This window comes from Sphingobacterium sp. 18053 (genome assembly GCF_902706145.1).
Lineage (GTDB): Bacteria > Bacteroidota > Bacteroidia > Sphingobacteriales > Sphingobacteriaceae > Sphingobacterium > Sphingobacterium paramultivorum.
Genome location: NZ_CACSJW010000008.1, coordinates 288358 through 378773, shown reverse-complemented (window position 1 = coordinate 378773; position 90416 = coordinate 288358). Strand labels below are relative to the sequence as shown.

86 protein-coding genes, 1 tRNA gene, 1 pseudogene and 1 riboswitch (1 of these 89 running past the window's edge) are annotated in these 90416 nt (G+C 38.4%); of the genes and pseudogenes, 48 read left to right on the top strand and 40 right to left on the bottom strand.

The window, feature by feature from the left end; all coding sequences use genetic code 11:
- A pseudogene (locus GVK91_RS20260) lies at positions 1 to 425 on the bottom strand (hypothetical protein); the annotation flags it as partial.
- 178 nt (positions 426 to 603) lie between these two features.
- Between GVK91_RS20260 and proS the strand changes: the two are divergent.
- The 3 genes from proS to agaR all read left to right on the top strand — a co-directional run bounded on the left by proS (position 604) and on the right by agaR (position 3864).
- Positions 604 to 2076 carry a proline--tRNA ligase gene (gene proS, locus GVK91_RS20255; protein ID WP_153848704.1) on the top strand — a complete coding sequence of 491 codons (1473 nt, stop codon included), beginning with the start codon at positions 604 to 606 and terminating at the stop codon, positions 2074 to 2076.
- A 15-nt stretch (positions 2077 to 2091) separates the two neighbouring features.
- Entirely contained in the window at positions 2092 to 2880 is a 789-nt protein-coding gene (locus tag GVK91_RS20250) for a GDP-L-fucose synthase (RefSeq protein WP_159731069.1), read from the top strand.
- Between the two features lie 222 nt (positions 2881 to 3102).
- Entirely contained in the window at positions 3103 to 3864 is a 762-nt protein-coding gene (gene agaR, locus GVK91_RS20245) for a transcriptional repressor AgaR (protein ID WP_153848702.1), read from the top strand.
- A 106-nt stretch (positions 3865 to 3970) separates the two neighbouring features.
- Here agaR and GVK91_RS20240 read toward each other — a convergent pair whose 3' ends face one another.
- The 3 genes from GVK91_RS20240 to rpoN form a co-directional block, all read right to left on the bottom strand.
- Positions 3971 to 5047: an agmatine/peptidylarginine deiminase gene (locus GVK91_RS20240; RefSeq protein ID WP_159731067.1), complete on the bottom strand. Its 1077-nt coding sequence runs from the start codon at positions 5045 to 5047 to the stop codon at positions 3971 to 3973.
- Positions 5048 to 5137: 90 nt separating this feature from the next.
- On the bottom strand, positions 5138 to 6013 hold the full coding sequence (locus GVK91_RS20235) for a carbon-nitrogen hydrolase (RefSeq protein ID WP_159731065.1): 876 nt from the start codon (positions 6011 to 6013) through the stop codon (positions 5138 to 5140).
- An 80-nt stretch (positions 6014 to 6093) separates the two neighbouring features.
- Positions 6094 to 7560, bottom strand: coding sequence for an RNA polymerase factor sigma-54 (rpoN, locus tag GVK91_RS20230; RefSeq protein ID WP_153848700.1), 1467 nt, complete (start codon positions 7558 to 7560; stop codon positions 6094 to 6096).
- 521 nt (positions 7561 to 8081) lie between these two features.
- Here rpoN and GVK91_RS20225 point away from each other — a divergent pair.
- Positions 8082 to 10343, top strand: coding sequence for a transglycosylase domain-containing protein (locus tag GVK91_RS20225; protein WP_310440835.1), 2262 nt, complete (start codon positions 8082 to 8084; stop codon positions 10341 to 10343).
- 71 nt (positions 10344 to 10414) lie between these two features.
- Here GVK91_RS20225 and GVK91_RS20220 read toward each other — a convergent pair whose 3' ends face one another.
- Entirely contained in the window at positions 10415 to 10738 is a 324-nt protein-coding gene (locus tag GVK91_RS20220; RefSeq protein WP_159731063.1) for a GIY-YIG nuclease family protein, read from the bottom strand.
- A gap of 103 nt (positions 10739 to 10841) precedes the next feature.
- On the opposite strand from GVK91_RS20220, the gene GVK91_RS20215 reads away from it, so the two are divergent.
- From GVK91_RS20215 to infB, 4 genes are all read left to right on the top strand, one after another.
- Positions 10842 to 11618, top strand: a complete 777-nt coding sequence (locus GVK91_RS20215; RefSeq protein ID WP_153848246.1) for a LexA family transcriptional regulator — start codon at positions 10842 to 10844, stop codon at positions 11616 to 11618.
- Between the two features lie 236 nt (positions 11619 to 11854).
- Positions 11855 to 12319, top strand: coding sequence for a ribosome assembly cofactor RimP (rimP, locus tag GVK91_RS20210; protein ID WP_159731061.1), 465 nt, complete (start codon positions 11855 to 11857; stop codon positions 12317 to 12319).
- Positions 12320 to 12324: 5 nt separating this feature from the next.
- Complete coding sequence (nusA, locus tag GVK91_RS20205; RefSeq protein ID WP_070567754.1) at positions 12325 to 13566, top strand: transcription termination factor NusA; 1242 nt, start codon at positions 12325 to 12327, stop codon at positions 13564 to 13566.
- A 103-nt stretch (positions 13567 to 13669) separates the two neighbouring features.
- Entirely contained in the window at positions 13670 to 16819 is a 3150-nt protein-coding gene (infB, locus tag GVK91_RS20200; RefSeq protein WP_153848248.1) for a translation initiation factor IF-2, read from the top strand.
- Positions 16820 to 16883: 64 nt separating this feature from the next.
- Here infB and GVK91_RS20195 read toward each other — a convergent pair whose 3' ends face one another.
- From GVK91_RS20195 to GVK91_RS20180, 4 genes are all read right to left on the bottom strand, one after another.
- Positions 16884 to 17276, bottom strand: a complete 393-nt coding sequence (locus tag GVK91_RS20195) for a VOC family protein (RefSeq protein WP_120332627.1) — start codon at positions 17274 to 17276, stop codon at positions 16884 to 16886.
- An 85-nt stretch (positions 17277 to 17361) separates the two neighbouring features.
- The gene (locus GVK91_RS20190; protein WP_159731059.1) at positions 17362 to 18423 is read right to left on the bottom strand and encodes an NADH:flavin oxidoreductase/NADH oxidase; all 1062 of its coding nucleotides are present in this window, start codon (positions 18421 to 18423) and stop codon (positions 17362 to 17364) included.
- Positions 18424 to 18542: 119 nt separating this feature from the next.
- Positions 18543 to 19259, bottom strand: a complete 717-nt coding sequence (locus tag GVK91_RS20185; protein WP_159731057.1) for a 3-ketoacyl-ACP reductase — start codon at positions 19257 to 19259, stop codon at positions 18543 to 18545.
- A gap of 58 nt (positions 19260 to 19317) precedes the next feature.
- Positions 19318 to 19905, bottom strand: coding sequence for an NUDIX domain-containing protein (locus GVK91_RS20180; protein ID WP_227550340.1), 588 nt, complete (start codon positions 19903 to 19905; stop codon positions 19318 to 19320).
- A 22-nt stretch (positions 19906 to 19927) separates the two neighbouring features.
- Here GVK91_RS20180 and pyrE point away from each other — a divergent pair, with 22 nt between their 5' ends.
- Positions 19928 to 20578 (top strand): orotate phosphoribosyltransferase, encoded by a 651-nt coding sequence (gene pyrE, locus GVK91_RS20175; protein ID WP_159731055.1) that lies wholly within the window; start codon positions 19928 to 19930, stop codon positions 20576 to 20578.
- 20 nt (positions 20579 to 20598) lie between these two features.
- On the top strand, positions 20599 to 20997 hold the full coding sequence (locus GVK91_RS20170; RefSeq protein ID WP_159731053.1) for an SRPBCC family protein: 399 nt from the start codon (positions 20599 to 20601) through the stop codon (positions 20995 to 20997).
- A 54-nt stretch (positions 20998 to 21051) separates the two neighbouring features.
- Here GVK91_RS20170 and GVK91_RS20165 read toward each other — a convergent pair whose 3' ends face one another.
- A complete protein-coding gene (locus GVK91_RS20165) occupies positions 21052 to 21768 on the bottom strand; it encodes a superoxide dismutase (protein ID WP_159731051.1) in 717 nt (238 codons plus the stop codon).
- A 253-nt stretch (positions 21769 to 22021) separates the two neighbouring features.
- On the opposite strand from GVK91_RS20165, the gene GVK91_RS20160 reads away from it, so the two are divergent.
- On the top strand, positions 22022 to 23068 hold the full coding sequence (locus GVK91_RS20160) for a ferredoxin--NADP reductase (protein WP_159731049.1): 1047 nt from the start codon (positions 22022 to 22024) through the stop codon (positions 23066 to 23068).
- Between the two features lie 122 nt (positions 23069 to 23190).
- Positions 23191 to 25119 carry an acetoacetate--CoA ligase gene (locus GVK91_RS20155; RefSeq protein ID WP_159731047.1) on the top strand — a complete coding sequence of 643 codons (1929 nt, stop codon included), beginning with the start codon at positions 23191 to 23193 and terminating at the stop codon, positions 25117 to 25119.
- Between the two features lie 91 nt (positions 25120 to 25210).
- Here the strand turns inward: GVK91_RS20155 and GVK91_RS20150 are convergent, their stop codons facing one another.
- Positions 25211 to 26818: an acyl-CoA carboxylase subunit beta gene (locus tag GVK91_RS20150; protein ID WP_153848257.1), complete on the bottom strand. Its 1608-nt coding sequence runs from the start codon at positions 26816 to 26818 to the stop codon at positions 25211 to 25213.
- A gap of 154 nt (positions 26819 to 26972) precedes the next feature.
- Here GVK91_RS20150 and GVK91_RS20145 point away from each other — a divergent pair, with 154 nt between their 5' ends.
- Genes GVK91_RS20145 through GVK91_RS20135 form a run of 3 tightly spaced genes read left to right on the top strand, consistent with a single transcriptional unit; the run spans position 26973 to position 29744 of the window.
- Entirely contained in the window at positions 26973 to 28121 is a 1149-nt protein-coding gene (locus GVK91_RS20145) for an acyl-CoA dehydrogenase family protein (RefSeq protein WP_070567729.1), read from the top strand.
- A gap of 6 nt (positions 28122 to 28127) precedes the next feature.
- Positions 28128 to 28967 (top strand): hydroxymethylglutaryl-CoA lyase, encoded by an 840-nt coding sequence (locus GVK91_RS20140; protein WP_159731045.1) that lies wholly within the window; start codon positions 28128 to 28130, stop codon positions 28965 to 28967.
- A complete protein-coding gene (locus GVK91_RS20135) occupies positions 28968 to 29744 on the top strand; it encodes an enoyl-CoA hydratase/isomerase family protein (protein ID WP_159731043.1) in 777 nt (258 codons plus the stop codon). It begins immediately after the preceding gene.
- On the opposite strand, the gene GVK91_RS20130 is transcribed toward GVK91_RS20135, so the two are convergent.
- Positions 29745 to 30221 carry a hypothetical protein gene (locus GVK91_RS20130; RefSeq protein WP_159731041.1) on the bottom strand — a complete coding sequence of 159 codons (477 nt, stop codon included), beginning with the start codon at positions 30219 to 30221 and terminating at the stop codon, positions 29745 to 29747.
- A gap of 723 nt (positions 30222 to 30944) precedes the next feature.
- Between GVK91_RS20130 and GVK91_RS20125 the strand changes: the two genes are divergently transcribed.
- From GVK91_RS20125 to GVK91_RS20110, 4 genes are read left to right on the top strand one after another with little or no spacing between them, the layout of a single operon-like run.
- Complete coding sequence (locus GVK91_RS20125) at positions 30945 to 31796, top strand: ATP-binding cassette domain-containing protein (RefSeq protein WP_153848261.1); 852 nt, start codon at positions 30945 to 30947, stop codon at positions 31794 to 31796.
- The gene (locus GVK91_RS20120; protein ID WP_153848262.1) at positions 31780 to 32589 is read left to right on the top strand and encodes a hypothetical protein; all 810 of its coding nucleotides are present in this window, start codon (positions 31780 to 31782) and stop codon (positions 32587 to 32589) included. The genes GVK91_RS20125 and GVK91_RS20120 overlap by 17 nt, the downstream gene beginning before the upstream one ends.
- A gap of 1 nt (position 32590) precedes the next feature.
- Positions 32591 to 32974 (top strand): GntR family transcriptional regulator, encoded by a 384-nt coding sequence (locus GVK91_RS20115; RefSeq protein WP_070567719.1) that lies wholly within the window; start codon positions 32591 to 32593, stop codon positions 32972 to 32974.
- Positions 32971 to 33816, top strand: coding sequence for a hypothetical protein (locus GVK91_RS20110; protein WP_159731039.1), 846 nt, complete (start codon positions 32971 to 32973; stop codon positions 33814 to 33816). Before GVK91_RS20115 ends, GVK91_RS20110 begins: the two co-directional genes overlap by 4 nt.
- Before the next feature lie 95 nt (positions 33817 to 33911).
- On the opposite strand, the gene GVK91_RS20105 is transcribed toward GVK91_RS20110, so the two are convergent.
- From GVK91_RS20105 to prmC, 3 genes are all read right to left on the bottom strand, one after another.
- Positions 33912 to 34949: a LacI family DNA-binding transcriptional regulator gene (locus tag GVK91_RS20105; protein ID WP_153848264.1), complete on the bottom strand. Its 1038-nt coding sequence runs from the start codon at positions 34947 to 34949 to the stop codon at positions 33912 to 33914.
- A gap of 643 nt (positions 34950 to 35592) precedes the next feature.
- Positions 35593 to 35665, bottom strand: a tRNA-Lys gene (locus tag GVK91_RS20100).
- Between the two features lie 115 nt (positions 35666 to 35780).
- Positions 35781 to 36641: a peptide chain release factor N(5)-glutamine methyltransferase gene (gene prmC, locus GVK91_RS20095; protein ID WP_159731037.1), complete on the bottom strand. Its 861-nt coding sequence runs from the start codon at positions 36639 to 36641 to the stop codon at positions 35781 to 35783.
- A 34-nt stretch (positions 36642 to 36675) separates the two neighbouring features.
- Here prmC and ribD point away from each other — a divergent pair, with 34 nt between their 5' ends.
- Entirely contained in the window at positions 36676 to 37722 is a 1047-nt protein-coding gene (gene ribD / locus GVK91_RS20090) for a bifunctional diaminohydroxyphosphoribosylaminopyrimidine deaminase/5-amino-6-(5-phosphoribosylamino)uracil reductase RibD (protein WP_153848266.1), read from the top strand.
- 66 nt (positions 37723 to 37788) lie between these two features.
- On the top strand, positions 37789 to 39072 hold the full coding sequence (locus tag GVK91_RS20085) for a DUF2851 family protein (protein WP_153848267.1): 1284 nt from the start codon (positions 37789 to 37791) through the stop codon (positions 39070 to 39072).
- Here the strand turns inward: GVK91_RS20085 and GVK91_RS20080 are convergent.
- A complete protein-coding gene (locus tag GVK91_RS20080; RefSeq protein WP_075993358.1) occupies positions 39069 to 39719 on the bottom strand; it encodes an ankyrin repeat domain-containing protein in 651 nt (216 codons plus the stop codon). The genes GVK91_RS20085 and GVK91_RS20080 overlap by 4 nt on opposite strands.
- 349 nt (positions 39720 to 40068) lie before the next feature.
- Between GVK91_RS20080 and GVK91_RS20075 the strand changes: the two genes are divergently transcribed.
- The 8 genes from GVK91_RS20075 (at position 40069) to GVK91_RS20040 (ending at position 46950) form a co-directional block, all read left to right on the top strand.
- Positions 40069 to 40638 carry a UbiX family flavin prenyltransferase gene (locus GVK91_RS20075; RefSeq protein ID WP_159731035.1) on the top strand — a complete coding sequence of 190 codons (570 nt, stop codon included), beginning with the start codon at positions 40069 to 40071 and terminating at the stop codon, positions 40636 to 40638.
- A 215-nt stretch (positions 40639 to 40853) separates the two neighbouring features.
- A complete protein-coding gene (locus GVK91_RS20070; RefSeq protein WP_159731033.1) occupies positions 40854 to 42122 on the top strand; it encodes a dihydroorotase family protein in 1269 nt (422 codons plus the stop codon).
- Between the two features lie 4 nt (positions 42123 to 42126).
- Positions 42127 to 42801: a hypothetical protein gene (locus tag GVK91_RS20065; RefSeq protein WP_159731031.1), complete on the top strand. Its 675-nt coding sequence runs from the start codon at positions 42127 to 42129 to the stop codon at positions 42799 to 42801.
- A 4-nt stretch (positions 42802 to 42805) separates the two neighbouring features.
- A complete protein-coding gene (locus GVK91_RS20060) occupies positions 42806 to 43408 on the top strand; it encodes a DUF4199 domain-containing protein (protein WP_075993354.1) in 603 nt (200 codons plus the stop codon).
- A gap of 98 nt (positions 43409 to 43506) precedes the next feature.
- Positions 43507 to 44457: a glycosyltransferase family 2 protein gene (locus GVK91_RS20055; RefSeq protein WP_075993353.1), complete on the top strand. Its 951-nt coding sequence runs from the start codon at positions 43507 to 43509 to the stop codon at positions 44455 to 44457.
- Positions 44458 to 44463: 6 nt separating this feature from the next.
- Positions 44464 to 45591 (top strand): glycosyltransferase, encoded by a 1128-nt coding sequence (locus GVK91_RS20050; protein WP_153848272.1) that lies wholly within the window; start codon positions 44464 to 44466, stop codon positions 45589 to 45591.
- 356 nt (positions 45592 to 45947) lie between these two features.
- Positions 45948 to 46715 (top strand): MBL fold metallo-hydrolase, encoded by a 768-nt coding sequence (locus GVK91_RS20045; protein ID WP_153848273.1) that lies wholly within the window; start codon positions 45948 to 45950, stop codon positions 46713 to 46715.
- Between the two features lie 79 nt (positions 46716 to 46794).
- Positions 46795 to 46950 carry a lmo0937 family membrane protein gene (locus GVK91_RS20040; RefSeq protein ID WP_104382583.1) on the top strand — a complete coding sequence of 52 codons (156 nt, stop codon included), beginning with the start codon at positions 46795 to 46797 and terminating at the stop codon, positions 46948 to 46950.
- Positions 46951 to 46954: 4 nt separating this feature from the next.
- On the opposite strand, the gene GVK91_RS20035 is transcribed toward GVK91_RS20040, so the two are convergent.
- Together GVK91_RS20035 and queA are read right to left on the bottom strand one after the other, a co-directional pair.
- Positions 46955 to 47638, bottom strand: coding sequence for a 2-C-methyl-D-erythritol 4-phosphate cytidylyltransferase (locus GVK91_RS20035; RefSeq protein ID WP_153848274.1), 684 nt, complete (start codon positions 47636 to 47638; stop codon positions 46955 to 46957).
- A gap of 87 nt (positions 47639 to 47725) precedes the next feature.
- On the bottom strand, positions 47726 to 48775 hold the full coding sequence (gene queA / locus GVK91_RS20030) for a tRNA preQ1(34) S-adenosylmethionine ribosyltransferase-isomerase QueA (protein ID WP_075993349.1): 1050 nt from the start codon (positions 48773 to 48775) through the stop codon (positions 47726 to 47728).
- Positions 48776 to 48959: 184 nt separating this feature from the next.
- Here queA and GVK91_RS20025 point away from each other — a divergent pair, with 184 nt between their 5' ends.
- The 3 genes from GVK91_RS20025 (at position 48960) to GVK91_RS20015 (ending at position 51765) form a co-directional block, all read left to right on the top strand.
- A complete protein-coding gene (locus GVK91_RS20025) occupies positions 48960 to 50204 on the top strand; it encodes an ABC transporter permease (protein WP_182331239.1) in 1245 nt (414 codons plus the stop codon).
- Positions 50205 to 50284: 80 nt separating this feature from the next.
- A complete protein-coding gene (locus GVK91_RS20020; protein ID WP_235032967.1) occupies positions 50285 to 50854 on the top strand; it encodes a DUF2306 domain-containing protein in 570 nt (189 codons plus the stop codon).
- Positions 50851 to 51765, top strand: coding sequence for a YARHG domain-containing protein (locus GVK91_RS20015; RefSeq protein WP_159731027.1), 915 nt, complete (start codon positions 50851 to 50853; stop codon positions 51763 to 51765). The genes GVK91_RS20020 and GVK91_RS20015 overlap by 4 nt, the downstream gene beginning before the upstream one ends.
- A gap of 98 nt (positions 51766 to 51863) precedes the next feature.
- On the opposite strand, the gene hisD is transcribed toward GVK91_RS20015, so the two are convergent.
- Both hisD and hisG read right to left on the bottom strand, forming a co-directional pair.
- Positions 51864 to 53150 (bottom strand): histidinol dehydrogenase, encoded by a 1287-nt coding sequence (hisD, locus tag GVK91_RS20010; protein WP_159731025.1) that lies wholly within the window; start codon positions 53148 to 53150, stop codon positions 51864 to 51866.
- A 21-nt stretch (positions 53151 to 53171) separates the two neighbouring features.
- Entirely contained in the window at positions 53172 to 54023 is an 852-nt protein-coding gene (hisG, locus tag GVK91_RS20005) for an ATP phosphoribosyltransferase (protein WP_120332653.1), read from the bottom strand.
- A gap of 578 nt (positions 54024 to 54601) precedes the next feature.
- Between hisG and GVK91_RS20000 the strand changes: the two genes are divergently transcribed.
- The 3 genes from GVK91_RS20000 to GVK91_RS19990 all read left to right on the top strand — a co-directional run bounded on the left by GVK91_RS20000 (position 54602) and on the right by GVK91_RS19990 (position 57668).
- Positions 54602 to 55192, top strand: coding sequence for a phosphatase PAP2 family protein (locus GVK91_RS20000; RefSeq protein ID WP_075993343.1), 591 nt, complete (start codon positions 54602 to 54604; stop codon positions 55190 to 55192).
- A 16-nt stretch (positions 55193 to 55208) separates the two neighbouring features.
- Positions 55209 to 56285 (top strand): Gfo/Idh/MocA family protein, encoded by a 1077-nt coding sequence (locus GVK91_RS19995; protein WP_227550343.1) that lies wholly within the window; start codon positions 55209 to 55211, stop codon positions 56283 to 56285.
- 135 nt (positions 56286 to 56420) lie between these two features.
- Positions 56421 to 57668: a hypothetical protein gene (locus tag GVK91_RS19990; RefSeq protein WP_159731023.1), complete on the top strand. Its 1248-nt coding sequence runs from the start codon at positions 56421 to 56423 to the stop codon at positions 57666 to 57668.
- A gap of 99 nt (positions 57669 to 57767) precedes the next feature.
- On the opposite strand, the gene GVK91_RS19985 is transcribed toward GVK91_RS19990, so the two are convergent.
- On the bottom strand, positions 57768 to 58391 hold the full coding sequence (locus GVK91_RS19985) for a 7-carboxy-7-deazaguanine synthase QueE (protein ID WP_075993340.1): 624 nt from the start codon (positions 58389 to 58391) through the stop codon (positions 57768 to 57770).
- 690 nt (positions 58392 to 59081) lie between these two features.
- Here GVK91_RS19985 and thrS point away from each other — a divergent pair.
- From thrS to GVK91_RS19960, 5 genes are all read left to right on the top strand, one after another.
- The gene (gene thrS / locus GVK91_RS19980) at positions 59082 to 61007 is read left to right on the top strand and encodes a threonine--tRNA ligase (protein ID WP_159731021.1); all 1926 of its coding nucleotides are present in this window, start codon (positions 59082 to 59084) and stop codon (positions 61005 to 61007) included.
- Positions 61008 to 61018: 11 nt separating this feature from the next.
- A complete protein-coding gene (gene infC / locus GVK91_RS19975; protein ID WP_075993338.1) occupies positions 61019 to 61579 on the top strand; it encodes a translation initiation factor IF-3 in 561 nt (186 codons plus the stop codon).
- A 39-nt stretch (positions 61580 to 61618) separates the two neighbouring features.
- Positions 61619 to 61819, top strand: a complete 201-nt coding sequence (rpmI, locus tag GVK91_RS19970; protein WP_002993964.1) for a 50S ribosomal protein L35 — start codon at positions 61619 to 61621, stop codon at positions 61817 to 61819.
- A gap of 98 nt (positions 61820 to 61917) precedes the next feature.
- Entirely contained in the window at positions 61918 to 62262 is a 345-nt protein-coding gene (gene rplT, locus GVK91_RS19965; protein ID WP_046674462.1) for a 50S ribosomal protein L20, read from the top strand.
- 252 nt (positions 62263 to 62514) lie between these two features.
- Positions 62515 to 62964: a DUF3060 domain-containing protein gene (locus GVK91_RS19960; protein WP_159731020.1), complete on the top strand. Its 450-nt coding sequence runs from the start codon at positions 62515 to 62517 to the stop codon at positions 62962 to 62964.
- A gap of 41 nt (positions 62965 to 63005) precedes the next feature.
- Here the strand turns inward: GVK91_RS19960 and GVK91_RS19955 are convergent, their stop codons facing one another.
- The 5 genes from GVK91_RS19955 to GVK91_RS19935 form a co-directional block, all read right to left on the bottom strand.
- Positions 63006 to 65747, bottom strand: coding sequence for a DUF3857 domain-containing protein (locus tag GVK91_RS19955; protein ID WP_159731018.1), 2742 nt, complete (start codon positions 65745 to 65747; stop codon positions 63006 to 63008).
- Positions 65748 to 65904: 157 nt separating this feature from the next.
- Entirely contained in the window at positions 65905 to 66840 is a 936-nt protein-coding gene (gene rimK / locus GVK91_RS19950) for a 30S ribosomal protein S6--L-glutamate ligase (protein ID WP_070565651.1), read from the bottom strand.
- Positions 66841 to 66897: 57 nt separating this feature from the next.
- Positions 66898 to 67335, bottom strand: coding sequence for a RimK/LysX family protein (locus GVK91_RS19945; RefSeq protein ID WP_159731016.1), 438 nt, complete (start codon positions 67333 to 67335; stop codon positions 66898 to 66900).
- 62 nt (positions 67336 to 67397) lie between these two features.
- On the bottom strand, positions 67398 to 68576 hold the full coding sequence (locus GVK91_RS19940) for an AIR synthase related protein (RefSeq protein ID WP_153848286.1): 1179 nt from the start codon (positions 68574 to 68576) through the stop codon (positions 67398 to 67400).
- A 53-nt stretch (positions 68577 to 68629) separates the two neighbouring features.
- The gene (locus GVK91_RS19935; protein ID WP_153848287.1) at positions 68630 to 69112 is read right to left on the bottom strand and encodes a DNA-deoxyinosine glycosylase; all 483 of its coding nucleotides are present in this window, start codon (positions 69110 to 69112) and stop codon (positions 68630 to 68632) included.
- 97 nt (positions 69113 to 69209) lie between these two features.
- On the opposite strand from GVK91_RS19935, the gene GVK91_RS19930 reads away from it, so the two are divergent.
- The 4 genes from GVK91_RS19930 (at position 69210) to mgtE (ending at position 72561) form a co-directional block, all read left to right on the top strand.
- Complete coding sequence (locus tag GVK91_RS19930) at positions 69210 to 70073, top strand: SPFH domain-containing protein (RefSeq protein ID WP_159731014.1); 864 nt, start codon at positions 69210 to 69212, stop codon at positions 70071 to 70073.
- A gap of 10 nt (positions 70074 to 70083) precedes the next feature.
- Complete coding sequence (locus tag GVK91_RS19925) at positions 70084 to 70260, top strand: Arc family DNA binding domain-containing protein (protein WP_153848792.1); 177 nt, start codon at positions 70084 to 70086, stop codon at positions 70258 to 70260.
- A 103-nt stretch (positions 70261 to 70363) separates the two neighbouring features.
- Positions 70364 to 71074, top strand: a complete 711-nt coding sequence (gene pepE / locus GVK91_RS19920; RefSeq protein ID WP_153848791.1) for a dipeptidase PepE — start codon at positions 70364 to 70366, stop codon at positions 71072 to 71074.
- 170 nt (positions 71075 to 71244) lie between these two features.
- On the top strand, positions 71245 to 72561 hold the full coding sequence (gene mgtE, locus GVK91_RS19915) for a magnesium transporter (protein ID WP_153848790.1): 1317 nt from the start codon (positions 71245 to 71247) through the stop codon (positions 72559 to 72561).
- 226 nt (positions 72562 to 72787) lie between these two features.
- Here the strand turns inward: mgtE and GVK91_RS19910 are convergent, their stop codons facing one another.
- The 6 genes from GVK91_RS19910 to ubiE all read right to left on the bottom strand — a co-directional run bounded on the left by GVK91_RS19910 (position 72788) and on the right by ubiE (position 77085).
- On the bottom strand, positions 72788 to 74026 hold the full coding sequence (locus GVK91_RS19910) for a voltage-gated chloride channel family protein (protein WP_159731012.1): 1239 nt from the start codon (positions 74024 to 74026) through the stop codon (positions 72788 to 72790).
- A 36-nt stretch (positions 74027 to 74062) separates the two neighbouring features.
- Positions 74063 to 74125: riboswitch (Fluoride riboswitch) on the bottom strand.
- Between the two features lie 6 nt (positions 74126 to 74131).
- Positions 74132 to 74506 carry a DUF423 domain-containing protein gene (locus GVK91_RS19905; RefSeq protein ID WP_153848788.1) on the bottom strand — a complete coding sequence of 125 codons (375 nt, stop codon included), beginning with the start codon at positions 74504 to 74506 and terminating at the stop codon, positions 74132 to 74134.
- Positions 74507 to 74526: 20 nt separating this feature from the next.
- Positions 74527 to 74970, bottom strand: a complete 444-nt coding sequence (locus GVK91_RS19900; RefSeq protein ID WP_159731010.1) for a GNAT family N-acetyltransferase — start codon at positions 74968 to 74970, stop codon at positions 74527 to 74529.
- Between the two features lie 88 nt (positions 74971 to 75058).
- Positions 75059 to 75508 (bottom strand): GatB/YqeY domain-containing protein, encoded by a 450-nt coding sequence (locus GVK91_RS19895; RefSeq protein ID WP_120332659.1) that lies wholly within the window; start codon positions 75506 to 75508, stop codon positions 75059 to 75061.
- Between the two features lie 10 nt (positions 75509 to 75518).
- Complete coding sequence (locus tag GVK91_RS19890; RefSeq protein WP_153848786.1) at positions 75519 to 76280, bottom strand: SDR family NAD(P)-dependent oxidoreductase; 762 nt, start codon at positions 76278 to 76280, stop codon at positions 75519 to 75521.
- Between the two features lie 64 nt (positions 76281 to 76344).
- Positions 76345 to 77085 carry a bifunctional demethylmenaquinone methyltransferase/2-methoxy-6-polyprenyl-1,4-benzoquinol methylase UbiE gene (ubiE, locus tag GVK91_RS19885; RefSeq protein ID WP_159731008.1) on the bottom strand — a complete coding sequence of 247 codons (741 nt, stop codon included), beginning with the start codon at positions 77083 to 77085 and terminating at the stop codon, positions 76345 to 76347.
- A 382-nt stretch (positions 77086 to 77467) separates the two neighbouring features.
- Here ubiE and dnaB point away from each other — a divergent pair, with 382 nt between their 5' ends.
- Positions 77468 to 79081: a replicative DNA helicase gene (gene dnaB / locus GVK91_RS19880; protein ID WP_070565623.1), complete on the top strand. Its 1614-nt coding sequence runs from the start codon at positions 77468 to 77470 to the stop codon at positions 79079 to 79081.
- Positions 79082 to 79209: 128 nt separating this feature from the next.
- Here dnaB and GVK91_RS19875 read toward each other — a convergent pair whose 3' ends face one another.
- Complete coding sequence (locus tag GVK91_RS19875; protein WP_153848784.1) at positions 79210 to 80103, bottom strand: DUF3078 domain-containing protein; 894 nt, start codon at positions 80101 to 80103, stop codon at positions 79210 to 79212.
- 477 nt (positions 80104 to 80580) lie between these two features.
- On the opposite strand from GVK91_RS19875, the gene rlmH reads away from it, so the two are divergent.
- Positions 80581 to 81054: a 23S rRNA (pseudouridine(1915)-N(3))-methyltransferase RlmH gene (gene rlmH / locus GVK91_RS19870; RefSeq protein WP_159731006.1), complete on the top strand. Its 474-nt coding sequence runs from the start codon at positions 80581 to 80583 to the stop codon at positions 81052 to 81054.
- A gap of 606 nt (positions 81055 to 81660) precedes the next feature.
- Here rlmH and GVK91_RS19865 read toward each other — a convergent pair.
- From GVK91_RS19865 to GVK91_RS19850, 4 genes are all read right to left on the bottom strand, one after another.
- On the bottom strand, positions 81661 to 82914 hold the full coding sequence (locus tag GVK91_RS19865; RefSeq protein WP_159731004.1) for a PQQ-dependent sugar dehydrogenase: 1254 nt from the start codon (positions 82912 to 82914) through the stop codon (positions 81661 to 81663).
- 154 nt (positions 82915 to 83068) lie between these two features.
- Entirely contained in the window at positions 83069 to 83314 is a 246-nt protein-coding gene (locus tag GVK91_RS19860; protein ID WP_075993320.1) for a hypothetical protein, read from the bottom strand.
- A gap of 70 nt (positions 83315 to 83384) precedes the next feature.
- Positions 83385 to 84209 carry a glutamate racemase gene (murI, locus tag GVK91_RS19855; protein ID WP_153846395.1) on the bottom strand — a complete coding sequence of 275 codons (825 nt, stop codon included), beginning with the start codon at positions 84207 to 84209 and terminating at the stop codon, positions 83385 to 83387.
- Between the two features lie 53 nt (positions 84210 to 84262).
- Positions 84263 to 85678, bottom strand: coding sequence for a glycoside hydrolase family 125 protein (locus tag GVK91_RS19850; protein ID WP_153846394.1), 1416 nt, complete (start codon positions 85676 to 85678; stop codon positions 84263 to 84265).
- Between the two features lie 195 nt (positions 85679 to 85873).
- Between GVK91_RS19850 and GVK91_RS19845 the strand changes: the two genes are divergently transcribed.
- Entirely contained in the window at positions 85874 to 87547 is a 1674-nt protein-coding gene (locus GVK91_RS19845; RefSeq protein ID WP_235032966.1) for a gliding motility protein RemB, read from the top strand.
- Positions 87548 to 87825: 278 nt separating this feature from the next.
- Entirely contained in the window at positions 87826 to 88245 is a 420-nt protein-coding gene (aroQ, locus tag GVK91_RS19840) for a type II 3-dehydroquinate dehydratase (RefSeq protein ID WP_159731002.1), read from the top strand.
- An 89-nt stretch (positions 88246 to 88334) separates the two neighbouring features.
- Here the strand turns inward: aroQ and GVK91_RS19835 are convergent, their stop codons facing one another.
- The 3 genes in view from GVK91_RS19835 to GVK91_RS19825 are tightly spaced (at most 55 nt apart) and all read right to left on the bottom strand, a layout consistent with a single transcriptional unit that may run on beyond the window.
- Entirely contained in the window at positions 88335 to 89309 is a 975-nt protein-coding gene (locus GVK91_RS19835) for a bifunctional riboflavin kinase/FAD synthetase (protein WP_075993316.1), read from the bottom strand.
- A gap of 55 nt (positions 89310 to 89364) precedes the next feature.
- Positions 89365 to 90087 carry a tRNA pseudouridine(55) synthase TruB gene (gene truB / locus GVK91_RS19830; protein WP_153846392.1) on the bottom strand — a complete coding sequence of 241 codons (723 nt, stop codon included), beginning with the start codon at positions 90085 to 90087 and terminating at the stop codon, positions 89365 to 89367.
- A 9-nt stretch (positions 90088 to 90096) separates the two neighbouring features.
- Positions 90097 to 90416: the end of an undecaprenyl-diphosphate phosphatase gene (locus GVK91_RS19825; protein ID WP_153846391.1), read on the bottom strand. The gene runs 475 nt beyond the window's last position; only the last 320 of its 795 coding nucleotides appear in the window; its start codon lies off the right edge, out of view — the gene reads right to left on this strand; its stop codon occupies positions 90097 to 90099.

The window sequence follows — 90416 nt, the reverse complement described above, 5'->3', positions numbered from 1 at the left end:
GACCAAGACGAACCCCATCCAGAGTTCCATCCCCATCCCATCCCGAATGATGGGCCGTATCCGTACCAACCTCCAAAACCGTAACCATACCATGGATCGAAAAATGGGTCGAAATACGTCATGCCCGGACTAGCGTAATAGAAACGGTTGATACGATTGGCATATTCAAGATCTTCATAGGAATCACTGTTGTAATCCTGATCAGAATATTCGTCATCATAGTAACCGCCTTGCGCTTGCCCATTTGGTTGGGCCTGATCTGCATCTGTGTAATAGTAATCTGGGCTTTGATAAACCTTTTGTCTAGCTTGCCCATTGTTGCCATAGACATCGTCGCCATAGATTTGCCTACTTGTGCCGCAGGAACCAAGCATGAACGCTCCTGTTATGGCAAGTGCTCCGATAAATAATCTATTTTTTTTCATAATATCCTAAATCCTTATTTTCGATTATACAGCCTTATTTACTATCTTAGACGCAAATTTCTCAAGGGGGTTTAATCGAAGTAATCAAAAATACAAATATTTTTTATTGAACGCTTTTCGTATTAGAATTACAGACGAGATTTAACGTAATAATGTTACAATAATTTATCAATTTCATATGAGTAAAGGAATAACAAGTCGTGCTGAAGATTATTCACAATGGTATAACGAGCTTGTGATTAAAGCTGATCTAGCTGAAAATTCAGCTGTACGAGGCTGTATGGTGATCAAACCATACGGATACGCTATCTGGGAAAGGATGCAAGCGATCTTAGATAAAAGATTTAAAGAAACAGGTCATAGCAACGCTTATTTCCCTTTATTCATTCCCAAATCGTTTTTTTCTAAAGAGGCGGCGCATGTGGAAGGTTTTGCTACGGAGTGTGCAGTGGTAACTCATTATCGATTAAAAAACGATGGTACAGGTAAGATCGTCGTGGATGAAGACGCGAAATTGGAGGAAGAGTTGATCGTGCGCCCGACTTCAGAAACGATTATATGGAATACTTATCGTGGATGGATTGAATCTTATCGTGACCTCCCAATTTTGGTCAATCAATGGGCAAACGTTGTAAGATGGGAAATGCGTACACGTCTTTTCTTGCGCACAGCAGAGTTTTTGTGGCAAGAGGGGCACACGGCCCATGCGACAAGAGAAGAGGCTATTGAAGAAACAGAACGTATGCTTGATGTGTATGCTGAATTTGCTGAAAATATTTTAGCTGTGCCTGTTGTACGTGGTAGAAAAACAGAAAACGAGCGTTTTGCGGGTGCCTTGGATACGTATTGTATTGAAGCATTGATGCAGGATGGAAAAGCATTACAAGCAGGAACCTCTCATTTTCTTGGCCAAAACTTTGCAAAGGCGTTTGATGTGAAATTTACTTCTAAAGAAGGTAAATTGGAGCATGTTTGGGCTACTTCTTGGGGTGTTTCTACACGTTTGATGGGCGCATTGATTATGGCTCACTCAGATGATCAAGGATTGGTATTGCCGCCAAAATTAGCACCAATTCAAGTTGTCATCGTTCCGATTTTTAAGACTGAAGAAGAAAAGGCGCAAATCGATGCATTTGTGAATCAGTTAACAAATGAATTGCGTGTGAACGATATATCTGTAAAATACGACGATCGGGACACACAACGTCCAGGCTTTAAATTTGCAGAATGGGAGTTAAAGGGTGTTCCTGTACGTGTAGCTGTTGGAGCGAGAGATATGCAAAATGGTACGGTAGAATTAGCGCGTCGTGATACTCAAACGAAAGAAACGGTTGCTCAGGAAGGCTTGGCTGGTAATATTGTACAATTGCTAGATACAATACAAGAAAATATATACCAAAAAGCATTAAATTTCAGGACATCTCATTTTACTGAGGTGAATTCTTATGATGAGTTTAAAGAAGTACTGGAAGGTAAGGGTGGTTTTATCTCTTGTCATTGGGATGGAACAACAGAAACGGAAAAACGTGTAAAAGAAGAAACTAAGGCAACAATTCGTTGTATTCCTTTGGATGCGAAGGAAGAGGAAGGTATCTGTATCTTTACAGGGAAACCTTCAAGTCGGCGTGTACTGTTTGCAAAAGCTTATTAATAGTGTTGTCGTAATATGAGGATACTCATTTTGGGATGCGGTTGGCTCGCAGAATCTTTTGCGATACATATGAAGCATCAAGGCCATGAGGTTTGGGCCAGTACGACAACATCTGAAAAATACCATCGGCTTAAAGCCGATGGTATTTTTTCGTTTATTTTAGACTTTGATTATGAAAATTTTCCAGCACAGGTAGTTTTACCTACTCAATTTGACTTCGTATTAAACAGTATACCGGCAAGTCAGAAAAATAGTGTAGCGATCCTTGAAAACAGATTTTCGAATATCAAATCATTTTATGCGCATATGACATGGAAGAAACAAGTCTTCCTGAGCTCTATTGGAATTTATCCGGACAAAGATGGCGTATTTGATGAATCCTATGCAGATATAACCGAACTTTCATCAAAACTCTTGCTTGCTGAAGCAAGTATGTTGGGATTGGCTGATACTATAATTTATCGATTAGGAGGTTTGTTTGGTAAAAATCGTGTTTTTGCCAAATATTTTGCCGAACGTATCTGTACGACGGGTGAACAGCCCGCCAATTTTGTTCATATCGATGATGTGATCAGACTGTTAGAGGCAGCATCTTGCAATGCGCTTAAGTATACTGTATACAATGTTGTTGCTCCCTTACATCCTAAGAAAAAGGATGTTATTCTAGCTTCGGCAAAAAAATATGGTTATGCTTTGCCTCTTGCGTTCGAAGCTGCGGATGCGACTCAAAAAATAGTTAGCGGAAGATTACTTTTAGAGGAACTTGATTATCAATTTGTCCTGCCTGATCCTTTGCAATTTTAATTCATTTTTCTTTTTAAAATAAAAATGAATTTATGATTGTCAGCGTGAAAAAATTAAATAATTTCATTATTTTAACATCAATTCTACTACGGGAAATTTAAGTAGAAAGTCATATTTGTTGAAATTTATTGATATCGATGGATTTTTTCAAGATATCGACATATTCCTTTAAACAAACCGATAATAGATTTAGTATTTTAACAGCTTATTATAAATAGAGCCATGACAAATGTAGAAAGACATCAATATATCTTAAAACAATTAAAGGAGGTCGGCGTAGTTCAGGTAATTGATCTATGTGAGGAATTGGGCGTTTCCTCTGTAACCATTCGGAAAGATTTGACCTTGTTGGAAGATAGTGGATTGTTGTTTAGAACGCATGGCGGGGCAACACAATATAATCCTTATACGACTGACCGTACAGTATTTGAAAAAGAGAAGCTTCGTTCGGATGATAAAAGCCGGATCGGAAAAAAAGCGGCTGAAATGATTGAGGAAAATGATTCAATCATTATAGCTTCAGGAACGACCATGCAGTCGCTAGCGAAGCAGATCATTCCTAAAGGAAATATCACTGTAGTAACTTCGGCATTGAATGTTGCGATGGAATTGATCAAATATCCTTCGGTTGAAATCATGCAGATGGGCGGGACGCTTCGTAAGACCTCGACATCCGTAACGGGAAAGTATGCAGAAAATTTATTGCATGATTTTTACTGTAGTAAATTGTTTTTGGGAGTCGATGGCATTGATCTGGAATACGGTGTATCAACTTCGAGTGCCCAGGAGGCACAATTAAATCGCATTATGATCGATACGGCTCAAAAGGTTGTCGTATTAGCAGATTCGTCTAAATTCGGACGGCGAAGCTTCGGGCGGATTTGTGGTTTTGATAAAATTGATATATTAATTACCGACGACAAAGTAAATACAAGCTTTGTGGAATCGTTAGAAAAAGCCGGGGTAAATGTTATTGTTGTTTAACACGGCTTAACTAAAACTCAAAGCTGAGCTGCTTATTTTTATCATAAAAAATGTCCCCAAAAGAGTGTTTAACTATTTGGGGACATTTTTTTATGGATAGCTTTTTTTAGCTCAGCGCCGGCTCTTGCTGGCTTAAACAGTGGAAACTTCCCAGCCCCCAAATAATGTCGACGGAATTTATTCCTATGACTTTACGTGTAGGGAAACAGCCTTGGATGATATCCAGTGCTCTTTGGTCATTTTTATCGTTGAAGATCGGTACAACAACAACATCGTTTGCAATGTAGAAATTAGCATAAGAAGCAGGTAATCTTGTTTCGTCATAGATGACCGGTGCTGGCATTGGGAGCTCAATGATATGGAGTGGCTCTCCATTTAAAAGTCTAAATGAACGAAGTGTTGCTAGATTTTCTTGAAGTATCTCATAGTTCTCATCTGTTGGATCTTCCTCCACAACCGTTAAAACGGTGTTTTCGTTGATGAAACGTGTAATATCATCAATGTGTCCATCTGTATCGTCTCCAACGATACCGTCTCCAAGCCATAAAACCTGTTCCTGACCGTAAAATTCTTTCAAAAAGGTTTCTATTTGTTCTTTTGTCAGGTGTGGATTTCGGTTTTTATTCAATAGACAAGCGGTTGTTGTCATGATTGTTCCTGCGCCATTAAACTCGACTGAACCGCCCTCCATGACGATATCAGGGGTAAATAAAGGAAGGTTAAATTCTTTGGCAATACGCGTCGGAACGACGTCATCCAAGTCGAAAGGAGGGTATTTTCCACCCCAGGCGTTATAACCCCAGTCGACAACTGCTTTTTGATTTGTTGCCTGGTTAATAATAAAAGCGGGACCGTGGTCTCTACACCAAGCATCGTTAGTCGGATTAAAATAGAATTCGATATTGCTAAAATCTGTTGTCACTTCTTTGAGCGCGGTAATAGCAAAATTTTGCATTTCCTCATTAGCGACGTTAATCCTTACTTTTTGCCCTGCTGCTACGACTTTGATAAATTCGCAATAGGGTTTGTATATTGTTTCAATCTTCCCAGGCCAGGATTCCTCTTTATGTGGCCAGCTCAACCATAAGGCTTCTTGCTTTGCCCATTCTGCGGGAAATGAGAAGCCCTGTTGTTTCGGGGAATTGTCAAAATAGTCCTGTGTGAATGTCTTTTTTTGTTCCATACTTATTTTAATGGGATTAAAAAAAGCCATTTCAGTTCGTTTCAGCACAGTTGTGTGCGTTCGAAACTGAAATGGCTAGAATATCCAATATTAGTCTTCGTCAATAAAACGTTTGGTGATCGGTGCGTATGTTTCGATTCTTCGGTCTCTCAAAAATGGCCAATGTTTTCTGAAATAGTCCGATTCATTTAAGTCCAATTCGACGACCTCAATTTCTTCTTTGTCATGTGAGGCAAGGTAAAGCAATTTGCCCTGTCCGTTCGTTACGAAGCTTCCACCCCAGAATTTCATTGCACCATTTTGTTCAAATCCTACACGGTTAACGGATACAACAGGAAGGCCATTTGCAACGGCATGGGAGCGTTGTATTGTTTGCCACGCATTGTATTGATCTTTGTTGGTTTCTTCATCTTGATCGGTTGCCCATCCGATAGCTGTAGGGTAGAATAAGATTTCGGCACCCATCAATGCGGTAATTCGAGATGCTTCAGGGTACCATTGATCCCAGCAAATTAAAATGCCTATTCTTCCAAATTTTGTTTTGAATACTTTGTAGCCTAAATCTCCTGGCGTAAAATAGAATTTTTCATAAAATGCAGGGTCATCTGGAATATGCATTTTACGATATTTTCCTAAATAGGAACCATCTGCATCTAATACAGCGGTCGTATTATGGTACAATCCTTCTGCTCTTTTTTCAAATAATGAAGCGATAATTACGACACCTGCTTCTTTAGCAACAGCCGATAGCGCGTCCGTCGATGGGCCGGGAATGGATTCAGCCAGTGCGAAATTGTCATAATCTTCCACATCGCAGAAATATAAAGAGGTAAATAGTTCTTGCAGACACACAATTTGCGCACCTTTTGCAGCGGCTTCTTTTACTTTAGCGATAGCTTTTTCGAGATTCTCTTGTTTGCTTGCGGTACAGCTCATCTGTACAACTCCAACTTTTACTTTGCTCATTCTTTAATGCTTATTTTAATACAGCACAAAGATACTATTCTTAACTTGGATTTGGTCTGTGGGAAAAACAAAAAGAGCTCTTAGAGCTCTTTTCGTAATCTTGCTACAGGAATATTCAATGCTTCCCGATATTTTGCCACCGTTCGCCGCGCAATATTGTAGCCTTTTTCTTTTAGGATCTCAGTTAATTTCTCGTCAGCCAAGGGTTTCCGTTTATTTTCTTTTGCGATGCACTCCTCCAATATTTTCTTAACCTCTTTATTAGATACTTCTTCACCAGAATCCGTTTGGATAGCTTCAGAGAAAAATGATTTTAAGAGAAATGTTCCAAATTCTGTTTGTACGTATTTCGAATTTGCTACCCGCGACACAGTTGATATATCCATATCGATTTTGTCGGCGATGTCTTTCAATATCATTGGTTTTAACTTACGATCATCACCAGTAAGGAAATAATCATATTGGTATTCCATGATTGCATTCATTGTTTTTAATAAGGTTTGTTGACGCTGTTTTATTGCATCAATAAACCATTTGGCGGAGTCAAGTTTTTGTTTGACGAATTGCACAGCCTCTTTCATTTTTTTATCCTTTTGATCCGATTTCTCGTAATGCTCAAACATGTGTTGGTAATCACGACTTATGCGGAGCTCAGGCGCATTTCGGCCATTTAAAGTCAAATGTAGTATGCCATCATTATTGCTGATATGAAAATCCGGGATAATATGAAGTTGTTTGCCTGCAACCGCGCCGGAGTCTCCTGGTTTTGGGTTAAGTTTTAGAATCTCATTGACTACATTTTTTAGATCCTCAGATGAAACGCCTAAAGATTTTTCTAATTTATCATAATGCTTTTTGGTGAACTCCTCAAGGTAATTCGATACGACTTTAATCGCAAGTTTGATGGTTGGATTTTGTGTATCTTTTTTTTGTAACTGGATCAACAGACACTCTTGCAAATCACGGGCTCCAATTCCCGCAGGCTCAAAATCTTGAATTACTTTTAGCATGTCTAGAACTTCCTGCTCATCAGTCATTACATTTTGACCAAAAGCTAGGTCGTCTACAAGATTGATAATTGGACGGCGTAAATAGCCGTCGTCATCTAGACTACCAATGATTTGTTGGCCAACTAAAAAGTGCTTGTCATCTAATGCCAAGAGGTCCAACTGTTGTTGCAGCTGCTCATAAAAGGAGTGTTGAATAGCAACAGGCATTTCTTTGCGGTCGTCATCGTCGTCTCCATAGTCATAGCCGTTGCCGTAATCTTTGAAATCATCTTCCTGGATATAGTCTTCTAAACTAAAGTCTTCTGAATCGAACCCGTCTTCATTATCAAAATTATCGTCTGGATCTTTATCGGGGTATTCTTCTATAGGGTCGGTCATATTAGTCAAGCTACCATCTTCTAACGCAGGGTTTTCTTCTAATTCTTCCTTGATTCGAGCATCTAATGAAACCGTCGGAACCTGCAACAATTTTATAAATTGTATTTGTTGCGGAGACAATTTCTGCAATAGCTTTTGTTGTAATGTTTGTTTTAACATGCTAATAGTTGACTTTTTTACATCTAAATTTAAACAAATATCATTATTATTTTAAAATAAAATCGATAATAAATAAAAAATGGGTATAATATTTGTGGAACGGGGTGCCAAAAATTATAAACAAAGATGAGATTGGGTCTGTTTTCTCCGGACGGCTATTTTACTATTGAATTGTTGTTGTTATTTCCAAAATCGACCCTTTGGAATTCTGTGGCATTTTATAGTTGTTTGACGGGTGGTTTTTATTGTTAAAAAATGTAAATAGTTGATTACAGCGATTTATTTAGTTGTATATTTAGCCCCTGAAAATAGATAAAAAGGCATATTGGGCGGGCGTAAAACCTTTTGCTGGTCGGATGTGTTGAATATAAGATAAATTTCCATTTATGTTTAAACGTATTAAGAATAGGATTCTTCGTTATCTCCTTATAGCAATATATTTTATCATTATATTGATTTGTGCTATACAATTAAATTTTTTATGGCTCTTTGGTTATTCCCCGACAAAAAAGGATATTGTTATGCCTAGCGTTAATATTTCTACGGAATTATATACGGCAGACAGTGTTTTAATTGGGCGATATTTCGACGAGGATAGAAATCCAATTCCATTTGATAGCATTCCTAAATCGGTTACAAGTGCGTTGATAGCAACTGAGGATGTGCGTTTTTATAGTCATAATGGTGTTGATTTTTTTGGCTTAGGATCAGGTATTATCTCTACTTTAAAAGGGGATAAGCGTGGCGCGAGTACAATTACGCAACAGTTAGCTAAAAATCTTTATCGTACACGTTATAATAAGGCGGGTGGTTTGTTGACACGTCTTCCTGTTGCAGGCCTGGTGGTAACGAAGTTTAAGGAGTGGATGACGGCTTATAAATTGGAGCAACGCTATTCTAAAAATCAGATATTGGAAATGTATTTAAATACAGTATCCTTCAGTAATAATGCTTATGGGATTGAGACTGCTGCAAAACGCTATTTTTCAAAAGGAGCCAATCAATTGAATCAAAATGAGGCTGCTGTTTTGATCGGCATGTTAAAAGGTACTACTTTATATAATCCTATTCGTAATCCTGAAAATGCATTTGTCAGAAAAAACACCGTCTTAAGTCAAATGTATAAAGGTGGTTTTTTGAAAAAAGAGGAATATGATAACCTTGTAAAAGAGAAGATTGTTTTGAATACGAATAGTCAAGACCTTAATGCTGGCGGGGATTCTTATTTACGTGCTGCTGTAGCTAAGTGGTTGGAAAAATGGGCTGAAGATAATAATTATGATATCTATACAGATGGCTTGAAAATTTATACCACTATAAATTCTAAACTTCAAAAGCATGCTGAAGAAGCTGTAGCAAAACAAATGTTGGAATTACAGCAACGTTTAAATAATACCTGGGAAGGACAAGAGCCATGGCGCGATCTGTCAGGTAAAGTTATTCCTAATTTTTTGGATAATCTAGCTAAGAAAACTCCTTATTATGCTTTTTTGAGTAAGAAATATGCAAATACTCCTGATAGCATCAGTTACTTCTTGAATAAAAAGAAGAAGATCGAAGTCTATAATTGGAAGGATGGCAGTAGGATCGAAAAGGATATGTCTACAATGGATTCTTTGAAATATTATGCCATGATGCTAAATGCGGGGATGATGTCCATGGATCCATATTCGGGTGAAATTAAAGCTTGGGTGGGTGGAATAAACCATCAATATTTTAAGTATGATCACGTGATGCAAGCGAAGCGACAAGCGGGATCCACATTTAAGCCTTTTGTATACTTGGCTGCATTGGAGTCAGGGATGTCTCCATGTGATAAGATTACCGACAAGCCTGTTACGATCAAGATTGATAAAGGGGATTCCGTGGAGATATGGGAACCCAAAAATGCAGACTGGAATTTTTCTTATCGAGAAATGTCTCTGCGTCATGCAATGGCGCGTTCTATTAATTCCGTTACAGTACAATTGACTGATATGGTTACGCCTGCGAAAGTTGTTGATGCAGCCCATCGTTGTGGTATCACGAGTAAATTAAATCCGGTTGCCTCTGTAGGGTTAGGACCTAATGATGTTTCTGTTTTTGAAATGGTGAATGGGTACTCAACGATGATGAATCACGGTGAGCGTGTCACTCCTTTATTGGTGTCTAAGATCGAAGATCATGATGGTAATGTTATTGCTACTTTTCAGGCGGAGCGTAAACAAGTGGTGGATAAGCAAGATGCCTGGTTGATGACGTATATGTTGCGTGGTGGTATGGAAGAACCTGGAGGTACATCTCAGGGATTGTGGGAATGGGATTTATTTGATAAGGAAAATGAAATCGGCGGAAAGACAGGTACTTCTTCCGAATATGTAGATGGTTGGTATATGGGGGTAACTAAAGATTTGGTTACAGGTGTTTGGGTTGGCTGCGACGAACGGAGTATTCACTTTAAAAATTCCCATTCTGGAGAAGGTTCTCGTACAGCATTGCCAATATTTGGTGTGTATATGGAGTCTGTTTATAAAGATAAACAGTTGGGGTATACCCAAGGTAAGTTTCCTAGTCCTACTGTTGAAATTACGAAATCTTACAAATGCGAAACTCCGCGTTATAGTGATCCAGAGCCAGATCAGAGTGATTCTACACAAGTGGAAGAGCCCGTGGATGAAGGATTTATTGGACCAGAGGAAGAGGGAGCGGAGCATCCTGTTGAGCGTAATCATACTGAAGGTGCTGATAGTGGAACGAGTAGCGAAGGGTCATCCTCGTTGGAGGAGGTGGGTAGTCAAAACTGATACTACTTAAAGAGGATTCTATCTAAAAAATAAAGATGGCCGCCTAGTTTACTAAGGTGGCTTTTTTTATGTTAGGCTGCATGGTTGGAATCTCTCTTGTTGAACGCTTGGTGTTGCTGTGGAAAAAGATTATTCCAGTTAGGGTTGTATTTACGAATGAGCCGTTCGACTTGCATGGTCGTAAAATGCTGCAGTTCGCTTATTCTCTTATTGGCCGTCTCCGAATTTGTGAAAGATTCTGTGTAGATTATTCGATTTAAACTAGGTCCTTGGTTGAAAATAAAACTATTGGATTGCTGTAATTCCATTACTGTACTAAAGATATTGGAACTGAGGCCGATTTTAAAGTGTTTACGATTGTTGTCAGTTGATATATATACAATAAAATTGTTCATAATGCTAAATTATTTGGACGTTTAAAATATATTTACTAATTTTATTGGCACAATATTACTAATAAAATTAGTTTTTTGCAAAATATTTTTTTGAAAAAATAATATGTCAAATATTTCGTCCAATCTGAAGTTCCTTCGAAAAGGAAAAAAAATCACACAGCAACAATTTGCTGATCTTATGGAAATTAAGCGTGCCTCTGTCGGCGCGTACGAGGAAGATCGAGCAGAGCCCAAATATGAGTTATTAAAGAAGATTGCCGAATTCTATGGTTTGACTATGGATGAGTTGGCAAACGATGTTATTGATGATAAATGGAAGCCGGTTCCCAAAAGCAACGCCTCAAATTTAAGGGTGCTTAGTGTGACTGTAGACGCAGATGACCGTGAAAATATCGAACTTGTTCCGGTTAAGGCTAGCGCCGGCTATTTAAATGGGTATGGTGATCCAGAATATGTTGCTGAGTTGCCTAAGTTTTCGCTGCCTATGTTTGGTCAGGGTACATTTCGCGCTTTTGAAATAAAGGGGGACTCGATGTTACCTTTGCCATCGGGGTCCATTATTGTAGCGGAGTATGTGGAAAATTGGCATGATATTAAACCTGGGAGTACCTATGTTGTGTTGTCTAAGGAAGATGGCGTGGTGTATAAACGTATTGCTTTTAAATTTAAAGAAGATAAAGGTTTGAAACTTGTTTCTGATAATAAGACATATGAGCCTTACTGGGTGGAGACTGCCGATATTCTTGAGGTGTGGAAGGCGAAGGCTTTTATCAGTACACAACTGCCAGAGCCTACGCCAGAGCCAACAATGGAAACATTGACGAGCATGATGGCGCAGATGCAGAAAACAATTAATGCGGTGGTAGATAGTTCGAAATAGCGGGGAATTATCTGCGTGTTTTTATGATATAGTTGCGCTATGAAGAGAATTTCTATGACTGAGGAGCGTCGATAGCTTGTTTTTATAGGGAATGTAGGGGTATTGAATATAAAAACAATCTATCTAATTTTGTTTTTTATTTTATAAAATGCTATATTTGCATATCTGAAAGGAAGGGGGCTCGTATTGCCCCCTTTTTTTAATTCAATTAATTTAGCATTTCTAGAAACAGAACAATGCAGCATATAGAAAAGAGAGTTATTGAACTCATCGCGGAAAAAATTGCAGATCGCGAGGATTTGTTTATCGTCAGTGTGAAGATGCGCCCAAATAAAATTCTTGAGATTCTTTTGGACGGAGATAATGGTGTAAATATTGATGATTGTGCACAGGTGAGCCGTCATGTCGGTTTCCACCTGGAGGAGGAAAATGTAATTGATGACGCTTACCGTTTAGAGGTTTCATCTCCAGGTATTGATGCTAATTTTGTTAATATTCGACAATATCAAAAGAATATAGGTCGTACAGTTCAGGTGAAGTTGAACGATAATACAAAAGTTGAAGGTACATTATTGGCCGTAGATGAGATGAAGATCAATGTTCTTCAGAAGATAAAAGAAAAAGGTAAAAAAGCACAAGAGGTAGAAAAAGAACTTCCTTTTGATCAAATAAAAGCAACAAAAGTGGTAATTTCATTTTAATAATAATGAGTAACAGCAACATCAATCTGATAGACTCTTTTCAAGAGTTTAAGGAGTTTAAGAATATCGATAGACCTACTGTTATTACAGTATTGGAAGAGGTTTTTCGTAGTATGATCCGTCGTCGTTTTGGTACGGATGAAAATGTGGATGTTATCGTGAATCCAGATAACGGAGATTTGGAGATTTGGAGGACGCGTGTCGTTGTTGAAGATGAGTTTTCAGAGGATGATGATCTTGAAATCGAATTGGCAGAAGCTAGAAAGCATGATGAAGATTTGGAAGTAGGCGATGATTTTATTGAACAGATCACATTGGAAAGCTTTGGCCGTCGTGCAATTTTAGCTGCACGTCAGACGCTTGTATCTAAGGTTTTGGAATTGGAAAAAGACGAAGTCTTTAAGAAATATAAAGATAGAGAAGGAGAGTTGGTCATTGGTGAGGTTTATCAGATTTGGAAAAAGGAAATCTTGGTATTGGATGAGGACGGTAATGAATTAATTCTTCCTAAATCAGAACAAATTCCGGCTGACTATTTCAAAAAGGGAGATGGCATTCGCGCAGTTGTGCATAAAGTGGATATGATGAATAATAATCCAAAGATTATCATTTCACGTACCGCACCTGCGTTCTTACAACGTTTATTTGAACTTGAGGTTCCTGAAATTTTTGATGGTTTGATTACGATCAAGAAAATCGTTCGTGAACCAGGAGAAAGAGCGAAGGTTGCTGTTGAGTCTTATGATGATCGTATTGATCCTGTAGGAGCTTGTGTTGGTATGAAGGGATCCCGTATTCATGGTATCGTTCGTGAACTGCGTAATGAGAATATTGACGTAATTAATTTTACAACAAATCATTCATTGTATATCGCTCGTGCTTTGAGTCCAGCAAGGATTAGCTCAATCAAAATCGATGAAGAAAATAAGACTGCGGCTGTATATTTAAAATCGGATCAAGTTTCTTTAGCAATTGGTCGTGGAGGACACAATATCAAATTGGCTGGTAAATTGACTGGTTATGAAATTGATGTTTATCGCGAAAATGACGAGTTTGATGAAGATGTTGATATCGAAGAATTCAGCGATGAGATTGAAAGCTGGGTTATTGATGAATTGAAACGTGTTGGTTTGGATTCAGCGAAGTCGGTGTTGTCTCTTAGCGAAGAAGAGCTGGTTAGACGTACCGATTTGGAAGAAGATACTGTTCGTGAGATTGTACGTATTTTACAAGCTGAATTTGAATAAAATTCAGCTCGTTAATTTTTTTCTATCTAACATTCGGAATAAATTGTTTATGGATGGAAAAAAACATATTTTTGTAATTATATTAAAATAGTTTATATTATAGATGACTGAAGGAAAAGGAACAAACTTGCTTAAAGCAGCAAAGGAACTCAACATCGGGATACATACCGCCGTGGAATGTTTAGTGAAAAAAGGATATGATGTAGAAGCAAAGCCTAACACTAAATTGAGCGGAGAGATGTATGGTGTGCTGTTAAAAGAGTTTCAGGGAGACAAATCACTGAAAGATGAAGCTAAACAAATTGTGATTGGCAAAATTCGTCGTGAGGAGTCGCCGTCCACTTCTCCTAAGGAATCATCTAAGAATGAGGATTTCGAAGATCATGATGAATCCAAGGAAATCTTGGTCAAGAATACGGTAGAAATCCCTTCTGTTAAGGAAACTACTCCTACAAAAGTAGAGGAGCCTGTTCATCAAGGTGGTATGAAGGTGGTTGGTAAGATTGATCTGGACGCATTGAATAGAGGCGGAAGTAAGGTCAAGAAGGAAGAACCTGTTAAGGAGGAACCAAAAACCGTCAAAGAAACACCTGTAGAGGTTAAAGCTGAAGCTAAGGTGGAAGAAAAGAAAGAAGCCGAAGTCAAAGCGCCTATTGTTGAAGCGAAAAAAGAAGAACCAAAGGTTATTGAGAAGAAGCCGGAAGTTGTCGTGCCAAAAGCTGAAATAGAAAAACCCGAAGTAAATAAAACTGAAGTAAAAGCAACTCCGGTTGTAGAGACAAAAACTGAACCTGTGAAGGTAGAAGACAAGAAAAAAGAAGAAACAGCGCCGAAAGCTGTACCAGTAACTCCAATAGTGGAGCCTGTGAAAAAACAAGGAGATGAAATTATTTCTGCTCGCGCAGAAAGATTGACAGGTCCTAAAGTCATTGGTAAGATTGAATTACCATCTGCTAGACCTTCCCACAAACCAGTGGCTTCATCTTCAAATGCTGGAAATAATAATGAGAAACGTAAGCGTAAGCGTACGAATCCAAATGGTCCAGTAAACCCAAATGCGGGGCAAGGTCAAGGTCATAATAACCAACACCGTGGGCCGCGTGATGGTAACAACCCCAACAACCGGGACCAACAAGGAGGTAACCGAGGTGGGAATCATGGTCCTAACAACAACCCGAACAATCGTCCAGGGCAAAACAACAACCAACAGCATGGTAGACCGGGACAAGGAGGTAACAACCAACACCCAGGTAGACCAGGACAAGGTACGAGACCACAACACGGTAATCGTTTTGACAATAGAGGTAAGGGAAGACCTGTTGAGAATAAGGAAGAGCCTACTGAAAAGGAAATCCAAGATCAAATCAAGGCAACACTTGCTCGTTTGAGTGGTGCAGGTAAATCTGGTAAATTTGCGCAACGTGCCAAATTGAGACGTCAGAAACGTGATGATGTTGCTCAACATGCAGAAGAAGCTGCAATGGAGCAAGAAATGATGGCGAAAATATTGCGTGTTACAGAATTCGTAACTGCAAACGAATTAGCTAATTTGATGGACGTTCAGGTAACCCAAATTATTGCAACTTGTATGAGTTTGGGTATGTTCGTGTCAATTAATCAACGTTTAGATGCGGAAACTTTAACAATTGTAGCGGATGAATTTGGTTATCAGGTAGAGTTTATCAAACCTGAGGATGAGGAGACTGCTGAACTTGAGGAACCGGATAACGAAGCGAATTTGGTTTCAAGAGCCCCTATTGTAACGGTCATGGGACACGTTGACCATGGTAAAACATCTTTATTGGATTATATACGTAAGGCGAACGTTACTTCTGGTGAGGCTGGTGGTATCACCCAACATATCGGTGCATACGCGGTGAAATTGGAGGATGACCGTAAAATTACATTCTTGGATACTCCTGGTCACGAAGCTTTTACGGCTATGCGTGCCCGCGGTGCTAAAGTGACGGATATTGTTATTATCGTTATTGCAGCGGATGACGCAGTCATGCCGCAAACAAAAGAAGCAATCAACCACGCGCAAGCAGCGGGAGTGCCAATCGTATTTGCATTTACTAAAGTAGATAAACCGGGAGCAAATCCTGATAGAATCCGTGAGCAGCTTTCTGCGATGAATATCTTAGTTGAAGACTGGGGTGGTAAGTTCCAAGCGCAAGAGATTTCAGCAAAAACGGGAGAAAATGTTGACCTATTATTAGAGAAAGTTCTATTGGAAGCTGAGATGTTAGATCTAAAAGCTGATCCGAAAAAACGCGCTGTTGGTTCAGTAATTGAAGCAGCTTTGGATAAAGGTCGTGGTATCGTGACAACGGTATTGATACAAAGTGGTACATTACGTGTTGGAGACCCTATTTTAGCAGGATCACATTCAGGTAAGGTGAAGGCTTTGACTAATGAAAGAGGCGAACGTGTTAAAGAGGCTGGACCGTCTGTTCCAGTACAAATCTTGGGTATGGCCGGCGCGCCAACAGCAGGGGATAAGCTTTATGTTCTTGAAAGCGAGTCTGAAGCTAGAACTGTAGCCAACAAACGTCTTCAGTTACAACGCGAGCAGGGTATGCGTGCAACTAAACATATTACCTTGGATGAAATCGGTCGTCGTTTGGCCATCGGTAACTTTAAAGAACTTAATATTATCGTTAAAGGTGATGTGGACGGTTCTATTGAAGCATTATCAGATTCATTATTGAAATTGTCTACTGACGAGATCCAAGTTAATATTATTCATAAATCAGTGGGTGCGATCTCTGAATCAGATGTATTGTTAGCTTCTGCTTCCGATGCGATCATCATAGGTTTCCAAGTACGTCCAACACAAAACGCACGTAAGTTGGCAGAGAACGAGCAAATTGATGTACGTTTATATTCGATCATCTATGATGCGATTGATGAAATCAAGTCTGCGATGGAGGGTATGTTGGCTCCGAAATTTGAGGAGAAAATTGTTGCTGAGGTTGAAATCAGAGAAACTTTCAAAATTTCTAAAGTTGGTACGATTGCCGGATGTATGGTTAAAGAAGGTAAGATCAATAGAAATAATGATATCCGCATAATCAGAGATGGTGTCGTAATTCATACCGGTAAACTGGCATCTTTGAAACGTTTCAAAGACGATGTGAAAGAAGTTTCAATGGGTTATGAATGTGGTTTAAATATTGACCGTTTCAATGATATTCAAGTAGGAGACATTGTCGAAGCTTACGAACAAGTTGAAGTGAAACGTAAATTGTAATCACTTAGTGATACACTAATAAAACAGAAAGCGGCATTGATTTTAATCAATGCCGCTTTCTGTTTTAACGTTCGTATAGTTCTATTGGAACCTGATCAGGATCAAAGAAGAATGTAAAGCGTTTATTTGTTAACTCGTCTATTCTGATCCCTTCGTGTGATACACCTGCTTTTTCGAGCTTATTTAATTCTAGGTCGAGATTATCGACTTCGAATGCAAGATGTCTTAAACCGGCGGCTTCTGGAAAGCTGAGCCGATTAGGCGGTGATGGGAACGAAAAAAGTTCTATAATGTAATGATCATTGAGTTTGAGATCCAGTTTGTAGGAATCACGTTCCACACGATAGTATTCTCTAGCAATCTCTAGGCCCAGTATGTCAGTATAGAATTTCTTTGAACGCTCATAATCACTACAGATAATAGCGATATGATGTATCTTGTTGAGGTTTAATTTCATTATTAATTTTATCTCATTGCGTTTGTTATACAAGGTTGTTCCTTAAGGATATGGGTCATATACAGACTATTTACAATGTTTCATCTTATTTTGCTCTTTCATATTGTTTAGGCCAGGGGATGTCAGCGTTTAATTCTTTGGCAAAATGTAATGGAAGATGTGGATCATCAAGAAATCCCCGCGCGATTAAGATTAAATCAGCTTGCTTTTGAGCGATGATCTCGGACGCTTGGATAGCCGTTTTGATTAAACCTACTGTGGCAACGTTATTCTTGGTATGTTCCTTAATCGCGACGGCGAAAGGGAGCTGATATGCTGGCCCGACATCTATTTTTTGATAGGAGACCAAGCCTCCACTCGACACATCAATTAAATCTACCCCCAATGTATACAGTAGTTGTGATAAGGCTATAGACTGCTGTAAATCCCAGCCTGCTTCGGCCCAATCTGTTGCTGAAATACGTACCCATAAACTTTGGCTTGTTATTTCTTGTTTTACTCTTTTCACAATTTCAATAAGAAAACGTATCCTATTTTCAAAGATCCCGCCGAAAGAGTCTGTCCGTAAGTTGCTCAGTGGTGAAAGAAATTGATGGATCAGATATCCATGTGCGGCATGGAGTTCAATAATTTCATAGCCTGCCTGTATGGCTCTTTTCGTTGCTGTTCCGAATTGTTCAATCAGATTTTCAATGGCGTCTACATCAAGTTCCTGTGGTTCATAATCTCCAGAATGGAAAGGGATCGGAGATGGGGCGACTGTTTGCCAACCCTTTGGATCCGCTGGTGAAAATTGATTCCGCCCGACCCAGGGTTTATTACTGCTTGCTTTGCGGCCCGCATGAGCAAGTTGTATGCCCGGTATGGAATCATTTTCTTTAATGAACTCGGTTATTTCTTTTAATTTTTCGATATGCTGGTCGTCCCATAAACCAAGGTCTCCATCACTGATTCGACCGTCAGGGCTAACTGCTGTTGCTTCTTGTATTACTGCTGCAGCTCCGCCGATTGCAAATTGGCCCAAATGAACCAAATGCCAGTTATTTGCAAAACCATCCATTGCGGAGTACTGGCACATTGGAGATACGACCAAACGATTTTTCAATTGCAGGTTTCCAATATTTACTGATGAAAATAATTGACTCATAATTGCGTGTTTATAGAAGGCAGGAGCAAGGAAAGCTCCTGCCTTGATCAATTCTTTGTTTTGTAAAGAGAGGCCCTCAGAAGCCTTTATTTAAATCCTTGCGAACCGTGGTTCAACTGTTAAGGATTTGTAGACCATAAAGATGCTGATTTTAGCATTGCTCTTCTTGGCAGTTTTAAATTAGCAACCACTAACTCTGCGAAATCTTCAGGCTGGAGAACTTTTTCTGGATCGCCATCGGTAAGTCCAAGTTCTTTGGACATATCGGAAGCAATCGTGCTTGGCATTAGCGTGCATACCCGAATATTGTTTTTCCGTACTTCCCGCATTAAAGAATCGGCGAAGCCGATGACGCCAAACTTTGATGCGCTATAAGCGGAAGTGGTGGCCGCGCCATTTAATCCGGCAGTCGAAGATACCATAATGATATCGCCTTGATTTTTTTCAATCAGTTGTGGAAGGATAGCTTTTGTAACAAAGTATGTACCCAAGAGATTGGTATGAATGATCGATGTCCAATCGGCAACGTCCATGTCGAGCACAGTGGAAAATGATGCCACTCCCGCATTGTTAATTAAGATATCAAAGCTACCGAAAGTGTTTTTCAGTTGTTCGATCTCCTGTTGTACAGCACTATAATTTGATACGTCAAAAACGGCATAAGTGACCTCAGTGCCTAGCTCGGCAAGTTCCGCAGCCGTATCCTTCAAAGCAGCTTCATTTCTTCCGGTAATCGCGATATGTACACCTTCTTTGGCCAATGCGAAAGCAATTGCTTTTCCTAATCCCCGCGCACCACCTGTAATTAAGGCTCTTTTTCCTGTTATATTTTCCATAACATAAAAATAGGTATGATCTTTTTTATTCGTGTCAGATGAACCTCAAAAAGGCAACTTATTTTGCCTTTTTTATGATATTTTCAATAATGGGGTAGGTGTTGGCCCTGATGTCTTCAAATTGGTCCACATGACGCCATTCCGCTTTTGTAATATCTTCTGCGGTTTGCGGAATTAATTTAGGGACTTTATTCACTCCCATTTCGTACCAGTTTGTTGCTTTCAGGACGAATTCTCCATTTCGCAAAAAATAGGTATGGTAGGATGTGGTAATTTTCTTTCCCAAATAGTTGATTTTAATGCCACATTCCTCTTCAACTTCACGTACAGCTGCTTCCCGCATTTTTTCATTGTCTTCCACTTTGCCCTTAGGAAGGTCCCATTTTCCCAGTCGGTAGATAAAAAGATAATCCCCATCACCGTTTTTAACCAATCCACCGGCTGCTTTGATGAGCTTAATTTTGTTTTTCAAGTTTTGAAATACGGTTTCAAAATCCTTATTGATGTAAAGATACGTTTTTGGAACTTTATCAATTTCAGATTGTTTGAAAAGTTTTTGGAGCTCAATCTCTTGAAAACTAATAGTTTGTGGGTTTTTGATTTTTGATGGAACGAAATCTGCTAAAATTAGCACGGTTTCGTTCATATAAATTTTATAAATTTGCGCCATGAATAATTTAAATGAGGTTGAACAAAAAGTTGCTGAATCCTTATTGCAAATTAAAGCAATAAAATTGCAACCTAAAAGTCCTTTTACATGGGCGTCGGGTTGGAAGTCTCCAATTTACTGTGATAACCGTATCACTTTGTCTCATCCATCGATCCGTACATACATTCGTCAAAAGCTTTCTAAGCTTATTCAGGAAGAGTTTGGATCAGTGGATATGATTTCTGGAGTTGCTACGGCAGGTATTCCACAAGGCGTTTTGGTAGCACAGGATTTGGGACTACCATTTTCTTATGTTAGAAGCTCAGCTAAGGACCATGGTCGTCAGAATTTAATTGAAGGTGAAGTAGTTAGCGGTCAACGTGTAGTTGTAATTGAGGATCTAATTTCGACAGGTAAGAGTAGTTTAGTGGCTGTAAAGGCATTACGTGAGGCTGGCTGCAATGTTGTTGGCTTGGTGTCTATTTTTACTTATGGATTGCAACAAGCTACTGATAATTTTGCCGATGCAAAATGTCCTTATTTCAGTTTATGTAATTATGATGCTTTGATTCAGGTCGCTGCTGAAAATAGTTATGTATTGGAGGAGGATATTGAGATCTTGAAAAAGTGGCGATTGAATCCTGCTACTTGGGGAGAAAATTTTCAATAAAGAAGGATTAATTTATCGTTATGACTACTATTCAGAACAAAACAGAAATCAACAAAAATGTCAGCGAGGTGTATACATTTTTGTCGGATCTCAACAATCATGAACAGTTGATGCCGGAAAATATTTACAATTGGTCTTCGACTACGGACGAAGCTCGATTTACAATACAGAATATGGCAAAGCTAGCACTTAAGGTAGAAGATCGTGTCGAAAATCAAATCATTAAGTTGGTTCCTTTGGAGAAAGCGCCTTTTGAGGTTACTCTTCGTTGGGAATTGCAAGCGATTAGTGATACTGTAACAGAGGCGACTTTTATTATCGATGCTGATCTTAACATGATGATGAAAATGATCGCTGCTGGACCACTTCGAAAATTAGTTGATTTTCAGGTCAACAAATTAAAAGAAGTGTTAGGGTAGGTTGTTTATAACGGATATAAAAAAAAGCTCGATTAGTAATAATCGAGCTTTTTTTTATGCCAATCTTTCATTGACTTTTTTCCAGTTCACAACATTCCACCAATTTTTAATATAATCGGCTCTCTTGTTTTGATAGTGCAGATAATACGCATGCTCCCATACATCAAGACCTAGAATGGGGATACCTTTTACCTCTGCAACATCCATTAAAGGGTTATCCTGGTTTGGAGTAGAGGTAATTTTTAAGTTGCCTGAGTCATCCAAAATCAACCATGCCCATCCTGAACCGAATCGTGAGGTTGCTGCAGCAGCAAATTGTTCTTTGAATTTGTCTAAAGAACCAAATGTCTTATTGATCATCGTCAATAATTTTTCGGAGGGCTGGCTCGGCTTATCGGACAGGCTTTCCCAAAAAAAGTTATGGTTCCAAGCTCCACCAGCGTTATTCCTTGCTTTGGGAGAGTACTTAGATATGTTTGCTAGAAGTTGCTCCTCTGAGGCTTCTTTGATATTTTCAGCAAGAATGGCTTCGTTAACGGCGTTAATATAGGCCATATGGTGCTTTGTATAATGGATTTCCATTGTCAACGCATCAATATTAGGCTCCAAAGCGGCATAACTGAAAGGTAATTTTACTTGGGAAAACTTTAAAGTAGCGGCATTTAATTCAGTAGCTTTCGCGGAAGCAATATCTTGTAATATTGATCCAGATACAGCGATGCCTAGTGTAGCTTTTGCTGCATTTTGAAGGAAGTTTCTGCGTGTTTGCATATAATCTTATTGTGATTAGTTTTAATATAAATATAACGTGAAATTTTACAAATATTGTGCAAGAATTGTCTGTTAATTGTAATACAACAAAATTGTTATAAATTCATCTTTTAAGTCGGCATATATTGTTTTAAATTTTGGTTTATGCTACACATAATTTGCATTCTTTTACGAGCGATTCAAGGCAGTCTTAGGGCAGGGTAGCTAGAGAATTATAATTGTTTATAAAGTCAAATTTAGCTAAGTTTGATTTATGTATACATTAAGGATTTCAAAAATTATCCCCCAACCTAATAATAACATTACTTTTCAGCTTGAATCTATAGCAGGAGACTATCCTTCCTATAAAGCTGGGCAGTTTATTACACTTTCTTTTGTGTTTGGTGATCGTGAGGTACGTCGTTCTTATTCTTTTAATAGTTCGCCTGATAATAATGAGCCCTTAAGTATCACTGTTAAGCGTGTCGAAAATGGGGAAATATCCCGACTGCTCCACCATGCTATTGTGGAGGGGGATATCGTCAATGCAATGGAACCTCAGGGTTTATTTGTATATGAACCTGAACCGGAAAAGGTTCGGACCTTATTTTTGTTTGCTGCAGGAATTGGCATTACACCCTTGTATGCTATTCTGAAAACAGCGCTTCTTGCTGAAAGTAAGTCCAAAATAGTGTTAATTTACAGTAATAGTACGCTGGAGTTAACACCGTTCCGATCGGAATTGCAGCACTGGGCAGATCGATTTCCTGATCGCTTAACTATTGTGTGGATTTACTCCAATAGTAAATACTTAATGAAAGCCAGGCTAAATAGAGATTATATACATGCTATTGTTAACGATCATTTGTTTGGAAATAAGGAAGATGCCTTGTTTTATACTTGCGGCCCTGTGATTTATATGGACCTATGTCGTTTTACACTTTTGGGGATGGGATTTGATTCCAATCAGATAAAACGAGAGACATTTCTATTGCCCGAAAATGAAGAGGATGATGATGATGAGACTGAAAAGGAAGTCGATACAACAACCTATGCCATCGAACTATCTTTTCAAGGTAAAACTTATAATCTAGAGGTTCCCTACAATAAATCTATTTTAGATATAGGGCTAGAGCATAAAATTAAGTTGCCATATTCCTGTAAATCCGGTATGTGTAGTACGTGTATTTCGCAGTGTACAAGGGGGAAAGTAAGAATGGACTATAATGAGGTGTTAACAGATCGCGAAGTTGAACAAGGAAGAATACTTTTGTGCACGGCGCATCCAGTAGAAATGAATACCGCTATTGAAGTACTATAATTGAGCATTGGTATTTAATCCAAAAATATGGTGTGCAGTTATGAGGCGCCAGAAATATTTAAAATTGCATATACAAGTAAATTTATCTAAGTTTGGATATAACCGTCTTATATCTAACTATTATGGGGAAATTACTCTGGAGCCCAACAGAAGAGCAAAAATCTCAATCTGAGATCAATAAGTTTAAACAATATGTTGAGAAGGAGCATGGCTTATTCTTTCCATCCTATCAGGAGCTTTGGGCATGGTCTACGACGGAACTGGCTAGTTTTTGGAAGAGTATAGCCACCTATTTTAATATAAAGTTTCATTCAGACTTTACAACTATTGTTGAGTCGCCAGCAGATCCTACAAGCTTTATCGGAACAAAGTGGTTTGCTGGGGCTACCTTGAATTATGCTGAACACGTATTTCGAAACACAACGGAAAAGCGTCCCGCATTAATTTTTCAATCTGAACAGCAAGCTAAAAGAGAGGTGTCATGGACTGAGTTGGAATCCATGGTTCTCAAACTTCAGGTCTACTTGAAAGAATTAGGTGTACAAAATGGAGATCGCGTAGCTGGCGTATTGATTAATGGCATTGAAGCTGTTGCGTTATTTTTGGCTGCCAATTCCATCGGTGCTGTTTGGTCCTGTTGTTCGCCCGACTTTGGGGAGGCGAGTATTCAGGATCGTTTTGAGCAGATTGAACCCAAAGTGCTCTTCGCAAATTCCAGTTATTACTATAATGGCCGTCTTTTTGAAAAGGCGGAGAGTATTAAACAACTTTCTCTGCGGCTACCATCTTTACTGGCTTGTGTTTTGATTGATGACAATATTTGGGAAGAGATTCTGAAAAAGGATCTTACACAAGCTGAGCTCCAATTTACAGCAATGCCTTTTGATGCTCCAATATGGATTTTGTATTCTTCGGGAACTACTGGCAAGCCCAAAGCCATTACACATGGAGTTGGTGGTATGCTGCTAGAACATATGAAAGCACTTGGACTGCATCAAAATGTGCAAGAGGGGGATCGATTCATGTGGTATTCCACTACCGGATGGATGATGTGGAATTACGCGCTTTCGGCCCTTTTAATGGGAAATACATTGTGTATATATGATGGGGCTACGAATTATCCCGATAAATTGAGTTTATGGAACTTTGCTCGGGAAAGCAAGGTGGATCATTTTGGCGTTGGCGCTGCTTATCTCATCTCCTGTCAGGATCAAGATTTAAAATCCATGGCTTATCAGCCGAAAACAATAGGATCGACAGGTTCACCACTTCCACCAGATGTGTTTGAATGGCTAAATGTACAGTTTCCAAAGAGTCAAATTGTCTCGCTAAGTGGTGGTACAGACGTTTGTAGTGCCTTTCTTTCGGGGTGTGCATTGCTTGATGTTTATGCAGGAGAGATTCAATGTCGCACCCTAGGAGCTAAGATAGAAGCCTTTGATGAGAACGGTCATCATCTTTATGGAGAGGTGGGGGAACTTGTTATTTTAGCTCCCATGCCCTGTATGCCCATCTATTTTTGGAATGATTTAGCGAATAAAAAATACTTTGATAGTTATTTTGATAAATATAGTGGTGTTTGGAGTCATGGTGATTGGATCAAGATTACTGCACATGATGGAATAATTATGTACGGTCGTTCAGATGCAACCCTGAACCGGGGGGGCGTACGTATCGGTACTGCAGAGATCTATAATGTAGTAAATAGAACTGAAGGGGTCTTGGATAGTTTGGTTATTTGTGTGGATCATGAAAATGGATCATCTGATATGTTGCTTTTTGTTCAATTGGACAATGGTTTATTGAATGATGCGTTAAAAGGGGAGATTAAAAGGGAGCTTCGCCAGCAATATAGTCCGCGACATGTGCCTGACGATATTTTTCAGGTAGCGGCTATTCCTTACACGTTAAGCGGTAAAAAGCTGGAGCTGCCTATTAAGAAGATTTTTTCTGGGATGCCCGTAGAAAAAGCGGTGTCAGTAGATATTATGCGGAACAGAGGATCCTTGTTAGACTTTGAAGCGATCAGTAAAATCTGGAGAAGATCTTAAGTATAGTATGCTATAAAAATACCTAATTAGTAAACCCCTCGGATGACGAAGTTTATCGTTTGAGGGGTTTTCTAATTTAATTTTACTCCACTCAGACTTGTATAACACCAACATTATACCGTTCTAGGATAGGCTTTTCGTTGGCAGCTTCAATTCCCATGCTGATGACTTTTCGTGTTTCTTCAGGTGCTATAATTCCATCAACCCACAATCTTGCAGCAGCGTAATACGGACTCAGTTGCTCGTTGTACCGATCTTCGATTGATTTAAGGAGACTGTTTTTTTCTTCTTCATTGATTTCTTGACCTTTGGCCTTTAGGGCTGATTCTTGGATTTGAAACAGTGTCTTGCCTGCAGCGGCACCACTCATGACAGCCATTTGGGCAGTAGGCCAAGCGTAGATTAGTCGTGGGTCATACGCTTTTCCACACATAGCATAGTTTCCTGCGCCATAACTATTTCCAACAATAAAAGTGAACTTTGGGACTACGGAATTGGCCATTGCATTTACCATTTTCGCTCCGTCTTTGATAATCCCCCCTTGTTCTGATCGGCTTCCTACCATAAATCCAGTGACGTCCTGAAAAAACACAAGTGGAATGTTCTGCTGGTTGCAATTCATGATGAAGCGCGCTGCCTTATCTGCTGAATCACTATAGATGACCCCGCCCATCTGCATTTCCATTGCGTTGCCGGGTTTCTTGGCTTTGATAATTTCACGTTGATTGGCAACAATCCCGACAGCCCAGCCGTCTACGCGTGCGAGGGCGCATACAATGGTTTTTCCATAATCGGGTTTGTATTCTTCTAAAGTCTCTGTGTCTACAATTGCATTCAAGATATCCTGCATACGATAAGGTTTTGTCCTGTCTTCGGGAAGAATCTCTACTATTTTACTCGGATCTGTTTTTGGAGGAAGGCTTTTCTTTCTGTTGAAATTAGCTTTTGGATTTCCACCGATTTTATCGATAACATTTTTTATAGCCTCTAAACAACTTTGGTCGTCGGGAAATTTATTGTCTGTCACGCCGGATATCTCCGAATGGGTAGAAGCTCCGCCGAGTGTTTCAGCATCTACGGTTTCACCTATCGCAGATTTGACCAAGTATGGGCCTGCTAAAAAAACAGAGCCTGTTCCTTCGACGATAAAGGCGTAGTCGGACATAATAGGGAGATAAGCGCCACCTGCCACGCAACTTCCCATGATTGCTGCAATTTGAGGTATTCCCATGGAAGACATTCGGGCATTGTTACGGAATATGCGGCCAAAGTGTTCTTTATCGGGAAATATTTCATCCTGCATCGGTAAAAATACGCCTGCAGAATCTACCAAATAAATAATTGGAAGATTGTTTTCCATGGCAATTTCCTGTGCGCGTAGATTTTTCTTGGCAGAAATAGGGAACCAGGCTCCTGCTTTTACGGTTGCATCGTTAGAGACGATGACACATAGTTTGGATTTTACATAGCCCAGTACCGCTGCACAACCTGCATTTATGCATCCACCATGTTCTTTATACATTCCTTCGCCGGCAAACATGCCTATTTCCAGATATTCTCGGTCTGGGTCCAGTAGATATTCTATTCGTTCCCAGGCTGACATTTTGCCCTTTTCTTTCAGTTTTTTTATTTTATCGATGCCACCACCTAGTTTTAAATTTTCTCTTTTTTGGCGAAGTAATGCGAGTAGCTCCTTCATAATTTATAATCTTGGTTTTAAAAAGCTGTTGAATTAAGAATTTCTTATTTTTAGATAAATTTAAAATAAAATTTTAAAATATTTGCAATTTTATTCCTAAATATTTTGATATATTTGAATTGAATTACCGATTGTAAATTTAATATTCATGCTTATGTTTATTGAAAATAAACAACAAATGGATATGATCAGACAAAGTGCACGAGATTTTGCACAGTATCATATCAAACCTTATGTGATGGAATGGGACGAAGCCCAAATATTTCCAATAGAAGTTTTTAAAAAGTTAGGCGAACACGGTTTCATGGGTGTGATCGTTCCAGAAGAATATGGTGGATCGGGACTCGGATACCAGGAGTATATTACTGTTTTGGATGAGATTTCCAAGGTGTGTGGCTCAATTGGACTTTCCGTAGCAGCGCATAATTCGTTATGTACAAATCATATATTAAGCTTTGCTAGTGAAGAACAGAAGAAACGTTATCTTCCAAAGTTGGCGACAGCTGAATGGATCGGTGCCTGGGGACTTACAGAGACAGGTTCTGGTTCGGACGCTGGTGGAATGACGACATTTGCTGAGAGAGATGGTGATCACTACGTGTTAAATGGTTCTAAAAATTTTATCACGCATGCCATCAGTTCTAGTGTTGCTGTCGTTATTGCGCGGACGGGGGCTAAGGGAGATAAAAAAGGGATGTCAGCTTTTATTGTTGAGAAAGGTACACCTGGATTTACCGCAGGAAAGAAAGAAAATAAATTGGGGATGCGCGCCTCAGAAACTGCCTGTCTGTTTTTTGATAATTGTCGGATTCATCGGGATCAACTCATCGGTGAAGAAGGGCAGGGGTTTGTGCAGGCCTTAAAATTATTGGATGGCGGACGTATTTCTATTGCGGCACTTTCTTTGGGTATTGCACGCGGAGCTTACGAGTGCGCGTTGAAATATGCGCACGAGCGTGAGCAGTTTGGGAAAAAGATTTACGAATTTCAGGCGGTTTCTTTTGCACTTGCAGATATGGCTACACAGGTGGAAGCCAGTGAACTGTTGACGAGGCAGGCAGGCTATTTAAAGGATCATGGAGATCGTGTTTCTAAAATTGGTGCGATGGCTAAACTTTATGCGTCAGAGGCTGCCGTTAGTGTCTCGAATGAATCTGTACAAATCTTTGGCGGTTATGGATTTACAAAGGACTATCCTGCCGAGAAGTTTTTTAGAGATGCCAAGTTATGTACAATAGGTGAAGGGACTTCAAGCATTCAGAAAATGGTGATCGCTAGAGAGATTGAGAAAGATATTTTATAGCATATTATGAGGGAGCAAGTTGTATTGGTTGATTGCCCAAGAGACGCTGTTCAAGGGCTTCATAACTTTATTGAGACAGATAAGAAAATTAAACATATCAATACGTTAATCGAAAGTGGGCTGTTTGATGTTATTGATTTTGGATCTTTCGTTTCGCCGAAAGCAGTTCCGCAGTTGGTGGATACAAAAGCAGTATTGGAAGGAATCAGAACGAATGAGAAAGTGAAGTTATTGGCGATTGTTGCCAATCTTCGGGGTGCGCAGGAGGCAGTTCTAGAGGAAAAAATCGACTTTTTAGGGTATCCATTTTCAATATCGGAAACATTTCAACTTCGAAATACCAATATGGGCTTGGCGGCTTCTTATCAGCAGGTAAAAGAAATGAAAGCTTTGGTCGACTCACAGCATAAATCTCTGGTCGTATATATTAGCATGGCTTTTGGAAACCCATATAGTGACCCTTGGTCCCCACTTTTGGTAGAAGAGTGGATTGGAAAATTATGCGATCTTGGCATTCGGGAATTTTCTTTGGCAGACACAACTTCAGAAGCCGATGCAAATCAGATTTCAGAATTATTTAGTTTTGTTAAAACTCGTTTTCCAACACTGGAAGTAGGTGCACATTTTCATGCAAGGCGAGAGGAAAGTCTTGCAAAGGTTGAAGCAGCTTACCTCGCAGGTTGCCGTAAATTTGAAGGCGCATTGCTCGGTTATGGCGGCTGTCCATTTGCAAAAGATGATTTGGTCGGTAATATACCTTCAGAGCTGTTGTTGCATTATTTTGGACGAGGAACTGATGCTGAAATAATCGGATTGGAGCATAGCTTCAGACAAATGATTTTGTAGATGGAAAAACTGAATTTTATTAAAGTGCACGTTGAGGGGCATGTGTTCAACTTGACCTTAGCCCGTTCGGATAAAAGAAATGCTTTTAGTCCGACAATGGTGAGCGAAATAGCCTATGCATTGAATTTGGCGAATAGCAATCCTGATGTTCGTTTAGTACAAATAGAGGCTGAGGGTCCCGTGTTCTGTGCTGGTATGGATCTTAAAGCTTTTGAGGACCCTACATTAGATATTGGAAATTCGGCAATTCCCAAGGTTGAAAAGTCACTGGCAGAAATATTTGCCTGTTTAGATAAGCCTTCAATCTGTGTTGTTCGGGGAGATGTTATTGCAGGTGGTTTTTTGATAGCATTATCCTGTACGTATTTGTTTGCTCTCCCACATGTACGTTTTTCTTTGCCTGAAGTGAAAATTGGACTTTTTCCATTTCAGGTGTTGGCGTTGCTTACAGAATATATGCCTGAACGAAAAGCGATGGATCTCTGTATCAGCGGTCGGTCTTTTTCTGCTGAGGAGGCTTTGGAAAAAGAAATCTTGTATGGCATGCTGGATGCTGAAGAAACAGTATTAATTGAATTGAAAAGGACGATTCTGGAAAATGCTCCCTTGGCTATATCACGGGGTTTTGTAGCACTGCGAAAATTAAAAGAGCAAGATTATGATGATAAGTATAACTTTCTATTGGAGAGCTTGGCAGATTTACGTAAAACCAATGATTTCAAAGAGGGAATGGATGCAATGCGAAATAAAAGAAAAGCCAACTGGCAAAATAGCTAATTAAAATGATCGAAAACTAGGTCTGCTTGTCAGCGGCGAGAATTCCCAGGGAATGGAGCTAAGAGCGATCAGGAGAGCTAGTCCAAACCAGATTAATAATATTTTAAAACGTCGATCGTTTGTATCGGCGTTTTTGCTTTTAAGGGCACCTAATGTTAAGCAGATTGCGGCAATAATCATCATGCTACTGTGCTCCATGCCGAAGAAGCGAATTTGCCTGAGGTGAACTGCTTCGTCAAAATGTTGCAGGAAGTATTGTGTGATGGGGCTCAGTACATAGAGGCTAAAACCTAAAACTAGCTGAATATAAAAAGAAATAACCGTAGTTTTTACAAGAAATTGATCGGTAGGGGAGAATGGAAGTTCCTTTTTTCTTTTGTAAAAAAAATTCACGAGACTAATCGTTAGTACAATCAGTACCTCCCATCTCCATAAAGAATGCATCGCTAGAATGAAAGGATAAATGTAATTCATCATACAGACAAAGATGGTAATAAAATAGATTTAATGCTATTTTAAGCAATATCATCGCATAAAATAGACGGCGGTTTTTCATCAGTTGACTAATCTGTTGTTCAAGGTATGTCATATTTATGTGTATTTATTGTTTATATAAATTTTTTATTATTTTGATTATTAGATTGTTTTGTATATTGTTTAACTCTTGGTTAATACTACTGCTGCGTGTAATTTGTTGTTTATCGTTCAGGTGCAGAATAACAATTAACTGGTTCAAATAGACAGCTCAAATGATTGCAAGAACAAAGGTGTTTCCTATTGAACAATCAATACTGCTCTTGTGTGTTTTATTTTTGGCTGTTTTTAGCCACTCTGAGGTGCTGTTTGTCATTCTCAAGGGGTTTGTATGGTTTTAATTTATTTCGGCTTAGAATGCGGTTATTTTACTTTTGGCGGATAGTTTTAATTTGTTCAGTTTTTTAACACCGATAATACGTATCGCCAAAGTTACGTTTTGTTTATTGCGAATTTCATAATGTATCTTAATAACAATTTATTTGTCAAGTTATTATGTTTGTTACATGAATTAAGTATTTATGTTGACCTATGTCCGATTTGCGCTGTTAAATTAAGGCAATGCCTGAGCGTAAGCAAAGCTCTGCCTGTGTTTTTTTTAAAATATTTTTGGAATTATATAAAATTCGTTTCTATATTAGTGTATTAATTAAATAATACAGCAGTATGGTTACTATCCAAAATCTAAATTTCAGCTATAGTAAATCAAGGCCACTCTTTCTTCATATGGATCTTGAATTGAAGCAGGGGCATATCTATGGCTTGTTGGGGAAGAATGGTGCTGGCAAATCAACTTTGCTTAAGAATATTGCCGGTTTGGTATATCCTGTTTCGGGACGAGTTGATGTGCTGGGGCATAACCCTAATCGAAGGGAACCCTCCTTGTTAAGGGAGATTAGTTTTATTCCGGAAGAGTTTTATCTCCCTGCCGTAAAATCAGAACAGTTTCTGAAAGCTAATGCAGGGTTCTACCCCAACTTCGATCAGGTATATTTTGATCAGCTTATCCGTGAGTTCGATATTCCCATTGAGCAAAAATTAGCAAACATGAGTTATGGACAGAAAAAGAAATATATTATTTCTTTCGGTTTAGCGTCTAAAACAAAAGTGATCATCATGGATGAGCCAACGAATGGTTTGGATATTCCTTCTAAGGTTCAGTTTCGAAAGATCATGGCTTCTGCCATTACTGACGATCGATGTGTGATTATCTCCACACATCAGGTGCGTGATCTGGATAATCTTATTGATGCTGTTATTTTACTTGATGATCATAAGGTCGCACTCAACGCTCCGATGTATGTGATTACTGATCGTTTATGCTTTAAAAAAGTAAGAGAGTTGCCTTTGGATACACTCTATTCCGAAGAAGGAGTGGGCGGTTTTAATGTTATTCTCCCAAACTCGGCGGTAGAAGATTCGAAACTGGATTTGGAGTTGCTATTTAATGCAGTGTTACAGTGCAAGGAAAAAATTACGGACCTTATTAAACATGATGAATATGTCAAATCTATTTAATGCTACGCGTTTTTTTGCACTGATTCGAAGACAATGGATTGGTTTTGGGCGAATTTATCTGATGTCAATAGGGATTATTGCTGGGGTAATTTTTGGTTTTTATGCAGTTAATTTGGGATCAAATTATGATGATATCAAAAAGAATACTGTTTATTCGTTGCTAAATTTCAGAGCACCGTTGTTTTGTATCTTGGGACTCTTTTTTGTAACGGTTGTCTCGAGCAGTTATTTTGCTGATTTAGGGAAGAAGACTCGGGCGATTTTTGAGCTGATGATTCCAGCTTCACAATTGGAAAAGTTTCTGGTCAGCTTATTCTATACGGTTGTCGTGAGTATTGGTTCATACTTATTGGTCTTTTATTTGATCGATTTGGCATTTGTTTCTTATTTGAGGAGCGTTGGTTCTGTGGTTGTAAATGAAGTACAGCCATCAGGAGAGGCGGTCAGTGTGGATCTATGGCAGTACTTTTTCAAGGTTCAATACCCCGAACCGGCTTATTATTTTTGTTTTGTACCAATTCTTCTGAATGCAATTTTCTTACTTGGTGGGATCGTCTACCAAAACTATCAATATGTAAAGACGGCTATTTTTCTTGTGCTTTACTGTGTTGTTTGGATGTGTCTTTTTGTTTACTTAATGAAAACCCAGACTCAGGATACCGTAGGTACAATGGATAATAACTATTGGTCTGATTCAAATCATATTTTTGCATTGATCGGCGCTGTAGGAGTGTTGCTTACCATAATGATTTGGGCGGTTGCTTTTTTAAGGTTAAAAGAAAAGGAGATTTAATATGGAGTTCAATGCAAATAAAGCCATTTACCTTCAGATTGCTGAGTACGTATGTGATCATATTTTACTAGCGACCTGGAAAGTGGATGAAAAACTCCCCTCAGTAAGGGAATTGGCAGTTCAGATGGAGGTTAATCCCAATACTGTAATGCGGACCTACGATATGTTGCAGCAGAAAGAAATTATAGCCAATAAGCGCGGGATTGGTTTTTTTCTGACACAAGAATCGGTGAAGAATGTGAAGTTATATAGAAAGGCAATTTTTCTAGAAGAAGATCTTCCCTTGTTTTTTCGTAATATTTATTTATTGGAAATCGGTTTGGATGAGTTAGAACAACGTTATAGACGGTTTGTAAGTCAGAATTTTAATCAAAATGAGTCATGAAATTAAGTACAAAAATAATAATGGGATTAGCAATAGGCTTATTCGCGGTTCCGATGCTTGTCGCATCCTACCTTGTTCGTATAAATCGGGTTGATGCGAAAGAATATAATGCTGATGTTGAGCAGGAGGTATCTAAGCCAGATGCAAAGGATGTTTATTACCGGTCGTTTCCCTTGGTAGCTTTCGATAAGCTTTATATTGTAGGTACCAATGCAAGTGGTATAGGGTTGTATTGGGTGAAAAGTGATAAGTTTATGGTTAAAGTTAATAAAAGTCAAGCCGACTTTGTGAAAACGAATGTCGATCAATCTGGCAATCTTACCTTAGATCTTTTATCAGGAGGAGAGGGGTTTTATAAGTCAATTTATATTTTTTCACCTGATCTTAAGGTTTTAAAATTAAAAAATACGGGTATTAACGAGTTATCTGCCAAGTTGAACGAGTTGACTGTTGTGGGTGATAGCGTTGAGGTATTTTCCCTTGCGGAGAAATCCGTTATAAATACGTTGAACCTGAACCTGACAAACTCCACTATTGACGATCTTGGCGGGACGGACAGTAAGGGGAATTCTCTTGTCGGTCGTTTATTTGTTAACACAACGAATAGTGTTTTGGGGCTTCCGCGTACGAATTATCAAAGTGCAGATATTGTGGCAAACAATTCAGAAGTATATTTCAATAGGAAAGGACCTGAAGCCAAAGTTGGTCTTCTGAATATCAAAACTGAAGGCAAATCATCTGTCCGTTTAGATAGTTTGCAATGGGGAACATTGAACGGAAATCTATCCAATGACACTAAAATAGATTTGCCTGTCCATGCATTACGATCATTGATTAAGTAGGGTTTAATTGGTGGATGTTGCGGTCGATCGTTAATAATAGAGATCGGTATTTTCTGAAAAGGTCAAAATTCCATAGCGGAATTTTGACTTTTTCTTTAAAGGGATGATGTAGATTTTCGGTGTTCGATACTGCAGTCCAAAAAATACGTCTCGAATTCGAAATAATTCTTTTTGTTTTTTTTCTTTAACATCTGCAAGAGGAGCTCCACTGATTTTTCTGCCATTAGCTGTGTTGGTTGGGTGATTGTTGTTAGAGATGGATTGAGACTGTTGGCAAAAGGGGTGTTGCTAAAGCCAATTAAGTTCATGTCATCAGGAATTTTCACCTTCAATTTATTTAATATGTGTAAAACTTTTAGTGATAAGGTGTCTGTCGTTGAGAGGAGTGCATTTGGAGCAAAGGGCCTATTTAATAGCGTACTTATTTTGCTTTCCAGTTCGTCATCGATATTGTCCTTGGGGCTGGAATAGGATATTTCTATAATATTTTCTTCTTTGAAGGGTACGCCGGCGTTGAAGAGTGCATCTTTATATCCTTTTATACGGCTTACATTTCCGCCAATATCTTTACATAGTAAAAGAATGATATTTTCTCTTCTGTTTTTGATCATTTCTTCTGTTGCCTGGTAGATGACCTTGTTGTTTTGGATTCCGATTTTGAATGTATCGAGCTGATGGTTTATTCGGTCGAAAATAATAACAGGACAAACCTGTTCCATCATATAAAACAAAAGCGATAAGCTTGAATCATTTTTTACAGGGGAAATGATTACTCCTTCGATATTACTCTGTACACAAAGTTCTAGCGCTTCTTTTTCTTTTTTCTCGTCGTTAAAAGTCTGCAATAGGATCAGTTTATAATTCGTCTGCGATAGAATGTGCGAGATATCTTCGTAGAAATCAAAGAAAAATGAGCTTGAGATAAATGGAACAATGATTGCTAAGGTGTTTGAGCGCCCCGTTTTTAAGCTTTTTGCGGAGAAATTTGGTATATAATTGATTTTCTGCGTAAAATCTAAAATTAGCTTTTTTGTTTCTGCGCTTATTTCATGACTATCGTTTAGTGCTTTGGAAATGGTTCCTGGAGATAGGTTTAACTGTTGGCCAATCTCTTTTAATGTAAATCTCTTCATATGCTCGATCCTCTTTCATTGATTACAAATGTTCTAGCGTTAATACGATGGTAAGATAGCACTAGAGTTATTCTTGAATTATCGGTTACTATTTTTAATGTATTGAGCCCGTAAATTCTTGAAATTATAAAGATAAGATAAAAAACATGTTTTCAAATGGAGATCAAGAAAAGCGTTGTTAATGAGAATTGATGAGATGTTGTTTGTATTCGGGCGAAAAGTGTCGAAAAGTTTGTTAAAAGAGGAGGTTGTTATTTGGGGCCGCCGAAAAGTTTACTGATGAGCCAAAGGACAAGGGCGACTATAACAACCACGATGAGGATGGCTGTCCAAACACCAGCCTTAAATATCCCTTCTATTACGGAGCAGCTTGTAATAAGGAAAAAAGAGGATGACATTATTATGTATGTTAATTGCCTTTTCATTATTTAAATTTTTGTCTGTATAAATAGAGACAACTGATAATGAAAATAGTTTTGTGAGAACAGCGCAATATAAGATCCTCGGTAACTATAGGCTGAATAGGATTGCACATAGGTTTTGTCGTAGCTTTTCGGTTTTGCCGGTAATTTTTGCAGAACAAAAAGGAGTTTCTGCGAGTGTTAAACAAGAAAAGCTAATCTTGCGATTAGCTTTTCTTTAGTGATCCCGCTGGGATTCGAACCCAGGACCCATACATTAAAAGTGTATTGCTCTACCAGCTGAGCTACGGAATCCTTTCTGTTTTTGAAAGTGATGCAAAGGTAGAATTTCTTTTGATATATGCCAAATTATTGCGTGCAAATTTTGACGAAAAGGCCTTAACTGCTTAATAAATAAACGGATTATTTTTTATCGCGCTTTTTTTGCATGGATTATTCGGTCTGCTCCATTGATATCTTTTATGAGTTTGACCTGCTCAAATCCTTTTTTGACCATAAGTTCTTTCATTTCTGCACCGAGATATTGATTGATTTCAAAATATAGATCTCCATCTGGGGTTAAATGTTTAAGTGCAAAGGATGAAATAACATCATAAAAAATCAGCGGAGCGCTTTCTTCAATGAATAATGCGAGCTCAGGTTCATAAGCCAATACGTTTTGGTTCATATGCTGCTTTTCTCCCGGGGTTATATAGGGCGGATTGGATACAATGATATTGTATTGTTGGTCGGAGAAAATGTATTCCCATTCAAATATATCCGCATTGATAAATTGAACCTGAGTTTTTAAATTCTTAGCATTTTCTTGTGCTGTTTTTATCGCTTCTTTTGAGATGTCTATCGTTGTTACCAGGGCATTATTGAGATGCTTTGATAAGGTGATAGGGATGCAGCCAGAGCCAGTTCCGATATCTATAATTTTTAGGTTTTGAGAAGATTTGTGGTTTTTGATGATCAGATCGACAAGTTCTTCAGTTTCCTGGCGTGGAATGAGGACCGATTCATTGACCTGGAAAATTTCGCCATAAAAATCTGCTTTATTGAGTATGTACTGTATAGGTCTGTGCTTTTTTAAATCCTGAAGGATGCTAAGTACTTCAGCCTTATCCGCCTCGTTGACGATATCTGTTTTTCTCAATTGATAATTGGTTCTATTTAACCCAAACTTTTCGGCAACAACCACTAAGAATAGTGCTTTTATTTCATCCTCATCATATAACTCCTGAAGCTCATGTTGAAATAATAATTCGAAATCTTGAAGTATTTTCATGTGTCAAAGGTACGATTTTCATAGATTTGTATCTATGGATATGCACAAGCAATATATGCATCGTTGTTTGGAACTGGCCCAAATGGGTGCAGGTTCAGTAAGTCCCAATCCAATGGTTGGGGCTGTCATTGTTTTGGATGGTAAAATTGTCGGCGAAGGGTATACTTCTCCGTATGGTGGACCACATGCTGAGGTCAATGCTGTACAACAGGTTATGCAAAAGTATGGGGAAAAGGCAAAGCGGCTTATCGCGGAAAGTACTTTTTATGTCAGCCTTGAACCTTGCGCGCATTATGGAAAGACGCCACCCTGTGCTAATATGATTGCGGAGCTGAAACCTTTGAAAGTTTTTATAGCCTGTTTGGATCCTTTCGCAAAGGTCAATGGCAAAGGAGTGGAAATACTACGGGAAGCGGGTATTGAGGTTGAAATTGGTTTACTGGAAAAAGAGGCCGTATGGCTCAATCGTCGGTTTTTTACACGTATCGGTCAATTCCGCCCCTATGTTATTTTAAAATGGGCACAAACTAAGGATGGTTTTATAGGACAAGAGGGGAAGCAGGTTTGGATAAGTAATGCCGCAAGCCAACAGTTGGTTCACCGTTGGAGAGCGGAGGAAGATGCTATTTTGGTTGGTACAAATACTGCAGTCGTAGATAATCCCAGTCTGACCGTAAGAGAATGGCAGGGTAGCAACCCATTGCGTATTCTTTTAGATAGAGATCTTGCTATTCCACTAGATGCCAATATTCTCAATGATCAAGCTGATACAATTGTGTTCAATGCTAAAAAGACAGAATGGACAGCAAATGTGAAGTATATTGAGCTTGAAAATTATGGGTTGTATCTGCCGCAGAATATTCTTTATCAACTTTATTTAATGGATGTTCAGTCAATAATCATAGAAGGAGGGCGTGCTACTCTGCAAATGTTTATAGATGCGGATCTCTGGGATGAGGCAAGGGTATTTGAGTCTGCAACAACATTATTGAACGGGATTGAGGCTCCTCAATTTAAGGGACAATTGCTAGAAAGCAAATTGGTTTCCAATGATCTTTTAAAGATCTATAAGAAACAGTAATTATTAAATTGTATATTTAAGGAATTATAAGCCATAGCCGGTTGATTTAATTCTAAAATTACAATTATGTTAGTTACAGAAAACTTAATGCAGTTTATCTGGAAACTTCGGCTATTCCGTGCAAATGGGTTGAATTCTACTGATGGAGAACCCTTGGTCGTTGTTCATGTGGGGCAATATAATACAGATTCCGGCCCCGATTTTCTCATGTCACATATTAGGTGTAAAGGTAATGATTGGTTTGGTCATGTCGAGATGCATATCCAATCTTCGGATTGGGATCGACATTGTCATCAGGAAGATGTCGTTTATAATAACGTTATCTTACATGTGGTTTGGAAAAATGATAAAGTTATCTACCGAAATGATGGGACATCGATACCGACATTGGTGCTTTCGGAATATGTGGAACAGCATCTGTTGGAACGGTATTCAGCGATGATGAATACAAAAAGTTCGATACCTTGTGAATTTCAGCTTGGTTCTATTGATCTTTTTAAAAAATCCATGTGGCTGAGTGCTTTAGCTATCGAACGGCTAGAAATGAAAGTTCAACAAATGTTGGTGATTTTAAAACAATTTAATACGGATTGGGAAAAAACTTTATGGGTATGGATCTGCAGATGTATGGGATTAAAAGTTAATGCAGATACATTTCAGGAGCTTGGGGAAAAATTACCTTGGAACATTTTACAAAAATATCGTTCAAACCTGTTTAAAATAGAGGCTCTTTTCTTTGGGATAAGCAGGCTGTTAATTCAAGGACAAGAAAGCGAGTATATGAAGCGGCTAGCTGGTGAATTTGAGTATCAAAAACATATTCATGGTATAGAGGCTATTTATGGGGTTTGGAAAAGGATGAGAATGAGACCTTATAATTTTCCTGAACGGCGAATCACGCAATTAGCTGTTTTGTTTAGTAAGAACGAGTTGGGTGTTGCAAAGATTTTGGCTGTGGATGATTTGGAGGCTGCTCGAAAATTATTTAAGATAGAGTCGCCGGCTGATTGTTTTGCGGGATATTTTTCTTTTGGTACAAAAACGAAGGTAAAAACATCGGTTCGGCTGGGTAAAGAAACTATTGACACGCTTGTTATTAATGTGATTATCGTATTTCTTTTTTCATACGGTAAATATTTTAGTATTCAGTCATATATTGATAAAGCGCTAGATCTTTTGGAGCAGCTTCCTGCAGAGAAAAATGTTGTTGTGAGACAATTCGCTCAATATGATTGGCATGTTCAAAGCGCATTGCAAAGTCAAGGAATTTTGCAGTTAAAGAGATTTTATTGTGATAGGAAGCGCTGCCTTCATTGCAGCATTGGGTCCGAAATTTTAAAAAGAAATTAGTTCTTTAAAATCTCTGCAATCTCCTTATGGCCTTTTTCATATGCCATATCCATTGGAGCTAATCCTGAAATATTGATGACTCTGGTGTCGGCTCCATTTTCGAGTAAGGCAACAATAAAGTCGATATTACCAAATTGAGCAGCGAAATGAAGTGGAGTTTCGCCAGTAGCTTGAATGGCATTGACATTTGCATTAGCATCGATAAGCAACTTGCCGATCTCTTCATTGTTGTTTGCCGCAGCAATATGTAGTGCAGTGGTGAGTTGTTCATTTTTGGTTACAACATTCGGATTGACTTTTTTGGATAGTAAAAGACGGACAATGTCTGCTTTGTTGAAATATGTTGCTAAGGTCAATGGCGTAAAACCCTGTGATGACCATTCGTTGACAACAGATGGAGCTTGCAAAATAATAGCCTCCAGGTATGAGGTTAATCCAGCCGCACAGGCCTCATGGATAGTCATGGATTTGGTGTGTTGTAAAAGTGTCCGAATGATCTGGGGTTTGTTATAATAGCAAGCCAATAGGAGGGGAGAAATTCCATGACTCGTTGTTTCTTGTAAAAGTTCGGGATTTCCAATCAATAATAAGTCGATATCATGGCTTCTGCCTTCTTCAATATATTGTTCTAAAACGGAAAGGTTCATGTCTTAACAAATTGTCTAACGTTGTCACTAAAATAGACTTTATTGATGAGAATAAATGTTTGATTTGCGAAAATATTTGTATTTAATTTTGCTTGAGATTGAACTGAAATTTAGAAGAAGGGTGTTTTTACGGGGTGAATTGGATCTTAAAATCCGGAAAAAAGTTGTTTTTGGGGTATTTTATATACACAAATGTGTAGTAATGCGCATAATGTTTTTGTAAATTAAAAAGTAGATGTACTTTTGTTAAGCCCCTCCCAAGGGCATGTTTTTCATAGGTAGATGTAGGGTCGGGTGTTTCTCACTACGACCCTTTTTTTATAGCTTTGTTTTTATTATTTTAAAAGAGATGTCTAAGAGAAAAATTGTTATTGCCATTACTGGAGCTAGCGGCTCAATCTATGCTAAAGTTTTACTTAAAAAACTATTGGTATTAAAAACACAGATCGCAGAAGTTGGAATTGTAATGTCTAATAATGCGAAGGATGTATGGCGTGCAGAGTTAGGCGATGAGAGTTATCAGGATATACCGTTCAAATTTTATGATAAGGGTGATTTCTTTGCTCCTTTTGCATCAGGATCGGCTCGCTATGATACGATGATTGTCTGTCCGTGTTCAATGGGGACATTATCAAGGATCGCCCACGGAATTTCTTCTGATCTGACAACTCGCGCGGCAGATGTAATGCTAAAAGAACGACGAAGATTGATTTTGGTTACCCGTGAGACACCGCTAAGTATTATACATATTCAAAATATGAAATTGGTGACAGAGGCCGGAGGTATCATTTGTCCTGCATCACCTTCATTCTATAGTTTGCCAAAGACTTTGGAGGATGTTGCAGAAACGGTGGTTGATCGGATTTTGAGTCTTGCAGGGTTTGAATTTAAACATTATCAGTGGGGAGAAAATGCCTAGTTATTCCTCGTTGAAATCTATTTTTAATGTTCTTTAATAAATTTGTATTTTGTAACTTTGTTTCTCGAAATGAAGCAATCACAGGCATCACGCGAAAAAGTTATTTGCAGCTATATGATTTATAGTGATAAAGCCACCGTTTGTCTGTTAACACTGCGCACGCTATATGCTTCGATAAATAAGTTGTATCCTTTTAATTTCAATCACATTCATATATGAAAAGCTTATTGATTACTTCTGTTAAAGTAATTTTACCTGGTAATGAATTTCATCAGCAGCAAGTTGATGTATTTATCGAAAAGGGAAAGATTGCACAGATTGGAAAATCTGTCAAAGTAGCTGATAAAAACATAGAGACCATCGATGGCGCCGGAAAAATTTTAGCGCCAGGTTTTTTTGACTTACATGCCAATTTTGGAGAACCTGGATTAGAAACCAAGGAAGACATTGTAAGTGGAACCGCAGCAGCAGCAGCCGGAGGATTTACTGGAGTTGCTGTAATGCCAAATACCGAACCGGCGATTCAAAGCCGTTCTGAAGTTGCACTTATTGTCAATACAGCGAAAGGAAATGTTGTTGATGTACATCCAATTGGAGCTATCAGTAAAAAGCGAGAAGGAAAGGAACTAGCCGAGCTATTTGATATGAAGCAAACGGGTGCTGTCGCTTTCAGTGATGGAAATAGGAGTGTACAGCAGGCGGGATTAATGAGCAGAGCGTTGTTATATGCGAAGGGATTCGATGGATTGATTTTTTCACATGCTGAAGATGAATCTATGGCAGGTGGAAACAAAATGAATGAAGGTGCGATGAGTACTTATTTGGGGATGAAGGGTATTCCCAATCTTGCCGAATCGTTAATGGTTTCTCGTGATCTGTATTTGGCGGAATATACCGGAGCTCCAATTCATTTTGCATCCATTAGCACACCAGAAGCCGTTGACCTGATAAAAAAAGCAAAAGCAAAAGGTCTTCCAGTGACATGTGATGTTGCTGCACATCAATTAGTCTTTACTGACGAAGATATTGTCGGTTTTGATAGCAATTATAAGGTGAGCCCGCCGTTACGCACAAAGGCAGATCTTAAGGTATTACTTAAAGGAATTAAGGACGGTACTATTGACGCCGTCGTTTCGCAACATACACCACATGAAATAGAATTTAAGAATGTAGAATTTCATATTGCAAAAAATGGAATTATTGGACTACAGACCGTATTGCCACTCATGGTTCGTGCTGGATTAAACGAAGAACAAATTGTCAATAGTCTTTCAGTTAGACCCCGACAGATTCTAGGACTTGAAGTTCCTCTTATTGAAGAAGGGGCAGTAGCCAATCTTGTCGTATTTGACTCAGCGAAAACATGGAACTTCGATGAGAAAACCAATAAATCCAAATCAAAAAATTCTCCATTGTTCGGACAGACATTAAAAGGCGCTGTCGAATTGGTCATCAATAATAGTCAAATCATAAAAAACGATTAAAACCATGGAAGCAAATCTTAAAGCAGCCGTTGAGGCAGGTATATTAAATTATGGCAAGGTTGATGGAATCTCGACAGCCGCAGAGTTTCTCGAAAAGATTATTGGTGTATTCAATACGGAGGCCAGCTATCTAGAGAAATTAGAACTGTTGGATCAGTCTTTTGATGACTATCCGTTGTTTGACGAACTTCGTGAAGTATATGTCGATCTTTTATTGATGAACTTTTTCTCCAATGACGTATTAAAACTGGAAGATGATTATTTGGATTCTGAGGAATGGGAAGCGATCGAAGATGAAACAATAGATCGTGGAACAGAATTGTTGAATATTTTTCTTTATTTAGGGGAATGTAAGGATGATGAGATTGAACCTGAACTGGATGATTTCCTAAAAGAATTTTTACTGGTCGATGAAGATGAATTCCAAGATGAGCATGAAATTTATGAAGATATCATTGCTAATCAAATTGTCGTAGATAGCCCGTATGCCGAAATTGCAAAAGTAGGAAAAGGAATAAATCCGAGAAGCGAAGTTTATGAACTTTTCTATCCTATTATGAGTTTCTTTAGCGAGTTGAAACCATCTGAAAAGCAATTTGAGGAGTATGCTGAAGCTTCTTCCAATAAGGCTTTTGATATCGCCCTTTACCAAATAATTAGTACTTACTATAACAAATAATTTTATGGCAGAATCATTCAACCAAAGTAATGTAGGATTTGATGCGGTAATCGACAAAAAGAAAAGTATTATCTATGGTGTTATTTTAGGAATAATTTCTTTTATTCTAGGATTAGTTGTTTTGTTTGTTGTCAAAGACTTAAATTCCTTTTGGGGGGTAATGTCGATGTCATTTATTGTTAATACGGGGATTTTTGTTGTTATCTCTGCGCTGTTCGCCTTCTCTCTTAGGAAAGCAAATGGTGGATACTGGAATTTTTCTATAGCATTGAAATCGATCTTTATGATGCTTGCTATTTCTACGATTATTTCCACTATTGGTACGCAACTGTATGTTAATTTCATTAATCCAACTTTACAAGAAAAGGTGGTGACGCATACAATTAACGTTACCATTGAGTATATGGAGAAAAACAATGTGCCAGATGAAGTTATAGATTCAAAAATCGCAGAACTTGAAAAGCAAGTTGATGCTATAGGAAAGATAACCTTAGGGCAGGTGTTCAAAGGATTGGCAATCACATTGATGTTTCAATTTGTTTTTGCATTACTATTATCAGCCTTGACAAAACGAGAAAAATTGGTGATTAAGCAAGAGACCAATTAGTGTTTAATAAAATAAAATTGACCCTATAAGGTATTACTGAAAAAGTAATACCTTTGTTGGTATAATAATACTACATTTTTAGCATGATTAACATTCACATGGATATTTCTGTTGTTGTTCCTTTATTTAATGAAGAAGAATCCTTACCCGAATTGACAGCTTGGATCGACCGTGTTATGGCGGCCAATCATTTTTCCTATGAAATTATTTTAGTTGATGATGGGAGTAAAGATAATTCTTGGAAAGTTATTGAAGAGTTGAAGTTAAAGAACACGAATATTTCTGCGATAAAGTTCCGACGCAATTACGGAAAATCTGCGGCTTTAAATGTAGGCTTTGCTGCTGCACAGGGCGATGTTGTTATTACAATGGATGCTGATTTACAGGATAGTCCAGATGAGATTCCTGAACTGTATGATCGGATCGTCAACAAGGGAGCGGATTTAGTATCGGGTTGGAAGCAAAAGCGCTATGATCCATTGACCAAAACAATCCCAACAAAATTGTTTAATGGGGTAACAAGATCTATGTCTGGAATTCATAACCTGCATGATTTTAACTGTGGTCTTAAAGCTTATAAAAAAGATGTTGTTAAAAACATTGAGGTTTATGGCGAGATGCATCGTTATATACCCGTTATTGCGAAATGGGCTGGATTTACCAATATACAGGAACAGGTTGTACAGCATTACCCACGTAAATACGGTACAACCAAATTTGGTCCGGGCCGTTTTGTAAAAGGTTTCTTGGATTTATTATCTATATTTTTTGTCGGCAAATTTGCGAAAAGACCGATGCACTTTTTTGGTGTTATGGGGGTGATTAGTTTTCTTGCAGGTTTATTTATCTCCATTTATCTGATTTGCCACAAACTGATGAGTATAGCTAGCGGTACACCATTTAGAGATATAACAGATCAGCCATTATTTTTCTTTGCGCTGACAGCGATTATTTTGGGAACACAATTATTTCTGACAGGTTTTTTGGCAGAGTTAGTCTCTAGAAGCAGCTCAGATCGGAATGATTATCAAATTGAGAAAGTCATCTAAATAATTATGCGAATTGTGATTTTAGGATCCGCCTATCCATTGAGGGGAGGGGGGATAGCGTCTTTTAATGAACGATTGGCATCCCATTTTCAGGAGTTAGGTCATGAAGTGGATATCTATTCCTTTAGTCTGCAGTATCCCAATTTTCTTTTCCCAGGAAAGTCGCAATATTCAGATGAGCCTGCACCAACCGGTCTTCATATTAAAACGACAGTGAATTCTATTAATCCACTTAATTGGATAAAGGTTGGTAGGGAGCTTAGGAAGGCGAACTACGATTTGCTTATCGTGCGATTTTGGATGCCGTTTTTTGGGCCTTGTTTAGGAACAATCCAGCGACAGGTTCGAAAAAATAAACATACTAAAATTGTATGTATCGCTGATAATATAATCCCTCATGAACAACGCATAGGTGATAAGACGTTGATCCGCTACTTTTTGAAATCTGTTGATGCTTGTCTCACTATGAGTAAAAGTGTGCTGGCAGATCTGAAAATGTTAAGCCCGAAAATGCCAGCGGTATATACGCCGCATCCACTCTACGATAACTATGGTGCGCATCAAAGTAAAAAGGAAGCACGTCGATTACTTAAGATTGCCGAAGAGGATAAAGTCGTATTGTTTTTTGGTTTTATTCGTCAATACAAGGGCTTAGATATCTTGCTAGAAGCATTAGCTAATTCCAAGGTTCGCGATCTCGGTGTTAAATTATTGCTTGCCGGAGAGTTTTATGGTGACCCTGCTCCCTATCTGGAGCTTATAAAAAAGTATAAACTAGAAGAGTTTATTTTTATGCATACCGATTTTATTCCAAATCAGGAGGTCGGGCGTTATTTTTCAGCTGCGGATTGCGTTGTGTTGCCTTATCGTAGCGCTACACAGAGTGGGATTACCCAAGTTGCTTATCATTTTGATCTTCCCATGATTGTGAGTAATGTTGGGGGATTGCCGGAATTGGTTCAAGATGGCTACGTTGGTTATGTTGTGGAACCTGATGCCCGTCAAATAGCCGACGGTATTTTTTCATTTTACCATTACAACAAAGAAGAGCAATTTAGAACGAATATTATCGATGAAAAAAGGAAATACAGCTGGGATACTTTTGGCAATGAACTTCTTAAGTTGGCGCGTTGATGAGTAGCAGTGATTTTATTTGTATATAAAATCAAATTTATCTAAGTTTGGAAGACTGAGGTAGAAATTTAAAAGGAAGGAGAGATTTTGTTGCCGTTTACACAAAGCAGTTTAACTAAGTTAGAAGAGTTTTTTAAGGAGCAAGGGTATAAAGTTAGATACGAGAAAGGTTCATTCCGCACAGGCGCTTGTATGTTGCAGACGACAAAAGTTGTAGTAGTCAATAAGTTTTCGAATCTTGAAATAAAAATCCAGTCATTGTGGAACATATTATTGGATATTGAAATTGATTCGGAAGCCATTTCTGAAAAACTTCTTCCGATTTATGAAGAAATATTGAAATCAAAAATTGTAGCTTGAGAATAACATTTTTAGGAACCGGAACATCACAAGGGGTGCCTGTAATAGCATGCCAATGTCAGGTCTGTCAATCTGAAGACAGACGTGATAAGAGATTACGTTCTTCTATTCTTATTGAATACAATCAACATACATTGGTTGTGGATACTGGCCCAGACTTTAGGTATCAGATGTTGCGCGAAAAAGTTATGCATTTGGATGCGGTGTTAATGACACACTCACATAAAGACCATATTGCTGGTTTAGATGACGTAAGGGCATTTAATTATCAGCAGCATAGCTCAATTTCTATTTACGGTACAGCAGCTCTCCATGAAGCGCTAAGGCGAGAATTTTATTATGCGTTTACTGAAGTTAAATACCCCGGAGCTCCGAGGTTGGATTTGGAGGAGATAAAGGCCGGTGTACCCTTGTCTTTATTTGGGAAAGAAATTATGCCTATTGAGGTTCTCCATTATAAAATGCCAGTCTTGGGTTTTAGGATCGGAGATTTCGCCTACATTACTGATGCGAAATTTATCAGCGCAGAATCACGGAAATTATTGGAAGGAGTAAAGGTTCTCGTGGTAAATGCTTTGCAAAAGGAATCTCATATTTCACATTTAACATTGGATGAGGCGATTGAATTTGCCTATGACATTCATGCCGATAAAACCTATTTTACACATATAGGGCATCGAATGGGACTGCATGAAGCTGTTTCCAGAGAATTGCCCGAAAATATGTTTCTAGCTTACGATAGATTACAGTTTGAAATTAGCTAATCCATTTAAAATAAAACTATAGTTCTTTTTTCATTGTTATACCTATAAAAAATAGATTTAGGTATTAAATTATAAAGAAATGGGAAATTTACTGTATATCATCGCCGTTATCTTAGTTATCATTTGGGCGATAAGTTTTTTTGGAGGTTATGCGGCTGGCAATAACATTATCCACATCCTTTTGGTCATTGCTATTATTGTGGTTTTATTGCGCGTTATTCGTGGCAATGCTTAATCCATTAAGTCAAATTCAGGTAGAACTGGGCAATTTGTAAGTCTTGAGGATAGGTGATTTTTATATTTCTGGAGTCACCTTCAATGATAGTGATACGCTTGCCCATTTTCTCTACCACCGACGCATCATCTGTAAAAAAGGGATCTTCGGCTTGCTGATAGGACTTTAGAAGCAATTCTCCATGAAAAACCTGTGGAGTTTGTACTAACCAGGTATAATTTCTATCAACAGCGGAGTTGGATGTGGTGTCTCCCATCCGAACAGATTCAATGCTCTTTTGTGCTAAGACAATTGCCTGATGATCATACGCCCCCTGGAAGGCTTTTTTAATAAGAGCTTGGGTGATGATAGGTCGAGCTCCGTCGTGTACCGCAATATAGTCTTTTGGACCGATATCAAAATTTTGCTGAATGTAATCTATTCCGTTCCTTACACTTTCGAAGCGGGTTTGTCCGCCAAAAGCGATATGTATAGGGCGATCAAACTGATGCTTCAAACACAGTTCGGTCCAAAAACTTTCCATTGGTTCGCTGATGACCAAAATAACTTCCGAAATAGTTTCTGATTGGCAAAAACGATTAATTGTATGCATAACAATCGGCAGTCCATTTAAGTCAAGAAACTGCTTTGGAAGATCGCTATTCATTCTATTTCCGGTTCCGGCAGCAACGATAATTACAAAGTTCATGTTGTTATTGAAAGGTTATTATTTAAAAAAACGTGGATAGTTTAAGGCTATCCACGTTTTTTTTATTTTATCTTTTAAGCCACATCGTTAAACGATTAACATAGCGTCGCCATAGCTGTAGAACCTATACTTTTCTTTTACAGCAACTTCATAGGCATTCATCACATTTTCGTAGCCTGCAAACGCAGCAATCATCACTAAAAGTGTGGATTCTGGTGTATGGAAGTTTGTAATCATCGAGTTTGCGATACTGAAATCGTAAGGAGGATAGATGAACTTACTCGTCCAGTCAGACGCCGCTTTTAAATGGTGATCTGCAGAAACAGAAGATTCTATTGCACGCATAGAAGTCGTTCCGACAGCACATACGCGACGTTTGTTGTCGATTGCTCTATTGACAACGCGTGCAGCTTCATCAGTGATGATGAACTGTTCCGAATCCATTTTATGTTTGGTTAAATCTTCGACTTCAACAGTACGGAAAGTTCCAAGACCAACGTGAAGAGTAACCTCTGCAAAATCAACACCTTTAAGTTCCAGACGTTTCATTAACTCTCTTGAGAAGTGAAGTCCAGCTGTAGGAGCAGCAACAGCACCTTCATTTTTTGCGTAGATCGTTTGGTAACGGAATTTATCTTCCGGTGTAGCTTTACGCTTGATATATTTAGGAAGCGGAGTTTCACCTAAGATTTCAATATTACGGCGGAACTCTTCATCGGTACCATCAAATAAAAATCTAATTGTACGGCCACGAGAAGTTGTATTGTCAACTACTTCGGCAACCAATAAGTCATCATCACCGAAATATAATTTGTTGCCTACACGGATTTTACGCGCAGGATCTACCAACACATCCCAAAGACGAAGTTCATTGTTCAATTCACGCAACAAGAAAACTTCAATCGTAGCTCCAGTTTTCTCTTTATTACCGTAAAGGCGGGCTGGAAAAACTTTAGTATTGTTTAAGATCATGACATCTTTGTCATCGAAATAATCCAATACATCTTTGAAAATTTTGTGTTCAATTTTACCAGTATCTCTATGTAGGACCATCAAGCGTGATTCGTCACGATTTTCAGAAGGTTCAGAAGCAAGTAATGATTCTGGTAAGTTGAATTTAAATTGAGATAACTTCATCTTTAATGATATATATTTTAATGTCTGCCTTTCAGTGCATTACAGTGCACCAAATACTAGGTTGCAAAAAGCATACAAAGTTATAACTTTTTCGGGTATAGAAAGGGCTTATTTCTAATTTATGTATATATTTTTAACGATTTTGACATTAAATCAAAACTATATTGTATTTTAGAATACAATTATGCTATTTTTTAGATTGATATTGGAGAGTTGTCAGTTTGCTTTTTCGGCATTAAAAGACAATCGTACTCGCACCTTACTATCGCTGTTGGGTGTGACCATCGGTATTTTTACGATTATTGGTGTATTTTCTGCGGTAGATACCCTACGGAATAATATAGAGGAATCAGTAAAGAAGATCGGTAGCAAAACACTTTATATTGAGAAATGGCCCTGGGATGGAGGTCCAAATTTCCCTTGGTGGAAATACTTGAATAGACCCGAACCTACATACAATAATTACCTGGATTTGAAAAGTCGGATGACGACAGCCGAGTATATGGCGTATATGATCAATATTGGTAATACGACTATAAAATATAAAAATAATTCGGCCCAAGGCTCATCGGTCAATGCAGCGACCTATGAGAACCTGTACATTCAAAATTTGAATATTGTGGATGGTCGTTACTTTGCTGAAAGCGAGTCGAGGGGTGGAGCTCTTGTAACTGTATTGGGAGCAAATATTGCGGAAGGGCTTTTTCCTAATGAGGAGCCTGTTGGCAAATATATTAATATGTTAGGCCGAAAAATTCAGGTTATCGGTGTATTAAAGAAAGAAGGAAATGGTGTATTGATCAACACCTCCCCCGATGATACCGCCTTTATTCCGTTTGAGCTGGCGAGAAATTTGGTCAACTATGATAATTTCTCACCGAGCATAGCGATGGTTATTAAATCGAACTATAAGCTTGGTGAGGCGGAGAGCGAAGCGAAGACACTCATGCGTTCGATTCGTCGTATATCGCCGCAACGGGAGGAAAACTTTTCCATTAATCAGACAACAATGATTACCGGTGCGCTGGATCAGCTTTTTGGGATAATTAATCTTGCGGGTTTTTCAATCGGTATTTTTTCGATTTTAGTCGGTGGCTTCGGTATTGCCAATATCATGTTTGTCAGTGTCAAAGAGCGTACGCATATTATCGGAATTCAGAAAGCGCTGGGAGCTAAAAATTTCTTTATTCTTTCACAATTTTTAGTCGAGTCTATCGTACTATGTTTGTTGGGGGGAGGGATAGGCCTCGTTGTTGTCTATTTTTTGGCGTTTCTAGTGCAAGCTGCGACTGGCGTTGCTATTGTCGTAAGTTTGAAAATGGTTATGCTTACAGTTTCTCTTTCGACGTTTATTGGTCTCATATCAGGTATTGTTCCGGCTCTAATGGCTTCTCGATTGGATCCGGTAGAAGCGATCAGGAGTAAATAGAAAGCGATATGTTTAAAAAAGCTCAATTTTCGATATTACATGGATTTTGGCTTTTAATTTTTGCCTATAGCTGTCTGCTGATGGCAGAAATCACATTTCGCTACCGTGGGTTCTCACTGGATGCTAATTTCCTGATGATTAAACAAACGGAAATTGAAGGACTTTGGTGGTATCGCTACGTGTTTTATGTCCATGTCTGCACAGCTATCTTTGCCTTGCCTGCCGGCTTTACGCAGTTTAATACTTATATATTGAATAAATATCCGCGAGTCCATCGAAGTATCGGGTATTTGTATGTATTCGCCATTTTGTTTTTTGCCGCTCCTTCAGGGTTGCTTATTGGATCCGCGGCAAATGGCGGATTAACCTCTATTATTGCATTTGAATTATTGGGGCTTGGATGGTTTTATTTCACCTGGCGGGCAGTTCGTTTGGCGAGTCAGCGAAAATTTGATAAACATCGCGATTTTATGATCCGTAGTTTTGCCTTAACCTGTTCAGCGCTTACCCTACGTTTTTGGAAGCTTTCTTTAGTGTACCTGTTTCAGCCCAATCCGATGGATCTCTATCAAATTATTGCCTGGTTGGGATGGATCCCTAATTTGTTGTTGGCGGAATTTATTATTTATCAAAAAAATCATAAATTATGAGGAAGAACCTTTGTTTAATGTTAATGCTTGGAGCAATCCTTGGTTGTAAGGACGGGAAAAGCAAAAAGAATGAAGCCACCGAAACAAAAGATACTGTTGTAGCCGAGGCTGAGGCACATCAGGAACTTTATGGCAATTGGGTGGGCGAATTTGTTGTGGATGAAAGTACTCTTGAAGAAGGAGAAGGGCTGCCCACGACAGATTATTCTCCGAAGATAAATTTGACCATAAAAAAAATTACGGATAAGGGTAATATCTTCGGACAGAATGTTGTCAAAGGAAATCTGCGTTCTTTTGTGGGGAAATTGGAGGAAAATGGTGCCGATATCCGGTTATTATTGGATGAGCCCGGCGACAAAAAGTCTGACGGACGATTTGAAATTAAGCTTAATCACGATACGTTAATCGGCAATTGGACCGCATATGACCAAGGATTAAAGATTAAAAAGCGAAGCTTTAAATTGTTGAAAAAGCAGTTCGCCTATAATCCAAATCTGATGCTAAAAAATCAGGATGGAGAAGACGGAACTCTGGTCGACTGGATTAACGAAAAAAGAAAGGAGGAAACTGATGTGGATGGAGATTCAACTTATACTTACATTATTCAATACTATCGATCGGCATCCCCTGCGGTCTTTACTGTAAATGCATCTAAACAAAAGTTGACGGAGAAAGACCTTAAAAACCTCAAGAAATTAGATCTGGAGATTATTCGGAATACGATTTTTGCCCGACATGGCTATGCGTTTACCAAACCTAGCATTCGTCAGTTTTTTGAGCCTGTAGATTGGTATGTGCCTATTTCAAAAGATGTGACTGCGGACTTAAGTCCATTGGAAAAAGATAATATTGCTTTGCTGACTAGATTTGAAAAATATGCAACTGATAATTATGACACCTTCGGAAGGTAATGCAGTCAACATTAGTCATGAATATTCGAAAGATCAGTATCACAAAAAAGGCTTTACATCGTAAAGCCTTTTTTGTGATATCAAGAGTTTCTGTTTTATCATTTTTTCCGAATAGAAATCGCATTTTTATGCGCTTGCAGACCTTCGAGTTCAGCGAGTATTTCAACTACCGACCCGATTTGTTGAAGTCCAGTTTCGCTTATATGTTGAAAAGTAATTTTTTTCACAAAAGAATCTACCGATACGCCGGAGTAGGAGCGTGCATATCCTGATGTAGGAAGCGTGTGATTTGTACCTGAGGCATAATCTCCTGCGCTTTCAGGGGTTAAGTGCCCTAAGAAAACCGAACCAGCGTTACTGATATAACGTGTTAGGGACTCCCATTGGTCCGTCTCCAAAATAAGGTGTTCTGGCGCATAGTCATTTGAAAACTGTATGGCCTCCTGAAGATTCTCGACAGTTATTGCATAGGAATTTTCAATCGCTTTTGCAGCAAGTTCCTTGCGAGGCAAAACCGCTAATTGGGCTACCAATGCTGTGTTGACGGCATCAACTATAGCGGTGGAAGTTGCAACCAGGACAGCTTGACTATCGGCTCCGTGTTCGGCCTGTGCCAAAAGATCTGCGGCGACAAAAGCTGCATTGGCCGACTCGTCAGCGATGACCAGTACTTCGGATGGTCCCGCAGGCATGTCAATGCTAACATTTGCAAGGCCCTGTATGATGGATTTTGCTTTTGTAACAAACTGATTTCCTGGGCCAAAGATCTTATCGACTTTTGGTATAGTATCTGTTCCAAACCCCATAGCAGCAACAGCTTGAGCGCCTCCAACGAGGTATATTCTGTTTATCTTAAGTAATTTCAAACAAAAAGCAACAAAGCCATTGATTTTTCCATTGGATTGTGGAGGAGAACAAACGACAATCTCTTTACATCCAGCTATTCTTGCAGGAATACCGAGCATTAAAAGTGTGCTAGGTAACACTGCTGATCCCCCTGGGATATAAAGGCCAACTTTTTCAATAGGGCGAACCTCGCGCCAGCATTTTACGCCGGGCATCGTTTCAACAGTGCGCTCCCTTTTTAATTGTGTACTATGGAATTTATGTATATTTTGAAACGCGATTTCCAATGCTCTTTGTTGATCGCGGTCAATGGTAGATGCCAGTGCGTCGATATCTTCCTCGTCTAAATATAATCTGTCAAGTTCAACTTTATCAAATTTGGCCGCATATTCGCGTAATACGATATCACCTTGTTGGCGTACTTGTTGAATAATTTCCTGGACAACCTCTTGTATTGCATTGTTTGGATCCGTATTCCTAGCAACCAGTTGCTGGATTTCTGTTTTTCCTAACGTTTTGTAATCATATTTTTTTAACATGGTTGTATAAGTGCATCAAGTTTAAAGAATGATTTTTTCGATGGGCATCACAACGATACCTTGGGCACCTTCAGCTTTTAACTTATTGATCTTATCCCAAAAGTCATCTTCAGTGATAACGGTGTGTACGGCTACCCAACCTTCTTCTGCCAATGGAACAACCGTAGGGCTCTTAACACCGTGCAATAAAGAAGTGATGGCTGGCAAATTTTTCTTTTCGACATTCAATACCACATATTTAGTTTCTTTTGCTAAAAGAACAGATTCGATACGTTGTACTAATTCAGCCAAAACTTCATTGCCTTCTAATCCCTTTCTTCCCACCAATATGGCTTCTGAATTTTTGACATCAGCAAAAGGTTTCAAACCATTGCTTTTTAATGTTCCACCGGTAGATACGATATCGCAGATCGCATCACTAAGACCCAAGCCAGGTGAAATCTCAACTGAACCAGATATCAAACGGATGTCTGCATTAATCTTATAATCGTCTAGAAAATTCTTTAGGATATTTGGATAAGAGGTTGCGATTGCTTTGCCGTTAAGGTCTTTAATGTCTTGGATGGTGCTATCTTTGGGAATAGCTAGTTTCAATGTGCATTTTCCAAAACCAAGTCGTTTGATGTATTCTACTTTGGATTCAGTCTCATCGATGATGTTTTCACCGACGATGCCCAGGTCGGCTATGCCTTGTTCCACATATCCCGGAATATCATCGTCTCTCAGAAATAATATTTCCAGTGGGAAATTCCCAACAGTTGTGATTAAAGAGCTTTTGTAGTTCTCGAAGTCTAAACCACAATTTTTCAGTAATTGAACAGATTTTTCGTTTAACCTACCCGATTTTTGGATAGCAATTTTAAGATTTTTCAACGCTTTATAAATGTTAGCAGTAAATTATTAATAATAAGAAATCAAACAAGAGGGAAGGTATTCTACGTAAGAACACATTAAATTAACATATCGCCACAATGGCGATGATGCAAATGAAAATGATGTACGTAAGTATAAACCATGTTTGTATTAATAACTACAGGCAAATGTATAGTAAATTAATGGGAAATGCAAGACTATCATTTTAAAATTCTTATCCTAATGGACTTGTTGTTGAAATGAATTCAATTTTCTTGAAAAAAATGTGAAAACAATGCTGTTGATTGGGGGAATATACCATAATTTAGACAAAAGGTAATGCTGATTTCCTATCCTATAGTAAGCTGTTTGAATCACGCCAATAGCAAGTTGTGAAATCTTGTCCAATCGAAACACTTTTTATAGGGGGATAACTCACATAAATTTTCTTAATTTTAGGAATTGGGGGGATATATTAAGTTCGTAGCGAATAAGAGTTACAGTAGTAGGGAGTATAAGTTGTTGTTTAATAAATAGGAGGAATGTGTTTAGTGGTACATGTTTCAAAGGGATTGTAAATTAGATAGATTATTTGTTTGATGAAAAGATTAGCTTTTATTTTTATTTGTTGGATTAACTGTCTATATGGTCCTGTTCTTGGACAGGAAAAGCCAGCTTCTACGTTAGATATCCGTATATTGGAGTCCATAGCCGAGACTCGGACAGCGCCACAAACACAAACATTTAAAGTGCTTTCTGATATCAATAACTATGTTCAGATAGCCGTTCCGGTTGGTTTACTGGTTGCAGGTGCAGTCAACGATGATAAGGCAATGCGTCAGAATGCCTTGTATGTTGCTAGCAGTACGGCTGTAACAGCGCTCGTGAATGTTGGGTTAAAACATATCTTTAAGCGAAGCAGGCCATTTAAAAAATATCCTAATTTCATATCGGTTCGTACGGCCGGTGGGTATTCCTTTCCCTCTGGTCATACGTCATCTGCTTTTGCTACTGCTTCTGCTTTGTCTCGGGCCTACTCAAAGTGGTACGTCGTTGCACCATCGCTTTTATGGGCGAGTAGTGTGGGGTATTCAAGAATGTATCTGGGCGTACATTTTCCCTCCGATGTGTTAGCAGGTGCTGTATTGGGAACAGGAGCAGCCTTTGCTTTAGATGGATTAAAGAAATAATATAGAAATAGAAAAAATGATGCAACAGGTTATTAAAATATTGGTTGTTGGATGTGGAAATATGGGCGCATCTCATGCGAAGGCATATCACGATTTAGATGGCTTTCAGATTGTGGGTCTAGTAGCTCGTGGGGAAAGCAAAAGTAAACTGAATGAACAATTGGGAGGCAACTATAAATTGTTTGAATCTTATGAGGATGCACTTCAGGAAACGAAACCGGATGCCGTTTGTATAGCGACCTATCCGGATACACACAAAGCGTATGCTATAAAGGCCTTTCAGGCTGGTGCTCATGTTTTTATTGAAAAGCCTTTAGCTGAAGATGTGATTTCCGCGCAGGAGGTCGTCGATGCAGCAGTGAAATATGATAAAAAATTGGTTGTTGGATATATTTTGAGGTATCATCCCTCATGGGTCAAATTTATTGAAATAGCTAAAACGATGGGAAAACCACTTGTTATGCGTATGAATCTGAATCAACAGAGCCATGGGTATATGTGGGATGTGCATAAAAATCTAATGGCTAGTTTAAGTCCCATTGTTGACTGTGGAGTTCATTATATTGATGTCATGTGTCAAATGGTGGGTGCGAAACCATTGTATGTATCTGCAATCGGAGCGCGGTTAACCGATGAGATTCCTGCTTGGAACTACAACTACGGACAATTGCAGCTGCATTTTGAAGATGGGTCCGTAGGATGGTATGAAGCTGGATGGGGACCAATGGTTAGTCAGAACGCTTTTTTTGTAAAGGATGTTTTTGGACCTAAAGGTGCAGTTTCCATTGTCGCAAATAAAGCAAGCGATGAAGGCAAATCGGATTCGGTAGCATCCCATACACAAACAGAAAGCCTTCGCGTACATTACGCCGATTTAGATTCGGCAAATGAATTTACAAAGGTCGATGAGTGGGTCAACTTATCTGATGAGCCCGATCATCAGGAATTATGTAACCGGGAACAGTTATTCTTTCAGCAGGCGATTGTAGATAATTTGGACCTTTCTGATTCGATGGAAGATGCTGTTAATAGTCTACGAATTGCTTTGGCATGTGACGAAGCGGTGAAAACTAGGCGGATGATTAAATTATAGTTTATTTTGCTTAGTGGTCTTTTTTTTGCTTTTTATGGAAATATGAAGTGAAAAAAGTAAATAAATAAAAAAATAGCGTAAAAGATAGGCTTTTTGGTCTGTCTTTTGTTATTTAGCTACATATTTATCATTCTTATGAATAATTTACTCAACGTTGCACTATTATTTGGATTATCAATTTCGACAACCTATGCACAAGATAAGCAATGGCAGATGGAGTTGGTGTTTAAAGGTGAAGTTTCCCCTGAAAAATTTGAAAATGAAGTTCCGGAATTTGCAAAAGAGTTTTATGAGCCATTTTTGAAAGGAAAAATGGCTTATCGGAATGTGGAGATTTTGGCTGATGCCGATTATTCTTCTACTGTAGTGAATCAAAAAGCACATGCTATTTTAAATCGAAAATTAGCAAAAACATATTCGTATTCGATCGGCGATGATATTGTTACTGCCGAAGCATACAGTCCATCCTATAAGATTGTCAGTACGAAGTTAGGGGAGTCGGATGGACCTTATGTGCAGCTGCAAGATATGGGCGAGATCGAATCGATCGCGGGAATTACCTGTAAGAAAGCAAAGTTATTTATAAAAAACCATGCGGATTCCGCGGTAGCAACGGTATGGTATTCGGAAGCAGTGCCCACTTATTATCTGACGGCATTTTCATTTATCAATGATTTGCCTGGAGGTGTACTCAAATTGTCTTTGGGTGAAAACAATGACCTTGGTTTTGAAACAACAAAAGTGATCAATGTATCGTCTGTGGCAGATTTTACACTTCCTAAAAATGCAAAGGTGATTGATATCTCTGGGGGAGGGAATACGAGTGAAGGGGAAGATGTGAGTTTGTTTGAAGATACTTTCCCATTGGATAAATCACTTAAATGGACCATGGTCAAGGATAAAGATACCAATGACGAATATTATGGTATAAAAAACATGGCGGGAGAAGATGTATTGCCTTGTTCTCTTTTCTCTTTAGCGTATTTTAATGAGCAGACTGCTATTGTTTCAGATAAAGATAATTATTTCTGGTTGTTGGATAAGAAGGGGGGAAAGGTAAATAAGGAAGGGTTTGACTGGCTTACACCAGCAAATCAAAAACTGGCTATTTTTCAGAAGGATGGTAATTTTGGATTGGTTACACAGGAAGGGAAAGTTCTGCTTGACAAAAAGGAAAATATCAGTAAATTTTTAGACAATTATTTGATGTTCTCTGAAAATGGAAAAGTTGGATTGTTGGATGAAAATGGGAAGATTTTATTAAAGGCGAACTTATTATTTTTAGATGCTGATAATGCTGGAAATGTTCTGGTCCGGGAGAAGGAAGGTGAAGAGACGAAAACGTTAGACCTGGAAGCTTTTTTAAAAACCTATGTGAAGTGATTTAAATTACATGCATTAATATAGATTTATTGTTTATAAAAAAGGCCCTCATACTATCGAAGGCCTTTTTTGTGTCTATTTAATCGTGCATTTGCATGATTAAGGAATGTTCAAGAACTTATGTGTTTGTAGTGAAATATCCCATTTAGGGTTTTCTTTTACGTAGTCAATAATAGAAGGTGTCATCTCTTTAGATTTCGACCATTCAGGTTGAAGGTATAATCTACAGTTTTGTCCTACAAGTTGTGCATATTCTTCTCCCCATGCGAAATCGCTTTTATTGAAAACGATAACTTTAAGTTCACCAGCAGCTTCTAACACATCTTTCCGTGGAGCTTTGAATTTTTTTGGAGATAAACATATCCAGTCCCATTCGCCACTCAAAGGATATGCACCTGAGGTTTCAATAAACGTTTTAATGCCCGCCTCATGAAGTCCTTTTGTTAGGTAATCCAAATTATAAATAAGTGGTTCGCCACCCGTAATGACAACTGTTTTTGCCGGATATTTCTTTGCATTTTCGATAATCGAATCTGCGGTTGTAAGGGGGTGGATAGATGCATCCCAACTTTCCTTTACATCGCACCAGTGGCAGCCCACATCGCAACCACCCAATCGTATGAAATAAGCAGCAGTCCCGGTGTGGTAGCCTTCTCCCTGAATAGTGTAAAATTCTTCCATTAAGGGCAATAGTGTTCCGTCTTCTGGTACTTGATTTGACATAGTTAAAATTTCAGTCTGCAAAGGTAGCAAATATTAATGAGATGCTCAATTTGTCCTGCGGCTTTTAAGTGGCTGGCCTGTCATTTTTATATATATAGTTGCTGGTAATAATCTGTTTTTATCCCTTTGTTTTTAGGTTGATGTTTAAGCAAAGCACATTGTTTAACGCTAACATGGTATCAGGTTTATACGATGTTTGCTATTAACAGCGAAACAATACTCTTTTTACAGGGGATTAACAAGGGGTTAATAGGGATTTACCCCTGTTAACCCCCTGTAATTACCCTGTTAATATATAACCTGATTTTCATTAATTGTTACTACGAGTGCTGTACGATAAACAGTTTCTCTAGAGCAATAAGATTAGATTATTACTCGGTTTTAAACTGCAATAATAAATATGTAGAGGGTGTGCAAAGCTTTTGAATTTAGCGCATTTAAACTATGGACAAGAGGGGCGTAGGTTCGGCTTTCTATTTTTGTTGGGTCATAAATTATAAAAGCTAAAAACAACTTTGTTAAATTGTGACGATAGAATGCGTTTAATAGCGCAAAAAACCTGTTATTTTATCAGAATTTTTACTAAATTTGTGTCACAATTTATTTATTGAAAACATAAGTGTAATAACATAATTGTACATGTTGTTTTATGTTTTCTATTTTTTAACAATTTAAAGATCATAGTTGTAAATGATTAAAATTACACTACCGGATGGTTCCGTAAGAGAGTATCAAAAAGGGATCACTGCTGCGGGGATTGCGTTGTCAATCTCAGAGGGGCTTGCAAGAAATGTGCTTGCTGCCGAAGTAAATGGTGAAGTGTGGGATTCTGCCCGTGCTATTGAAGATGACGCTACTGTCAAGTTATTGACCTGGAATGATACCAAAGGTAAATCTACTTTTTGGCATTCTTCGGCACACTTGTTAGCGGAAGCTTTAGAAACATTGTACCCCGGAATTAAGTTTGGTATTGGTCCCGCGATTGAAACAGGATTTTACTATGATGTGGATTTTGGCGATCGTGAATTCTCGTCTGATGACTTTAAAGCGATCGAAGACAAGATGCTGGAGCTGGCTAAACGAAAAGAAACATTTGAGCGTAAAGCTGTTTCGAAATCTGATGCGTTGACTTATTTCACAGCGAAAGGCGATGAGTATAAACTTGATTTAATCAAGGACTTGGAAGATGGAAAGATCACTTTCTATACACAGGGGGAATTTACAGATTTATGTCGTGGCCCTCATATTCCAAATACTGGATTTATCAAAGCGATTAAATTGACTAATGTTGCCGGTGCTTACTGGAGAGGCGATGAGTCTCGTAAACAGTTAACGCGTATTTATGGTGTTACGTTCCCTAAGGCATCGGAGCTTACAGAATATTTGAAATTTATAGAAGAGGCGAAAAAACGCGATCACCGTAAACTTGGAAAAGAGTTGGAACTTTTTGCTTTTTCTGAAAAGGTTGGTGCAGGTTTGCCTCTTTGGTTGCCTAAAGGAGCTGCATTACGTCAAAAGCTGATAGACTTTTTACAGAAAGCACAGTTAAACTCAGGGTATGAGCCTGTTGTTACTCCGCATATCGGACATAAGCAATTATATGTGACTTCTGGACACTATGAGAAATATGGAGCAGATTCATTTCAACCAATAAAAACTCCTATCGAAGGAGAAGAGTTTTTGTTAAAACCAATGAATTGTCCGCACCACTGTGAAATTTATAAGGTAAAACCGCGTTCGTATAAGGATTTGCCAGTTCGTTTTTCCGAATTTGGTACTGTTTATCGTTACGAACAGTCTGGTGAGCTTCACGGTTTGACAAGGGTTCGTGGGTTTACTCAAGATGATGCACATTTGTTTTGTCGTCCAGATCAGGTTAAAGATGAATTCAAAAAGGTAATAGACTTGGTTCTTTATGTATTTGGTGCGTTAGGCTTTAACGATTATACAGCACAGGTATCATTACGTGATCCTGAAAACCGTACAAAATATATTGGTACTGACGAAAATTGGGCTTTGGCTGAGTCGGCGATTATTGAGGCCGCTGAAGAGAAAGGCTTACCGACAGTCGTGGAATATGGCGAGGCAGCTTTCTATGGCCCTAAGTTAGACTTTATGGTGAAGGATGCTTTAGGACGGAAGTGGCAATTGGGTACAATACAGGTGGATTATAATTTACCTGAACGTTTTGAATTGGAATATACTGGAAGTGATAATATGAAACATCGCCCAGTAATGATTCACCGCGCACCTTTTGGATCTTTGGAGCGTTTTGTAGCTGTACTGATCGAACATTGTGCGGGTCAATTCCCGTTATGGCTTGCGCCTGAGCAATTTATCGTCTTGCCAGTGTCAGAAAAATACGAAGAATATGCGCAAAATGTTTTGAATTCGCTAAATAATTCCGATATTCGCGGACTGATAGACTTACGTGACGAGAAAGTGGGCAGAAAAATCAGAGACGCCGAAGTGAAAAAGCTTCCTTATATGTTGATTGTAGGGGAAAAAGAGGTGGAAAATGGCACAGTTTCTGTACGTAAACATGGCTCAGTGGAATTAGGAACTATGACTGCTGACGCATTTAGAGATATATTAATTAAGGAAATAACCGTTTAATTTTTAAACATTTGGCATTAAAAAGACCCGGTGGTCCAAGACCACCAATGAGAAAGAAAGAACCAGATCACCGCATTAATGAGTTAATCAAGGTACCTGAGGTGCGCTTGGTAGGAGATAATGTGGAACAAGGAGTTTTCCCTACGCGCAAAGCGTTAGAGTTGGCTGATGAGTTGGAACTTGATTTAGTGGAGATTTCGCCAAATGCTGTACCGCCGGTTTGTAAGATTATCGACTACAGTAAGTTTGTTTACGAACAGAAGAAGAAACAAAAGGAAATCAAAGCTAATGCAAAACAGACTGTTATTAAAGAAATTCGTTTCGGACCTAACTCTGGTGAGCATGATTTTGAGTTCAAATTGAAACATGCTATTAAGTTTCTAGAAAGTGGAGAAAAAGTTCGTGCTTATGTACACTTCAAAGGCCGCGCTATCGTACACAAAGATCAAGGTGAGATCTTGTTGTTGCGCTTCGCTCAGGCTTTGGAAGACTACGGTAAAGTAGAGCTTTTACCCAAATTAGAAGGTAAACGCATGTTTTTGACAGTAGCTCCAAAGGCTCCTAAAAAATAATAAGAATTCTAACAGATTGATATAAAATTTATAAGTATTATGCCAAAAGTTAAAACCAATTCCAGCGCAAAGAAACGTTTCAAATTGACTGGAACAGGTAAAATTGCAAGAAAAAACGCTTTCAAAAGCCACATCTTGACAAAAAAGAGCACAAAACGTAAACGTAACTTAACACAAACAAGTTATGTATCTGATGGCGATATGGGCAACGTAAAACGTATGCTTGCTATCGGTAAATAAGTTTTATTCGATTTTATTAATAATAATTTTTTAACCGGGTATAAGGTTGTAAGTTCATTGAAATACATGACACCTTCTACCAAACTAATTTTAAAAATATGCCACGTTCGGTTAACGCAGTAGCTTCTAGAAGAAGACGCAAAAAAATCCTAGGCCTTGCAAAAGGTTACTTTGGATCACGTAGCAAAGTTTATACTATTGCTAAAAATACAGTAGAAAAAGGTTTACAATACGCTTACCGCGATCGTAAAACCAAAAAACGCGAGTTTAGAGCTTTATGGATTCAACGTATCAACGCTGGAGCTCGTCAACACGGAATTTCTTATTCCCAATTGATCGGTAAATTAAACGCTAAAAACATTGGTTTGAACCGTAAGGTTTTAGCTGACTTAGCTTTAAATAACCCAGAAGCTTTCAAAGCAGTTGTAGACGCAGTAAAATAGAGTTTTTAATCCGCTGTCAATTTGTTAGAGATATTAAAGGAGCCTTTTAGGCTCCTTTTTTTTGTTATGACCGTTACTGTATCTTTTTTGGGACGTTATGTGGCAAGTAAACCCAATTCAATGCTATATTTCATTTTATTCTTATTCCCCAACTATACTTTTGAGGCAATTGAAGTAGTATATTATAGCTCATATCCCTTTTAGATTTGAAATTAGGTTTGATTTTTGTTGATCTGTAGAAAACATAGCATTATGAAACTAAGAACAATTACATTTGGATTTTCACTTCTTTTGATCGGAAGCTTGGTGATAGCGGCCAAAGAGCCAGTTTCCAAGGCTCTAACTAACGATGTGGTTAATCAACAGGGAAAAGTTATCTCGATTGAAGGGGTGAACAATAACCGTACGATAGAGGCCAAAGGGGGAGAGGTCGTACAAATAGAAGGAGCTGACAATAAAGTTGTGATCCGTGGCAATGTGAGTAAATTGATTATAGAGGGAAAGGGGAATACTGTAACAGGTAGTGACATCGCAACGGTGACGATAGAGGGGGCAGACAATATGGTTAATATTGGTTCAGTAGAGACTGTTCAAATTGAGGGAGTCAAAAACCACGTCCATTATAAGTCTACGAAGAACAAATCCGGTCAGGTAAAAGTGTCTACTGAAGGCGCGGATAATATGGTGATGAAAATGAAATAATAAAAAGGGGGACTACACATTCCCCCTTTTTATTATTTCATTTATTTTTCAGCATTTTGGTTGCTACTCTGATCCAGACCCATGCTGTCGTTTTGTACTTTATCTTCGTTGACACGTGTTTCTATAAGTTGTTCTGACATCGGATAGGGCTTTAAAAAGTCTTCGTCAAAGGGATGAGGTTTTTCAGCTTTGTGGACCGTATCGGCAGGCTGATATGTTCGAAGGCAGGTTCCTTTTACGCGTTCAGACTTATAAGCATAGCTACCCCAAATACAGAAAAAGATAATGGTTCTTATCGTATCTTCATATTTGGTAAATATGTCATCAGTTTTATTAAAGTATTGTTTGAACATAAAATAGCCCGCAATTGCATCTAGTGTACAAAATATGGCCATAAATAGCGTAATTAAAAAGAATGTCTGAGCGAAAATATCCCTTCTCTTAATTAGAAGGATACAGCTATAAATCAATCCAATGATGATCAACGTGTTCGCAACTGTCTCGGCTAGGATTAAAACTTTGTAAACAAATGAAGAAACTCCATCGACATGATCCATTGCTTGCCACGTATTTAAATTAAAGAGAGATAAATTAAAGAGAAATAGGCTAGATAGGGCCAATATATTTGCAATTAGTACAACTAATAATAGGATCATCCATCCGCCAATTTGTTCGTGATAGACTTGGTCGTAGGGCTTGATAATAATAGGTTTGCTCTTATTATACTTTTTTATAATATACCAGAGTACGGATGCTACCGATATTAAAAATATGATTGATGAGAACCAATTAACCTCATGGGATGAGGTCGGTGTACCTAGGCTAGGAATACCATCTGTTGCATATCCATTAGTGTCTAGATAAAACCCATTATAAAAGATGTTATCGCGATCAGCGAAATCTGTATAATATTGTTTTAGGTCTGCTTGTTCAACAAATGATTCGTGCATTCCCAAGGTATAATGGATTTTAATACTATCTGCTTTAATTTCTAGTGTTTTACCAAATGTATAGGCTTTGCGGTCAAAAAAGCTATTCTCCTTGTAGACACCGAATGTTTTTTGTGCTTTATTAACGAGGTAGATCTCATATTCTATATCAGTAGGGAAAGGGAGGTCTAGTGGAGCATTGCGATCTTCCATAATTTCTGGAAGTTTCTCGTTTATATTTGATCCTATTAATGAAATATATTTTTTGGTAGATCCGTTTTCAGACTTACCAATATTTTTTATTTTGTATTTTTCGACAATTTCCACAATGTTGTTTTTGCTGTCATCCTTGTAATCCATGGAGCCAACCTTATTGATTTTTGAATAAGTTTTTGTGTAATAATCGAGATATTGCTTCTGTATATCATTTTTTGCATTGCTCTGAAAATAGTTGCGTATGTTGTCCGCTTCGTTTCCGCGATAGGTGGTTGTGACATCCAGGGTAGCGTCGAATTTGCCTTCAAGTGCTAAGACCTCTTTGACTTTGATATCTCCAACAACTTTTTGCGGTACATCTGCAAGTTGACCCCTATTCAAGGTCGATAAAACTTTTCCATAGGTAGGAAAATATCTATTCTTGATATCTCCGCCCTGATTAGTTATGGTTGGGTCAATATATTGGTGACGACCTTCGATACTAAGCTCTATGACCATATGGTTGAATGCATAAGGTGAAGGTAGATCATTTTGAAGGCCTCGGCTTTTATAGGTATTAGCTAATACTAAGCCAACATCAATATTCTTGTTTTTGAGCATAGTTGCCAATAGCATTGATTTGTCTTTACAATCGCCATAACGTTGTGAGAATACTTTTTCGGGAAGATTGGCTCGATGCGAATATTCCCCCATCTCAATACCCATATAACGTATTTCATTTTGCACGAAGTCACAGGCCTTCCGAATAAATTCATACTGCTGTCCATTTGACTCTTTCCAAAGCTGATTGACGAAAGTTTGAAGCGTGCTTGACGGAGAAATCTGTGGTATGGGATTGATTCGATTCTTCCATTGATCAATATCCTTCCAAGTGTTGAATTCTGAGCACTGGATGTACTGTAATGGGCTATACCAATCAGGCGTGTAGTTTTCGTATTGGACGGGCTTATGTTCGGTCAACTCCCAAAAGAAATTTGTTGAATTTCCAACGGATTGCTGTTGAACCTCCGGAGCTCCATTAAAGCTCTTGAAATGGAGTTTACGATGATTAGGTACAATATAATTGAGATGAATTAAACCTGTAGGCTCATAACCTTGTAGATAGTAGCTGTCAAAAAACATCTGTTCAAATACTGGATTTGCACCTACTATCGAATAGGCAAATACAATTTTGTCGTCTTTCCGTAGATCTTCCAATACGTAGTGGGCCATTTGACTTCCATTGTAAATAGATCTCGAAAGCTCTGTTTCAGAGGCTAAAAGATTAAATTTGGCTTTGGGTAGTATGTCAATATCTTTCCCATTACGAATGATTTTCAATTCATGCAATTGAAGTTTTTGGAAATGAGGATCGAAGGTTACTTGTACTTGCCCTAAATTTTCAACTCCACTTTGATCGAACAATACTTTTATATCCTTGTAGTATTTTGTTTGTGTTGCTAAATTTATTTGATGTTCAATTAATTCAAAGTAATATCCATCACTAATATCGTCCAAATTGGGTTTTACTGCTTTTTTTGTCAACGGGCGGAGCCAGCTCGGTGTGGCTACTTTTTGAACGGATGTTTGGCTAAATGACCATGAGAATGTGGCTAATAATAGTATAAAAGCTAATAGAAGATGGCTAAATCTTTTCATCAATTAATAATTTAAACCTAAGATAAGTAAAATTTTAGGCATCGTCGTAACTGAGTCTAGTTGTCCTGTAAAATTAGCTCTGATAGTAATCAAAGGATTTTGAAAATAAGAAGGCTATCCAATAATGGATAGCCTTCTTATTTCTTAGGGGAGGATATTATAATTTACTTTCTCTTTTTTTCTTTTTCTTGACAACTTTAGGCATTTGAGCCTGTTTTGCTTCATATTGTCTCTCAATATATTGTATAATTTCTGAGGCAATATCTTTTTTTGTCGCTTTCTCGATGCCTTCCAAACCTGGAGATGAGTTTACTTCCAGTACCAAAGGGCCTCTGTCAGAAGGAATCATATCTACACCACAAACCGTAAGTCCTAGCTGTGCAGCCGCCGCAATTGCTGTTTCTCTTTCGGCTTTACTTAACCGGATAATCTGAGCGGTGCCACCCCGATGGATATTTGATCTAAACTCACCCTCTTTCGCCGTGCGTTTCATCGCTCCAACAACTTTGCCGTCAACCACGAATGCGCGAATATCAGAGCCTTTAGACTCTTTGATGAACTCTTGGATCAGGATGTTATTGCCCAGTCCGTAGAACGCTTCTATAACAGAAGAGGCCGCTTTTTTGGTTTCGGCAAGTACAACACCGATACCTTGCGTTCCCTCGAGTAGTTTAATGACTAAAGGAGCTCCACCTACCATACTGATGAGATCGTCTACGTCAGAGGCCGTACGTGCAAATCCCGTAATCGGGAGTCCGATACCTGCACCGGATAAGATTTGTAGACACCTTAATTTGTCCCGAGATCGCGTAATGGCTTGACTGGGATTCGCGGAAATGACATCCATCACCTCAAATTGTCTAACGATAGCAGATCCATAGAATGTTACCGATGCTCCTATCCGGGGAATAATAGCATCAATATCACTCAGATCCTGTCCTTTGTAATGGATACTGGGTTTACCTTGCTGAATACCGACATAACACTTGCTGTGATCAATGACAACACATTCGTGTCCTCTTTGTTGTGCGGCTTCTACGAGACGACGAGTCGAGTATAAACTCTTTACTGTCGATAATACGGCAATTTTCACGGTTTGTATATTGAATATATTTTGTGCTAAGATAACAAAATTGCTTGGCTATTTGTTTTATTTTACCAGGGGCTTCGTCGAGAGATTTTCTTTGGAAACATCGACCAAAAATCTTTTGTATAAAAAATTTTTACCCAAAAGCATGGGGTAGGTCATCTGAGATCGGTTTCTAAAAGAGATCTTAATGCTAAATACCTGGTTATATAATGTTGCTGTAGTGCGGATATAGTAACGCTTTTCTTCTTGACCAAAAGAACTTTTTACCAGTTTTGTTCGATAGAGTTTTAACTTTAATGTTTTTGTTTCTTTTGTCTCAAAATTTGTGATAAGTTCGCAGATAATCCAGTCCTGACCATCTTCCTTAACTACCTTGTACGAGTTGCAGTGTAGTACCGATGAAGCAGCGCCGGTATCGACTTTTGCTTCTATACCATATATTCCCAATTCAGGTAAATCAAGGGTCTCTTTCCAGCCTACAAGAAGTTTTTCTTTCATTTATACCAAATTGAAAAAATAGCCCTGTCCAACGTTTAAGCAGCGGACAGGGATAAAATCTTTTATTCGTAGATAAATTCTCCGTAAGGAGAGGTTATAGTTACTTTTTTAGACGTAGATTCTTCTACGCGACCTATGATTTGAGCCGGAATGCCGAATGATTCTGAAATAGCAATGATATCCGATGCAATCGATTCAGGTACATATAATTCCATACGATGTCCCATATTGAATACTTTGTACATTTCTTTCCAGTCTGTATTGGATTCTTTCTGTATTAATTCAAAAAGAGGTGGGATCGGGAAAAGATTATCTTTGATGACATGCACATTATCCACGAAGTGTAAGACCTTTGTTTGCGCTCCACCAGAGCAATGCACCATCCCGTCAATTTGAGAACGATACTTATCTAGTATTTGTTTGATAACAGGCGCATAAGTACGCGTCGCTGAAAGAACAAGCTTACCCGCAGTTATTTTTTCTCCGGTTTCAACTTCGATTTCATTTGTAAGATCTTGGCTTCCCGCGAAAACTAGTTCGTAAGGAACAGCTGGATCATACGCTTCAGGATATTTTTCAGCTACTTTTTTGTTAAATACATCGTGACGTGCAGAAGTTAGTCCATTGGAACCCATTCCGCCATTGTACGACTGTTCATACGTTGCTTTTCCATTCGATGCTAAGCCAACAATGACGTTACCGCCTTTGATACGATGATTTGAAATAACATCTTCACGTTTCATCCGACAGGTTACTGTACTATCAACAATGATGGTACGAACAAGGTCGCCAACGTCGGCAGTTTCGCCACCAGTAGAATAGATGCCAATTCCCAACTCCCGAAGTTCCGCCAGAATCTCTTCTGTGCCATTGATGATTTCAGCAATCACCTCCCCAGGAATGAGATTTTTATTTCTGCCAATTGTGGACGATAAAAGAATGTTATCGATGGCGCCTACACAAAGCAAGTCATCAATATTCATGATAATTGCGTCTTGTGCGATACCTTTCCAAACTGAAATATCACCAGTTTCTTTCCAATAGACATACGCCAATGAAGATTTGGTGCCAGCACCATCCGCATGCATAATATTACACCAGTCTGGGTCTCCACCCAAAATATCTGGAATTATTTTGCAAAATGCTTTGGGAAACAGACCCTTATCTATATTTTTTATCGCATTGTGCACATCCTCTTTCCCTGCGGATACGCCTCGTTGATTGTATTTTAAATCTGACATCTTAGGGCAAAAATAAGCAATAGGACTGAATTAACGAATCTAATTCGTGTAATTTAATCACTTATTATTATGCGCCAATGTTGAATTAGATTTTCGAGATTACTTTTCGCATTGGCTGGACTAGTGCTGGGTAAGCATCTGTACATAATGTCTTCTCTTTTGTTGAAATGCTTTAAATATAAACTGTACGCTTTTTGTCCGTTGAAAATAATTTGTGTGATTGTGGGGTGGGTTTCCAGAAGCTCAACAATCTGATTCGGGCGCTCATTTTGTATGGCTAGGTCCATGCTGCCGGGGCGAGAGGCTTCTGCGCACACATCCCAAAGGCCAATGTTGTTTTTGAGTAATAGATCTATCTTCTCCGTGTAATTTGTTTGTTCCGGCCCATTGAACAAATGGGTTATTACTTTCCAAAAGCGATTTTGTGGATGTGCATAATATTTATTTTCTGCCAGAGATTTATCTCCAGGCAACGAGCCAAGGATGAGTATTTCTGTCGTAGAATTGACTAAGGGTAGAAAGGATTTTTTGCGCATAGTCAAAAATAGTAATTTTAAATTTTCATTTGAAATATGAAAATTATTATAGTATATTTATGATATTAAAATGATATCAAATATATATTAACAAATTATGGAAAAACTAATTAAACCAATGTCTGGCTATTTAGCGTTATTAATAGCTGTTGTCTCCTTTGTGGCAGCTATATTCTCCTTCGCGAATGTCGAAGCAAGTTCCCTGTATGTTGTACTGGGTGTGATATTGATGATTGCTACTTTTTTTATTTTAAAGGGATTGATGATTATTAATCCAAATCATTCGCGTGTGCTGAATTTCTTCGGAAAATATGTAGGTACGGTTAAGGAAAACGGTTTGTTTTTTGTCAATCCCTTGTATTCGACGATTAAAGTAAGTCTTCGTTCGGATAACTTACAGGGACAGACACTGAAAGTAAATGACAAGATGGGAAATCCAATCGAGATTGGAGCGGTTATCGTATGGCAAGTAGGTGATACGTACAAAGCTGCTTATGATGTGAGTAACTATACATCTTATGTACGCACGCAAAGTGAAGCGGCGGTAAGACATTTGGCCGGGAGCTTTCCTTATGATAACTTGGAGGATGAAGGAGCGGAGATCACTTTGCGTGAGGGTGGAGATACCGTAAATCATATTCTTGAACAAGAATTGGCGGATCGTTTAGCGCCTGCCGGAGTTATTATTAAGGAGGCAAGAATAAGTCATTTGGCCTATGCATCCGAAATCGCCGGGGCGATGCTTCAAAGGCAGCAAGCCGCTGCAATTGTTGCCGCGCGTTCAAAGATTGTAGATGGAGCTGTAGGTATGGTTGAAATGGCACTAAAAAAGCTGTCTGAAAAAGATATTGTAGAGCTGGATAACGAAAAAAAAGCAGCAATGGTCAGCAATTTAATGGTGGTACTCTGTGGAGAGAAAGCAGCGACACCAATTGTAAATACAGGTACGTTGTACCAATAAACGAAATGAAATGGCGGATAAGAAAAACTTTATGCTACGCTTAGACGACCAAATGTACAAAGCATTGGAAAAATGGGCTGCAGACGAGTTTAGGAGTGTTAATGGGCAGATAGAATATCTTTTACATAAGGCACTGCAAGAAAACAAAAGATTGGGTGCAGAAAAAAAGACTGCTGATAAGAAATAGCCTATAGTAAGGAATGCCTATAGTAAGGAATGAAAACTGTACCTTTGGCCTTGCAATTGACAAAGCCAAAGGTACTTTTTATTTAATGTTTTAACGATAGAAGATGAAGATTAATCCAGCGTACAAGTTATTGGTCGTAAGTACAAGCACGATCCATGGTAGTGAGTTTTTAGCTTATATTAAGCACGATTTTGTCGAATTTATTCAGTCAGATGAATTATTATTTATCCCTTTTGCGAGACCTTCAGGAATTTCTTTTGATGCTTATACCGGTAAGGTACAAGATGCCCTGAAAGATGAGGGCGTGACGGTTAGGGGGCTGCATGAGTTTCATAATAAGAAGAAAGCTATTCAGGATGCCAGGGCTATTTTTATTGGTGGGGGAAATACATTTCTACTGTTAAAAACGCTATATGAACTGGATTTGGTACAGCAATTGCGTGTGCAAATAGCAAAGGGTATTCCATATGTTGGTACATCTGCAGGTTCCAATTTGACAGGACTGACGATTGGAACGACAAATGATATGCCTATTGTTTATCCGCCTAGCTTTGATGCACTTGGTTTCTTACCTTTTAATATCAATCCACATTATTTGGATCCAGATCCAAATTCTACACATAAAGGAGAGACAAGGGAAACGCGAATCCAGGAATTTCACCAACTTAATCCTCAGCCAGTCATAGGCTTACGTGAAGGGAGCTGGTTGCATGTAAATGAGGGAAACATAGAACTGAAAGGTAATTTAACAGCCCGGCTATTTAAAGCTGGTTTCGAGCCCGAGGAGCTAGCGCCTGGATTAATTAATTTTTAAGATATTGTAAAGTTTATGGGCATATCAAGTCAAATGTACTCTTCAATGTAGTAGTGACGATTTTATGAAAGACTAGCAGCAATTCCCATTGGAAAAAATAGTTTTTCAGATTGTTGAAAATAATACAAAATAAGCTACTTTTGCGCTAAATCCATTAAAATTTTCTTCCAATGGAACAAAATTCAGCATTACACCCGGCCGATATCGCGGAAGAAATATCGCGTTTAAGTAAAGGGGAGCAACATCAAGAGTTTATGGACTATCCTTTGGAGGATAGATTGGAGATCTTTTCTTTTTTTGAAATGGATGTCCAATATACGTTGATCAAATCAATGACGGAACATGAGCTGTCCGAATTGCTGAATAATTTGAAGCCGGATACGCGTAATGAATTGTTGTCGGAATTGCCGGATGATCTGATCAAATATCTGATCAATCTTTTGAATGAGCGCGAGAAGCAAATGGCTTTGGAGTTGATTGGTTATAAAGAGAACAGTATAGCCCGACTTATGACACCAATGTATGTGCAAGTTCGCCCTTATTATACTGTTGATGATGTCTTTCGGCATATTAAAGTTTTTGGAAGGAAAGCTGAAACGCTCAATTTTATTTATGTAGTTGATGAGAAAAACGTATTGATCGATGACTTGAAAATTGGTCAGTTACTTCTATCGGATTCTTCGACAAAAATTTCTGATTTGATCGACTATAATTTTGCAGCGATTAAAGCTTCAACACCTATGGAAGAAGCATTCGAGATTTTTCAAAAATATGACCGAAGCGCCTTGCCAATCATTACAGAAGCGGGTGTATTGGTCGGCATTGTGACATTTGATGACGTGTTGGATCGAATTGAAGATCGCGATACCGAAGATATACAGCGATTTGGGGGGATGGAAGAATTAGATCTGGCCTATACGAAAACTCCTTTATTGCAATTGATCCAAAAAAGAGCCGGCTGGCTGATTATATTGTTTTTTAGCGAAATGCTTACAGCCTCAGCAATGGGATTTTTTGAAGGGGAATTGGAAAAGGCAGTTGTTCTTGCTTTATTTGTTCCTTTAATTATATCCAGTGGGGGTAATTCTGGGTCTCAAGCAGCATCCTTAATTATTCGTGCCATGGCTCTCGGTGAGTTAAAGCTGAAAGATTGGTGGTACGTGATGAAGCGTGAAGTTTCTTCTGGTTTAATCTTAGGTGGAATATTGGGGTCGATCGGATTCCTACGGATATTGGCTTGGCATTTTCTTGGTCTGTATGACTATGGTCCTTATTGGATTTCAATTGGTTTTACGGTTGCTGTTTCCTTATTGTTTATTGTATTATGGGGAACGTTATCAGGGTCGTTTATTCCATTTATTCTACGTCGGTTTGGATTAGATCCGGCGACGGCATCAGCACCATTTGTAGCTACTTTGGTGGATGTTTCAGGATTGATTATCTATTTTACTGTTGCGGCATTCTTTCTGCATGGAAAACTACTGTAGTTCAGATTATAAGATTTTAAAAAAAGCCTAAAGCATACTTATGATTTAGGCTTTTTTTTTTATCAAAAAAATTTTTCTAGTGTCTTTATTAAAGTCATCTATCCATTCATTGTGGTCTGCACTCTTCTTCTTAGCATGTTTTTTTGCCCTATCTTGTTTTTATTTGAAGTAGTTCATAATGGAATACAAGGAGATAGACAGAGAAGCTGAAAGCGCATTGTCTTGTCTATAAATTGAGCCTACGATAGAATTTTTCCTTCAAACCTCCTTTTTGTGCAATATAAATTCCTTTTTTTCCGGAAAATAAAAAAGCGACTATACACGCTATTGCTATAAATAAAATAGGTTGAATCCCAAATAATTCATAACCCATTACAATACAGGCGAGCGGGGTGTTTGTAGCGCCTGAAAATACGGCTACAAAGCCCATGGCAGCCAGCAGGCTGATGGGAAGTGGAATAACGGTGCTTAACGCACTCCCCAAGGTTGCCCCGATAAAAAACAGCGGGGTTACTTCTCCGCCTTTAAATCCGGCAGAAAGGGTGAAAGTCGTTAAAAGTAATTTGATGATAAAGTCATAATAATTCGACTGATCGACAAATGCATTCTGAATCATGGGGATACCAAGTCCAATATAGTTACTGCTATGGAATAACATAATGATAAGTACCAAAATAATACCGCCAATCACTGGTCTAAGCAGAGGGTATTTAATTCGTTTGAATTGAAGGCTAAAGAAATCGCTGGCAAATGTAAAAAGCCATGCTGTAATACCGAATAGAATACCTGCGGCGAGGCTAAATCCAATATTGGTCAAGGACAGCATTGGAATAACATCATGAATTGGATAATGGGTGTGTGGAATATTCCATAATTGACAGCTGAAGTTCGCAAAATAGGCGGTAAATAAACAGGGCAGGATACCGAAATATCTTTTTTTTCCAATTAGTAGTACTTCCAGGCCGAATATTGTTCCGGCGAGCGGGGTGCCAAACACAGCGGCAAAGCCTGCAGTGATGCCGATTGAAATTAAGATACGGCGTTCAGTTTTATCGAAGTCAAACCAGCGATTGAGCTGATCGGAAACTGCTCCACCTATCTGTACGGCAGTTCCTTCACGGCCTGCCGAACCTCCAAACAGATGTGTAAGTAAAGTTCCGAATAGGACAAGAGGCGCCATGATAAGCGGAATGCGGCGTTGGGGGTGAAGGTATTCTTCAATCAGCAGGTTATTTCCTTTACTTGATGGATTGCCCCAATACTTATAGGAGAATGCAATGGCAAATCCCGCTAGGGGGAGTCCATAAATTATACAAGGATGAGCTTCTCGGTACTGCGTTACCCAATTGAGGGAAAAGAGAAAAAACGCACAAATGGATCCTACGATGAAACCTATCGCACTACAGGAGATAAGCCATTTAAGAAAAAAATGAAGATTGCTTTGATTTGAATGTGTTATAGCCATAAGTCTACACTTTATATAAAATTGTTGTTTTATACTAAAATAGTAGACGTCATCAGCTTATTAAGGCGGTTCAGGGCAGACATCATTGCCATATTTATCTCAAATCTACAAAAAGCGAATGATAATAGCAACCCAGCCTGCGATCATAAGTAATCCGCCGAGCGGGGTGATTGGCCCAAGAAACTTTAGATTCTTTTTCCAGTATTCCGCAAACGATAGAAAATATATACTTACCGAGAATAAAATAGTTCCTAGTGTGATCAGATAAAATGCGACTCGTTCAGACTGAAACTCAAAGGAGAAATTAAATCCTAGAATCAATAGGGTGAGAGCAGTATACATTTGATATCGAACGCCAACCTCAAAGGATTCCAGCTTTTCAGCTGATAGGATTTTTTTGAATGCATGAGCTCCAAATGCACCTAGGATGATAGCGAGGCCGCCAAATAGGGCGGCAGTGATGATGACAACGTTTTGCATGCCTAAATTTACTAAATTGGTTATTTAATCATATCGATATGAAGGATTCCGTAATCGGGGTAGGGCTCAGAGATTTGTTTAAACCCTAATTTTTCATAAAAGGATTTTAAATGAAATTGCGCACCTATCTGTATCTCGCCTTCACCAAATTCTTTATAGAGAGATTCGATGGAATGAATCATTAATTGTTGACTCAGACCGGTTCCGCGCGCTTCCTCGGCGACGATAACCCGACCAATGGAAGCTTGTGGGTAGGAAAGGCCCGGAGGAACTAATCTCGTGTATGCTATAATACGATCATCTTGTTCTGTCCAAAGATGCAGACAAGCAAAATCTTTATCGTCCAATTCAGGATACAAACATTCCTGCTCCAAAACAAACACTTCCATTCGAAGCTTTAAAATACGATATAATTCTTTCGTGTTGAGTTCGTCAAAACTCTTTAGATTCCACTGAAAAGCCATAATTGAAATAAAAATAGAGTCAAATTATACAATCGATATGGCTGTAAAGACATATCCAATTTAATTTGACTCTATTGATTTGAGAGTTTTATGCGAGTAGACTTTTAACAACTTCAGAGATGGTTTTTCCATCTGCTTGTCCAGCAAGCTTTTGATTTGTGGCACCCATTACTTTACCCATATCTTTAATGGAAGAAGCTCCTGTTTCGGCGATAATTGCTTTGACAATCGTTTCAACTTCTTCCTTGCTTAGTTGTTTTGGCAGATAAGCTTCAATAACTTTTTCTTCCTCAACTTCAATTTCATAAAGATCTTCACGGTTTTGAGTCTTATAAATTTCAGCAGATTCGCGACGTTGTTTTACAAGTTTTTGTAAAACTTTAATCTCTGCCTCTTGGTTAAGGTCTTCGGCATGACCTTTTTCAGTTTTTGCTAGGAGAATAGCTGCTTTAATCGCACGTAAGCCACGTAATTTTGCCGTGTCTTTTGCGATCATTGCGGCCTTAATGTCTTGATTTATTTGTATTTCTAATGACATAATATTTAAATTATTTTCGATTGACAATTGTGCCTGTCGCTTGTGCTGTAGGCATTATTAATAGATCGTTTATATTGACATGTGCAGGTCTGGTAATGACAAAAAGGATCGTTTCGGCAATATCTTTTCCTGTCAGGGCCTGCACACCATTATAGACATTTTTAGCTCTTTCCCGATCTCCATGGAAACGAACTTCAGAAAATTCCGTCTCCACCATTCCGGGGTCGATAGATGTTACTTTAATGCCCTGAGTTAGCAAATCAATGCGCATAGCTTTAGTTAAAGCATCAACAGCATGTTTGGTAGCACAGTACACATTCCCATTTGGATAAACCTCTTTCCCTGCAATAGATCCTAAATTAACAATATGGGCGCCGTTTTCAGTGTCCATAAGTGGTATCACAGATTTACTCACATACAGTAAACCTTTAATATTGGTATCAATCATTCTGTCCCAATCTCCGATATCACCATTTTGAATAGGATCCAATCCTTGGCTCAAACCAGCATTGTTGATGAGAACATTTATTTTCTTCCATGCCGGAGGCAGACCCTCAATTTGATTCGCAACTTGTTCTGCATCGCGAACATCAAGCTCAAAAATATGGATCTGAATCGTAGGGTAGGTCGCGAGTAGTGTATCTTTTAATTCTTCTAAACGATTTAACCTACGGGCGCAAAGCAAAAGATTGTAGCCTTCTTTGGCTAAAACTTCAGCGCAGGCCTGACCGATTCCTGAGCTTGCTCCTGTAATAAAAACTGTTTTAGTCATATGTTGTAACTCGTTGATATTAAAAATTAATCCGATTTGACTCAAAACCAGATCTTAGGTCGCCCTATTTTGTAGCAATATAGATGGTGCAGATGCCAAATGTCTGTGGTCTAACGATCGTTTCGTTAAAACCTGCTTTTTTGTTTATGGCAACGAACTTTTGTCCATCTGGAAATTGAGCAACAGATTCTGGTAGGTATTCATATGCACTGGAATCTTTTGAAAAGAATTTTCCAATGGTTGGTGTAATAAACTTGAAATAAAAATTATAAAGCTGTTTAATGGGGAATTTCTTTGGATTCGAAAATTCTAAAATAACAGCTTTCCCACCAGGCTTTAATACGCGGTATATGTCTGATAGGCCTTTCTCTAAGTTTTCAAAATTACGGACACCAAATGCTACGGTAACGGCGTCGAAAGTATTATCTTCAAATTGAAGCCTCTCTGAGTCTCCTAACGCTACCTCAAATTGATTCGCTAAGCCCTTACTTGTAATTTTTTTCTTAGCGACGTCAAGCATTCCTTGGGAGATATCGACACCAATAATCTTTTTTGGATTCAAGATTTTAATTGATTCCAATGCAAAATCACCAGTTCCTGTCGCTACATCCAACATCAGTTGCGGTTTTATGGACTTTAAGGCATTGATGGCTTTTTTGCGCCAGATAATGTCAATACCCAAAGACATGAAATGGTTCAAAAAATCATAGGAATGAGAGATGTTGTCAAACATATCTGCTACCTGTTTCTTCTTCCCATCGTTGGTGTCTTTATAGGGTTTTAATGTTGAGGAGTCGTGCGTCATAGTTACAAAGATACAATATATGAATATTTTTTAGTGCTAAAAAAGGGATTTGTTTTCATCTTAAAGTCAGTTTGTTTTGATGATAGTGGAGGGTATTGATTTGCTTTTTACCATTTTGCTTATTCACAATGGCTTAAGTTATTAACATTTTTTAATGTATTGATTTTAAGTAGTGATTTTTTATTTTCAACATCTTTTCAACAGTAAGTGTTGAAAACTCACTATGTAAATCTGTGTCCTTCAAAGCTTTTTGAGGTTTCGGGTGTGATCGTTGAATTTCTCTGTGTGTAACTCCGCATGGTGGTGAATTTTATTTTTTATACATTTGTTATCCTATCTAAAATTTATAAGGATAGCAAAGCTATATTTCTGATATAATATCATGATGAACGACAGTAATTTTGAAGCGAATAACACGGATAATAACAAACGGGGTAATTATGGCGAACGTCGTACCAAATTAAATAATTTGGTGAGTGGTTTGGGTAAACTTCCGCCGCAGGCAGTAGATCTTGAGGAGGCTGTTTTGGGAGCTTTGATGCTTGAAAAGAATGCGCTGAGTGAAATTATTGATATTTTAAAACCGGAATCGTTCTATAAGGAATCACATCAAAAGATCTTTGAAGCAATTTTTGGCCTTTTTCAAAAAACTTCCCCAATTGATATATTAACCGTTACCTCGGAACTTAGACGGATGGGGGCTCTTGAAATGGTCGGCGGTGCCTATTATATTACGCAATTGACAGATCGCGTGGTTTCGGCAGCTAATATTGAGTATCATGCACGTATTATTTCGCAGAAATACATCCAACGTGAGCTTATCAAAGTTTCTACTGAAATTATTAATAGCTCATACGATGAAACGTCAGATATCTTCGATCTGTTGGATCATGCCGAGAAAAGCTTGTTTGATATTGCGCAGAATAACTTGCGAAGAGATTCAAGAAAGATGGACGATATTATGCGTGAGGCGATTTCTAATCTTGAGATGCTGCGTGACCGTACAGACGGTCTGACAGGTGTGCCTTCTGGCTTAACGGCATTGGATCGTATGACATCAGGTTGGCAGCCTTCAGATCTTGTTATTATTGCAGCACGTCCAGCGATGGGAAAGACGGCATTCGTACTTTCTGTTGCACGTAATGCTGCAGTGGAACACGGTAAAGCAGTTGCCGTATTCTCGCTGGAGATGTCATCTGTTCAGCTTGTCAATCGTCTAATCGCTGGTGAAACAGAAATTGAGCAAGAGAAATTGAAAAAAGGAAATCTTGCTGATCATGAATGGCAACAATTACATTCGAGGATTGGTCGTTTAACTGATGCACCTATTATTATTGATGATACGCCGGCGTTGAATGTGTTCGAATTTAGAGCTAAATGCAGGCGCTTAAAGGCACAATACGATATCCAAATGGTGATCGTCGATTACTTGCAGTTAATGCATGGAAAAGCAGACGGTAAAGGTGGGGGGAACCGTGAACAAGAGATCGGTAGTATTTCCCGGGCTTTGAAATCTGTCGCCAAAGAGTTAAATATTCCAGTGCTTGCATTGTCGCAGTTGAGTCGTGCAGTAGAGTCAAGGCCAGGAAACAGTAAGCGTCCTATGTTGTCTGATTTACGGGAGTCTGGTTCTATTGAGCAGGATGCGGATATGGTTCTTTTCTTATATAGACCCGAATATTATGGTTTGACAGAAGATGAAGAGGGGCGTCCTACTGCCGGTGTCGGTGAGGTTATTATTGCAAAACACCGTAATGGTGAGACCGGAATTGTTCCACTTCGCTTTGTGGGTAAATTTGTGAAGTTTGTGGATTTAGAAGATGAGTTTTCGGGTATGGGTGGTGGAGATGGATTCGGTGATGCGCCGGCTACATTTTCTGCTTCGGCATTGAATCCGTCGCCAAACTTTGCTGATGATTTTAGTGCTGGGGGCTTCAGTGGTGGTATTACTATGCCGTCTCGAATGAACGATATGCCCGATGATGCCCCATTTTAGAGATTAATTTTACATAAGTATTCCTAAATAATAGAAAAAACCGAATGATTTAAATTCGGTTTTTTCGTTTACGGCGCCTTCGTAATTTATGTTTCTTATGCGAGCTTGTTCATGCCATTTTTTTTCCTTTAAAATTTGTATGTCACGCCTGCACCGACAATTTGCCTAATTTGTAGGGCAGAATTTCTCTTTCCAACTTCAACATTATCTTTAATAATCGGAATAGCCGTATTGTCATCGTAGATCATCTGTACACCTGCGTTTACTGTAATAAACTTGTTTACCTTCATAAAAAGATTGGCCGTATAGTCAATATCTACATTTTGAGGTTTATCTAAATAGTTTGAATAGAGTTTTAGTATATTTTCAAATGAAATGTTCTCCATTAGATTTACTTTATAATAAGCGTCAAATGACGCGCCGAATTCAGTGCGGGACTTGCTGTTCGGATTTAGTCCATATCGTGTGGAAAGGAGCGTATCACTTACGAATACAAACCGCACAGCCGCAGGTGAAAGATTAAATCTGAGGTTGTCCGATCGTTTATACGCAAAACCCGGACCGAAGCTCAGGTATGCCGGAGCTAAAAACCTGGATATCCTTTTTTTGGGTGAAGCTGTGTAGTCATAACCATCGGCAAATTGTGTGTTAAAGTTTAGAAAAAAGGTATAAAGCCAATATTGAGATGCCTGATGTCCCAACAAGCTATTTAAAACTAATCGGTCATCATTTTTGCGCCAGTCCGACTCTTTTTGAAAGGTTAGCCCATAAGCCGCAAGGACCTTGTTGTCCCATGACCATTTGCCTTTCTTGTAATTGAAGTCGTAATTAAGAGTTAGGTTGCCGGAGAATGAATTCACCCCACCAGCAGCCCAATTAGAAAATGAACTTTGGTTGATCAGAAAGGTGTTTTCTCCTTTGATAATCCAGGTTTTCGTGCTGTCTACCGCGGTTGTCTGAGCGTAGGTTTCATGTGCTAATAAGCCAAGAGCAATAAGAATGATTGATTTTATTATTTTCATGTGTATACTTAATTTGTTTGCATTTCCATATTATTGTGATCCAAATGAGCACGTACAGCTTTCCATCTTATTAGACAACTAACGCAGTGGTTTTTATAGCTGCGTATTGGATTTGTTGAAATATATTTCGTTCCTATCGTTATATACAACAAATTTGATCTGATCGATGCTCTTAAAACGAGGTTATTATCCATTTTCAACGTGATGTTTTGAGCGTGTACGAGAAAATTAATATTTTATAACTAAACGAATAAATGGGATTAATGTTTTTTTGTCTTTTTGATTGTGTTTATTTTAAATAAAATCAGAACTTTGTTCACTTTGGAAGCATTCCCGATTTATTAGCGTATCAGCTTTTGGTAAAAGTTCGTGGAAAGCTTTTCACACCAACTGGAAGCTAGCGGATATTTATTGTTTTGGATCGTGAAAGGCGGCTTCTATTGAGCTATTCATAGCAAAAACTAACAAAATGTTTCGATGAAAATAACGCTACTTTGTATAGGTAAAACAGATGACAAGTACCTGATTGAGGGTATTGACAAGTATATTAAACGGTTAAAGTTTTATGTAAATTTCAGTATTGTGGTCATTCCAGACATCAAAAATGTCAAAAATCTTTCTGCTGAGCAGCAGAAAGATAAGGAGGCTCTGCTGATTTTGAAACAATTACAGCCTCAAGATTTAGTCGTTTTGCTGGATGAACATGGAAAAGAGTTTCGTTCCTTGGAGTTTTCTGCTTATCTGGAAAAAATGATGGTACAAAGTGTTCAGCATATGGTATTTATTATTGGTGGTCCCTATGGGTTTGACCAAAAAATTTATGATCGGGCGAAGTCAAAAATTTCGTTGTCCAAGATGACATTTTCGCATCAAATGATTCGTTTGTTTTTTACAGAGCAACTCTATCGTGCTTTTTCTATCATGAAAGGGGAGCCTTATCATCACGAATAATATGGAAAAAAGTCCGTAACTTCATCATGAATAAAAACAAGCTTATGAATTTGCCCAACAAACGAGATTATCACTATAAAAGTGACGAAGGAGAGAAAAATAGCCAATTGAATAAATACATTATGATTGCTTGTATTATAATCGTAATCGCATTGGCATTTTTTTTCGCATAGCTTAATGCCCTTCCATACGGATCTAGTAAAAGAAATAAATCTCTTACTTAATATCCGTATGGAGGATATCAGCAGATGATTTTAATAAATTTTAATTGAATTGTTTAAGCAAGAACGCTTAATTTTTGGGAGAAGGTTGGCAGGTTTTGCGCGTTCTTTTTGGGGCGGTGTTGTTTACGAATCCCCAGTTGGTCATGTAGAATGACAAGGGATTAATTTCTAATAGTTTTTTCATTTTTTCTTTTTTTACCATATAATAATTTATTGATTCGCTAATAAGTGATCAATAATCGAGCCAAACTATAGGGCTTGTCATGTTCGAAAAGAAATATAGCAAATAAGGTCAATAAAAAATAGTTGAAAGTGTGTTTTTTAGGGCTCGGTCAACATAAAACGCAGCCCATTTGAGAGGGGCTGCGTCGAATCGAAGTATTTATTTTTTATCAATTTTATATAATTTACCGATATCTGTGATTGCGTAAAGCGCACCATCTTTTCCTTGCGTGATATCTCTAAATCGTTGCCCTTCACTACCTAGTAGACGTTCTTCTCCAACCACTTTATTGTCCTTCAGTATAATTCTGGCAATGTGCATACTGCTTAGACCGCAAATAAAAAGATTATTCTTCCATTCTGGAATATTCTGTCCGGTATAGAATGTAATTCCACTAGGAGAGAGGACTGGATCCCAATAATATACAGGTTGTTCAAGACCGTCTTTTTGTTGTATACCCGCACCAACTTTATCTCCTTTATATTCTATACCATACGTAATCGTTGGCCATCCATAATTCTTGCCTGCTTCAATTCTGTTCAACTCGTCGCCGCCCCGTGGACCAAATTCGGTTTCCCAAAGATCGCCAGTTTCAGGATGTAAGGCAAGTCCCTGTGGATTACGATGTCCATAACTGTAAATTTCTGGACGTGCATTTGCCTTGCCTATAAATGGATTCCCAGGGGCAGGCTGTCCATCAGTGGTGATACGTAGGATCTTGCCCAATGCTGCATTCAGATCTTGTGCCAATGGTCGTGTGACCAAATCAGATCTTTCACCCGTACTCAAAATAATGTTGCCTTCTTTATCAAAGATAATTCGTCCACCATAATGCAGATTCCCTTTATGAGTAGGAGTAGCCTGATAGATAACTTTAGCGCCTTCTATTGATTTCTCATCGGCTGAGAGCTTTCCTTTTGCAACGGCCGTCAAAGTTCCAGCAGCGGTATTATCAGAGAAAACCCAATATATCATACGGTTTGACTCGAATTTTGGATCAAGACGTAATCCCAAAAGCCCACCTTGTCCACTGCTATTGACTTGAGGTAAACCTTTAATTGGTTCACTTAATTTGCCGTCTGCCGTTGCAATGCGAAAATCACCTTCTTTTTCTGAGATTAATAATCGGCCATCGGGTAAAGCAGTTATACCCCAAGGAGATTTTAATCCCTCGGCAATTACTTTACCTTCGAACGGCGTGCTCGTCTTTGCACCTTTAATTCTGGTTTGTCCAGCAAATGCTGGTTTATAACTTGTGTTTGCCTTTTGTGTTTCTACCGGAGGATAACTTGTTGTGTCAGTTGCAGAATTTGCACTGCTATCCGAACTTGAATTTGAATTCGCATGGTTGGAATTACATGCAGTTAATCCTAAAGATACTGTTAAGAGGCTTATTGTCAGTTTGGTTTTCATTATCTGTGACTTGTTTTTGGTCTGATTATCTGCTTGAAGATATTAAAAATTAATGAAATATTATTTTTCAGAATGTAATAATATAAATATATAACTCATACTAATAAGAAAGGGGAATGCTAGCCAGCTAATTTGTTTTTAAGTATTATAGGAGTTATTTTCCCGCCAGGCAGTTTCTTACGATTCGATGGAGCTCAATATCATTGTTTATATAATAATCACTTATATCTAGAATTGTGTTTGTATTTAAATTGTAAATACATACGGGAACGTAGTTGGGTTGTGCAGAGGTCTCGAAAGTCTTAAAATAATCTGCACTTTCCTGTATGTTTGAAAACTCTTTGGATTCGCAATGCTGTGTATCCTGATTATAAGCAATGGTTATAAAGTTCTTTTTCATTTTACTCGCCTTTTATCAGAATAACGAAAATTGGGAAGTAAAAGTTTTAAAAATTATTGCCTTTTATTTCTTAAACACTGATATGGCTTGCGGCTATCGGCTGTCCAAAAAATATTTTTGCTTTACTTTCAAAGTCTCTCGGATCATCTGTTGTATAAAAGGCCAGTTGGCCATTTTGAGAACAAAGTGTTTCAATTTCCTGGTGTCTACCTAGATATTCTTTTAAGCTATTGGCAACAATAGGTCCCTGAGAGATGATCTTTATATTACTTGGTGTATATTTTTTGATTACGGGCAGCAATAGCGGATAGTGGGTACAGGCAAGCACGATGGTGTCGATCTGATCGGATTGCTGTAAAAGTTCCCGTAAATCTTTTTCTACAAAGTAATGAGCGCCCTCGGTATTGATTTCGTTGTTTTCTACCAAAGGGACCCAAAAAGGGCAGTCGTGCTGAAAAACCTCAATTTCTGGATTGAATTTGTGTATTTCTATTTTATAGGATTCAGATTTTACCGTTCCTGTAGTGGCTAAAATACCGATCTTGTTAGTTTTCGTAAAATTGTGTACGATTTCGGTCGTGGGTCTGATGACGCCAAGGACTTTCTTTCCAGGGGGAAGATCATGTTGTTGAATAGTCCTTAATGCTTTTGCAGAAGCCGTATTACATGCCAGAATAACGAGATTACAGCCCAGGTCAAATAATTTAAAAACACATTGTTTGGTGTAATTATAAACGGTCTCAAAGGATCTTGTACCGTATGGAACACGGGCGTTATCGCCTAAATAGATATAATCGTATTGAGGTAAAAGTTGTTGAATTTCTTTAAATACGGAGAGTCCTCCATAACCAGAATCAAAAATACCAATAGGACCGGGTGTTGTTAAATTATCCATAACACAATGTTATAAGCACCTTCACTTATAACATTGTGTTACAAGTTTCAGATTTATTGAAGCAAAGATGGTTTCTCTTTGTATATTTTCCAAATTAATTCGCCAAATAATGTATTTGTCCAAGCAAACCAATGTCTTGTGAATTTTTTAGGATCGTTTTTATGAAAAGACTCATGCATAAATCCGGTTCCACCATGTGTATTGACCAGGGTTTTAATACAATTACGAATCTCATCATCATTTGTTGAGGTCTGCGCCCGCATAATAATGGACATCGGCCAGATCATATCTCTTCCTATGTGAGGTCCACCAATGCCTTCTGCTGCTGTTCCCTTAAAAAAGAATGGATTTTTATCAGACAAAACAAAGTTACGCGTACGTTGATAAACTTCGTTATTTAGATCTACAGCTCCTAAATAAGGTAGAGCCAACAAACTAGGAATATTCGCGTCATCCATCATAAGATGGCTCGAAAAACCGTCTACCTCAAAAGCATATATCCGGCCCAGTGTCGGGTGGTCGATGATACCATATTTATTGACTGCTGCTTCGACCTCATTGGCAAGCGCTTCCATTTTTGCAGCGAGTTCATGTTCATTTTTAACCTTTTTCAAAATTTCGGCAGACTGCCTCAGACTAACAATCGCAAATAAATTGGATGGAATAAGAAATGAGAAAATTGTAGAATCGTCCGAAGGTCGAAAACTAGAGCAGATCAAACCAACTGGATTTACAGGATATCCATAGCCATCTACCTGTAATGTATCGGAGCCCCTGGAGGTTGTTCGTTCAAATTTATATGGGCCTAGGCTATCTTTACGTTGTTGCTCAACGAAAGTCTGATATATTTTATGTTGAGCTTCCAACCATTCATCATTAAATGGGCTACTGTCACTCGTTTCCTTCCAATAATGATAAGCTAATCGAATTGGATAACACAATGAATCGATTTCCCATTTTCGTTCATGAATTCCAGGTTTCATGTTTGTGTGGTCACTGAACCATTCGCCTTTCTTTGTTGGATCGTTATAAAATGCATTGGCATAGGGATCAATATTGATGCATTTGCTCTGTTTTTGAATTAAGCCAACAATAAGATCTTGTAGTTTTTTGTCCTTTTTCATAAAAGGGAGGTACGGCCATACCTGCGCACTACTGTCACGTAACCACATCGCATCGATATCTCCTGTAATCACATACGTGTAATTCCTTCCGTTTTGGACATAGGGAAATACGGTAGTATCTAAGGTATTAGGAAAGCAGTTGTTAAATAACCAAGCCAGTTCCTTATTTTTAACATTTTTCTGAAATTCTACAATTGCATCTTCGATTACCTTGCTCGAGAAAAGTCTTTTCTCTTTAGATGTCCGAACAGTGGGAAAAGAATGTTCCTGAGCGAATGAAAATTTGCTTGTAAGTGCACCTGCGGTTAACAGGGTTGCGTTTTGGATAAATGTTCTGCGTTTCATGCTTATTAGGGCTATTTTTTATGATTTAAGGTTATTTACTGAAATGCAAGATATAAATATTTTTGAATAAAAGGAACAGCAAATACGATTTAGCATGATAAAATTGACTGAACATATGAATAAAGTCAATTTTATTCGGTTAATTTGCGTTTAGGAATGCATTTTGCTAGAAAAAATAATCTTTGAAATAATTTTATGAGGCTTAATATAACAAAAAATAATAATTTACTCCGAATTGTGCTGGCAGGCATGGGAGTAGGTATTTCCTTCGGAGGTTTTGCCCAGATTAAGAGTCAGCCTTATTCGTATCATTTTTATCAAAAAATGAACGATGCGGTTTATTCTACTGAAACGAGGATGCATACTTCTGCTAAACCATTCGTCATTAAAGACTCTTTATTGTTAGCCAAGTTTGATTCAATACAATCCAATAAAGCCGTTTCCTCGTCCAATTGGTTTATGCGCAAAATTTTTAATGAACATCTTGTGCAGGTTGAGAAAGACGATTACACATTTTATGCTGATTTTCTACCGGATCTTTATATTGGAAAGGACATGCAGGGCGACAAGCGCCGTACATGGATGAACGGTAGAGGATTTCAGGTGGGATTGAATGTAGGAAACAAATTTACATTTAATACTTCCGCATTTGAAAGTCAAGCTGTCTTTCCTAAATATTTAGATGATTATATTGTTGCGCATAAAGTTATTCCGGGTCAAGGAAATACCAAATTTCAGTCCAAGAATAAAATGGACTGGATGTATGCGACAGCTAGTATGACTTATGATGCCCATAAGTATATCCAGGCAACTTTGGCTTACGACAAAAACTTTATCGGGGATGGCTATCGATCGATGCTTTTATCGGACTTTTCCTCAAATTATGCGCATCTGAAATTGACCGGGACCATAGGGAATGTTCAATATACTTCGATCTGGGCCTATATGAATGATCCGACGCATCCTAGACAGGATTTGACGGGTACAACTCCGATGGAAGGGCAGAATAATACACGTTTAGGAGACGGAAAAAAATGGGGGGCATTCCAATATTTGGATTGGAATGTGACCAATAAATTATCGATAGGCTTTTTTCAATCTGTCGTTTGGGCTGCTCAAGATGAAGCTGGTAAAAGAGGTTTTGATTTTAGTTATATTAGTCCAATTATCTTTATCCGGCCTGTTGAAAGTAATAATCGTACTTCACCCGATAAAATGTTTTTAGGATTGACCTCCAAATATAAATTACCTTATAGATTGACTGCGTATGGACAGTTTTTGTTGGGTGAATTTACAGCAAAAGAATTCTTCGCAGGTAACGGCTATGCGCATAACAAATGGGGCGCACAACTTGGTGTAAGGGGATATGATGTATTTGGTGTTAAGAACTTGAACTTTCTTGCCGAGTATAATACGGCAAGACCATATACTTACGCACACTTTAAATCGTATTCAAACTATAGTAACAATGCCGAACCATTGGCTCATCCGAAAGGGGCAAACTTTAGAGAGCTTGTTGGGATTGTGAACTATGCTTGGGATAGATGGGATTTTTCGTTACAAGGTATGTTCACCCAAAATGGACTGGATCTCCCGGATGGAAGTAATATGGGGGGAGACATTTTTCAATCCTATAATACAATACCTAATATGTACGGAAATCATATAGCACAAGGAATAAAGAACAATATCTATTATGCAGATGCTAAGGCTGCCTATGTGCTTAACCCCAAGTATAACCTTCGCTTAGAACTTGGTTATACCCAACGTTACGCAAAAGCACAATATGAAACACCTATAGTCAATAAGTCTGGTGTTGTGTCATTTGGACTTCGCTCAAGTTTCCGAGCAATTTATAACGATTTATAGAAATTTTTATAAACTGATCTATACTAGAAATAAAACAAACTATATTGATTTGGCCATAAATGCTACAAAAACCAATATAGTTTGTTTTTAAAACGAGGGCTCACGACAAATTGACAAGATAGGGAAGACAGCTTTGATACAGCCAGAATAAAATATCCGATGGTTGACGATCCCTACTTATGATTTGTCATGACTTTAAAACGGTCGATTTAAACTGAATAATTGCATGAGTTAGGTCATTTATCCAATGGGCATGCACCAAAAATAATTATATTCCGATGAAAAAAATCCTCATACTGAATGGCCCAAATTTGAATTTATTGGGTGTAAGAGAGAAATCAATTTATGGTAGCCAGGATTTCCTTAGCTATTTTGATGAGATTAAACAACAGTTTGAAACGGTGCAATTACACTATTTTCAAAGCAATTCAGAAGGAGGGTTAATCGATAAGATTCACGAAGTTGGTTTTGAATTTGATGGAATTGTGTTGAATGCTGGAGCGTATACGCATACATCTGTTGCTATTGGAGATGCAATTGCGGCAGTTACAACACCCGTTATTGAAGTTCACATAAGCAATGTCCATCAAAGAGAGGAATTTCGCCATCATTCGTTCCTGGCAAAGAATTGTAAAGGGGTGATCTGTGGTTTTGGACTGGATAGCTACAGATTGGGTATCGAGGCGTTTATTAAATAATATCTTCTTTTGCAAGGAAGAGAAAAAATAGCTGTAAAATAAAAAAGCGGGAATTCCCGCTTTTTTATTTTACAGCTAACAGACTTGTTCTAACCAATAAGACTTCTGATTTCGACTTCGTCTGCTTTGATCTGAGCTTTCATTTCTTCAAGCGAGTCAAACCGTTCATCATGTCGGATAAAATGAAGGAACTTGACACGTAGTGTCTTGCCATAAATATCCTGATCGAAATCGAATAGGCTGATTTCAATCGCACGATTCATTCCATCAACAGTGGGTCTGGTCCCTATATAGCCCATACCTTTCGCAATTGAAACCGGATTTTCCTCTTTATACTCGCCCGTAGTGATGTTTTGGATATGATTATAGATGTATACCTCAACAGCATAAATACCATAGGCTGGTATTAGTTTATGGGGTTCGTGAACCTGCAGGTTTGCTGTCGGAAATCCGATTGTACGCCCAATTTGGTCGCCTCTAATAACAGTTCCCGTTAATTCGAAAGGATAACCTAAATAGAGATTAGCCGTTCTTATATCGCCCTTTATAAGCGCTTCACGTACTCGTGTGGAGGATACTGCAATATCATTGATATCCTGCTCTGGAATTTCGTCAACACTGTAGTCAAATATAGATGCAAACTGCTCTAAATCGCCCATAGTACCCTTTCGATCTTTTCCAAAATGGTGATCATAGCCTATCACAATCTTTTTTGTACCCAATTTGCCTACAAGAACATTACTAATATATTCTTCCGGAGTCTGATTTGAAAAATCACGGGAAAAAGGAATGATAATTAAGTGGTCAATTCCCACTTTGCTTAATTGACTGACCTTTTCTTCGATATCGTTGATTAGGCGTAAACTATCATCATCTGGATTGATAATCAATCGTGGATGTGGAAAAAAAGTAAGCAAAATTGTCTCACCATTAATTTTATGAGCTGCTTCCTTTAAGTGAGCCAATATTTTTTGATGGCCAATATGAACACCATCGAAAGTACCGATGGTTACAACTGCATTTTCAACTGGTGAGAAATCATCTAAACTTCTGTAGATTTTCATTTATAGGAGTTTTTGCAAAAATAAGATAAAGAATCAATAAAATGGGATGGTAAAGTTATTTAATGATTTCTTTATGACGTTTTATTTCAGCGATAAGTTGTTCAAGATTCCAAGCATTTTCTACCCTATAATCGCCACTTTTGGTGCGTCTCAAAGAACTCAGATGTGATCCACTCTGTAAGAATTTTCCAAAATCGTAGGCCAATGATCTGATGTAGGTTCCTTTTGAACAGGATATACGGAAATACACGTTGGGGAGCTCGATCTTTTCAATAAGAAAGCTATTGATGCGCACCTGGCGGGATTTTATTTCCACCTCTTCGCCACGACGGGCCTTTTCATAGACGCGTTCACCATTAATTTTTATGGCTGAATGGGCTGGAGGAAATTGCTGAATTTCACCCTCAAAGGATTTTGCTGCTTCGAAGATCATTTCCTCTGTGATATGATCGATTGAAAAGGTTTGGTCAATTTCTGTTTCCAGATCATAAGATGGCGTTGTCGCTCCTAAGGTGATCGAACCTGTATATTCTTTGTCTTCGGCTTGGTAGCTGTCTATTTTCTTTGTGAGTTTGCCGGTGCACACAATGAGTAGACCGGTCGCAAGTGGATCTAAAGTTCCTGCATGACCGACTTTTAATTTTAACGGTTTGATTGAGTTTCTAACTTTGCCAACAACGTCAAAACTTGTCCATGTTAAAGGTTTATCGATCAACAACATTTCTCCTTCAGCAAAATTGAACTTTGCTGAGTTTTCACTAACCTCTATATTTTCCATCCAAAGATTTTAGATAATTTGTAAACTATGACCCGAAAGTAGGAGGGTAAGAATGATAACACCCACGATGATTCGGTACCAACCAAAAGCTTTAAAACCATATTTGGTTAAAAAGCCAATAAAAGACTTAATAGCAACGATCGCAACAACGAAACCAATTAGATTTCCTATAATAAGTAAATTGAGTTCTTCTCCCGTGAAGGTGTTTCCCTCTTTAAAAAATTTCAAAAGTTTTACCGCAGAAGCGCCAAACATCATTGGTAACGCAAGGAAAAAGGAAAATTCGGCTGCTGCTTTACGTGTTAGCTTTTCGGCCATACCTCCAATGA

Excerpts from the sequence above, each read along its gene's own strand:
- GVK91_RS19955 (WP_159731018.1), bottom strand. The coding sequence starts at position 65,747 with ATGAAAAGATTTAGCCATCTTCTATTAGCTTTTATACTATTATTAGCC.
- GVK91_RS20105 (WP_153848264.1), bottom strand. The coding sequence starts at position 34,949 with ATGAAGAGATTTACATTAAAAGAGATTGGCCAACAGTTAAACCTATCT.
- murI (WP_153846395.1), bottom strand. The coding sequence starts at position 84,209 with ATGGATAATTTAACAACACCCGGTCCTATTGGTATTTTTGATTCTGGT.
- GVK91_RS20050 (WP_153848272.1), top strand. The coding sequence starts at position 44,464 with ATGCGAATTGTGATTTTAGGATCCGCCTATCCATTGAGGGGAGGGGGG.
- GVK91_RS19910 (WP_159731012.1), bottom strand. The coding sequence starts at position 74,026 with ATGGCTATAACACATTCAAATCAAAGCAATCTTCATTTTTTTCTTAAA.
- GVK91_RS19860 (WP_075993320.1), bottom strand. The coding sequence starts at position 83,314 with ATGAAAAAGAACTTTATAACCATTGCTTATAATCAGGATACACAGCAT.
- GVK91_RS20130 (WP_159731041.1), bottom strand. The coding sequence starts at position 30,221 with ATGATGAATTACATTTATCCTTTCATTCTAGCGATGCATTCTTTATGG.
- GVK91_RS20170 (WP_159731053.1), top strand. The coding sequence starts at position 20,599 with ATGACTACTATTCAGAACAAAACAGAAATCAACAAAAATGTCAGCGAG.
- rlmH (WP_159731006.1), top strand. The coding sequence starts at position 80,581 with ATGAAAATAACGCTACTTTGTATAGGTAAAACAGATGACAAGTACCTG.
- GVK91_RS20185 (WP_159731057.1), bottom strand. The coding sequence starts at position 19,259 with ATGGAAAATATAACAGGAAAAAGAGCCTTAATTACAGGTGGTGCGCGG.
- truB (WP_153846392.1), bottom strand. The coding sequence starts at position 90,087 with ATGGAAAATATAGAGGTTAGTGAAAACTCAGCAAAGTTCAATTTTGCT.
- mgtE (WP_153848790.1), top strand. The coding sequence starts at position 71,245 with ATGGAACAAAATTCAGCATTACACCCGGCCGATATCGCGGAAGAAATA.
- GVK91_RS19930 (WP_159731014.1), top strand. The coding sequence starts at position 69,210 with ATGGAAAAACTAATTAAACCAATGTCTGGCTATTTAGCGTTATTAATA.
- rpoN (WP_153848700.1), bottom strand. The coding sequence starts at position 7,560 with ATGTTAAAACAAACATTACAACAAAAGCTATTGCAGAAATTGTCTCCG.
- GVK91_RS19925 (WP_153848792.1), top strand. The coding sequence starts at position 70,084 with ATGGCGGATAAGAAAAACTTTATGCTACGCTTAGACGACCAAATGTAC.
- pyrE (WP_159731055.1), top strand. The coding sequence starts at position 19,928 with ATGAATAATTTAAATGAGGTTGAACAAAAAGTTGCTGAATCCTTATTG.
- rimP (WP_159731061.1), top strand. The coding sequence starts at position 11,855 with ATGCAGCATATAGAAAAGAGAGTTATTGAACTCATCGCGGAAAAAATT.
- GVK91_RS20060 (WP_075993354.1), top strand. The coding sequence starts at position 42,806 with ATGGCAGAATCATTCAACCAAAGTAATGTAGGATTTGATGCGGTAATC.
- GVK91_RS19945 (WP_159731016.1), bottom strand. The coding sequence starts at position 67,335 with ATGAAAGAAAAACTTCTTGTAGGCTGGAAAGAGACCCTTGATTTACCT.
- GVK91_RS19890 (WP_153848786.1), bottom strand. The coding sequence starts at position 76,280 with ATGACTAAAACAGTTTTTATTACAGGAGCAAGCTCAGGAATCGGTCAG.
- GVK91_RS20115 (WP_070567719.1), top strand. The coding sequence starts at position 32,591 with ATGGAGTTCAATGCAAATAAAGCCATTTACCTTCAGATTGCTGAGTAC.
- GVK91_RS19835 (WP_075993316.1), bottom strand. The coding sequence starts at position 89,309 with ATGAAAATCTACAGAAGTTTAGATGATTTCTCACCAGTTGAAAATGCA.
- GVK91_RS20065 (WP_159731031.1), top strand. The coding sequence starts at position 42,127 with ATGGAAGCAAATCTTAAAGCAGCCGTTGAGGCAGGTATATTAAATTAT.
- pepE (WP_153848791.1), top strand. The coding sequence starts at position 70,364 with ATGAAGATTAATCCAGCGTACAAGTTATTGGTCGTAAGTACAAGCACG.
- GVK91_RS20110 (WP_159731039.1), top strand. The coding sequence starts at position 32,971 with ATGAAATTAAGTACAAAAATAATAATGGGATTAGCAATAGGCTTATTC.
- GVK91_RS19845 (WP_235032966.1), top strand. The coding sequence starts at position 85,874 with ATGAGGCTTAATATAACAAAAAATAATAATTTACTCCGAATTGTGCTG.
- GVK91_RS19850 (WP_153846394.1), bottom strand. The coding sequence starts at position 85,678 with ATGAAACGCAGAACATTTATCCAAAACGCAACCCTGTTAACCGCAGGT.
- queA (WP_075993349.1), bottom strand. The coding sequence starts at position 48,775 with ATGAAGTTATCTCAATTTAAATTCAACTTACCAGAATCATTACTTGCT.
- GVK91_RS20140 (WP_159731045.1), top strand. The coding sequence starts at position 28,128 with ATGAGGGAGCAAGTTGTATTGGTTGATTGCCCAAGAGACGCTGTTCAA.
- GVK91_RS20035 (WP_153848274.1), bottom strand. The coding sequence starts at position 47,638 with ATGAACTTTGTAATTATCGTTGCTGCCGGAACCGGAAATAGAATGAAT.
- GVK91_RS20155 (WP_159731047.1), top strand. The coding sequence starts at position 23,191 with ATGGGGAAATTACTCTGGAGCCCAACAGAAGAGCAAAAATCTCAATCT.
- GVK91_RS20190 (WP_159731059.1), bottom strand. The coding sequence starts at position 18,423 with ATGAGTCAATTATTTTCATCAGTAAATATTGGAAACCTGCAATTGAAA.
- GVK91_RS20000 (WP_075993343.1), top strand. The coding sequence starts at position 54,602 with ATGAAAAGATTAGCTTTTATTTTTATTTGTTGGATTAACTGTCTATAT.
- rpmI (WP_002993964.1), top strand. The coding sequence starts at position 61,619 with ATGCCAAAAGTTAAAACCAATTCCAGCGCAAAGAAACGTTTCAAATTG.
- GVK91_RS20015 (WP_159731027.1), top strand. The coding sequence starts at position 50,851 with ATGAGGAAGAACCTTTGTTTAATGTTAATGCTTGGAGCAATCCTTGGT.
- GVK91_RS20135 (WP_159731043.1), top strand. The coding sequence starts at position 28,968 with ATGGAAAAACTGAATTTTATTAAAGTGCACGTTGAGGGGCATGTGTTC.
- GVK91_RS20195 (WP_120332627.1), bottom strand. The coding sequence starts at position 17,276 with ATGAAATTAAACCTCAACAAGATACATCATATCGCTATTATCTGTAGT.
- ribD (WP_153848266.1), top strand. The coding sequence starts at position 36,676 with ATGGATATGCACAAGCAATATATGCATCGTTGTTTGGAACTGGCCCAA.
- thrS (WP_159731021.1), top strand. The coding sequence starts at position 59,082 with ATGATTAAAATTACACTACCGGATGGTTCCGTAAGAGAGTATCAAAAA.
- GVK91_RS20225 (WP_310440835.1), top strand. The coding sequence starts at position 8,082 with ATGCCTAGCGTTAATATTTCTACGGAATTATATACGGCAGACAGTGTT.
- GVK91_RS19900 (WP_159731010.1), bottom strand. The coding sequence starts at position 74,970 with ATGGCTTTTCAGTGGAATCTAAAGAGTTTTGACGAACTCAACACGAAA.
- prmC (WP_159731037.1), bottom strand. The coding sequence starts at position 36,641 with ATGAAAATACTTCAAGATTTCGAATTATTATTTCAACATGAGCTTCAG.
- GVK91_RS20165 (WP_159731051.1), bottom strand. The coding sequence starts at position 21,768 with ATGCAAACACGCAGAAACTTCCTTCAAAATGCAGCAAAAGCTACACTA.
- GVK91_RS19940 (WP_153848286.1), bottom strand. The coding sequence starts at position 68,576 with ATGTCAGATTTAAAATACAATCAACGAGGCGTATCCGCAGGGAAAGAG.
- GVK91_RS20070 (WP_159731033.1), top strand. The coding sequence starts at position 40,854 with ATGAAAAGCTTATTGATTACTTCTGTTAAAGTAATTTTACCTGGTAAT.
- GVK91_RS20040 (WP_104382583.1), top strand. The coding sequence starts at position 46,795 with ATGGGAAATTTACTGTATATCATCGCCGTTATCTTAGTTATCATTTGG.
- GVK91_RS20250 (WP_159731069.1), top strand. The coding sequence starts at position 2,092 with ATGAGGATACTCATTTTGGGATGCGGTTGGCTCGCAGAATCTTTTGCG.
- GVK91_RS20120 (WP_153848262.1), top strand. The coding sequence starts at position 31,780 with ATGTCAAATCTATTTAATGCTACGCGTTTTTTTGCACTGATTCGAAGA.
- dnaB (WP_070565623.1), top strand. The coding sequence starts at position 77,468 with ATGATGAACGACAGTAATTTTGAAGCGAATAACACGGATAATAACAAA.
- GVK91_RS20125 (WP_153848261.1), top strand. The coding sequence starts at position 30,945 with ATGGTTACTATCCAAAATCTAAATTTCAGCTATAGTAAATCAAGGCCA.
- GVK91_RS19990 (WP_159731023.1), top strand. The coding sequence starts at position 56,421 with ATGAATAATTTACTCAACGTTGCACTATTATTTGGATTATCAATTTCG.
- GVK91_RS19895 (WP_120332659.1), bottom strand. The coding sequence starts at position 75,508 with ATGTCATTAGAAATACAAATAAATCAAGACATTAAGGCCGCAATGATC.
- GVK91_RS20080 (WP_075993358.1), bottom strand. The coding sequence starts at position 39,719 with ATGAACCTTTCCGTTTTAGAACAATATATTGAAGAAGGCAGAAGCCAT.
- GVK91_RS20240 (WP_159731067.1), bottom strand. The coding sequence starts at position 5,047 with ATGGAACAAAAAAAGACATTCACACAGGACTATTTTGACAATTCCCCG.
- hisD (WP_159731025.1), bottom strand. The coding sequence starts at position 53,150 with ATGTTAAAAAAATATGATTACAAAACGTTAGGAAAAACAGAAATCCAG.
- GVK91_RS20020 (WP_235032967.1), top strand. The coding sequence starts at position 50,285 with ATGGCAGAAATCACATTTCGCTACCGTGGGTTCTCACTGGATGCTAAT.
- GVK91_RS19875 (WP_153848784.1), bottom strand. The coding sequence starts at position 80,103 with ATGAAAATAATAAAATCAATCATTCTTATTGCTCTTGGCTTATTAGCA.
- proS (WP_153848704.1), top strand. The coding sequence starts at position 604 with ATGAGTAAAGGAATAACAAGTCGTGCTGAAGATTATTCACAATGGTAT.
- GVK91_RS20145 (WP_070567729.1), top strand. The coding sequence starts at position 26,973 with ATGTTTATTGAAAATAAACAACAAATGGATATGATCAGACAAAGTGCA.
- aroQ (WP_159731002.1), top strand. The coding sequence starts at position 87,826 with ATGAAAAAAATCCTCATACTGAATGGCCCAAATTTGAATTTATTGGGT.
- GVK91_RS20085 (WP_153848267.1), top strand. The coding sequence starts at position 37,789 with ATGTTAGTTACAGAAAACTTAATGCAGTTTATCTGGAAACTTCGGCTA.
- GVK91_RS20215 (WP_153848246.1), top strand. The coding sequence starts at position 10,842 with ATGTCAAATATTTCGTCCAATCTGAAGTTCCTTCGAAAAGGAAAAAAA.
- GVK91_RS20160 (WP_159731049.1), top strand. The coding sequence starts at position 22,022 with ATGTATACATTAAGGATTTCAAAAATTATCCCCCAACCTAATAATAAC.
- GVK91_RS20075 (WP_159731035.1), top strand. The coding sequence starts at position 40,069 with ATGTCTAAGAGAAAAATTGTTATTGCCATTACTGGAGCTAGCGGCTCA.
- GVK91_RS19985 (WP_075993340.1), bottom strand. The coding sequence starts at position 58,391 with ATGTCAAATCAAGTACCAGAAGACGGAACACTATTGCCCTTAATGGAA.
- nusA (WP_070567754.1), top strand. The coding sequence starts at position 12,325 with ATGAGTAACAGCAACATCAATCTGATAGACTCTTTTCAAGAGTTTAAG.
- GVK91_RS20025 (WP_182331239.1), top strand. The coding sequence starts at position 48,960 with ATGCTATTTTTTAGATTGATATTGGAGAGTTGTCAGTTTGCTTTTTCG.
- infB (WP_153848248.1), top strand. The coding sequence starts at position 13,670 with ATGACTGAAGGAAAAGGAACAAACTTGCTTAAAGCAGCAAAGGAACTC.
- GVK91_RS19865 (WP_159731004.1), bottom strand. The coding sequence starts at position 82,914 with ATGAAAACCAAACTGACAATAAGCCTCTTAACAGTATCTTTAGGATTA.
- GVK91_RS20235 (WP_159731065.1), bottom strand. The coding sequence starts at position 6,013 with ATGAGCAAAGTAAAAGTTGGAGTTGTACAGATGAGCTGTACCGCAAGC.
- GVK91_RS20055 (WP_075993353.1), top strand. The coding sequence starts at position 43,507 with ATGGATATTTCTGTTGTTGTTCCTTTATTTAATGAAGAAGAATCCTTA.
- ubiE (WP_159731008.1), bottom strand. The coding sequence starts at position 77,085 with ATGACGCACGACTCCTCAACATTAAAACCCTATAAAGACACCAACGAT.
- GVK91_RS20150 (WP_153848257.1), bottom strand. The coding sequence starts at position 26,818 with ATGAAGGAGCTACTCGCATTACTTCGCCAAAAAAGAGAAAATTTAAAA.
- agaR (WP_153848702.1), top strand. The coding sequence starts at position 3,103 with ATGACAAATGTAGAAAGACATCAATATATCTTAAAACAATTAAAGGAG.
- GVK91_RS19935 (WP_153848287.1), bottom strand. The coding sequence starts at position 69,112 with ATGCGCAAAAAATCCTTTCTACCCTTAGTCAATTCTACGACAGAAATA.
- GVK91_RS20220 (WP_159731063.1), bottom strand. The coding sequence starts at position 10,738 with ATGAACAATTTTATTGTATATATATCAACTGACAACAATCGTAAACAC.
- GVK91_RS19960 (WP_159731020.1), top strand. The coding sequence starts at position 62,515 with ATGAAACTAAGAACAATTACATTTGGATTTTCACTTCTTTTGATCGGA.
- rplT (WP_046674462.1), top strand. The coding sequence starts at position 61,918 with ATGCCACGTTCGGTTAACGCAGTAGCTTCTAGAAGAAGACGCAAAAAA.
- GVK91_RS19905 (WP_153848788.1), bottom strand. The coding sequence starts at position 74,506 with ATGCAAAACGTTGTCATCATCACTGCCGCCCTATTTGGCGGCCTCGCT.
- GVK91_RS19995 (WP_227550343.1), top strand. The coding sequence starts at position 55,209 with ATGATGCAACAGGTTATTAAAATATTGGTTGTTGGATGTGGAAATATG.
- GVK91_RS20180 (WP_227550340.1), bottom strand. The coding sequence starts at position 19,905 with ATGAACGAAACCGTGCTAATTTTAGCAGATTTCGTTCCATCAAAAATC.